This is a genomic window from Methanomassiliicoccales archaeon, assembly GCA_026394395.1.
In the GTDB taxonomy this organism is placed as follows: Archaea; Thermoplasmatota; Thermoplasmata; order Methanomassiliicoccales; family UBA472; genus UBA472.
On sequence record JAPKYK010000006.1, the window covers coordinates 1 to 115,343 of the forward strand.

The 115,343-nt window shown below is 59.0% G+C and carries 107 protein-coding genes, 2 tRNA genes and 2 pseudogenes (1 of these 111 running past the window's edge); 55 read left to right on the forward strand and 56 right to left on the reverse strand.

Features of this window, described 5'->3' with window-relative positions; translation table 11 throughout:
• The 6 genes from NT131_08015 to NT131_08040 all read left to right on the forward strand — a co-directional run.
• On the forward strand, positions 1-910 hold a 910-nt coding region (locus tag NT131_08015), incomplete at its 5' end, for a hypothetical protein (protein MCX6651580.1).
• Positions 910-1,356 (forward strand): hypothetical protein, encoded by a 447-nt coding sequence (locus NT131_08020; protein MCX6651581.1) that lies wholly within the window; start codon positions 910-912, stop codon positions 1,354-1,356. The genes NT131_08015 and NT131_08020, both read left to right, overlap by 1 nt.
• A 23-nt stretch (positions 1,357-1,379) precedes the next feature.
• Positions 1,380-3,053, forward strand: a complete 1,674-nt coding sequence (locus NT131_08025; GenBank protein MCX6651582.1) for a hypothetical protein — start codon at positions 1,380-1,382, stop codon at positions 3,051-3,053.
• On the forward strand, positions 3,050-3,280 hold the full coding sequence (locus tag NT131_08030) for a hypothetical protein (GenBank protein MCX6651583.1): 231 nt from the start codon (positions 3,050-3,052) through the stop codon (positions 3,278-3,280). Before NT131_08025 ends, NT131_08030 begins: the two co-directional genes overlap by 4 nt.
• An 816-nt stretch (positions 3,281-4,096) precedes the next feature.
• A complete protein-coding gene (locus NT131_08035) occupies positions 4,097-5,215 on the forward strand; it encodes a glycosyltransferase (protein MCX6651584.1) in 1,119 nt (372 codons plus the stop codon).
• 155 nt (positions 5,216-5,370) lie between these two features.
• Positions 5,371-6,333: a hypothetical protein gene (locus tag NT131_08040; GenBank protein ID MCX6651585.1), complete on the forward strand. Its 963-nt coding sequence runs from the start codon at positions 5,371-5,373 to the stop codon at positions 6,331-6,333.
• A 700-nt stretch (positions 6,334-7,033) separates the two neighbouring features.
• Here NT131_08040 and NT131_08045 read toward each other — a convergent pair.
• Positions 7,034-7,189, reverse strand: a complete 156-nt coding sequence (locus NT131_08045; protein ID MCX6651586.1) for a hypothetical protein — start codon at positions 7,187-7,189, stop codon at positions 7,034-7,036.
• Between the two features lie 148 nt (positions 7,190-7,337).
• Between NT131_08045 and NT131_08050 the strand changes: the two genes are divergently transcribed.
• From NT131_08050 to NT131_08070, 5 genes and pseudogenes are all read left to right on the forward strand, one after another.
• Positions 7,338-7,775 carry a PaaI family thioesterase gene (locus tag NT131_08050; GenBank protein MCX6651587.1) on the forward strand — a complete coding sequence of 146 codons (438 nt, stop codon included), beginning with the start codon at positions 7,338-7,340 and terminating at the stop codon, positions 7,773-7,775.
• Positions 7,776-7,852: 77 nt separating this feature from the next.
• Positions 7,853-8,329: a hypothetical protein gene (locus NT131_08055; protein ID MCX6651588.1), complete on the forward strand. Its 477-nt coding sequence runs from the start codon at positions 7,853-7,855 to the stop codon at positions 8,327-8,329.
• Positions 8,330-8,450: 121 nt separating this feature from the next.
• Positions 8,451-9,365: a hypothetical protein gene (locus tag NT131_08060; protein ID MCX6651589.1), complete on the forward strand. Its 915-nt coding sequence runs from the start codon at positions 8,451-8,453 to the stop codon at positions 9,363-9,365.
• Positions 9,366-9,478: 113 nt separating this feature from the next.
• Positions 9,479-10,846 (forward strand): annotated as a pseudogene (locus tag NT131_08065) (AMP-binding protein).
• Positions 10,838-11,191, forward strand: a complete 354-nt coding sequence (locus NT131_08070) for a hypothetical protein (protein MCX6651590.1) — start codon at positions 10,838-10,840, stop codon at positions 11,189-11,191. The pseudogene NT131_08065 and the gene NT131_08070 overlap by 9 nt, the downstream one beginning before the upstream one ends.
• 3 nt (positions 11,192-11,194) lie before the next feature.
• Here the strand turns inward: NT131_08070 and NT131_08075 are convergent, their stop codons facing one another.
• Positions 11,195-12,400 carry a glycosyltransferase gene (locus NT131_08075; protein MCX6651591.1) on the reverse strand — a complete coding sequence of 402 codons (1,206 nt, stop codon included), beginning with the start codon at positions 12,398-12,400 and terminating at the stop codon, positions 11,195-11,197.
• Positions 12,401-12,594: 194 nt separating this feature from the next.
• On the opposite strand from NT131_08075, the gene NT131_08080 reads away from it, so the two are divergent.
• Entirely contained in the window at positions 12,595-13,002 is a 408-nt protein-coding gene (locus tag NT131_08080; protein ID MCX6651592.1) for a DUF1284 domain-containing protein, read from the forward strand.
• 43 nt (positions 13,003-13,045) lie between these two features.
• On the opposite strand, the gene NT131_08085 is transcribed toward NT131_08080, so the two are convergent.
• Entirely contained in the window at positions 13,046-13,333 is a 288-nt protein-coding gene (locus NT131_08085; protein MCX6651593.1) for a GYD domain-containing protein, read from the reverse strand.
• 51 nt (positions 13,334-13,384) lie between these two features.
• Positions 13,385-14,644, reverse strand: coding sequence for an MFS transporter (locus NT131_08090; GenBank protein MCX6651594.1), 1,260 nt, complete (start codon positions 14,642-14,644; stop codon positions 13,385-13,387).
• A gap of 134 nt (positions 14,645-14,778) precedes the next feature.
• Here NT131_08090 and NT131_08095 point away from each other — a divergent pair.
• The 3 genes and pseudogenes from NT131_08095 (at position 14,779) to NT131_08105 (ending at position 16,257) form a co-directional block, all read left to right on the forward strand.
• A pseudogene (locus tag NT131_08095) lies at positions 14,779-15,162 on the forward strand (hemerythrin domain-containing protein).
• A gap of 147 nt (positions 15,163-15,309) precedes the next feature.
• Positions 15,310-15,483 (forward strand): rubredoxin, encoded by a 174-nt coding sequence (locus tag NT131_08100; protein MCX6651595.1) that lies wholly within the window; start codon positions 15,310-15,312, stop codon positions 15,481-15,483.
• 39 nt (positions 15,484-15,522) lie between these two features.
• Entirely contained in the window at positions 15,523-16,257 is a 735-nt protein-coding gene (locus tag NT131_08105) for a SagB/ThcOx family dehydrogenase (protein ID MCX6651596.1), read from the forward strand.
• Positions 16,258-16,274: 17 nt separating this feature from the next.
• On the opposite strand, the gene NT131_08110 is transcribed toward NT131_08105, so the two are convergent.
• From NT131_08110 to NT131_08125, 4 genes are all read right to left on the reverse strand, one after another.
• Positions 16,275-17,090: an NAD(P)-binding domain-containing protein gene (locus NT131_08110; GenBank protein MCX6651597.1), complete on the reverse strand. Its 816-nt coding sequence runs from the start codon at positions 17,088-17,090 to the stop codon at positions 16,275-16,277.
• A gap of 54 nt (positions 17,091-17,144) precedes the next feature.
• Positions 17,145-17,693, reverse strand: a complete 549-nt coding sequence (locus NT131_08115; protein ID MCX6651598.1) for a hypothetical protein — start codon at positions 17,691-17,693, stop codon at positions 17,145-17,147.
• Between the two features lie 47 nt (positions 17,694-17,740).
• On the reverse strand, positions 17,741-18,145 hold the full coding sequence (locus tag NT131_08120) for a pyridoxamine 5'-phosphate oxidase family protein (protein ID MCX6651599.1): 405 nt from the start codon (positions 18,143-18,145) through the stop codon (positions 17,741-17,743).
• Positions 18,146-18,342: 197 nt separating this feature from the next.
• A complete protein-coding gene (locus NT131_08125) occupies positions 18,343-18,909 on the reverse strand; it encodes a flavin reductase family protein (GenBank protein MCX6651600.1) in 567 nt (188 codons plus the stop codon).
• Between the two features lie 160 nt (positions 18,910-19,069).
• Here NT131_08125 and NT131_08130 point away from each other — a divergent pair, with 160 nt between their 5' ends.
• Complete coding sequence (locus NT131_08130) at positions 19,070-19,702, forward strand: hypothetical protein (GenBank protein MCX6651601.1); 633 nt, start codon at positions 19,070-19,072, stop codon at positions 19,700-19,702.
• Between the two features lie 46 nt (positions 19,703-19,748).
• Here the strand turns inward: NT131_08130 and aqpZ are convergent, their stop codons facing one another.
• Complete coding sequence (aqpZ, locus tag NT131_08135) at positions 19,749-20,435, reverse strand: aquaporin Z (protein MCX6651602.1); 687 nt, start codon at positions 20,433-20,435, stop codon at positions 19,749-19,751.
• Positions 20,436-20,538: 103 nt separating this feature from the next.
• A complete protein-coding gene (locus tag NT131_08140) occupies positions 20,539-21,372 on the reverse strand; it encodes an endonuclease/exonuclease/phosphatase family protein (protein ID MCX6651603.1) in 834 nt (277 codons plus the stop codon).
• A 324-nt stretch (positions 21,373-21,696) separates the two neighbouring features.
• Here NT131_08140 and NT131_08145 point away from each other — a divergent pair, with 324 nt between their 5' ends.
• A complete protein-coding gene (locus tag NT131_08145; GenBank protein ID MCX6651604.1) occupies positions 21,697-22,473 on the forward strand; it encodes an aldo/keto reductase in 777 nt (258 codons plus the stop codon).
• A 48-nt stretch (positions 22,474-22,521) separates the two neighbouring features.
• On the forward strand, positions 22,522-23,709 hold the full coding sequence (locus NT131_08150; protein ID MCX6651605.1) for an NYN domain-containing protein: 1,188 nt from the start codon (positions 22,522-22,524) through the stop codon (positions 23,707-23,709).
• Positions 23,710-23,716: 7 nt separating this feature from the next.
• Here NT131_08150 and NT131_08155 read toward each other — a convergent pair whose 3' ends face one another.
• Positions 23,717-24,208, reverse strand: coding sequence for a GNAT family N-acetyltransferase (locus NT131_08155; GenBank protein ID MCX6651606.1), 492 nt, complete (start codon positions 24,206-24,208; stop codon positions 23,717-23,719).
• A gap of 97 nt (positions 24,209-24,305) precedes the next feature.
• Between NT131_08155 and NT131_08160 the strand changes: the two genes are divergently transcribed.
• Genes NT131_08160 through hgcB form a run of 3 tightly spaced genes read left to right on the forward strand, consistent with a single transcriptional unit; the run spans position 24,306 to position 25,871 of the window.
• Positions 24,306-24,575: an HgcAB-associated protein gene (locus NT131_08160; GenBank protein MCX6651607.1), complete on the forward strand. Its 270-nt coding sequence runs from the start codon at positions 24,306-24,308 to the stop codon at positions 24,573-24,575.
• Between the two features lie 4 nt (positions 24,576-24,579).
• Complete coding sequence (gene hgcA, locus NT131_08165) at positions 24,580-25,563, forward strand: mercury methylation corrinoid protein HgcA (protein ID MCX6651608.1); 984 nt, start codon at positions 24,580-24,582, stop codon at positions 25,561-25,563.
• Positions 25,563-25,871 carry a mercury methylation ferredoxin HgcB gene (gene hgcB, locus NT131_08170; GenBank protein ID MCX6651609.1) on the forward strand — a complete coding sequence of 103 codons (309 nt, stop codon included), beginning with the start codon at positions 25,563-25,565 and terminating at the stop codon, positions 25,869-25,871. Before hgcA ends, hgcB begins: the two co-directional genes overlap by 1 nt.
• Before the next feature lies 1 nt (position 25,872).
• Here hgcB and NT131_08175 read toward each other — a convergent pair whose 3' ends face one another.
• Together NT131_08175 and NT131_08180 are read right to left on the reverse strand one after the other, a co-directional pair.
• Positions 25,873-27,546 (reverse strand): ATP-binding protein, encoded by a 1,674-nt coding sequence (locus NT131_08175; GenBank protein ID MCX6651610.1) that lies wholly within the window; start codon positions 27,544-27,546, stop codon positions 25,873-25,875.
• Between the two features lie 152 nt (positions 27,547-27,698).
• Entirely contained in the window at positions 27,699-28,964 is a 1,266-nt protein-coding gene (locus NT131_08180) for an MFS transporter (GenBank protein MCX6651611.1), read from the reverse strand.
• A 231-nt stretch (positions 28,965-29,195) separates the two neighbouring features.
• Between NT131_08180 and NT131_08185 the strand changes: the two genes are divergently transcribed.
• From NT131_08185 to NT131_08195, 3 genes are read left to right on the forward strand one after another with little or no spacing between them, the layout of a single operon-like run.
• The gene (locus NT131_08185) at positions 29,196-29,969 is read left to right on the forward strand and encodes an exodeoxyribonuclease III (protein MCX6651612.1); all 774 of its coding nucleotides are present in this window, start codon (positions 29,196-29,198) and stop codon (positions 29,967-29,969) included.
• Between the two features lie 3 nt (positions 29,970-29,972).
• The gene (locus NT131_08190) at positions 29,973-30,416 is read left to right on the forward strand and encodes a GNAT family N-acetyltransferase (protein MCX6651613.1); all 444 of its coding nucleotides are present in this window, start codon (positions 29,973-29,975) and stop codon (positions 30,414-30,416) included.
• A 60-nt stretch (positions 30,417-30,476) separates the two neighbouring features.
• Entirely contained in the window at positions 30,477-30,866 is a 390-nt protein-coding gene (locus tag NT131_08195) for a universal stress protein (GenBank protein ID MCX6651614.1), read from the forward strand.
• Here NT131_08195 and nuoB read toward each other — a convergent pair whose 3' ends face one another.
• Genes nuoB through hyfB form a run of 6 tightly spaced genes read right to left on the reverse strand, consistent with a single transcriptional unit; the run spans position 30,867 to position 38,250 of the window.
• Entirely contained in the window at positions 30,867-31,595 is a 729-nt protein-coding gene (gene nuoB, locus NT131_08200) for an NADH-quinone oxidoreductase subunit NuoB (protein MCX6651615.1), read from the reverse strand.
• Between the two features lie 11 nt (positions 31,596-31,606).
• Positions 31,607-33,175 (reverse strand): NADH-quinone oxidoreductase subunit C, encoded by a 1,569-nt coding sequence (locus tag NT131_08205; GenBank protein ID MCX6651616.1) that lies wholly within the window; start codon positions 33,173-33,175, stop codon positions 31,607-31,609.
• On the reverse strand, positions 33,172-34,635 hold the full coding sequence (locus NT131_08210) for a hydrogenase 4 subunit F (GenBank protein ID MCX6651617.1): 1,464 nt from the start codon (positions 34,633-34,635) through the stop codon (positions 33,172-33,174). Before NT131_08210 ends, NT131_08205 begins: the two co-directional genes overlap by 4 nt.
• Positions 34,632-35,291 (reverse strand): hydrogenase, encoded by a 660-nt coding sequence (locus NT131_08215; protein ID MCX6651618.1) that lies wholly within the window; start codon positions 35,289-35,291, stop codon positions 34,632-34,634. Before NT131_08215 ends, NT131_08210 begins: the two co-directional genes overlap by 4 nt.
• A 9-nt stretch (positions 35,292-35,300) precedes the next feature.
• Entirely contained in the window at positions 35,301-36,227 is a 927-nt protein-coding gene (locus tag NT131_08220) for an NADH-quinone oxidoreductase subunit H (GenBank protein ID MCX6651619.1), read from the reverse strand.
• Between the two features lies 1 nt (position 36,228).
• On the reverse strand, positions 36,229-38,250 hold the full coding sequence (gene hyfB, locus NT131_08225; protein MCX6651620.1) for a hydrogenase 4 subunit B: 2,022 nt from the start codon (positions 38,248-38,250) through the stop codon (positions 36,229-36,231).
• A 286-nt stretch (positions 38,251-38,536) separates the two neighbouring features.
• Here hyfB and NT131_08230 point away from each other — a divergent pair, with 286 nt between their 5' ends.
• The 4 genes from NT131_08230 (at position 38,537) to NT131_08245 (ending at position 44,972) form a co-directional block, all read left to right on the forward strand.
• Positions 38,537-39,061: a ferritin family protein gene (locus NT131_08230; protein ID MCX6651621.1), complete on the forward strand. Its 525-nt coding sequence runs from the start codon at positions 38,537-38,539 to the stop codon at positions 39,059-39,061.
• 193 nt (positions 39,062-39,254) lie between these two features.
• Positions 39,255-40,439 carry a heterodisulfide reductase-related iron-sulfur binding cluster gene (locus tag NT131_08235; GenBank protein ID MCX6651622.1) on the forward strand — a complete coding sequence of 395 codons (1,185 nt, stop codon included), beginning with the start codon at positions 39,255-39,257 and terminating at the stop codon, positions 40,437-40,439.
• 67 nt (positions 40,440-40,506) lie between these two features.
• A complete protein-coding gene (locus NT131_08240) occupies positions 40,507-42,219 on the forward strand; it encodes a chloride channel protein (protein ID MCX6651623.1) in 1,713 nt (570 codons plus the stop codon).
• An 11-nt stretch (positions 42,220-42,230) separates the two neighbouring features.
• Positions 42,231-44,972 (forward strand): DEAD/DEAH box helicase, encoded by a 2,742-nt coding sequence (locus NT131_08245; protein ID MCX6651624.1) that lies wholly within the window; start codon positions 42,231-42,233, stop codon positions 44,970-44,972.
• On the opposite strand, the gene NT131_08250 is transcribed toward NT131_08245, so the two are convergent.
• The 3 genes from NT131_08250 to NT131_08260 are packed head-to-tail and all read right to left on the reverse strand — an operon-like array spanning position 44,942 to position 46,495.
• The gene (locus NT131_08250) at positions 44,942-45,592 is read right to left on the reverse strand and encodes a fumarylacetoacetate hydrolase family protein (GenBank protein MCX6651625.1); all 651 of its coding nucleotides are present in this window, start codon (positions 45,590-45,592) and stop codon (positions 44,942-44,944) included. The genes NT131_08245 and NT131_08250 overlap by 31 nt on opposite strands.
• A gap of 9 nt (positions 45,593-45,601) precedes the next feature.
• Positions 45,602-45,838 (reverse strand): hypothetical protein, encoded by a 237-nt coding sequence (locus NT131_08255; protein MCX6651626.1) that lies wholly within the window; start codon positions 45,836-45,838, stop codon positions 45,602-45,604.
• Positions 45,839-45,871: 33 nt separating this feature from the next.
• Positions 45,872-46,495 (reverse strand): RlmE family RNA methyltransferase, encoded by a 624-nt coding sequence (locus tag NT131_08260; protein ID MCX6651627.1) that lies wholly within the window; start codon positions 46,493-46,495, stop codon positions 45,872-45,874.
• 90 nt (positions 46,496-46,585) lie between these two features.
• Here NT131_08260 and purM point away from each other — a divergent pair, with 90 nt between their 5' ends.
• The gene (gene purM, locus NT131_08265; GenBank protein ID MCX6651628.1) at positions 46,586-47,611 is read left to right on the forward strand and encodes a phosphoribosylformylglycinamidine cyclo-ligase; all 1,026 of its coding nucleotides are present in this window, start codon (positions 46,586-46,588) and stop codon (positions 47,609-47,611) included.
• On the opposite strand, the gene NT131_08270 is transcribed toward purM, so the two are convergent.
• The 3 genes from NT131_08270 to NT131_08280 are packed head-to-tail and all read right to left on the reverse strand — an operon-like array spanning position 47,605 to position 49,465.
• A complete protein-coding gene (locus NT131_08270; protein ID MCX6651629.1) occupies positions 47,605-48,180 on the reverse strand; it encodes a DUF531 family protein in 576 nt (191 codons plus the stop codon). The genes purM and NT131_08270 overlap by 7 nt on opposite strands.
• A gap of 6 nt (positions 48,181-48,186) precedes the next feature.
• Positions 48,187-49,242 (reverse strand): deoxyhypusine synthase family protein, encoded by a 1,056-nt coding sequence (locus NT131_08275; GenBank protein ID MCX6651630.1) that lies wholly within the window; start codon positions 49,240-49,242, stop codon positions 48,187-48,189.
• A gap of 52 nt (positions 49,243-49,294) precedes the next feature.
• Positions 49,295-49,465 carry a hypothetical protein gene (locus NT131_08280; protein ID MCX6651631.1) on the reverse strand — a complete coding sequence of 57 codons (171 nt, stop codon included), beginning with the start codon at positions 49,463-49,465 and terminating at the stop codon, positions 49,295-49,297.
• Between the two features lie 311 nt (positions 49,466-49,776).
• Here NT131_08280 and NT131_08285 point away from each other — a divergent pair, with 311 nt between their 5' ends.
• Complete coding sequence (locus tag NT131_08285) at positions 49,777-51,537, forward strand: hypothetical protein (GenBank protein MCX6651632.1); 1,761 nt, start codon at positions 49,777-49,779, stop codon at positions 51,535-51,537.
• On the opposite strand, the gene NT131_08290 is transcribed toward NT131_08285, so the two are convergent.
• Together NT131_08290 and NT131_08295 are read right to left on the reverse strand one after the other, a co-directional pair.
• Positions 51,538-51,963 carry a hypothetical protein gene (locus NT131_08290; protein MCX6651633.1) on the reverse strand — a complete coding sequence of 142 codons (426 nt, stop codon included), beginning with the start codon at positions 51,961-51,963 and terminating at the stop codon, positions 51,538-51,540.
• A gap of 64 nt (positions 51,964-52,027) precedes the next feature.
• A tRNA-Phe gene (locus tag NT131_08295) sits at positions 52,028-52,134 on the reverse strand.
• A 230-nt stretch (positions 52,135-52,364) separates the two neighbouring features.
• Between NT131_08295 and NT131_08300 the strand changes: the two genes are divergently transcribed.
• Genes NT131_08300 through NT131_08320 form a run of 5 tightly spaced genes read left to right on the forward strand, consistent with a single transcriptional unit; the run spans position 52,365 to position 58,751 of the window.
• Complete coding sequence (locus NT131_08300) at positions 52,365-53,330, forward strand: hypothetical protein (protein ID MCX6651634.1); 966 nt, start codon at positions 52,365-52,367, stop codon at positions 53,328-53,330.
• A gap of 12 nt (positions 53,331-53,342) precedes the next feature.
• Positions 53,343-55,076, forward strand: a complete 1,734-nt coding sequence (locus NT131_08305) for a type II/IV secretion system ATPase subunit (GenBank protein MCX6651635.1) — start codon at positions 53,343-53,345, stop codon at positions 55,074-55,076.
• On the forward strand, positions 55,076-56,119 hold the full coding sequence (locus tag NT131_08310) for a type II secretion system F family protein (GenBank protein ID MCX6651636.1): 1,044 nt from the start codon (positions 55,076-55,078) through the stop codon (positions 56,117-56,119). Before NT131_08305 ends, NT131_08310 begins: the two co-directional genes overlap by 1 nt.
• Before the next feature lie 10 nt (positions 56,120-56,129).
• Positions 56,130-57,029, forward strand: a complete 900-nt coding sequence (locus tag NT131_08315; protein MCX6651637.1) for a type II secretion system F family protein — start codon at positions 56,130-56,132, stop codon at positions 57,027-57,029.
• Positions 57,030-57,041: 12 nt separating this feature from the next.
• Positions 57,042-58,751, forward strand: a complete 1,710-nt coding sequence (locus NT131_08320; protein MCX6651638.1) for a type II/IV secretion system ATPase subunit — start codon at positions 57,042-57,044, stop codon at positions 58,749-58,751.
• 96 nt (positions 58,752-58,847) lie between these two features.
• Here the strand turns inward: NT131_08320 and NT131_08325 are convergent, their stop codons facing one another.
• The 5 genes from NT131_08325 to gyrB all read right to left on the reverse strand — a co-directional run bounded on the left by NT131_08325 (position 58,848) and on the right by gyrB (position 73,075).
• Positions 58,848-64,904 carry a hypothetical protein gene (locus NT131_08325; GenBank protein MCX6651639.1) on the reverse strand — a complete coding sequence of 2,019 codons (6,057 nt, stop codon included), beginning with the start codon at positions 64,902-64,904 and terminating at the stop codon, positions 58,848-58,850.
• A gap of 186 nt (positions 64,905-65,090) precedes the next feature.
• Positions 65,091-66,341 carry a hypothetical protein gene (locus tag NT131_08330; GenBank protein MCX6651640.1) on the reverse strand — a complete coding sequence of 417 codons (1,251 nt, stop codon included), beginning with the start codon at positions 66,339-66,341 and terminating at the stop codon, positions 65,091-65,093.
• Between the two features lie 33 nt (positions 66,342-66,374).
• On the reverse strand, positions 66,375-67,073 hold the full coding sequence (locus tag NT131_08335; protein MCX6651641.1) for a hypothetical protein: 699 nt from the start codon (positions 67,071-67,073) through the stop codon (positions 66,375-66,377).
• A 91-nt stretch (positions 67,074-67,164) separates the two neighbouring features.
• Positions 67,165-71,163 carry a DNA gyrase subunit A gene (gyrA, locus tag NT131_08340; GenBank protein ID MCX6651642.1) on the reverse strand — a complete coding sequence of 1,333 codons (3,999 nt, stop codon included), beginning with the start codon at positions 71,161-71,163 and terminating at the stop codon, positions 67,165-67,167.
• A 10-nt stretch (positions 71,164-71,173) separates the two neighbouring features.
• Positions 71,174-73,075, reverse strand: coding sequence for a DNA topoisomerase (ATP-hydrolyzing) subunit B (gene gyrB / locus NT131_08345; GenBank protein ID MCX6651643.1), 1,902 nt, complete (start codon positions 73,073-73,075; stop codon positions 71,174-71,176).
• A gap of 266 nt (positions 73,076-73,341) precedes the next feature.
• On the opposite strand from gyrB, the gene thiC reads away from it, so the two are divergent.
• Positions 73,342-74,601, forward strand: coding sequence for a phosphomethylpyrimidine synthase ThiC (gene thiC / locus NT131_08350; protein MCX6651644.1), 1,260 nt, complete (start codon positions 73,342-73,344; stop codon positions 74,599-74,601).
• Between the two features lies 1 nt (position 74,602).
• Here the strand turns inward: thiC and NT131_08355 are convergent.
• Positions 74,603-74,699: transfer RNA gene (locus NT131_08355), tRNA-Thr, on the reverse strand.
• A 99-nt stretch (positions 74,700-74,798) separates the two neighbouring features.
• Between NT131_08355 and NT131_08360 the strand changes: the two genes are divergently transcribed.
• Complete coding sequence (locus NT131_08360) at positions 74,799-75,806, forward strand: DUF835 domain-containing protein (protein ID MCX6651645.1); 1,008 nt, start codon at positions 74,799-74,801, stop codon at positions 75,804-75,806.
• Here the strand turns inward: NT131_08360 and NT131_08365 are convergent, their stop codons facing one another.
• Together NT131_08365 and NT131_08370 are read right to left on the reverse strand one after the other, a co-directional pair.
• A complete protein-coding gene (locus NT131_08365) occupies positions 75,807-76,790 on the reverse strand; it encodes a zinc ribbon domain-containing protein (protein ID MCX6651646.1) in 984 nt (327 codons plus the stop codon). It lies immediately after the preceding gene.
• 50 nt (positions 76,791-76,840) lie between these two features.
• A complete protein-coding gene (locus NT131_08370) occupies positions 76,841-77,641 on the reverse strand; it encodes a TIM barrel protein (protein ID MCX6651647.1) in 801 nt (266 codons plus the stop codon).
• Positions 77,642-77,727: 86 nt separating this feature from the next.
• Here NT131_08370 and NT131_08375 point away from each other — a divergent pair, with 86 nt between their 5' ends.
• Genes NT131_08375 through NT131_08385 form a run of 3 tightly spaced genes read left to right on the forward strand, consistent with a single transcriptional unit; the run spans position 77,728 to position 79,752 of the window.
• Positions 77,728-78,210: an adenosine-specific kinase gene (locus NT131_08375; GenBank protein MCX6651648.1), complete on the forward strand. Its 483-nt coding sequence runs from the start codon at positions 77,728-77,730 to the stop codon at positions 78,208-78,210.
• Entirely contained in the window at positions 78,155-78,973 is an 819-nt protein-coding gene (locus NT131_08380) for a class I SAM-dependent methyltransferase (protein ID MCX6651649.1), read from the forward strand. Before NT131_08375 ends, NT131_08380 begins: the two co-directional genes overlap by 56 nt.
• A complete protein-coding gene (locus NT131_08385; GenBank protein ID MCX6651650.1) occupies positions 78,970-79,752 on the forward strand; it encodes a hypothetical protein in 783 nt (260 codons plus the stop codon). The genes NT131_08380 and NT131_08385 overlap by 4 nt, the downstream gene beginning before the upstream one ends.
• 1 nt (position 79,753) lies before the next feature.
• On the opposite strand, the gene NT131_08390 is transcribed toward NT131_08385, so the two are convergent.
• Positions 79,754-80,128, reverse strand: a complete 375-nt coding sequence (locus tag NT131_08390) for a helix-turn-helix domain-containing protein (GenBank protein ID MCX6651651.1) — start codon at positions 80,126-80,128, stop codon at positions 79,754-79,756.
• A gap of 196 nt (positions 80,129-80,324) precedes the next feature.
• Here NT131_08390 and NT131_08395 point away from each other — a divergent pair, with 196 nt between their 5' ends.
• Positions 80,325-81,116, forward strand: coding sequence for a sulfide-dependent adenosine diphosphate thiazole synthase (locus NT131_08395; GenBank protein MCX6651652.1), 792 nt, complete (start codon positions 80,325-80,327; stop codon positions 81,114-81,116).
• 1 nt (position 81,117) lies between these two features.
• Here the strand turns inward: NT131_08395 and NT131_08400 are convergent, their stop codons facing one another.
• Positions 81,118-86,475 (reverse strand): ATP-dependent helicase, encoded by a 5,358-nt coding sequence (locus NT131_08400; protein ID MCX6651653.1) that lies wholly within the window; start codon positions 86,473-86,475, stop codon positions 81,118-81,120.
• 126 nt (positions 86,476-86,601) lie between these two features.
• Between NT131_08400 and NT131_08405 the strand changes: the two genes are divergently transcribed.
• Together NT131_08405 and NT131_08410 are read left to right on the forward strand one after the other, a co-directional pair.
• Positions 86,602-87,426: a hypothetical protein gene (locus NT131_08405; protein MCX6651654.1), complete on the forward strand. Its 825-nt coding sequence runs from the start codon at positions 86,602-86,604 to the stop codon at positions 87,424-87,426.
• 34 nt (positions 87,427-87,460) lie between these two features.
• Positions 87,461-88,477, forward strand: coding sequence for a carboxypeptidase-like regulatory domain-containing protein (locus NT131_08410; protein MCX6651655.1), 1,017 nt, complete (start codon positions 87,461-87,463; stop codon positions 88,475-88,477).
• Here the strand turns inward: NT131_08410 and NT131_08415 are convergent.
• Together NT131_08415 and NT131_08420 are read right to left on the reverse strand one after the other, a co-directional pair.
• On the reverse strand, positions 88,466-89,044 hold the full coding sequence (locus NT131_08415; protein MCX6651656.1) for a FumA C-terminus/TtdB family hydratase beta subunit: 579 nt from the start codon (positions 89,042-89,044) through the stop codon (positions 88,466-88,468). The two genes, NT131_08410 and NT131_08415, sit on opposite strands and share 12 nt — an antisense overlap.
• Positions 89,041-89,910, reverse strand: a complete 870-nt coding sequence (locus tag NT131_08420) for a fumarate hydratase (GenBank protein ID MCX6651657.1) — start codon at positions 89,908-89,910, stop codon at positions 89,041-89,043. Before NT131_08420 ends, NT131_08415 begins: the two co-directional genes overlap by 4 nt.
• A 105-nt stretch (positions 89,911-90,015) precedes the next feature.
• Here NT131_08420 and NT131_08425 point away from each other — a divergent pair, with 105 nt between their 5' ends.
• Both NT131_08425 and NT131_08430 read left to right on the forward strand, forming a co-directional pair.
• On the forward strand, positions 90,016-90,954 hold the full coding sequence (locus tag NT131_08425; GenBank protein MCX6651658.1) for an ABC transporter ATP-binding protein: 939 nt from the start codon (positions 90,016-90,018) through the stop codon (positions 90,952-90,954).
• Between the two features lie 4 nt (positions 90,955-90,958).
• Complete coding sequence (locus NT131_08430; protein ID MCX6651659.1) at positions 90,959-91,810, forward strand: ABC transporter permease; 852 nt, start codon at positions 90,959-90,961, stop codon at positions 91,808-91,810.
• A 41-nt stretch (positions 91,811-91,851) separates the two neighbouring features.
• Here NT131_08430 and NT131_08435 read toward each other — a convergent pair whose 3' ends face one another.
• The 6 genes from NT131_08435 to NT131_08460 all read right to left on the reverse strand — a co-directional run bounded on the left by NT131_08435 (position 91,852) and on the right by NT131_08460 (position 97,730).
• A complete protein-coding gene (locus NT131_08435) occupies positions 91,852-92,898 on the reverse strand; it encodes an NMD3-related protein (GenBank protein ID MCX6651660.1) in 1,047 nt (348 codons plus the stop codon).
• Between the two features lies 1 nt (position 92,899).
• Entirely contained in the window at positions 92,900-93,199 is a 300-nt protein-coding gene (locus tag NT131_08440) for a DUF424 family protein (protein MCX6651661.1), read from the reverse strand.
• A 37-nt stretch (positions 93,200-93,236) separates the two neighbouring features.
• Positions 93,237-96,350, reverse strand: coding sequence for an ATP-binding protein (locus tag NT131_08445; protein MCX6651662.1), 3,114 nt, complete (start codon positions 96,348-96,350; stop codon positions 93,237-93,239).
• 87 nt (positions 96,351-96,437) lie between these two features.
• On the reverse strand, positions 96,438-96,983 hold the full coding sequence (locus tag NT131_08450) for a DUF367 family protein (GenBank protein ID MCX6651663.1): 546 nt from the start codon (positions 96,981-96,983) through the stop codon (positions 96,438-96,440).
• Positions 96,980-97,426: an arsenate reductase ArsC gene (locus NT131_08455; GenBank protein ID MCX6651664.1), complete on the reverse strand. Its 447-nt coding sequence runs from the start codon at positions 97,424-97,426 to the stop codon at positions 96,980-96,982. Before NT131_08455 ends, NT131_08450 begins: the two co-directional genes overlap by 4 nt.
• Positions 97,407-97,730, reverse strand: coding sequence for a hypothetical protein (locus tag NT131_08460; GenBank protein ID MCX6651665.1), 324 nt, complete (start codon positions 97,728-97,730; stop codon positions 97,407-97,409). Before NT131_08460 ends, NT131_08455 begins: the two co-directional genes overlap by 20 nt.
• 294 nt (positions 97,731-98,024) lie before the next feature.
• Here NT131_08460 and NT131_08465 point away from each other — a divergent pair, with 294 nt between their 5' ends.
• A complete protein-coding gene (locus tag NT131_08465; protein MCX6651666.1) occupies positions 98,025-98,456 on the forward strand; it encodes an RDD family protein in 432 nt (143 codons plus the stop codon).
• Positions 98,457-98,477: 21 nt separating this feature from the next.
• Here NT131_08465 and NT131_08470 read toward each other — a convergent pair whose 3' ends face one another.
• From NT131_08470 to NT131_08485, 4 genes are all read right to left on the reverse strand, one after another.
• On the reverse strand, positions 98,478-98,903 hold the full coding sequence (locus NT131_08470) for a type IV pilin N-terminal domain-containing protein (GenBank protein ID MCX6651667.1): 426 nt from the start codon (positions 98,901-98,903) through the stop codon (positions 98,478-98,480).
• A 223-nt stretch (positions 98,904-99,126) separates the two neighbouring features.
• Positions 99,127-99,570, reverse strand: coding sequence for a type IV pilin (locus tag NT131_08475; protein ID MCX6651668.1), 444 nt, complete (start codon positions 99,568-99,570; stop codon positions 99,127-99,129).
• A 176-nt stretch (positions 99,571-99,746) separates the two neighbouring features.
• Positions 99,747-100,316, reverse strand: coding sequence for a hypothetical protein (locus tag NT131_08480; GenBank protein MCX6651669.1), 570 nt, complete (start codon positions 100,314-100,316; stop codon positions 99,747-99,749).
• Position 100,317: 1 nt separating this feature from the next.
• The gene (locus tag NT131_08485; protein MCX6651670.1) at positions 100,318-101,028 is read right to left on the reverse strand and encodes a hypothetical protein; all 711 of its coding nucleotides are present in this window, start codon (positions 101,026-101,028) and stop codon (positions 100,318-100,320) included.
• A 76-nt stretch (positions 101,029-101,104) separates the two neighbouring features.
• On the opposite strand from NT131_08485, the gene NT131_08490 reads away from it, so the two are divergent.
• Positions 101,105-102,403, forward strand: coding sequence for an orotidine 5'-phosphate decarboxylase (locus tag NT131_08490; GenBank protein MCX6651671.1), 1,299 nt, complete (start codon positions 101,105-101,107; stop codon positions 102,401-102,403).
• A 360-nt stretch (positions 102,404-102,763) separates the two neighbouring features.
• Positions 102,764-103,471: a PHP domain-containing protein gene (locus NT131_08495; protein ID MCX6651672.1), complete on the forward strand. Its 708-nt coding sequence runs from the start codon at positions 102,764-102,766 to the stop codon at positions 103,469-103,471.
• Positions 103,472-103,496: 25 nt separating this feature from the next.
• Here NT131_08495 and NT131_08500 read toward each other — a convergent pair whose 3' ends face one another.
• Positions 103,497-104,378: a zinc metalloprotease HtpX gene (locus NT131_08500; GenBank protein ID MCX6651673.1), complete on the reverse strand. Its 882-nt coding sequence runs from the start codon at positions 104,376-104,378 to the stop codon at positions 103,497-103,499.
• 141 nt (positions 104,379-104,519) lie between these two features.
• On the opposite strand from NT131_08500, the gene NT131_08505 reads away from it, so the two are divergent.
• Positions 104,520-105,464: a GDP-mannose 4,6-dehydratase gene (locus NT131_08505; GenBank protein ID MCX6651674.1), complete on the forward strand. Its 945-nt coding sequence runs from the start codon at positions 104,520-104,522 to the stop codon at positions 105,462-105,464.
• Here the strand turns inward: NT131_08505 and NT131_08510 are convergent.
• Positions 105,461-106,057, reverse strand: coding sequence for a winged helix-turn-helix domain-containing protein (locus NT131_08510; protein MCX6651675.1), 597 nt, complete (start codon positions 106,055-106,057; stop codon positions 105,461-105,463). The genes NT131_08505 and NT131_08510 overlap by 4 nt on opposite strands.
• A 107-nt stretch (positions 106,058-106,164) precedes the next feature.
• Here NT131_08510 and priS point away from each other — a divergent pair, with 107 nt between their 5' ends.
• Entirely contained in the window at positions 106,165-107,367 is a 1,203-nt protein-coding gene (priS, locus tag NT131_08515; protein MCX6651676.1) for a DNA primase catalytic subunit PriS, read from the forward strand.
• Positions 107,368-107,417: 50 nt separating this feature from the next.
• Positions 107,418-108,257, forward strand: a complete 840-nt coding sequence (locus tag NT131_08520; GenBank protein ID MCX6651677.1) for a hypothetical protein — start codon at positions 107,418-107,420, stop codon at positions 108,255-108,257.
• On the opposite strand, the gene NT131_08525 is transcribed toward NT131_08520, so the two are convergent.
• Entirely contained in the window at positions 108,248-109,054 is an 807-nt protein-coding gene (locus NT131_08525; protein ID MCX6651678.1) for a radical SAM protein, read from the reverse strand. The genes NT131_08520 and NT131_08525 overlap by 10 nt on opposite strands.
• A 70-nt stretch (positions 109,055-109,124) precedes the next feature.
• On the opposite strand from NT131_08525, the gene rpl18a reads away from it, so the two are divergent.
• Genes rpl18a through ftsY form a run of 3 tightly spaced genes read left to right on the forward strand, consistent with a single transcriptional unit; the run spans position 109,125 to position 110,743 of the window.
• Entirely contained in the window at positions 109,125-109,367 is a 243-nt protein-coding gene (gene rpl18a / locus NT131_08530) for a 50S ribosomal protein L18Ae (protein ID MCX6651679.1), read from the forward strand.
• A complete protein-coding gene (gene pfdA, locus NT131_08535; protein ID MCX6651680.1) occupies positions 109,367-109,798 on the forward strand; it encodes a prefoldin subunit alpha in 432 nt (143 codons plus the stop codon). The genes rpl18a and pfdA overlap by 1 nt, the downstream gene beginning before the upstream one ends.
• A 3-nt stretch (positions 109,799-109,801) precedes the next feature.
• Positions 109,802-110,743 carry a signal recognition particle-docking protein FtsY gene (gene ftsY / locus NT131_08540; protein MCX6651681.1) on the forward strand — a complete coding sequence of 314 codons (942 nt, stop codon included), beginning with the start codon at positions 109,802-109,804 and terminating at the stop codon, positions 110,741-110,743.
• Between the two features lie 8 nt (positions 110,744-110,751).
• Here ftsY and NT131_08545 read toward each other — a convergent pair whose 3' ends face one another.
• The 3 genes from NT131_08545 to NT131_08555 all read right to left on the reverse strand — a co-directional run bounded on the left by NT131_08545 (position 110,752) and on the right by NT131_08555 (position 114,622).
• Positions 110,752-112,002 (reverse strand): M20 family metallo-hydrolase, encoded by a 1,251-nt coding sequence (locus NT131_08545; protein ID MCX6651682.1) that lies wholly within the window; start codon positions 112,000-112,002, stop codon positions 110,752-110,754.
• A 58-nt stretch (positions 112,003-112,060) separates the two neighbouring features.
• The gene (locus tag NT131_08550) at positions 112,061-113,236 is read right to left on the reverse strand and encodes an acetyl-CoA C-acetyltransferase (protein MCX6651683.1); all 1,176 of its coding nucleotides are present in this window, start codon (positions 113,234-113,236) and stop codon (positions 112,061-112,063) included.
• Between the two features lie 93 nt (positions 113,237-113,329).
• Positions 113,330-114,622 (reverse strand): tRNA(Ile)(2)-agmatinylcytidine synthase, encoded by a 1,293-nt coding sequence (locus NT131_08555; GenBank protein ID MCX6651684.1) that lies wholly within the window; start codon positions 114,620-114,622, stop codon positions 113,330-113,332.
• Positions 114,623-114,708: 86 nt separating this feature from the next.
• On the opposite strand from NT131_08555, the gene NT131_08560 reads away from it, so the two are divergent.
• Positions 114,709-115,056 (forward strand): hypothetical protein, encoded by a 348-nt coding sequence (locus tag NT131_08560; protein ID MCX6651685.1) that lies wholly within the window; start codon positions 114,709-114,711, stop codon positions 115,054-115,056.
• Positions 115,057-115,184: 128 nt separating this feature from the next.
• Here NT131_08560 and hflX read toward each other — a convergent pair whose 3' ends face one another.
• Positions 115,185-115,343: the 3' portion of a GTPase HflX gene (hflX, locus tag NT131_08565; GenBank protein MCX6651686.1), read on the reverse strand. It continues 1,116 nt past the right edge of the window; only the last 159 of its 1,275 coding nucleotides appear in the window; the start codon falls outside the window, past its right edge; the stop codon is at positions 115,185-115,187.

Consider the following 115,343-nt stretch of genomic DNA (forward strand, 5'->3'; position numbering starts at 1 on the left):
GGTCTTCAACTTCCTGGTGTGGGTGGCCAGCGGAGGGCTTCTGCTTCTCTTCGTGCACCTGGTGGAGATAGGGCTGGAGGCGATAGGTAACATGCTCGCTGCCGCGGCCGCGGCGGTTCAGGACGCGGTGGATGCGATCGTCGACGCGTTCTGCGCGTTCGTGGACTGGATAAAAAATTTTGCTGCTCAGATATTTGAACAGTTCTTCAATGCGTTCGTAGACCCGATCATTAATCTAATCGATGGATACTGCGGTCAGATCTCAATAGCAGCACAAAATGCCGAGCAGGAGAGGGTGAATACAGGCGAGGTATCATTACGTACTATTGCTGATGTTTCAAACGCAATCCTAGGTGACCTGTTCCAATACCTTTTGGTATTCTCAGCTATAGTTGCTATTGCATTCCTTGCAATCAAAGCAGCTACATTGGGAATGACCGCTCTATTGGGAATCGTGATTTCCATCGCAGCCATGTTCATTATTGAAGCAATGCTCAACGCCGAATTCCTTTCTGGATTCGATATCGGACTAGTGACGGCCAATCTCTATGGATCTTTCACAGCAGCGATTAACAGTGTTTCATGCTCCGTTGATGGTGCAGGGGTTTGGGTGTGCAATTCTGTTGGATTCGCTGCATCATTAAACGGGCTGATCTTTTCCGCCTGTGGTGGCGTGGTAAATTTCGCTTGGGCTTTAGCTGGTTGTGTTCTTGGAATTTGGTCTTGGCTAAAAAAAGACAGGTTCGTGAGCGAGATATGTATTGCAATGGGGGTGTCTTCACTTTTCGATACATACTATTTGCTCAATAATGGTTTATTCCAAGATGGGTTCAAGGAAGTACTTTATCTGTCTGGGGCTTGTGATATGGTAGGTATTTTAACAGGCCTCGCTACATATCAGGTATCATAATGTTAATAAAAAAAGATGCAATAATCAGAATGCCAATAAATCGAAAAGAAGTAATTCTGATAGGCGCAATATTCTGTGTAGGTATTATCGTAAGCTTGTTAATTTATATGGACACATCTGATTTATCTTTATTCTTTCTCGAGGTATTGATAACGGGCATTATTACATTCCTTTTTTTCTTTTCCAGCATACTTAGTAATCCTATATGGATAAAGTTTAATGAAAGTGTTTTTACTCTCGGTTTTATATTCAATATTAAAAAAGAATATCCATATGCATATGTTTATCAAATACGGTTTATAAACAATGGATTTGAGAATGATCAAAAGGTAGGAATAAGGCTTGGAACAAATCAAAAATGGATTAAAATTACAAATTATGCAGCAAGGGAACTATTGGATTTCTACAAACTCAATGTCGGTAGCGATCCCCCAATTATTGGTTAATTTTTGATGATCGGGTGTATATGTTGAACCTCAACGTCAGCTCGGCCAACGGGCGCTTCCAGCAGGGGATGAACACCATCATCCTGCCCCGAGCCATCGCTTTGCAGTGCCAGCTCAACGACACGCTGTACGATCTGGCGTCACTATCGACCAGCGACCCCTTGTACGGGGCATCGTTCTACAGCACCGATCCCGCCAGCACAGTTGCGTCCGGTCACGTCATCGCCGTCATCAGCAAGAACGTGACTGCCGCACAGGCCGAGGCGATATTGACCAAGCTGACGCATAACGCGACGGGAGCACGTATCGGCAACAACGTGACCATCTCGTCCACGTCCCTCTATCTCCTGCACCTGCCGAACGACATATTATTGGCCATCCCCACGTTCGTCATGAACGCCGGCATGGGCCAGGGGCCGGACTATCTGAGCCCCCTGGGAATAATCAGCGACATCGCCGGCATGGCCTTCAACTTCCTGGTGTGGGTGGCCAGCGGAGGGCTTCTGCTTCTCTTCGTGCACCTGGTGGAGATAGGGCTGAAGGCGATAGGTAACATGCTCGCTGCCGCGGCCGCGGCGGTTCAGGACGCGGTGGATGCGATCGTCGACGCGTTCTGCGCGTTCGTGGACTGGGTCATAAGCATGGCCAGGGTTATGTTAGAGCAGTTCTACGACTCGTCCATCGCTCCTATACTGAGCGTCGCGGGGAGCGCATATCTGTCAATCAGTGCGGCAGCGAAAAATGTAGATGAGACAGGGGACGGAGGAAGCAGGTCAGAACTGATCGACGCGCTCTACTGCAACCTGTTCGAATACATGCTCATCCTGGCTCTGGGCATCAACGTCGTGCTCCTGGCGATGAAGGTCATCACCGGCGGGATGTCATTTCTTCTAGGAACGCTGGTGTCTCTGGTGGTCATGGTCCTGATAACGGAGGTCCTGGGCGTCCTTCCCGACGGTGACGACCCCGGCAATCCGAACGATGCCAACGAGGATTCCGTGATATCATGGATAACCAGCTTCTTCGGGAATCAGGGCGGTGCAGACACCATCGCCGGCGTTCTCAACAGCTTCTGGTTCTCGATAGCGATCATCCCGTCCCTATTGGCATGGGACGCGACCGGTTCGATCGTCAGTCTGGCGGTCACCCTCTTCTGCCTGTTGATATCATTCTACTCCCTTGCCAGGGTTGCTCATTGTCAACATCGGGGGGATGGTTTGGTAATGACAGAGTATATGACATTTGAATATCCACAGAGCAAGGGGTATCGTGAGAAATGGAAGATATTGTCATTGTTCATAGCTCTATTTGGAATCCCAGTTGCCCTTGTTTATCAGAGTTTATTCCCTCTCGTAATTTTTTTCGTCATGGCCCTGCTCTCCTATCTTGGCCTGTGGTATGGTCAAGACTACAGCGTACCAAAAAAGGTAGGAATCGGAGATCACGGCGTCGACCTGTTATACGTGAATGGCAGAAAAACAGTCATTCCCTGGGCGCAGCTGAACTCGTACGGTCTCAGCTCAAGTCCGGAAACGACGATCGCACCAGCAATCATCTTCTATTCTGGTAGGAAATTCAATTACGTCAGTTACAGCGCCGCGGTGGAGATAGCCAAACAGTACGAGCTCTTCATGAACAAGCCCCTGCGAGAGGTCTGGTTAGCCAAAGATCTGAAGAATCGGTTCAGGAGTCTATGATTGATTCCTCGTTTCCTGCGTCAGGTCACGTCATCGCGGTCATCTCCAAGAACGTCACCGCTGCACAGGCCGAGGCGATATTGACCAAGCTCACCCACAATGCCACTGGAGCACGCATTGGGAACAACGTGAGCGTATCGTCGGCATCGCTCTACCTGCTGCACCTGCCGAACGACATCCTCTCCGCCATCCCCACGTTCGTCATGAACGCCGGAATGGGCGATTAGGAACTCTTCGAGATCGCTTCTGTAAAAACCATCTCCGTTAATCTTTATATCGTGTTTGTACGCATCAGAACATTAGGCATCAACTTGTCCGTATCATCTTCTGACAGTAATTGCGTAATCGGTCAAATCATCTTAAATAAATGTCATGAATTGGCTTCAGTAAGGAGGATAAATGGCAGTGAAAGGAGGAGCCACCTGAAGCCAATCCGACTAGTTTTGTAACTATCTTCGAGTAGATAACACTTTTTAGAAAAAAGTAACACGCACCTCAGTACCGGACCCGTCTGATGCTGAACAGATGATATTCACATTGTCGACGCATGAAAAAATGAATGAAAAGGGTTTGAACGACTGGCCTGTGCGAACCGCCCGAAAATTGATTTCAATATTTTCTCATCTGGCTCAAGTGACGCGTAGTCCCGACCGGGCCCACATTTTTATCTCGCTTATTTTCTTGAAAAAGGGAGGTTAAGCTTGCCTCCTTAACGACTTATGCGGATTCCGAACCCCTTCCCCGGAGGCCTGCCTTACCGTATGCGCTTTCTTGAGCGTTCGAGGTACTCCTTGTGCTATTGCTTTACGTTGCCTACATTACCTGAGATAAAAAAAAACCCATCCACTGGTCGGTATGATCGCCCGTTTTTTTCCGCGGTTCGTTCGTGCTTCGCTCAATATCATAACGTGTGTATCGTCGACGAGCGCATTCAACCTGCGCCTGCGGCATTTGCTTTACGGCCGACTCAGAATGAAATATCGATAATGACATCACACTAGCTGTCGTTCGGACACTGGGTGGGCATCATTCGAAAGAAAGTCGTGTTCATAATCCCGAACCTTAAGGTCGGAGGCTCGGAGATGAAGGTACTCCAGCTGAGCGAAGGACTTAAGCTCAGGGGGTTCGAGATAAAGATCGTCTGCAGGGGAGAGATGGGTGAAATCGCTGACCGATTGATCGAGAAGGGGTTCGATGTCATATTCAATCCGATGAGACCATACCGGCCCGATCAACTGTTTCGTTTCCTCCTGTTTCTGCGCAGGAACAGTATCCCCATCGTCCACTCGTACAATTACGGAGGTAATTTTTCTGATGCGCTAATGGCAAAGCTGGCGGGCTCCCACTTCATTTCATCTCGGGAGAACATGCGGCATTGGGACCTTCATCAAAGGATGCACTTCGGGGAAAGGATCCGCAATCGCCTGACCGATGACATCATCGCGATATCGATCCCCGTCAGAGACCTGACCGTGTCCAGTGAGGGCGTTCAGATGGACAAAATTACCGTCATTACGAACGGGATCCCACTGGAAGAAGCGAAAGTTGCCCTGATGACTAGCGACCCTGAGAAGGTGAAGATGGAACATGGCATACCGACCGGTGAGACCATATTCGGGACCCTGTCCAACCTCAGAAAGGTGAAGGGGAACGATGTCATCATTAAAGCGTTCGCGATTCTCAGAAAAAGAACGACCGCGAACGTTCATCTGTGCATATTCGGCCATGGTTCGGAAAAAGAATCGCTGGAAGGAATCATCTCGGAGAACGGATTGGCAGATAGCGTCACATTAAAGTTTATCGATATTAATAGATTTGAACTTATAAATATTATCGATGTTTTTATATTGGGTTCGCTGCAGGAAGGTTATAGCCTATCTATTATGGAGGCCATGACCATGGGGAAACCTGTGATCGCCACTAACGTGGGGGGCAACCCGTATCAGATAGAGGACCAGGTGACGGGATTGCTGGTCCCGTCCAATGACCCCGAGGTCATGGCTGATGCGATGATCCATCTCCTGCAGGATGAGGAGACCAGGACCGCGATGGGACGGGAATCCAGACGGAAGGCTTTGCGGGACTTCAGCGCAGGCAGGATGATTGACATGCACGAGAGCATGTACACTAAGATCATCCTGAATCGCGAGACAGGCCGTTGAATAAAGACAAGACCGTCCGCGATGATGGTCTAGGATGTGCAAGAGTTTTCTTGAGGCCACGTTGTTATTTACAGCCTAACGGCAAGACAGGGACCTAATGATTGGATGAAAGACGTGTCGAAGGATTGAAGCCCCGCCCTTCTATTGAGATTCCGATGCGAAAGCTATTGGTGATTACTATCGATACTGAGGTTGATAAATCTCAGGACTGGAAGGTGTCGGCCGAGGGGAGCTTTCGTTCCGTCCTTCAGGGCATACCAGAACTTCTGGAACCCTTATTTCAGAAATATCGGGCCAAGGGAACGTACCTCCTATCCAACGAGGTGATGGAGCAGGATGATTGCGTGCATGTCCTGAAATCGCTGAAGGGCGCGGAATTGGGCACACATTTACATGGAGAGCTGGTCGGACCACAGAGATGGGAGGGGGCGATGTCCGGGCGTAGGTTCGACGATATGCAGCTATCATATGACTATGATCTAGAACGAATGAAGATGACCGTCTTGACAGATATATTCCGAAAGAAGTTTGACCGTGCGCCCGTCAGCTTTCGGGCTGGGCGTTTCGGCGCTGGTCCGAATACCGCCAAGATATTGATCGAGCTTGGGTACAAGGTGGATTCCAGCATCACTCCGGGAATGGACTGGGACCTTCCAGAGGGCCGAGCGAATCACATGACCGCGCCGAATCAGCCCTATTATGTCGATGAAACGAACCTGAGTAAGGAAGGCAACAGCGGGTTGCTAGAAGCACCAGTGACCATAAGGACGAGATGGCTGCGCAGGATGATGCATTTCTCCTCATCCTCGGCGGTCCTACGGAGAATGAACAGGGTAGTGAACGGGGTTATGCCTGCCGTATGGTTCCGACCATCGTATCATAGCGAGAGGCAGATGATCTCTGTCGGGCAGCATGAGATGAAGAAGAGCACGGACAGAGACACGGTCTTGCTGAACATGATGTTTCACAGCATGGAGATTGTCCCTGGAGCCAGTCCATATGCGCGGACGGCGGAGGAAAGCCGCGCGCTGTTCAGCCGGGTCGAAGCCACCCTTTCCTGGGCTCAACAGCAAGGGTTCGAATTCATGACCTTGTCAGAACTGCCCAGTTACTTTTGACGTAGATATCGGGATTTCGCCATTGGCTTGAGCGGAGGGGGCGCAATGTAACGATTCGACCTGAAGGTAGATGGGCTTAGTATTCGCGCGCGACAAGGAGGTGAAAAGCGTAAAGGACCGATTGATAAAACTCAGCAACATTCCGCTGATCACGATAATGATAACCCCGGTGCTGGGAATCACCCTCAGCTTTGAGCTCGTGATAGGGAGCGGATTCATCGGAGTACTTTGGGCAGCTCTCCGATGACAGTTGCGTTTAGGCAACGATTACCAAACCCTTTAGCATTTTTTCCAAGCACCGGATGTATACTTATTGCATCTGATGGGTATATACCTAATGGCGCACAAGGGCTTTCATTTTGAATCATTTCGTCGTTGAACATGATGCTGTGGCGATCCGGCACGAACGTAATATCGCGCACCGCCCAACCGTATGCTTTTCGTTTATTGACTTAAAAAATAGGTGACTGGCCGATCGGAGATGCAAATCCGACCGGACCCATCATTTTATACAATCGATTTTGCGTTTTTTAAAAAGTAATTCTTCTTCAATATCCTTCAAAGAATGTTATATCGAATGATTCTGATCTTATCCCATGCAAAGCCACGATGCAAGTAAGAATAAGGCGAAACAAACCAGCAACATAAAGAAAGTCCTGTCGGCTCATTTCGCTTTCTAATTCATGCTAAGTGACCGGGATCATTTCTTCTTGGGCTTTATCGGTATGACGATGTCCTTGGCGAATGGCATCGGGGTGTTGGCCATGGTCCCTTGGGGGCAGTGCGGTTTTCGGCATCCGACGTGCTTCGCCATGTCTCCCAGAGGACAGAAGGTCCACTTCTCGCAACGGTTCATGTTGGTCCTAAGATAATATGGGCATGGCACCATACAATGGTTTCTGCCCGATGAAGGGACATATGATCCCGATCCGTAGGTCGGACGGCCCGCGTTCACCCTACCGGTTAAATCCCCCTTGTCGCATTTGCCCTCGGTCGTTCTGCACATGGTCGAATGGGAGTCGTTCTTGCCGAAGGAAGTATGCGAGCGCTTACAGCGGATGAGCGACGTGCCTTTCGTTATGGAGCTGGGCATACGGACCAGGTCCATCTCCAAGGACGGGGAGGTGCGATTGACCATGGACGCCAGCGACAAGCTGAATGCCGTCGGCGGAGCGCACGGCGGCGCCATATTCACCCTAGCGGACCAGGCCTTCGCCGTGGCGGGCAACCTGAGCGAGGAACCGCAGGTGGCGCTCTGCGCTAACATCAATTATCTGAGGCCGGGGAAGGGGATGCTGGAAGCGGTGGCCAGGAAGACCTCGGAGACCCGGAGGACGTCCTTGTACGAGGTCCGGGTATACGATGACGGCGAGCTGATCGCGGTCTTCCAGGGCACTGGTTACAAGCTGAACGGGAATGGTAACTCGAATGGCGGAAAATGAGGCCGTGTGTTTTTCACTGCTATCGAGGAATCGACTCTCTTAATACACAATAGCCGTATCTTAACCCGGGACCGTTCATGAAGATCGAGATTTTTCATGCCTCGAAGTACGGCAACGGGGAGAAGGTCGTTGCCTATCTGCAGGGATCGCTGGTCGCCAAAGGCCACCAGGTGAGCTTTTGTCACGTGAGGGAGACCAAACCAAAAGAGCTGCCGGCGGCCGATCTGTATGTCTTCTGCTCTCCCGCCCGCATCGGCAAGCCTATCGGCAAGATGAGGCGCTTCCTGAAGAAGGCGAGGCTACCGGACGGTGCCAAGTACGCCTTGATCGCCACCCTGGGACGGTCTAGGTCGGGCAAGAATGGCAAGATGCCGACGCAAGAGGAGATAGATAGGTATCAGCGCAGCCTTCCGATTATGGACGAATTGCTCCAGGCCAAGGGAGCGGCCAAGGTGGCCGACCTGAAGGTCTACGTGGTCGACCTTAAAGGACCTTTGGAAGAGGACTGGGAGAAGAAGGTGGACGCCTTCGCCGCCCAGATCGCCGGAGCTTAAAAAAATAGGTTAGGAAGGGGTTTAGCGCTCACTTTAAATGGGGCTTCGCATCCTCAATATCGCCCAATAATCATGACAATAATGATTTATCCAGCAATGTGATTCGAACCGGGGGTTGAACATGAGCGGCCCAGGTCCCTACGATCCGAATTTTAATGATCAGAATCAATATAATAATCAATATCAACCGTATCAGTACGGTCAGCCATATCCATATCCCAATCAGCAGAAGAAGAAGGGGAACCCCTGGATGATCGTGGCCTGCGTAGCCATCGTCCTGCTGCTGGTCACCAACGCCTATTGGGTAATAGCATCTAACCCATCGGTGCTGGATGGGACCGAAGACGATAGCGGCGCTGCGTACCTAAAGCTGGTGCGCATGGACAGCACCACCGCCGATTACTATCAGACGTTGAGGGAGGAGGTCGGGCCTCAGAGCGCCTCCTGGAGCTCGAGGGGTTCGGACTGGGATGACGACGTGCAGTTCTGCGCCAACCTGGCCAAGCACGACATCGGCGCGGTGTACTGGGAGACCTACGATGATTATTATTTCGAGGCCAAGGGAACGCACGCCTACGATGATGCGCACAACGAGCTGCTGGAGATACTGGCCCTGGCCGGTGTCAAGTCCACCGACGACGATATCACCCAGATGGTCAAGATACTGGATTTCATCAATTTGAACGTCGATTACGCCTCGGACCTCGAGGACAAGTTCTTCGCTCCGGTGGAGACCCTGGCCTACGGCAGCGGGGACTGCGATGACTACTCGATACTCGCCGCAGCGCTGTTCGAGCTGGTAGGCGTGGACAGCGCGGTGGCCTTCTTCAGCAATAACCTGGACGAGGGGCACGCCATGACCCTGGTGCACCTGGACGACCTCGGCGACTACGGTTATTATTATTACGACGACCTCACCACGATCGGGCTGCAGGCCGGGAACTGGATTATAATCGAGCCGCAGGACCTCATTTCGGCCCAGGACGACCCGCAATGGACCGGGCAATGGGACGTCGAGGTGGCGGCGGAGACCTGAAAAAAGGAGCAGAACGCCATCATCCCAAATTTATTCCGTTCTTTTTTCATTCCTCCATTGTCCTTATAAATAATTTATCGCCATTGAACCAGGCGTTCATTCGGAGACCTTAGATGGAAGAGATCCTGCCCCCCAACGGTTCTGGAAACCTCCGGGATTATCAGCGGGCCTACCGGGAGTTCAACTGGTCCTCGCTGGAATCGGAGTTCGACTGGTCCCGAGGCGGTCCGTACAACGTGGCCGCCGAGGCCGTGGACCGTCATGGGCACGGGGGCAGGGGAGAACAGGTGGCCATACACTCCGTTCTGGCCAGCGGCGAATCCCATTCGCTCTCCTTCGGCGAGCTCTCCCGTAGATCAAGTCAGTTCGCCGACGGGCTGGTGAAACTTGGGGTCAAGCGCGGCGACCGGGTGTTCGTGTACCTGGACCGCAACGTCGAGCTGTTCGTCTCCATCGTTGGAATCACCAAGATGGGCGGGATCGCCGGGCCGCTGCTCTCCGCCCTGGGGCCGGAGGCGGTCAGGGACCGGGTCTCGGACTGCGGTCCTAGCGCCATCGTGACCTCCCCTTACTTTTACCATAGGATCGTCCCGGCCCTGAAGGGCTTTTCTAACGCCCCTAAGTACATAGTCTTAGGTGAGGGAGCCCCGGAAGGGACCGTTCCTTACGAGGAGGTCCTATCCTCCGGCTCCCCTGATTTCCAGGCGGTGAGCATGGCGCCGAACGAACCATACATCGTCCATTACACCTCTGGCTCGACCGGCAAGCCTAAGGGGGTGCTCTTGCCGCACCGGGCCATGATGCAGCAGCTCTCCGGGGCCAAGTACGTCTCCGACCTGCGGGACGGCGACGTGTTCTGGTGCACGGCGGACCCCGGCTAGGTGACCGGCACCTCCATGGGCATATTCGGCCCCTGGTACCTGGGGAACACCATCATCTCCTACGAGGGAAGGTTCGACGCCCGGGCCTGGTACTCCCTCATCGAGCGCTTCAAGGTCAACGTCTGATTCACCGCCCCGACCGCGCTGCGCATGCTGATGAAGGCCGGGGACGAGCTGGTGGCGGAGTTCGACCTCTCCACGCTGCGTCACATGTGCTCCGCCGGTGAGCCGCTGAACCCTCATGTGGTCCGCTGGGGCGCTGAGGTGCTCAAGAGGCACATACACGACAACTGGTGGCAGACGGAGACGGGGGCGCCGTGCATCTCCAACTTCCGCTGCATGGACATTCATCCTGGTTCGATGGGTAAGCCGGTCCCGGGAGTGACCACGGCGGTGGTCGACGAGAACGGGGCGGAACTGCCACCGGGCAGGGAGGGCTCCCTGGCCTTGAGACCGGGATGGCCCTCGATGATGGTGGGAATCTGGAACAACCTCACCAAGTACCGGGAGTACTTCTACGTGCCTGGCTGGTACGTCACCGGCGACCAGGCCTATATGGACCAGGACGGGTACATCTGGTTCCTGGGCCGGGTGGACGACGTCATCAAGACCTCGGGCGAGCGCCTCGGGCCATTCGAGGTCGAATCGGCGCTGATCGAGCATCCGGCGGTGGCCGAGTCCGCGGTGGTTGGAAAGCCGGACGAGCTGCGGGGGGAGATCGTCAAGGCCTTCATCGTGCTGCACCCTGGCCACGAACCGTCGGACCAGCTGCGGCAGGACATCACTAACTTCGTGCGCGTCCGGTTAGCATATTACGCCTACCCTCGGGAGATCGAGTTCGTGCTCTCGTTGCCCAAGACCAGGTCGGGGAAGATCATGCGCCGCGTGCTCAAGGCCAAAGAGGAAGGACACGACCTGGGCGACCTTTCCATGCTGGAAGACTGACCTTCAGGCCAATCGTTCGTTCACGATATGGGCGGCCTTTGTGCAGCCGTCGAACGACATGCGCGGCATCGGCGCGATCCTCCCCATATTCTCGATGATCAAGGTGGCCAGCATCTGCGGGGTCGTTCCCTCGAAGGCGCATTTGATCCCTACACCGTTCCTTTCCAACTTGCCAGAGACATTCACTTCCTGCTCTGAGTGTCCCTTCAGCGGGAAGTACAGGAACGACTTGCGCAACGCGGCCAGCTCCAGGGTGGAGCCTCCGCCGCCCTGCACCACGGCCAGGTCCGCAGCGGCGAAGTGCTCGAAGAGCCTGGGCACGTATCCTTTCACCTCCGCCCCCTCGGGTACCGACCCCAGATCGTCGTTCATCCGCGGCCCTTTTACCACCACCATGCGCAGGTCCGGCGCCTCCGCCCTTATCAACGGATAGGCGTCCAGGCATAGGCGGAGCAGGTCCCGGCCCACCGCGGTGCCTCCGGATGAGCAGATCACCAGCTGCCCGGGACCGTACCCCAGACGCCGGCGGACCTCCAGCTGGTCCGAATATTCCGCGGGATCGAACTGCAACGGATTTCCGGCGAAGATGAAGCGCTTGGGCGCTCCCTTCCGAGCGTTCATCATCCCCCATCCCAGCCTCTCGTCCGGAACGTCCTCCAGGTCGCCCAGGAACACATCCGTCCATCTTTCCTCAGGTCCCTGGCGGAAGGCGCGGTCCCAGCCCTTGTTGACCAGGCGGGCGGTGTGCCGGTCCCTCCACCTCCAGCTGCCCGGGTATACCTTGACATAGTCCCACAGGAAGACTACCGGCGGCCAATCGCGCCCGGCCCCCTGGGCGTGCGCTCCCTCCAGTTCGTACGCCTCGTCGGCTATGACCAGGTCGGGCCGTTCCCTTTTTATGATGGTGTCAAATGTGCTCACGGCCTGGGCGTACCGGTTCTCCTTCCTCACCCGGTACAGTATCTCGGTCATGTTGACCCTCTGGGAGCTGCCGGCCACGGATTCGATGACCGAGGTGCCCACGTCCCGCTCACGGCATTCCGGCAGAAGGGTCATTCCCTCCTCTTCCAGCACCTTAATGGCCGGATCGGCGGCCAGCCATACGATTCTCGTGTCGTTCCGGATGGCCAGCAGCTCGCGGGCTATGCGCACGTCCCTCTGCACATGCCCCAACCCAACAGAGCCGCTGACGAACAAAACCTTCCGCATCCTTTACCTTATCCCCTTCTCTTATCTTTACCATATTCTAACAATGCGTGGCGGTGTGACGCCCTCGGTGTGATAGAGGCCGGTAGTGCTCGCACCTGCCTCTGGTACCGGGCGATGCTCCGATAGGTACATGATAGCCTAATAGCTAGTTATTAACGAAGGCGACATCGTGGGTCTTGGCCCGCAGGGGAGTCATGAGAGAGATACGGCTTCGGCATCACCACCTGCTGTGCACGCAGACATTCAGCGGTAAAGGTTACGACTACCGCTTCGTAGCCAATATGGAAGACGTTGTCTCCGCGCTAAGGTCACCCGAGGACCTTTTGGTCCACATATCCATCGCCGTGGACGATGTCTGCTCCTCCTGCCCCAACGAGGTGAGGGGAATGTGCAAGGACGAGCTTTCGGTCGTGGAGAAGGACCGGGCCGCCGCCATGTTCCTGAGCCTCCCTGAGGTGACCTCACTCCCGGCCGAACCTCTGCTGAGGTCGGTGCGGGAGCGCCTGCTTGGACTTGACGATTTCCAGCTGGTGTGCGGGGAGTGCGAATGGATGAAGCTGTGCAACCGATGGCTGGTGGAGCTCAGGTCAAGAGAACGGTGATGGAAAATGAACGATGCCGGACACCGCCCGGCCTTTGTCGTTTCTACCCTTTTAGCGCCTTGAGGAAGTCGTCAATGGGTATTGCGGCCAGCGTGGTGGTCTCCAGCGTACCCCTGGACCCCAGTTCCACCATGACCTTGGCCACCGTCTCGTTGTCCGGAGCCTCCATTATGTTGAGGAAGTCGTACTTGCCCAGGAGGGCGTACTGCTGAAGCACCTTGGCTCCCATCTTGGTGATCTCTTTGTTCACTTCCTTCAGGCGCGCCGGCTTCTCCTTCAGGACCTTGCGGCCCTCAGTGGTCAGTCTGGACAGAACTATGTATTGCGGCATTTTATCCCCTGATACTTACTTAGGCCTGATGCATGAAATAATTATCGGGGGTCAGATAGCGCTCGCTTCGGTCTCATCGTACACTTTGACACGACGGAAGTTGAAGTAGAACGCCGTCACCGCCAGCATGTAAATTACTGCTGCCAGCACGAAGGGGAGGGCGAAGTAGCCGGCGGCGAGCAGCGCCCCGCCGATCACCGTGGTCACGCTGTTCGGGACTCGCCAGACGATGGAGTTGATGGCGCTGGCCAAGCCGCGGTCGTCCTTGTCCACGATGCCCATGAGATAGGAGTCCATTATCGGTCCGGCCATGTTCATCATGGCCGAGCGGACCAGGTACACCGCCCCAGCCCAGGCCGCCCCGGGCACGAACGGGATGGCTATCATGAAGACGGTGGAGAATCCCTGGGTCATGACGATGGCCTTGACCTGGCCGTGGCGATGGGCCAGCCTGGTGCTGAGGATGGCCGCCATGCCTATGGACAGCGAGGAAAGGGCCAGCAGCGGCCCGGAATAGGAGTCGGGAATGCCGTACTTCAGGTAGAACCAGGTGGGGATGAGAGGTATGATCAGGCCCGCTCCCAGACCGATGAGGGTGTTGTTGATGGAGAAGCGCACCAGGGTCTTCTTGCTCCTCTCCTTGAGGAAGCTGCCCCGGCGCAGGTTGGCTGCCGGGGCGTGATCATGGTGGTTGTGCAGCAGGCGCAGGACGGTTATGGGGGATATGGCCGTCACGAAGCCCAGCACTATGAAGGTCCAGGAGTGCAGCTGGTCCGAGGTCCAGCCGCCCATGTTCATTAGATAGGGGAAGATGAACGGTAATGCCAGTCCGATTCCACCCAATGCCCCGTTCACTATGAACGAGATCGAGAAGGCCATCTCCCGGTTGTCCACAGTGGTCTTGTCGGCGATCATGGCGTTCCATGTGGACAGGATGGCTCCCTCGGCCACTCCGGAAATGATCCCGGCCATCATGTATAGGTTGGGATCGGCGGACAGGGAGCAGATGAACATGGACGCTGGCAACGCGGCCAGGCCGACCAGCAGCAACTTTTTACGCCCAATGCGGTCGGACATCAGCCCGAACGGTATGGCGCTCAGGATCATGGCCAGGCCGGAGATGCCTATGATGAGACCGATCTGCCCCGAGCCGACCCCCTTTTCCGGCAGGTAGGCGGAGATAGCGGTCGTCAGATAACCGTAACCGATGGAGCTGAAGGAGGTGAGCAGTATCAGCCACTTGACCTGCGAAGGAACCTTGAGCCCGGCCGTCTTGCCTTCCTTTTTTGATCCCTCGTTTCCCATGTTCATTCCGTCTTCGTTCGCTTCGTATCTTTTCTACGCTTTAACCGGTCCAAGTATCAGATAGTTGCGGTCAGGATCGCCATTGGCATGCGGGGGCGACAATATATTATTGACCCTTGCTCAATCAAGGACGAAGGACCATGTTGCCCATTGCCCTGTTGATGATAGAGCACCGCACCATAGAGAGGATGACCGCCGCGATGAAGGAGAGGTCGGAGACCAGCCTGGACCCTCTTTTCATCCCGTCCGTGGTGGACTTCATGCGCACCTACGCCGACCGCACCCACCACGGGAAGGAGGAGAACATATTGTTCCGGGCGCTGAAGAGGAAGACGATGAGCGCCGAGCACCGCGGCGCCTTGGAACGGCTGGAGAGGGACCACGCCCAGGCCAGGGAGATGGTCTCCAAGCTGGCCTTGCTGGGGGAGCAGTACGCCCAAGGGCACCCCGGCGCTGCTTACCAGGCCTGCATGCTGATGAGCGACCTGGCGGAGTTCTATCATGATCACATCGAACGGGAGGACCGTGAATTCTTCGTCCCGGTAATGGGTTACTTTTCAACGGAGGAACGGGAGCTCATGTTGGAGGAGTTCAAGGACTTCGACTCCCGCATGATCCACGAGCACTACTCCCAGACCGTGGACCGCCTAGGCGGAGGACGCACGGTGCATATCGCCCAGGAGGAGGGAGATCGGTGGCGCTGCCTGGTGTGCGGCTACATCTACGATCCCAAGGAGGGAGACCCGGAGGCAGGCATCCCCCCAGGTACCTCGTTCCAGGACCTTCCAGAGGATTGGGTGTGCCCGGTGTGCGGCGCGGGAAAGAGCGCCTTCGAGCATCTATAAGGGCAATCCTTATCTCCGTCCGGCCGCCATCAAGCGTACATGATCGAGGAAGGCGTCGGAGAGAAGTTCCAGAGGGAGACCAAGCACCGCCGCGAAAGGCTGATCGGACGGGAGATGGATTGGGACAGAAGGCCGGAAAGGTACAAGACCTACCCCGACCGCCCTCGGATACTGTTACCGTCGCCGCAGCCGACGTCGGTTACCTTGGACCAGGGATTGAGGTCCCGGCACAGCGTCAGGGACTTCTCGGCAGAACCGCTGGCCCTGGAGGAGCTCTCCTACCTCCTCTGGGCCTCCACAGGTATCAATAGACGAGAGAAGGGATACGAGTTCCGGACCGCGCCTTCGGCCGGTGCACTGTACCCCATAGAGACCTATGTGGCCGTGAACAGCGTGCGTGGGGTTCAGCCTGGCATCTATCATTATGCTATCGCGGACCACGCCCTGGAACAGGTGCGGAAGGGCGGGCTGGGCAACGAGGTGGCCCGGGCGGCCTTGGACCAGGGCATGTGCGCCCGAGCGCCAGCGGTGTTCATCTGGACGGCGCTTTTCGAGCGCTGCCGTTGGAAATATGACGAGCGGGCGTATCGCTACGTCTATCTGGACGCCGGGCATGTGGCGCAAAATCTGGCCCTGGCCGCGGTCTCGTTGGAACTGGGCAGCTGCCAGGTCGCCGCCACGTTCGACGACGAGGTCAACGAACTGTTGGGCGTGGACGGAGAGGAGGAGAGCGTGCTGTACCTCAGTGTTGTAGGTCGGCCGAAACGACCATGATCGTGCCTTGGCACCTTTCAATCGTCCAGTCTGTCGGCCAGCCCTTTCTTGACCGACGCGTGCTTGGCTATGGTCTTCGCCATCATGTGGTCGAACACTGCCGGCAGCTCGCTTTCCAGTATCTTGAGCCCCTGCTCGGTGATGCCCCCCTTGGTGGCCACCCTTTCCTTCAGATCAGGAACGCTGATCCCCTTTTCTAAGAGCAGGGCCGTTCCCATCAAGGTCTCCAGGACCATGCCCCAGGCCTCCTGCGCATCTAATGGTCCGTGGCGGACCCCGGCGGCGCAGAACTGTTCCATCATCTCGGCCATGAGCGCCGGTCCGCAGCTGGTCAGTTCGGTCGCCGCATTGAACTGGCCCTCAGATATCAGCTTGACCGCCGAGGCTTTGGCTAGCAGTCCCTCCAAGGTTTTACTGGCTTCGAGCGGGACCGATCTTCCGTGACATAGAAGGGATACGCCGCGGCCGACCTCCATGGTCACCGAGGGGACCAGTTTGCTCACCGCTCCCTGGCACAGCCTTTCCATCTGGTCGACGGTGAGGCCGCCATTGGTCACCACCAGGTGCGCGCGGTGGGAAAGGGGGGCGAGCTCCCGCAATACATTGAGCACCTGGGTGGTGGGCACGCTGACGAAGATGATGTCGGAGCGCGCGGCTATCTCGGCGCTCGATCCCGCCACCTCCGCTCCAGGGAAGCGGTCCCTGAACGCTACTGCCTTGGCCGGAGAGCGATTAAAGAGGACGACCTGATCTGACCTCAGTCCTCTATGGACCAGCAATCCGGCCGCCAGGGCCGCCCCCATGTTGCCCAGACCGATGAACCCGACCTTCATGTGATGACCTGAGTGCCGCAGAGGCGCCCCTCCGATTAAAAGGTAACGCCCTGATCACAGCCCCAGGTCGCTTGCCCTTTGGAGCATGCCTTCCAGGGCTACCTGCAGGAACTCGTCGCGGGGAATGCCCAACTGCTCGCAGAACATGATGCGCTCGCGGTCCACGCCCCTGGCGAAGTCCTTGTTGCTGAACTTCTTGATGATCGAGCTGACCTTCACGTCGGCCAGCTTCTTCGAGGGGACCACCAGGGCGCAGGCGATCACCAGGCCGGAGACGGCGTCCGTCGCCACCAGCGCTCTCTTCAGCTCGTTGTCCACCGGAACGCCGGTTGCTTCGTAATTATGCGCCAGTATGGCCTGCACGATCTCGTCCGGGACCTTGCCGAGCAATATGTCCCGGGCGATGAGGGCGTGGTCCTGCATGCCGTGGCATTCCTCGAAGTCGATGTCGTGCAGTATGCCGGTCAGCTCCCAGGAGCCTTGGTCCCGGCCCAGCCTGGACGCCGTCTGCCTCATGACCGCCCCCACGGCCATCATGTGCTTCAGGTTGCTCTCCTTGGAAACGTGCTCTTTTACCAGTGACAGCGCCTCGGCTCGGTCCATGTCATCATCGCCTCCGGATAACTCCGGAACGGCCGTCCATGCTCAGCTCAGACTATCAGCTTTCCGGCGGACGGGCCCCACATGGCGTCGTAGACCGCCTCGACCTTGATCACCACCGCGGCCTTGGCCGGTAGCTTGGGGTTGACGCTCTGCACCCACTTGCGCATCTCCTCGAAATGCGGCCCGGCCTTGTGCACTTTCGCGGAACCCTTGATCTGGTACGATTTCTTGGTCTCGGTGTCGTAGCACAGCACCGATATGCGCGGGTTCTCCGAAAGATTTGCGGCGGTCTTAAGGAAGAAGTTGTCCACAATGAGCAACGTCTCGTCGTCCAGTATCTTCATGAGACCGATGAAGATCACGTTGGGCGTCCCATCCTTAGTGGCAGTGGCGATAGGGATGGGTTTCTGCTTGGCTAATGCCTCTTTTACCTCTGACGGCATCTTGACCATTTTTATCACCATGATGAGAAAGATTTAGAGGGCTCTTAAAGGTAAGCACCGTTTAATTGTATCTGATGAATCGTATCATTATGATCATTTGAACGATAGCTGTGCCCTGCTGGACCTCGGTAAGACCCTGATCGAGGTAGTTGATTTGGTCCCTACCATACGCATTGGACGGCCCCTTTCCAACCTCTAAGATAAGGTCAACTTGTACGGTAGCCCTTGCCGACCTTGAAGGCCTCGGCCACCGTCCTACCCCGGATGAAATAGGGGCCGCCGGGACTCTGGTACATAATAATCTCCAACTTCTCCGGGTCCGGTCGGCCGTCGCTCAGGCACTCCTCGTCCACGTAGACCTCCTCTACGTCGCCCACCACCATGTCCGTGCCCTCGAACTCCACGATGTCGTCGAGGGTCAGCTCGATGTTGACCCGGCACTCCCTAGCCATGGGGGCGGTGAGCGTCTTGCCGAAGAAGACGTCGAACACCTCGGACTTGTCCACCTTGTACCCGGAGTTTATTCCACAATAATCGGTGGCCACCACGGCGTTGGCCCCGGGCAGATTGATGCTGAAGGTCCCGTTCTCCTTGATGCCGTCCTTGGTCTTGCGGTCCTTCCCCATGACCACGGCCATCTTCAACGGCTCGTCGTCGATCATCGTCGCCCAGGCTACGGTGCAGAAGTTGGGCCTTCCCTTTACTTTAGCGCCCACCAGGACCACCGGCAGTCCCATGGTCGGCATCTTCCGGCCTAAAGGAATCTTGGTCATTTGGATCGCTATGGTCATTGACTTGAGGATTATTTATGCTGCCATGCGCGGCGATTCTTCACTTTGTAATATTCAAAAATGGATGCAAAATGGATAAATACTGCCATGCTATGTCATGGCATAGCACAGTAACGGTGCTTAAGAAAAAGGAGATAATGAGATGACCGAAGCGAACTCTGAAATGCTGTCGTTCGCGGCAGACGCCTTGCACACCAACGCTCTGGCGACGTCGAAGGATGTCGCCTTCAATGAGGTTGGGGCAGGTTATTACGGGCTCCGCCTGGCCATCATGGACGTGGGACGTTCCTGCCTCACCCCCGGCTCCCGGGTGGTCGACCTGCGCTGCGACCTGCCAGTGCTGATGCCGTTGGTCCTAGAGCACGAGGACCTCTGCAAGTTCGTGGTCCTGTCTCCGACCGCAGATGAGAGCTGGAAATGCTTCGACCGGCTGCGGGCTCGGGTCCGCGCCGGGTTCGTGGACGCGACCTGCCTGGACCTGCGGGAGGGTTTCCCGGAGGTCTCCGCCCGCATGATGCTGTCCCTGCAAGCGCTGGGCGAGCTGTCCGAAGGGCGTCGCGCCAAAGTGCTGGAATCGATGCGCCGCCGCTTGGAGAAGGGCGGGGCAGCGATATTCATGGAGAGGGTTGAGGAAGAGGCCGGACCGCAGGTCCGCCGCAAGCGCCCCTCCCTGTCGGCCAAGGATTGGGAGGCGCTTCTGACCTCCGCAGGTTTCAGCTCTATCAACCGGATCTGGTCGGACGGCGAAAGCGTGGCCTGGGTTCTTAGAAAATAAAAAGAAGAGGGGCGGGAAGCCCGCCCCTTATTGATTTTTAAGGGTTTCACTCGGACTTCAGTTCACCGTAGACAACTGCGGCCAGCGCTGCACCGACTATCGGGGCGATGATGAATATCCACAGCTGCCCCAGCGCCCATCCGCCCTGGAATATGGCCGGACCAATGCTCCTGGCCGGGTTCACCGAGGTGTTGTCCACCGGGATGGATACCAGGTGTATCAGGGTCAGCACGATACCGATCGGAAGGCCGGCGAAGCCTGGGGCGGCCTTCTTGTCGGTGGTCAGCAGGACGGTAATCATCAGGAAGAAGGTCATCACGACCTCGAGGAGCATGACCGAGCTGAGCTCATATCCGTTAGGCGAGTGGTCCCCGTACCCGTTGGAACCGAACCCGCTGGCGACGGCGTCGAAGCCAGGCGTGCCGCTGGCGACGAGGAACAGTATGCTGGCGGCGAGTATGGCACCGATGATCTGGGCCACGATGTACAGCAACGCTTCCTTCGTCTTGATCCTCTTCGATATCCACATGCCTATGGTGACTGCCGGGTTTATATGGCAACCGGATATCGGACCAATGGCGTAGGCCATGACCAGCAAGGTGAAGCCGAAAGCAAGCGCCACTCCCAACGCCCCAACGTAGGCGCCGGCCAATACGGCGGTGCCTACACCGCCGAAGACCAGCACGAACGTGCCCATTACTTCTGCGATCAATTTTTTCATTGTGTTAGGCATGAAAATTCCTTGGGGAGGATTTGGTTCGTAATTATAAATTTTTTTAAATTATCGGCCCGTTGTTTATGAAGAAGATGATACCCCCCTCCTTATCGTCTGCGCCTCAGCCCATAGAGCATCCTTCCCTGCCCTTCCATTGCATGGGGGAGCTGCGGGACCCCGACTCGTTCATTCGGTCCAATATGTCCAGGATGAGTATGGAGTGGTCCGATATGCCGTTCTCCCTCTCCCAGTGGGAGTACTTGGCCCATAGGGGATGCCGAATGTGCGGGGAGACGAGCGCATGATCGGTCCTCATCCCCTTGCCAGCCGAGGAGTACCAGGAATACTCCCTGGCCACTTGATGGTATTCCCGCCAGATGTCCCGCCAACCTAGGTCTATCAATGCGGCGAAGTGCTCCTGGCCCAGGAAGCCCGGGCCTTCGGAGTCCTGATCCAGCCCGGTACTGAGGTCCCCGACGATGACCGCCCGTCTCTTCGAGGCCACGGTCTCGCGTGCGTAGTCCAAGAGGGCTGACCAGTGCTCCATCTTGACCTCCAGGTCGGAAGCTCCGGGGATATGGACGACCAGGACCGCAAGGTCCGAACCCTCCGGGACCACCTCCAGCCATCGGTGCCTCTGACTGTGCAAGCGCTTCCCTTCGACGGCCTGCAATGGGAGCTTGGAGGCGACCAATATGCCGTTGGTGCGCGGCGGGGGCTGGGAGTTCAGTATGTAGGGGTAGCCGAGCGCGGCCAACGAAAGGGACACCTCTATAATCTTCTCCGGGCGGAACTCCAGCAGCACCAGCAGATCCGGGTCGTGCCTCCGCACCGCCTCGACTATGCCGGGGAGGCGTTCCTTAACACCCCCGTACTGCAGGTTCCATTCCATGATGCGCATGTTGTTGACATCAACAGCGCTGGCCGTTATTGATGCTTTCTGAGCCGAGATCATGCCTGAGACCTAAGGGACCGATGCCTTCGGCTCATTGGCTAACCTTGAGTGTTATTTTTAAGTTATATTTTAATACTTAGTAATACTATTTCTAAAATTAGTAATACGACCTCGGTCCGTTATATCGACCGACTTCCCTGCATTGTCATTACCTTCTTGATGGTTTGCGGACCGGGGCCGTGGTAACTTTTTTAAGCACTCTGAACAAACATCGATAACGAGTTTTTTCGGATATGATTAATAAGGAAGGCCGGGATAATGTCAACCATGGCTGCAGGCCGTGACGTTTCAAGTTATCTTGTCCGACTTAACAACGGGGTCCAGATGCCAGCCTTGGGTCTGGGCACCTATAAGCTCGTCGGGAAGGAGGCCTATGCTCCGGTGCGCGCTGCCCTGAACTACGGGTATCGGCACATCGACACCGCGTCGTTCTACGAGAACGAGGAGGAGATCGGGCGGGCGGTGCGGGACAGTGGCCTGCTGCGAGAGGAAGTTTTCATAACCAGCAAGGTCTGGAACACCGAGCAGGGCTATGACCAGACCATCGCCGCCTTCGACCGTACACTTGATAGGCTGGGCATGGACCATCTCGACCTCTATCTGGTCCACTGGCCGGTCACCGGGAAGCGTTTGGACACCTACCGGGCGCTAGAGCACCTGTACCGGGAGGGCCGGGTGCGGGCCATCGGGGTTAGCAACTTCAACATCCATCACCTCGAGGAGCTTTATGCCGCCTGCCAGGTCATGCCGGCGGTCAACCAGGTGGAGATGAGCCCTTTCCTATACCAGAAAGAGCTGCTGCAGCATTGTCAGACCCGGGACGTGCTGGTGACCGCCTTCTCCCCCTTAGTCCGGGGGACGGTCTTGAACGACCCCACGTTGCTGGAGATCGGCAAGGCGCATCGGAAGTCCCCGGCCCAGGTCATCCTTCGCTGGTGCCTGCAGCGGGGCATGGCGGTGATCCCCCGGTCCTCGAACGCGGATAGAATACGGGAAAATTCCCAGATCTTCAAGTTCTCTTTGAGCAAGGAGGATATGATCAGGCTGGACTTTCTGCATTCCGGGCTGCGCACCACCACCGACCCGGATACCTTCGAATGAGGAGTGGCGGGAAAGCATTAAGTTATCGCACCGTGGATGGAGTGCCATATGAGCGAGCAGGTGCCCAAGATCGCCATCTACCTGGACTTCGAGAACTTGGCCATATCCGCCAAGGAGGTCTACCCATCAACCCCCAAGCCGTTGAGGATCGACGATATCCTAGATTTCGCCAAAGGATACGGGGACGTGCTGATCAAGAAGGCCTTCGCCGACTGGAACAAACCTCCGTGCAACCAGTACGTGGAGGACCTGCGGCTCAAGGCCTTCGACCTGATATTCCTGCCGCAGACCTCCCTCTCGGGCAAGAACGGGGCGGACCTGCGCATGACCATAGACGCCCTGGAGGACATGAGAGACAAGGACCTGCTTGATGTGTTCTTCCTGGGGACCGGGGACACCGACTTCATCCATCTGATCCGCAAGATCAAGGAGCGGGGGAAGGAGGTAGTGGTGCTAGGCTTCGAGCACTCCGTCGGTCGGACCATACGCTACAACTGCGACCGCTTCGAATCGCTCGAGGACCTGCTGGGAAAGCCTCCCGCGCCCGCGGTGACCGAGAAGAAGGAAGAGGAGGAGCTGGAGGACGATCCACGGGAGCTCTTCATCCGTTACATAAAGAACCGCTCCACCGAGGAGCCGGCCATCCTCTCGCAGATCAAGAACGACCTGATGCGGTTGGACCCCTCCTTCTCGGAAAAGAAGTACGGGTATAAGCACTTCAAGGACTTCCTGGACTCCTTCAAGGGCGACCTGTTCACCAGCATCAAGATGGACGACCAGGCCGGACATCACCTGGTGTTCTTCAAATCATACGCCGAACTGACCTCGGACATCAACGAGGCCCAGGTCCGGGACTTCGTTGAGAAGGATATGCGCTTCATCAAGGACCGGACGCTGCGCAGAGCGCTATTCAAGGAGATCATTGGCCTGTTCCACGCCGACGGTGAAACGACCATAAACCAGATGATAGACGATCTGTGGGCCCTCTTCGACAAGAAGGTCCCCAAGGCCACCCTCAAGCGCTTCCTGCGGACCATGGCCGAGGGCCGCATGTTCAAGTTCGCCAACGTGAAGTACACCGGCAACATCTACACCATGCCGCAGGTGCTGAAGATCGACACCGCGTCTATGGAAAAGCTGGACGACATCTACGTGCAGCGCATCATCGACCTGACCCTGAAGAAGTATTCGGGGGTGCCGCAGGAGACGGTGACCAAGATAATGGGACTGAGCTGACCTCAGCTCATTTCTTTTTAACCATCGACCGCTCTATGTCCTGGCGGTCTATGCGGAAGAAGGTCCAGTCCATCTTTCTGCCACCCTGGGCCTTGTAGAAGTCCATGGCCTTGACGTTCCAGTCCAACGCGCACCACTCCATGCGCCCGCAGCCTTTTTCCAGAGCTTCCTTGAGGCAGAACCTGAACAGCGCCCTGCCGACCCCGGAGCGGCGGTGCCTCTCCTGCACGAATATGTCCTCCAGGAAGAGGGTGGGGGCGGCCAGGAACGTGGAGTAGGTGAAGTAGTAGGTGATGTAGCCCACCGGAACCCCGTCCTGCAGCGCCAGGAAGGAATGGAATAGGGGTGGGGAAGAGGTGACGTGCTGGCGCAGACGCTCTCTGGCCTCGGCCGTGGGCGGGTCCAGCTTCTCGAACTTGGCCAGTTCGACGATGAGCTGGATGAGGGCGTCGGCGTTCTCCGGGGTCACCCGGACCACTTCCACTTTGGGCGCATCCATGACACTGGGGAACGTTGGAGGGACATATCCATTTTACGCGTGGTCCTTTTTCTGATTTTTCAGAATATTCAAATATTATGTAGGTCATCCACGGAGCATGCCCCGAAAGAAGGTCGCCCCGACGGAAGTGTGCTGTCCGCCATCCGATGATGAACGAAGATACGAGGTCGAGGCGGTGGCTAAGGTGGACGAGCGGGGGCAGATGGTCCTGCCCAAGTCCATAAGGGAGAAGGCTGGCATCAAGGCCGGGGACAAGCTCGCTATAGTGACCTTGGTGCGTGACGGCCGGGTGTGCTGCCTGCACCTGTTCAGGGCGGGGGACCTGGTCAAGGGAGTGACGGATGTCCTGGAACCGAGACGGGGGTAGGGATTTGGACGAGACCTACGCTCAGGAGGTCCAGAGGACCGCAGGTGTCCTAGGGCGAAAAGAGAGCGTGGACCATGCCAGGGCCCGACTAGGCTTTGACCGCATGGGACACCGGGTGAGGCCGGGGCTATATGCGATCGGTGCCCCCGACCGCGGCTCGAAGGTCCTCGTCACTGCCAATTACACTCTGAGCTTCGACGCGGTGCGTTCCTCCCTGCACGGCCGGGACGCCTACATCCTGGTCCTCGATACAAAAGGGATCAACGTCTGGTGCGCCGCGGGCAAGGGCACCTTCGGGACCGCGGAGGTCCTGAAGGCCGTGGAGGCCACCAACCTTAAGGACGTGGTCGACCACCGGGCCCTGATACTGCCACAGCTCTCCGCTTCCGGGGTAACGGCCAGGGACGTGAAGGAAGGCTGCGGGTTCAAGGTGGAGTTCGGACCGGTGCGGGCCGAAGATCTGCCATCGTTTTTGGACAGGGGCGTATGCACGGAGGAGATGCGGACCGTGCGGTTCGATCTGAAGGACCGCCTGGTCCTGGCACCGGTGGAGCTCCGCAACTATCGCTGGGGGCTCATGCCCTTGCTACTGGCTGCGATTTTCATCCCGTTCTACGGGTCCCTGGCCATGGTCCTGACCCTGGGCGGGCTGTTCCTCTTCCCGGCGCTCCTGCCCTACCTCCCGGGCAAGGACCTCTCGTTCAGAGGCATGGTGATGGGTGCGCTGTTGGTCACCCCGTTCGCCTTGTATCAGCTTTACTCCGGGATAGGGACGCTGACGCTGATGGCGGTAGCGGCGGAGTATCTTCTCCTAGTTCCATGGTTGGGATACCTGGGCCTGAACTTCACCGGCTCCACCACCTTCGCCTCCCGCACCGGGGTGAAGAGGGAAATATTCACCTACATTCCGGCCATGGTCTTCCTGGCCGTCGTCGGTGGGGTACTGGCGGCCGTCGGAGCCTTGGGCTACTGGGGAGGTTGGTTCTAATGGAGCTGACCATCGGCCTGGAGCAGCGCGCGGCGGTCAAGCCCATAAACACCCTGGTCTTTCATCCAGGCAAATGCGTCAACTGCGGCCTGTGCCTGCAGGTATGTCCGCACCGGGTCTTTGCCCAGGGGGAACGCCGGGTGCGGCTGGCAAGGGCCGAGGACTGCATGGAATGCGGGGCCTGCCAGAGGAATTGTGCCAGCGGCGCCATCTGTGTCGAGAGCGGGGTGGGCTGCGCCGCCGCCATGATCATGGCCGCCTTGAAAGGCAACGACGAGGTGAGCTGCGGCGAGGATTGCTGCCGGTGAACTATGTTCCGGCGGGGGAGGTCCTGATGTACCATCCCGATGGCACCAGGACCACGAAACGGGCGCCCTTCCCCGGCTCGCCCTCCTCGCTGATGCAGGCCCCGGTGGACGACAGTATCTCCTGGACCAGGAATAGGCCGAGCCCGGTGTTCTGGCCGAACCCCTTTACGAAGATCTTTTCCTTGTCCGCCAACGGTACTCCTACCCCATCATCCTCCCAGATGATCAGGAGGCCGACCTCGGTCTCTTCTGTTTTGACAATTATCTTGGTGGCCTTCTTGCCGTGGCGTACGGTGTTGTCGGCCAGGCAATGAACGACGTTGGGGAACATGGGATCGGCCAGTACCTTGATCCCTTGGATGTGGGAATCGTATCCGATGCCCCCGAGGTCCATTTTTGACAGCGTGTCGTCGAAAGTCCCTTGGAGGTCCTGCCAGGCTGGATCAGAGCCAATGGTCTGGTGGTCCTTCGCAAATGTGAGATGACCGTCGACGCTGCGGGCCAGGTCCTTCGTCTTCAATAGAAGCTCTCTCTGCCGGGGATCGAGGTTCGTCCCTTCCATCAGCTCGAGATAACCTCCGATAGCGGTTAGGTCGTTCTTGATATCGTGGCGGATTATCTGGTTCAATGTTCTAAGGCTTCGGTTGGCCCGGTTTATGCTATCCTCCATCTCCTTGCGCTTGCTGATGTCGTGGAAGACCACGACCGCACCTATGGCCTTGCCCTCTCGGACGATGTCGGATGTGGAGACGCTGTAGTGCTGGGGAACGCCGTTGACCTTCAGAGCGATCTCCCATTTATTGGATCCCATAGGAACGCTCAATCCCCGGGCCGCGCTCCTTTCTATCAAAAATTCCCGGTTCTCGTCCACAATCCTCTGCCCGTGCTCGTTGACGAATACCAAGGCCATGTTTGCGTTGAAAACCAGCACCGCGTCCTCCATGCCCTTGATGGCCTCGCGCGCAGTGACGAGCTCGGCGTCCGCTGAACTGAAGCCCCGTTCACCGAAGAATATGGTGATGGCGCTGAGGGTGAGCCCAATGGAAAGGAAGTCCACATAGGCGCTGTTACGGGGAAGGAGCAGGTAGGCCACGATGCTGATGGTCATAATACCCAGGGCCAGCATCAACGACCAAGTGGTCATCCGGCGGTCGAAAGAGGAATCCGGCAGGGTGGCATAGAGCAGCCCCAGGCAGGCGACCGTTATCGAAATGAAGTTTGCCACCCAAAGCAGGAACAACGGTCCGTACTCCGTATCAACGATGGCCACTCCCCCCTGCACCACCAGCACGGCGTTGGTATAGATCAGGCCATGCCAGGGATTGGTCAGGTTCAGTATGACGCAGGACGCTCCCGGAGCGGCGATCAGGGCCAGGTTCCTGGGGGTGACCCACCCGCCGTGCCCGGTGTACTGCATGACGAAAACCAGGATGCAGAGGAGCAGTATGGTCTCGGTCGTGTATTCCACGACGATGAGCATCAGGGAATACTCCAGATCGAATATCAGCCTCTCTCCGGCCAGGATGAGGGAGGTCGCCGAAATGAGGAAGAAGGTCATGAACAGGGAGGTGCGGTAAGATGTGGGCCTTCCCTGATAGACCCGATAGGCCAACCATGCGGCCACTACGCTGCCGACGATGTTGGGAATGACCGTCAGGTAACCTAATTCAGCCATGTGCCTCTCGCTCTGTCGCCCTTTATCTCTTTGATGTTATATCTAAGCATATTCCTGTATTTTACTTAATGAAATCAGGCTTTTCGAATGGATCGTCTGGAAATATCCGTGCTTGGACCTGTTCGAATGGTTGCCTGCCATCATTTAGACGGTCATCGCTGGGCCGGCCCTGACGTCCCCGCGTCCTCCTGGAAGGTAATGGACTCCATGCTCATCACCGAGGGGATGAACATGTAGGCGACCGAGAGCGCGATCATAGGTATCCCCGCCACCAGGTACCATACCTGTACCCCGATGATATCGGACATCGGACCGGCTAGCAACAGACCGATCGGCATCATGGCGGTGACCCCGCTGCTTATGAGGGCGAACACCCGGCCTTGCATGGCGAAGGGCACGGAGGCCTGCATCATGGCCATCAGGGAGCCGTTGAGCATGGAGAGCGCCGCACCGATCAGCAGGCAGCAGGCATAACCTATCAGGATCATGTCCTGAGGGAGCACCCCCATAACGGTCATCGCCAGACTGAGCGTCAGAGTGCTGATCAACGTGGTGTATATCCTCTTCTTGAACCCTCCCCAGATGCCCAGGGCGATGCCCCCGACCAGCATGCCCAGGCCGGCCAGGGCCTCCATGGCCGCGTACTCCGGTGCGCCGCCCCCGAAATGGTCTATCACCAGCAGCGGCAGCAGGGAGAAGGCCGGGCTGAGCAGGAGGTTGGCTATCATGAAGAGGAAGATGACCGAGACCGCGCCTCGCCAGCCCTTGAGAAATGCCAGCCCTTCCTTCATCTCTTTTATCAGCGAGTGCTCCTGTTCCTTGCGCTCTGGGTTGGGCACGGGGATGAACAGCAGTGGAACGATGGCCATGGCCGCCGTGACCAGGTCGACGGAGAGCACGCCCCACATGGGCATCATAGCGATGAGCACCGCACCCGCCGGAGCGGCCACGACGTTAGCCAGACCGTACATGGCCTGGTTGATCCCCCCGATGCGCGATAGGTGCTCCTCCGGCACCATCATGGAGGTGGCCGCTTGCATGGCCGGCCAGTGGAAACCAGAGAAGGTGGCCCGGGCCAGCATGGCCACGAGAACCATCCAGACCTCTACCGCACCGGCGGCGAACGCCAGGATCAACAGGAAGGCGACCGCGGATACCAAAAAGTCGGCGACGATCATGGTGCGCCGGCGGTCCCAGCGGTCCACGTATGCCCCGGCCAAGGGAGCAACGAGGATCTGCGGCAACACCCCCATCAATGTGCCGAGGGCCAGCACCGTCCCCGAACCGGTCTCCACCGTCAGCCACCAGACCAGTGCGAACTGCACCAGACTGCTGCCGACCAGGGAGAAGGCCTGTCCACCCCATATGGTAAAGAACCGCCTCTTCCACGAGCCGTCCGTGACCGCCATTTTCACCATGCCTAGTAAATCGTCGGCCACTGGTCATTAATGAAGTGGACAGTAGTGACCGGGACCGCTCCCCACCGGAGCGATTATTCCTTGGGGACCATATAAGCATTGATGGGGCGGTTACGGCGATTGATAATCGGCATGCCAGCTGCCCGGACCAGGACGCGACACCTTTTTTTGCCGGGGGTGCGAGCTTCCCTTTATTACCGCGGAGAGGCAATTCCCCGCCGAGGTCCAAGAATGCGGCTGATCTGCTGGAACGTCAACGGCATACGGGCGGTCTACAAGAAAGGGCTGGTGGGCACCCTGCTGAAGGATGGCGCGGACATCATATGTCTGCAGGAGACCAAGGCCGAGGTCGGCCAGCTCCCGGAGGACCTGCGGCAGTTGCCAGGTTACCATTCCTATTTCGTTTCTCCGGAGGAGAAGAAGGGGTACAGCGGGGTCTGCATGTACTCCAAGCAGAAACCGTCCAAGGTGGTCCCGGGGCTCGGCCAGTATCGCTTCGATTCTGAAGGGCGGACCATGGTGGCGCATTTCGACGACTTCGTCCTGTTCAACATCTATTTCCCGAACGGCAAGGCCTCACCGGAGAGGCTGCGCTACAAGATGGAGTTCTACGAAGAGTTCCTGGAAGTGGCCAAGCGTACCGTTGAGTCGGGTAGGCACGTGGTGGTCTGCGGGGATGTGAACACCGCCCACCGGGAGATCGACCTGGCCCGACCCAAGGAGAACGAAAGGACGTCGGGCTTCCTGCCCCAAGAGCGCCAGTGGATCGACCGCTTCCTGGACAACGGCTTCGTGGACACCTTCCGATTGTTCGATGCGTCCCCGGAGAGATACACCTGGTGGGACATGAAGACCCGGGCGCGGGAGCGGAACGTGGGGTGGCGTATCGACTACTTCTTCGTGGACCGGGGGTTGCAGGGGCGCTGCCGGAACGCATTCATATTGCCCGAGGTGCAGGGCTCCGACCATTGCCCCATCGGCCTCGAGCTGGATCTGGAGGTGTGAGCGATGCCTGGCGCGAAGTTCGCCTTGCGCCGCATGAGGGCGGACGACTACCCCGAGGTGGCGGAGGTGTGGGAGGAGGCCAGGCTACCATACCAGGCCAACGGACGGGACTCCCGGGAAAGGGTGCTGGAGCAGCTGAGCAAGGAAAGCTCCATATTTCTGGTGGCCGAGGCGGACGGCACGATCATCGGCACCTTGCTCGCCACCCACGACGCCCGGAAAGGATGGCTGAACCGCCTTGCGGTGAGGATCTGCTGGCAGGGCCAGGGCGTGGCCAGCGCTCTGGTGCGCCGGGCGGAGGAGGAACTGCACGTGCGGGGGATCATGGTCTTCTCGGTGCTTATCCACGCAGATAACTCCGCCTCCCGCCGTCTGTTCTCGGAACTTGGTTACAAGGAGCACGACGATGTCGTTTACCTTTCCAAGCGACTTGAGCAGCATGAATGACGTTTTAACAATGGAAAACATTTATCTCAAACAGACCCATTTGCCGCCTCAGGTGATGGGATGAGCATTGTTCTGGCTACAGATGGAAAACCGCATTCGAACAAGGCAGTGTCATACGCCTTAGAATACGCCAAGTTGCGCCATGAGACCCTCTATGTCGTTTATGTCGTAAGCCCCAAGCAGGATGAGGACCGGGAGTCGAACATGAGCTCGGCCAAGAAGCACATAGACAAGATCAAGCTCGAGGGTTCGCAGCAGGGCATCGAGGTCGTGGCCCTTCTGGAATCCGGGACCCCGGGCGAGGCGTGCATATCCATGGCCGAGAGGGTGGGGGCCACTACCATCGTGGTAGGTACCTCCGGCAAGAACGTCCTGGACCGCTTGTTCATCGGTAGCGTGTCGGAGTACATCGTCCGGCACGCTTCCTGCACGGTCATCATCGTCAGGTGATCATAGGCGCCCGAGCGATTCCAGAAGCGCCTGGATGACGCTTTGTGGGTGCGGTGGGCAACCGGGTATGTATATGTCCACCGGCAGCACCTTGTCCACGCCCGTCCCGGACGCGTAGCTGCCACCGAAGGGGCAGCCGGATATGGCGCAGGTGCCCATGGCCGCCACCAATCTCGGTTCTGGGGCGGCGAGATAGGTTTTCATCAGCGCCTCCTCCATGTTCCTGGTGACCGGACCGGTGACCAACAGCATGTCCGCGTGCCTGGGGGAGGCCACTATCTTGACCCCGAACCTTTCCAGGTCGTAGAAGGGGTTCGATAGGGCGTTGACCTCCACCTCGCAACCGTTGCAGGAGCCGGCATCGACCTCCCGGATGGCCAGGGACCTGCCCAGCACCTTCCGTATCCCTTCCTTCAGCTGGAGGCCCTTCCACTCCAGGTCCTTGGCGCCCCTGATTAGCTCGTCCCGTGTCGCCACGGCCTTGCACTTGCCGGCCATGGATATCGCCCCTCGGGGGCAGGCCTCGATGCAATCCCCGCACCATAGGCAGCGTCCCAGGTCCACGGACCATCTCCCAGCGACGGTGATGGCCTCGGTGGGGCAGGAACTGAAGCATTTGCCGCAATCATCGCATAGAGCAAGGTCGGCGCAGGGGTACTCGTTCCCGCTGGCCAGGAGCTCGTCGAGGGGTATGGTCCTTTTCTTGTTGATAGATAAGGTCTTGACCATTTCATCAGCTCCTACAGATCGTTCCCCGCATAGGACAGGTTGAAGCTCTTGTTGATGAGCGGAAAGTCCGGCACGATGTTCCCCAGCACGGCCATTTCTATGCCTGGCCAATTGCAGAACGAGGCGTCCCGCACTTTGTGACGGACGATCTTCCCGCCTCGGAAATGAAGGGCGTGCAGGACCTCCCCGCGGGGAGATTCCACCAACCCGACGAACATCCCGTCCTTGGGAACGATTACCTTTCCAGGGGAGAGGTCGCCGGACATCTTGTCGATCGACTCTATCACCAGGCTGCTGGACTCCTTTATTTCCTCGGCCTTGACGTTCAACCGGGCCAGCACGTCCCCGGTGCTTCTGACCGGCACCCGGAAGTTGAGCCTCCCGTAGGCGGCGTAGGGATGGTCCCGACGGACGTCGACGTCCATGCCGCTGGCCCTGGCCACCGGCCCCACCAACCGTAGGTCCCTGGCCACCTCAGCACTGACTATGCCAGTGGTCTCCGCACGGTCCATGAACGAGGGCGTGTCGATCATCCCTTGCACCAGGGCATCGGTCTCGTTCCCCACGTCCAGCAGGGTGCGCTGCACGTCGTTGATGGCTGCCTCGTTGAACACGTTCCTCATCCCACCAACGGTCACCACGCCCCACAGCAATCGGTGTCCGGTGAGCCTTTGGTTTAACCTCAACATCTCCTCCCTCAATGAATACCCCTGGGCCGCCGGCACCGAGAAAGCGGTGTCTAGGGCCAGACCGGCTATGTCCCCTAGGTGATTGTATATGCGCTCCAGCTCCGCTAATATGCAGCGCCCGAATTCGACCACCTCCGGGACCGCTGTTCCACGTTCCAACGCCTGGCAGTAGGCCAGGGAGTGCGCCACGCCATTGTCCCCGGAGATCCTCTCGACCAGCCTCAAGGCCGCTGACGGCGAGGCGTTCTCCAACCTCTTCTCCACCCCTCGGTGGACGTAGCCCATCCTGACCTCGAGGTTGAGTATCGGTTCCCCGGCTATCGAGAAGCGGAAATGCCCGGGCTCGATGACTCCGGCGTGGACCGGGCCGACCGGCACCTCGAACACCCCGTCCCCCTCGACCACCTTGAACGGATACGGCGATGGGACCCTGGGGACCTTGGTGCGGGCGTCGAAGTCCTTCCGCAGAGGGTAGTTGCCCTCCGGCCAAGAATCGTAGAGGACCAGGGGGCGGGGGTCGGGATGACCTACCGCCCGGAGCCCGAACATGTCCTGGACGTCCCGTTCGTACCAGTTGGCGTAGTATAAGAACGGCGTAAGGGAGGGGAAGGAATCGGTGGCCTTGGTCATCAGGGTCAGGAGCTCGCCCCTCGACCTTAACGAGAGCACGGAATAGAGCGAGAACGATCCCGTGCGCGCCCGGTCATCGACCGCGTGCAATGTCAGCATCGTTCCGCCTTGCTTCCTGCAAACGTCCGCGACCACGTCGGCGAACCTTGGGAGAGGCACCTCATAGGTCAATCCTTCAGGTCCGTCCGAAACGGGGACGATGCCCTCGCCGAACCTCAGACTCAGCTCCGCTTTGAGCTCCTCCAGCGTCTCCTCGGTCATGTTCCGCCTCCGAACAGGTGTACGATGTCGGTGAGCGCGCCGTTCAGCAGCTCCGGTATGTACAGCCCCATGACCAATATGACCGCCACCAGCACGATCATCGGAATGAGGCCGAGCTTGCTCACCTCGCCCTTCTCCATCCCTGCGGGCGGCTCTCCGAACACCATCTTGCTAATGTGCGCCATGAAGGCGGCGAATATCACCACTATCAACGCGATGTAGACCAGTACCGGGACGATGTCTCCCTGGTCGAAGCCCCCGGTCATCACCATGATCTCGCTGGTGAATATGCTGAAGGGAGGAGAACCGGTGATCGCCAGCGCTCCGATCAACAGGAGCACGGCGGTGAACGGCATGATCTTCGATAGCCCTCTGACCTCGTCGATGCTCTTGGTCTTGTACTTCAGCAGGACGTTCCCGGCCCCGAAGAACATCAGGGACTTGGTCATGGCATGGTTGAACATGTGCAGCAGTGCGCCGAATATCCCCCAGAACCCTCCGAAGCCGAAGCCGATGGAGATTATGCCCATGTGCTCTATGCTCGAGTAGGCCAGGAGGCGCTTGTAATCCTTCTGGATGATTATGAAGGCGGCCGCGATGACCAAGGACAGCAGACCGAACAGGAGCAGCAGATTGCTGCTGAACTCCCCCCCGACCGAGGACCGGGTGAGCAGGATGTGGTATCTCAGGACGGCGTACATGGCGCAGTTGAGCAGCACCCCGGAAAGGAGGGCGCTCACCGGGCTTGGCGATTGGGAGTGGGCGTCAGGAAGCCAGGTGTGCATGGGCGCCAGCCCCACCTTCGTACCATAGCCGATGAGGATGAGCACGAACCCGAACTTCAGCAGGGACGGGTCGAGCTGGTCGGCCACGGCCATCAAGGACGTCCAATGCAGGTCGCCGCCCTCCCCTAATACGCTGAGGGAGGAGGCGTAGATGAATATGGTCCCCAGCAGCGCCAGGGCGATGCCTACGGAACAGATTATGAGATACTTCCAGGCGGCCTCCAGGGAGGTGCCCTTGTTGTAGAACCCCACCAGGAAGGCCGACACCAAGGTTGTAGCCTCAACCGCAATCCAGACCAGCCCCAGGTTGTTGGATACGACCACCATCACCATGGTGAAGATGAACATGAAGAGGGAGGTGTAGTAGTAACGCACCATGTTCTGGCTCACGCCCCCTTCCTCGTGCTCGTGGCGTATGTACGGTATGGAGTAGATTATGACCAGGAACCCTATGAAAGAGATTATGAGGAGCATCAGGGCGCTGAGCTGGTCTATGTACCACGCCCCCTCGTCCCATATCCCGTCCTGGAACACGGATATCGATGTGTACAGGCCGGAGACGAGGAGCAGGACCGCTCCGATGACGCTCACCGCCTCGATGAGCCGGATGCGCCGATTTAGCAGGAAGCATATCAGGGCGACGGCCAAGGGGAGGAGCAGGACGGTGGTGATCAATCCTTCAGCCCCCTAAGGTTGGTGGCATCGAGAGAATCGAAGGTACGGTTGATGCGGAAGGCGAACACGACCATGATCACGACGCCGATGAACACATCGAAGAACACCCCGAGCTCGACGATCATGGGCATGCTATAGGTGGTGGCTATGGCTGCCAGGAACACCCCGTTCTCCACCACCAGAAGTCCTATGACCTCACTTATGGCCTTGCGCCTTGACACCATGAAGAACATGCCGATGAGCACCGAGGCGAAGGATATCGCCAGGCAGTTACTGGTTATGGCCGTGTCCAGCTCCATGATGGGTTCCGTGACGTAATACGCTATCAGGGCCAGGGCGGCGCAGATAAGCAAGGAGCCTGGTATCTTTATCAACGGCTCCACCTCGTTCTTTACATGGATCTTCTCTGTGGTGTAATTGATGAACCGGGGGATGATTATGGCCTTGAGCGCTACGCTCAGGACCGCGATTATGTATATGTGCTCCGCCCCCGTCTCGAAGGCCACCACCGCTGCCAGGCCCCCTAGTGCCAGGGACTGTATGGCGAAAAGGCGGGTCAGGGACCGCATGCGAGCGCTCGCCACGAGCATGAAGTCCGTCAACAGTATGATGGCGGCAAGGGCGTCGATGGCGTCTAAACTAAGTGAATCTTGCATGCGTCTCCCTCATAGAATATAGAACGACATCACCGCCAGCAAGGACAGGGTGAAGGATACGGTCAACAGGTTGGGCAGTCGGAACAGGCGCATCTTGGCCATGGACGATTCGATTATCGCGATGGCTAGTGAGAACAGCAATACCTTGACGAATATGACGATCAACCCGACGGCCAGCGCCGCCGCCGTGAGCTCCGTGGCTATGCCCCACGGGAAGAAAATGTTGGCCATGATGGCTATATAGAGGAGGAGCTTGGTCATGCTGGACCATTCCATGAGAGCGAGCTGCTTTCCGGAATTCTCCAGTATCATGGCCTCGTGTATCATGGTAAGCTCGAGGTGGGTGGCCGGGTTGTCCACCGGGACCCGGGCGTTCTCCGCCAGGGTCGAGATGAAGAAGGCGGCGAAGGCCAGGAAGAGGGCCGGGCGCACCAGGTCGAGACCGGTGGTGGCGATGCCCTCGGAGATCTGACCGATGCTCGTCGTACCGGAAATGAGCGCCATAGTGAATATGGAGAGCAGCATCGTCGGTTCGACCAGTGCCGCTATGGTCACCTCCCGGCTGCTCCCCATGCCGCCGAAGGAGGATCCGGCGTCCAGGCCTGATAGGACGAGGAAGAAGCGCATCGTGCCGAAGAGATATACGACGACGATCAGGTCCCCGATGAAATTGGCGGACTTGTAGGTGAAGAACGGCACCATGAGCGCGGCGGTTATGACGGCCGTCATGCAGACGTATGGTGCGGCCATGAACAACCAGGACGTATCCTTGGATACCACCGAACCCTTGCGGAACAGTTTGGCCAGGTCATGATATGGCTGAAGGACCGAAGGTCCTTCCCTTCCCTGGAAGAAGGCCTTGAACTTGCGGATGAGACCGGTCACCAGGGGAGCGGTGGCCAGGATGAGCAGGGTCTGGATGATTTCAATGATCATTTCACCACCTCATGGCGAGCAAAAGCAGGACCAGCATGACGAAGATGTACCCCAGATAGGTCTGGATGCTCCCGGTCTGGATCACACTTATCTTCCGGGCCGCCCATCTCACGAAGGAGACCACCGGACCGTACATGTACTTCTCGAACACTGGCTCCATCGTACTGGAATAGCTCATCTTGGTCTTGATGTAAGGCGAGGGTTGCGCGGTGGCCTTGAACTCCCTCTTCGGCCTGTACACCCAGGAGAACATGCGGTTGATGGGGTTGGAGAACCCCCTTCCGGTGTATTCGGTCCTGAAGGTCAGGGGAGTGCCGCAGTCCCAGGTGTCCGCGCGGACCACCTTTCTATCCCCCCCGTAATATTTCGTCAGGACCAGGACGAGCGGGAAGATCACCGCCAACAGGACGGCGATGTACACGGGGGAGACCTGGGAGAACTCCGTTACGGTCGGCACGATCATGAGCCCACTGGTCAGATGGTCCTTGATCGAGACCCCTATGAGAGGAGAGGTGACGTCGTCCAGGACCGGCAGGATGGCGAACGAGAGTACGCCGACCAGCACGCACAGCGCGGCCAAGATGCCCATTCCCACGAGCATCGTGCGCGGCACCTCCTTGGCCTGCTCTGCCTCCTCGCTTCTGGGCCTGGCTAAGAATGTTATGCCGAAGGCCTTCAGGAACGTCGCCGCGGCGAGGGCCCCGGTGATCGCCAGCGTGCCCAGGCTCACCGGGATGAGTATCTTCACGATCATCTCCGGGAAATTGAAGGACTGCAGCATGGACTGGAAGACGAGCCATTCGCTCACGAACCCGGCCATCGGGGGGATGGCGGCCACGGAGAGCGCGCCGATCAAGAACATCAGGCTGGTGTAGGGCATCCGCTTGGCCAGCCCGCCTAGTTTCTCCATGTTCCTCGTATGCGTCGCATATAGGACGCTGCCCGCCCCCATGAAGAGCAGGGATTTGAAAAGGACGTGGCTCAGCACATGCATCAGGGTGGCTATGAGCGCCAGCGCGGCCAGCTCGGGCAATCCATAGGACTGGAAGAGCATGGCCACCCCCAGGGCCATCATTATTATCCCGATGTTCTCGACCGTGGAGAACGCCAGCATGCGTTTGATGTCGCTCTCGATCAGCGCGTACATGACCCCGAGCAGGGCCGATACGCAGGCGACCGCCAGGACCACAATCCCCCACCAGGCGTCCTGGACGCCCAGGAAGCCGAAGTAGCAGCGTATGAGCATATAGATGGCCGTCTTCACCATCACCCCGGACATCAGGGCGGATATGTTGGAGGGTGCGGCGGGATGGGCCATGGGCAGCCAGATATGGAGCGGGATTATCCCCGCCTTGGTCCCGAAGCCCACCAGCCATAGGAGGAACACCGAGGAGCGCAGGAGGTCGGACATCCCTGATGCGGCCCCTTGGAAGGTATCGAAATCGAAGGACCCGGACTCCGTGTACATCAGGATGAAGCCGATGGTGATCGCCGCCGTCCCGATGTGGGTCATGATGAGGTAGAAGAGACCGGAACCGACGGTCCCCCGTTCCCTGCTCTCGAATATCACAAGGAGGTAGGAGGACAGGGACATGGTCTCCCACATTATCAGGAACAGGATGGCGTTGGAGGACGTGACCACCATTATCATCGAGGCGTAGAAGATGTTGAACAGGAAGCCCATCAGGCCGATGGGGTATTTTCCGAAGTAATGGTCGACATAGCCGAGGGAATAGATGGACACGGCGAAGGTGACCAAGGAGATCATGATGATGAACAGAGCGCTGAGCTGGTCCACGGCGAAGGCAAAGGTACCGAAGGGAGAGGAGAACGGAAGCTCCAGCCGCATAGGACCGTTGAACAGGACGTCCGCTCCGACAAGCATGCCCACGAGGGCGGCCATCGCCGACGCCCCGAAGGCCACCCTGGTGCTGTCCTTGGGCCTGCGGTTCAAGGCTGCGGCCAATAGGGCACCGGAGAATGCCAGTACAAGAAGGATGGGAAAAAAGCTATCACTGATCATAAATGCACCGTTCAATGCTTGAGGTGGGAAACAGCTCCTTTCCCGCCTGACACATGACCATCACCAGGGGCGTACTCACGACCTGCCTACGAAATGCGGCAAATCTGATTCGCCTTTTAAATATTTCTATGCGACACGTATTAAAAAAATTGTCGATGGACAGAACTTCCCCCCTCTCCCCGAAAATGCCTTCCCCATATTATTCTGGATTGGAACAATAATGCGTTCGTTCTGACATGGATAACACTTATAGTCGATGCGATGCCTAAGTCATCCGAGGTCTTGGATGAACGGCAAGGGCATCAGCGGCGATGAAGGTGTACTGTCGATCTTAGCGGCGGCACTGAGCGTCGAGGAGTTCGGCATCGGGTTCTATCACCGCTTCAACGAATGCGTGAGGGATGAGAAGGGCGCCGCGCTGCTGCGCGGGCTGGCCCGGGACGAGGTCCAGCACAAAGAGCATGTCCTACGAGAGATGAGGAGGATCGCTCCCGGGACCGATCCGTCCACCGTCCGCCCGTCCATGTCACTTCTAGGAGTGGCACCTGAGATCGCCTTCCGTTTCCCTCCGGACAGCTGCCTTGCGCTGGAGGACGAGATCGCGGCCATGGAGACCGGTATCAATGTAGAGGTCAACTCGATCGAGATGTACAGGAACGCGGTGGTCATGGTCGAGGACGTGGGGGCCAAGGCGCTGTTGGAAAGGCTGACGCACATAGAGGAAGGCCATCGTGAGCTGCTGGAGAAGAACCTGGACCTGTTGAGGGACGAGGGCGCTTGGTACGGCTATTCCCCGATCTTGGAGGGTTGACGGGCTTTCCGTCGTTCGGATCCGGGGCACCCAATATAAATATATATTAAATAAAATTTTTATTTTCCAATATGTTTGGCCATCACTATTGATGGGCTGAAAAAACTTTAATACCCGTTGGGCATGCATAGAGCACAATCTATATAGGGTTGGCCTAGGTCAATCCTCCTCATCTGGGCTCAGAGGTATCGTCATGGTCAAATTACCGAACATCGATAGGGAGATCAAAGCCTGCCTTCAGTGCGGCTATTGTATTCAAACCTGTGAGACGTGGAGACAGACGCCTTGGGAGTCCGTGACCCCCAGGGGCAAGGTCTTCTACATCTCCCAATTGGGCAAGCGCACCGTCATAGACAAGCTTCTGGGCCGCAAGGTGGAGATCGATGACGAGTTCGTCGAGGCCCTTTTCATGTGTACCACCTGCGCCGCCTGCGCCGAAGTGTGCCACGTGGGCATCGACTTCGCCGAGTTTTGGGAGAAGGTCAGGGAGTGGTGCGTCGAGAGCGGCCACGGCCCCATGCCCGCTCACGTCAAGATCAAGGAGCGCCTGGAAGAGGTCTGCAACCCCTACGGTGAGCCCATGGAGAAGCGCGGCGCCTGGTACCCGGCCGTGCCCAAGGCCGAGAATCCTGACGTGGTGTTCTTCGCCGGCTGCACCGCCTCCTACCGCATGCAGAACCTGGCGAAAGCGAGCGTCATCTTCCTGAACCGCTGCGGCGTCTCCACCAACATCATGGAGGGCGACGAGTGGTGCTGCACCTCCCCGGCCCTCAGGACCGGCCAGACCGGCCTCACCTACCGTTTCGCCGAGCACACCATCACCACCATGGAGCACATGGGGGCACAAGCCATGGTCACCGCCTGCGCCGGGTGCTACAAGACCACCGTGCACGACTACGGCAAGTTCTACTCCCATCCCACCTTCGAGGTGTTCCACTTCGCCCAATACGCTGACAAGCTGATCAAGGAGAAGAAGGTCAAGTTCACCAAGGAGTTCAAGGTCAAGGTCACCTACCACGACCCCTGCCACCTAGGACGCCACGCCAAGGTCTACGACGAGCCGCGCAATGTCATTAAGGCCATACCCGGCGTGGAGTTCGTGGAGATGAAGAACGTCCGCGAGAAGTCCAGGTGCTGCGGCGCCGGCGGTGGGTATAAGAGCCAGTACAACGACATGGCCATCGCCATTGCCATTGAGCGGGTCAAGGAGGCCGTGGACACCGGAGCGGACATCCTGGCCACCACCTGCCCGTTCTGCGTGCTCAACCTGCAGCAGGCGGCCAAGAAGATCGGGGCCAAGATCAAGGTCATGGACGTGTCCGAGATGCTGGCTTTGGCCACCGAGCCCGAAGCCCCAGCCGAACCGGTCAAGCAGTAAACCCCATTTAATAAACCATTTCTCGCAATTATTTTTTAATGATGAGAGCCAATGGTCTCCGTGCTACATGAGCCAGGATACAACGAATCGGAAGCACACCGTCGATTACCTGAGGCGAGGTTATCAGGGCATCGTAACAGAGGACTTCAAGGATTATCTGAGAAAATGGATACCCTTGAGCGTGCTCATCGGACTCGGCGCCGGACTGGGGGCGATGGCGTTCCAATGGATGCTTGTCGGCATCTGGCATATATGCTATGATGTTGAGGACATCCCCTGGTATCTCCGGTTGTTCCTGCCAGCTATCGGCGGACTGCTGGCCGGCCTGATCATATCTCGCCTTTCCCCGGATTCGGCCGGAGGGGGAACTGGCCGGGTCATTGAGGCCATACACCATCGGGGGGGAAGGGTTTCGCCCCGCTCAGGACCGTACAAGATATTGGTCTCCGCGATCACGATCGGCACCGGGGGCAGCGCCGGCACGGAAGGCCCAATCATGCACATCGGAGCCTCCGTCTCCACATTCTTCGGGGACCGCTTGAAGTTGAGGAAGGGAGAAATGCGTACCTTGGCCATAGCCGGGGCGGCTGCCGGCTTGTCAGCAGTGTTTCGGGCGCCCCTGGGCGGAGCCATTTACGCAATGGAGGTGCCGTACAAGAACGATCTGGAGCCGGGGGCCATCATTCCCTCGATGATCGCCAGCGTGGTCTCATATCTGGTCTTCGTCTCCCTGAACGGCTACGAGGCGCTTTTCGAGGTGCCGGCGATGGACCTGAGCTTGGACCCGGTCATCGTCATCGGCATCATCGCTCTGGGAATCATCATAGGCCTGGCTGGACGGCTTTTCATCAGCTCCATGCATCTGATGGAGGAGCTGACCAAGCGCAGCGCCCTTCCCCTATCCGTAAAGATCATGCTGGGCGGGCTACTAGTGGGCTGCGTCGGCGTGTTCATCCCCGAAATACTGGGAACGTCCGAGGACACCATCAGGGCGCTCATCGAGGGGTCCGTTATCTCCATTGGGCTGTTGCTGGCGTTGTTCGCGGCCAAGCTGGTGGCCACCAGCCTGACCATCGGTAGCGGTGGTAGCGGTGGCGTGTTCTTCCCCTCCCTCTTGATGGGAGGGGCCTTAGGAGCCACTTTTGCCCTTGGCTTGGACCTGACGCCGCTCCCTCTTTTCGTCATCGCCGGCATGGGAGCCATGATGGCCGGTGTCTCAAAGACCCCCATTGCCGCATCGGTGATGATGGCCGAGGTCGTCGGTGGCTATACCGTGCTCATCCCGGTGATGGTGGCCTCCGCGCTCTCCTATATGGTGACCGGGAATCAGACCCTGTATCGAAATCAGGTGGCCAGGCGCACGTTCATATATGACCCGGCAACCCTGGACGGCGTACCGGTGGAAAAGGTAATGAGGGGAGACCCTATCACGCTCACCTCGGAAATGAGCGTGGGCGAGGCCATGAGAGGCGCTGTCTCCGAACCGCACTACCTGTATCCGGTCGTCGATTCCGGTGGAGAGGCCATAGGCGTCGTGCTCCGGGAGGTGCTCGAGAAGCAGGACGATTCCTCGTCCCTCATCGGCGATCTCATGACTGCTCATTACGAGAAGGTCAAGGTGGGGACCTCCGCCTACCAGGCTTTCGAGGAGATGAACTCCAAACAGATCGCCAGGATGCTGGTCGTAGGTCATGACAACAATATTCTCCTAGGGACGCTGACGCGCATTGACATCATGGAGTATCTTGAGCACTGTGATGAAGCGCATCACCAATATTGACGGAAGGTAAGATGGTATTCGAACTGCTGGACCCCCGCATCCGCAAGGTGCTGGAGGACAAGGAGATAACCGAGCCGACCGGGGCTCAGAGCGAGGCCATACCTCCGGTGATGGCCGGTGACAACGTGTTGCTGGTCGCCCCGACCGGCATCGGCAAGACCGAGGCGGCAATGCTGCCTCTCCTGCACAAGCTCATCAACACCCCGGGCCAGGGCATCCGGCTTCTCTACATCACCCCTTTGAGGGCCCTCAACCGGGACATGCTCAAGCGCCTGGAGGAGTTCGGTGAGGCCCTAGATCTCAGCGTGGCGGTGCGTCACGGGGATACCTCGCAGAGCGAGCGCCAGCGGCAGTCCAAGTACGCGCCAGATATCTTGATAACCACCCCGGAAACGCTGCAGGTCATGTTCACCGGGAAGAACCTCAGGACCCACCTGGCCAACGTGAAGTACGTCGTGGTCGACGAGATACATGAACTGGCCAACGACGAGCGCGGGGCGCAGCTGGCGGTCGCCCTGGAACGGGTCGTGGAACTGGCTGGGGAGTTCCAGCGCGTCGGTCTTTCGGCCACCGTCGGTTCGTATCAAGAGGTGGCCAACTACCTTGGGGGAAATGGCAGGGCGGTGCGGGTCATCCGGGCCAAGGTGGCTAAGGAAATGGATATCAGGGTGCAGTGTCCGGAGGTCAAGGAGGAGGACAAGGACCTGGCTGGCACACTGCAGAGCGACCCTCAGCTTATCGCCTGCATGCGCCGGGCCAAGGACCTCATCGAGTCGCACCGCTCCACATTGCTCTTCGTGAACACCCGGGACACCGCCGAGGCCATAGCCGCCCGCTTCCATGTGTGGGACGAGGAGTTCAAGGTGGGCGTACACCACGGTTCCCTGAGCAAGGAGACCAGGGTGGAGATGGAGGACGCCTTCAAGAACGAGGCACTGAAGGGGCTGATATGCACTTCCTCATTGGAGCTGGGCATAGACATCGGCTCGTCGGACTTCGCCATCCAGTATAATTCCCCGCGCCAGGTCTCCCGGCTGGTGCAGCGCATGGGCCGGGCCGGGCACCGGATAGGAAGGAAGACGGAGGGGGCCATCGTGGCCTCCAGCCCGGACGAGATCGCCGAGAGCTTGGTGATAACCAGATTGGCGCTGAACGAAGGGTACGAGCCGCTGGTAGTGCGCAAGGACCCCCTGACGGTCCTGGCCAACCAGATCATCGCCATGACCGTCGCCGGTCCGGTGCCGGTGGAGAAGGCCTTCCGCGTGATACGGCGCGCATATCCCTTCCGCGACCTGACCAGGCAGAAGTTCGAGGCGGTGCTCCGGCAGGTGGCGGAGATCGGCCTGATATTCGTGAACGACGACGTCTACAAGCGCTCGGCCAGGGGCCGCAAGTACTTCTATGATAACATCTCCATGATCCCGGACGAGCGCACCTTCAAGATCAGGGACATCGGCACGCGCAAGTTAGTGGGGACGCTAGACGAGAGCTTCGTCATCTCCTTCGCCGAGCCGTACGCTACCTTCATCACGCGCGGCCGTTCATGGCGCATCGTGGAGGTCAAGGACGACGAGCTGCTGGTGGAACAGGTCAAGGAGATCGGCTCCATCCCCTCCTGGGTGGGCGAGGACATTCCCGTGCCGTTCGAGGTGGCCCAGGAAGTGGGGCGCATGCGCGAGAGTTACGATAAGAAGGCGTACCGCGGTGACGCCGCCTCCTACCGGGCCTTGGACGATTACCTGAAGGAGCAGAGGGACGGTTTCCCCATGCCCACCGACCGGCGCATCACCCTGGAGATGGGTAAGCGTATGGCCATACTCAACATGTGCTTCGGCAGCAAGGTCAACGAGACCATCTCCAAGATGCTCTCGGTGCTGCTGACGGCGCGGTTGGGGGAGAGCGTGGCCGTGACCACCGACCCCTACCGGGTCATCATCGACCTGCCCCGGGACATCGGCCCGGACACAGTGGTGGACACTCTGCGCTCCATAAACGCCCCGGCGGTGGAGAGCCTCATCCGCATGGTCATGAAGAACTCCAGCCACATGCGCTGGCGCTTCGTCTTCGTGGCCAAGAAGTTCGGGGCGGTGGAGCGGGACGCCGATTACCACAACATCAGCTTCGCCCGCCTGGTCGAGGCCTATGAAAGCTCCTCATTGATGCAGGAGGCGGTGGACAAGGTGCTGTGGGAGGACTTCGACGTGCCCCAGACCATGGAGGTGATCAAGGCCATCGAGTCCGGGGAGATGGAGATCGCCGTGTGCGGCCTGTCGCCCATAGGCAAGGCCGGGCTCACCCATACCAAAGAGCTCATCACCCCGCAGCGAGCCGACCATTCCATATTGATGGCGCTCAAGAAACGCCTGGAGGACGAGAGCCTGCACATGACCTGTCTGAACTGCGGGGTGCAGTGGAGGCTGAAGGCCAAGGACGCCAAGCGCTTCATCGTCTGCCACCAGTGCGGGGGGCAGATGGTGGCCGCCCTGAACGGCTACAACCGCGACATGGTCAAGCTGGTCAAGAAGAAGGACCTTAAAGAGGACGAGGAGAAGGAACTGCGGCGGTTGTACAAGAACGCCTCCCTGGTGCAGAACAACGGGCGGAGGGCCTTGCTGGCCATGGCCGCCAGGGGCGTCGGAACGGACACCGCCGCCCGCATCCTGGCCAGCTTCGCCCCGGACGAGGACGAGTTCCTGCGGGACATCCTGAACGCCGAAATCAACTACGCCCGTACCAAGCGCTTTTGGGACTGAGCCCTGACTGGGTTTGCCATTGTGCCTACACCGGATATGGTGGCCACGACCTGATCGCCCGGCCGTAACGGACCGACGCCGCTGGGCGTGCCGGTGGCGATGATGTCGCCACGCTCCAAGGTCATGTAGCGGGAGATATAGGAGATCAGCTGCTCGGGCGGGAATATCATCTGGGAGGTGTTCCCCTTCTGCCTCAGCTCATCGTTGACCCTGAGCTCCAGTTCGAGGACGTGCAGGTCGCCGACCTCCCTGAGAGGCACGGGGTCGCTCATGGGGGCGAAGGTATCCATGCCCTTGCTCAGGGCCCAGGGCAGGCCGGCCTTCCTGGCGGTCGACTGTACGTCCCTGGCGGTGACGTCGTTGAACACCGCCACGGACCGGACGTGTTGCAGGGCCCTCTTCGGCGTTATGTCCTTGCCTGGTCGGCCTATGATCAAGGCCAGCTCCACCTCGTGGTGCACCGTGCCTATGCCCGGCGGTATCAATATCGCCTTCCCGTCCTCGATGAGGGACGTGCAAGGCTTCAGGAAGAGCACTGGTTCGGCCGGTTCCTCGGAGCTCATCTCCTTCACGTGGGCTCTATAGTTCTGGCCTACGCAGACGATCTTGCCGCACCTCATCGTCCCAGCTCAGTCGTTTTTTTCGGACACTGTCTCCAGCTTGAACAGGGCGCCGGTGCCCTTCAGGGTGAGGTACACCTTGTCGGCGAGATATATGGCGTCGTCCAGGGTGGCCTTCTTGTCCCACTTGAACAAGCCGTCGTAGTTGCCGGTGGTGGGCTGGAAGCCCATGTTGTTCAGGGCGTTGAATATCTCCGAGGGGCGGCTGCCGTTGGAGTTGAACATGATTGTAATGTAGGTCAACATCGTCTCTTACAAGATTTTAGGCGGATAAAAAGGTTAGCCGCTCTGGCCTTCCTCGGTCTTGCCGAACCCTTTGGCGATGACGTATATCTCCGAGCTGCTAGAGCGGGAAGCCTCCGGGGAATAGCGCTTTACGGTGGCGAAGTGCTTCTTCACCTCGGCCAGGAAATCGTTGCTCAGGTCCCCCTCGAACATCTTCATCAGCAGCCGCCCGCCCGGGGAGAGCGTGCGCATGGCGAAGTCCAGGGCCATCTCACAGAGCTCGATGGAGCGGGCGTGGTCCATGGAATAGCTGCCGGATATGTTGGGGGACATGTCCGACATGACCAGGTCGACCCGGCCGCCGGTCAGCGCCAATAGCTCGTCGCGCACCGCCTGGTTGCGCACGTCGCCCTTTATGGTCTGCACGCCCTCCAGCGGTTCTATCGGCTGCAGGTCCACGCCCACGACCTTACCTTTGGGCCCTACGCGCTCCGCGGTCACTTGCAACCAACCGCCGGGAGCGGCGCCCAGATCGACTACCGTCGATCCCCGTTTGATGATCTTGAAGTGGTCATCTATCTGAATGAGCTTGAAGGAGGCGCGGCTGCGGTAGTCCAGCTGCTTCGCTTTGCGGTAGTAGTAATCACGTCGGCGCTCCTGCAACCAGTTCTTGGACATGACATCGTGCTCAATCCCTTGCAGGATAAAAAACCATTGCCCGACCGATTATATTTTATCGGTAGGGGCATTTCAGCATATGGAGAGATGATGAAGGAGAGCGAGTGGACCTATGCCAAGGCCGGAGTGGACATCGACCGCAAATCACAGGCCATCTCCGCCCTGGTAGGGCACCTGAAGTACCGGCGCCAGGGACCGGTGCGCATGATCGACCTGCCGGGTCAGTTCACTGGCCTGATGGACCTGGGCGACCGCGTTCTGACGCTGGCTACGGACGGCGTGGGCACTAAACTGCTGGTGGCCGAGGCGCTCGACAAGTGGGACACCGTGGGCATCGATTGCATGGCCATGAACGTTAACGACACCATATGCGTGGGCGCCGAGCCCATCGCCTTCGTCGACTACATCGCCTTGGACGTCCCGAACGAGAAGATAACGGACCAGATCGGAATAGGCCTCGACCGGGCCGCGGAGATGGCCGACGTGGACCTGGTGGGCGGGGAGATCGCCGTCCTTCCGGAGATGGTGAAGGGCGTGGACCTGTCCGGGACGGCGTTAGGGATGCTGGACAAGAAGCACATGGTCACTGGCGCGGAGATAAAGGAAGGCGACGCCATAATCGGCCTGCTCTCCTCCGGCGTGCACTCCAACGGCATGACCCTGGCCCGCAAGGTGCTGCAGTCGGCCAAGGTCTCCTACGACGACGAGCTGGAGGAGCTGGACCAGCCTGTGGGGCTGGAGTTGCTCATCCCTACTCACATCTACGTTCGCGATGTGCTCAAGGTGGTGCGGAAGGTCCAGGTCACTGGTATGGTGGACGTCACCGGTGGGGGCCTGAAGAACTTCGTGCGCCTGAAGAAGGGGCTGGAGTACCGGATCACCGATCCCGTCGAGCCGCAGCCGATATTCAAGGCGATACAGCGCATCGGACATGTCACCGACCTTGAGATGTACAAGACCTTCAACATGGGGATGGGGTTCGCCATCATACTTCCGGAAGAGGATGTCGAGGAGACCCTGCTCATATTGGGAAAGAAAGCAAAACGCGTGGGCCAGGTGGTCAAGGGCAACGGTTGCAGCCTGCCCTCGCTCGGCCTGCGCTACGATACCTATTGAAAGCCTTTCGGGACGCTTTGTAAGGAGCGCAACTTGTGCCCCAGCGCCCCAGCCACCGCCCCCAGGGCGGTGCAGGTCTCCAGCGAACGGCCGTCGAAGGTTATGTCCAGGTTATACTTGGCCATCTCGCGCACGTTCTTTGGTACGCCCTTAGGTCCGGCACCGAAAATCAAGCAGATGCCCTGCCCCTGGGCAAGCATCTCGGCCACCTGGTCCAGTTTCAATTTCTTTTTGGGGTCGGGGTCGCAGGTGGTGAGGACCGGGACGCCTAGCTGGGGAGGCACCCCTCGTGCGGTGTAGGGGAAGCTTTGGAAGCGGCCTTTGGCCGCCAGCTCTTTGAGGTAGGAGCCGTCCTCGCCGATGGAGGTGGTGGAGGCCACCCAGTCCGCCAGTTCTGCCGGCAACCTGAGGGCCTCGGGGAAGGGGAAGCCGAACGTGGCCAGGTTAAAATCGTAGGCCAGGGCCAGCGGCCCCGCCCGGGCCAGTATGCGGCGGTGCGCCTCTCGGAACACCTTGGGGTCGTAGGAGTTGTGTATGGCCATGGTGGCCCTTCCCACGTGTTGTTCCATGTTGGCTCAGAGGCCCAAGGGGGCCTTGGTCACCTTGGTCAGCATGTCGTCCTTCCAGGTGTACTTCAACCGCTTGCGGCCCTTCCAGGTCCCGGACTGCAATATGTAACCGACCATGAGCGACAGCCCAATGGAGGCTTCGACGTACGCCACCGCTTTATTGGCGTCGCGGTTGATCTTACCCCAGGATTGGGCCTCCTCGAAGGTGCAGCCGCTCAGTCCGCCCCACTGCGGGGCGTCCTGGGTGATCTGGATGGCGTAATGATGGCCTCCCTTGTTGTAGCCCAGGGTCTCGCAGATGACCTCGGTCTGCTGGATGAAGTTCTTGGGCACCCCGCCGCCAATATAGATGACCGCGGTCTTCTTGGCCTTGATCTTCAACTGAGTGAGCTCCCAGTTGTCGCGTATTGAATCGATGCGCATGAACGGCTCGTTGGCCTTCCTCTTCCTATAGTAGAGACCGGTCAGCCCGATGCCTATGGACGAGTCGTTGAGGGCGGGAACGAAGACCGGCACGCCGTACTTGGCGGCGTTGTACAGAATGGAATCCTCGTCATCGATGTGCTCGCCCAGTATCTGCATGAACTCCCGGCTGCCGTAGCTCCGGGGTTCCAGTCCTTCGGCGATCTTCCCGATGACCGCGTCGGTCTCCCGGAACTTGTCCTCGTCGACCAGGGTGTCGTATATGCGGTCCACGAACACCTCGCGCAGGGCCAGGTCGTCGCAGCGCGGTGAGCATTTATAATGACTGTAGCCCCGGGCCTGGTAGAAGTCCTGGTATGGAATGGCGCCGATGGTCACGATGGCGTCCACGATGCCGAACTTGACCATGTCGGCGATGACCTTCCTGAGCCCGGCGGCCACCAGTGGCCCGGCCAGCCCTAATATGACGGTGGGGCGGGCGGGGTCCTTAAGCGCCTTCTCGTAGGCGATGGCGCAGGTGGCCAGGGCCCGGCTTTGTATAGACGAGTCCTTGTAGGCCTCGACCAGGTCCTTCACGGTCACGATCTTGTCAAAGTCAATCTGCTTGACCTTCTCCGTCAGAACATCCTTCTTCTTCACCAAATCAAACCCCTCGCTACAATTTGAAGCTGTAACTAGAACGGCAAGAGCCTTACATCCGGCTCTTGACCTTCCTGGGCCGACTGCATATGGCGTAATCGTCTCCGTCGAAGAAGACGTCCAGATCGGGATTCTCTGCTTGGATCTCCTCGATCTTCTTCAAGACCTCTCGCAGCGTGAAATCGCTGTTGCGGTCGATCTTGATGTGCACCCTTTTTTCCATATGTAGCCCTCTGGCCGAGCCCAAGCACTTTCTTAGATGTAACGCTGAATATATATCTTTTTGTCACAGAACGATTATCGAAAGACCACTGGCTAGCATAAATGGAAGGGGAGCGATCGGCGCTGTCCGCTACGGACGGGTGGTTTGGGGCGGGGCGAAGGAAATAATTTATTTAAGTAATTTATATATAAAAAGTCGAGCATATATTCTTTTTGTAACAAGGGCGTCAGACCGTAACGGGTCATCCCGGCCGGAGAACGGACGCCCTAAAAATTAAATATTCACCTGGGGAGTTTTCCCCAGTTAAAAGGATGGATGCACTGGTCACCGGGTTGATTAAGGGAATGAACAAGGAGAAGAATCAGATCGGCCCGCAGACGGCGGAAAAGAAAGGGGAGGGGGAGCCGGCAGACCCTGACCATGCCGAGGTGGACCGCTTGAGCAAATGGCTGGACGGCGAGGGCGAGGGATCGGCCTTACTGACCTGGCTGGGCGAGGGCGGGGACATGGTCCCCGAGGATGAGCTGGCCGAGCTGAAAGAACGCGTTGGCCGCTACGAGACCGAACTGGCGGCGATGCACACCATGCTTGCCGAGGATAGCACGTCGGACCCGGAGAAGGGAGCCCTTGAACGCTTGCATGCCATCATCGTCGAGAGGGACCGCTTGATGGAAGAGAAGACCGCCGGCCCGACCGCTGGCGAATGCAACGGTCTGATGGAGAACCAGCAGAACGAGTTGAGGGAACGTTTCCACGCCGAGCTCAAGGAGAAGGACGAGCAGTATCGGCACCAGGAAGCGGATCTCAACAGCCGCAGCGCCAGCCTGGAGAAGGAGCTGGCCAAGATCAAGATCGAGATGAAGCTTAAGGAGGACGAGCTGGCCGTGCTCCGCAGCAGCGGGGGCACCATCAGCTCGGACCTCCTGGGAAAGCTCGAGGTGCTGCAGAGCAAGGAGCGGGAGTTCCTCACTCTCAAGCAGGAGGCCGATGACCTCCGGATCCGCCTCAAGGAGAGGGAGGATGAGATGGACCACATAAGGGAGGCCATCACCTACAAGGAGGACGAGCTAATCCGCCGCGAGGAGGACCTCCTATACCGCGAGAAGATCTACACCGGAGAAAGGAAAAAGCTCGAGGAGATGAGGCAGGAGACCGGAGGGCTGGAAGAGGCCGAGCTGCTGAAGAAGCTCGAGGCCTTGAAGGCCGAGGTCGCCTCTAAAGAGGACGCCCTGCGGTCCAAGGAGCGCTACGTCCTGGCCAAGCAGGAGGAGCTGCGCCTTCGCGAGCAGGGCATGATCGAGGACGAGATTACCTATCGGGAGAAGGAGAGGGCCCTTGAACTCCAAGAACGCAAGGTCAAGTCCGGAAGTCCGCGCCTGGACGACCTGCTGATGGGCGGACTGCCCATTGGTTCGAATATTATGATACACGGACCGCCTTTCGTTGGAAAGGAGGTCTTAGCCAATACCTTCGCCGTGGAGGGCTTGCGCAAGGGCGTGCCCTTGATCATGGTCCTGACCGACAAGACGTCCAAGGACATTCGGGATGAGATGAAGTATATCATCTCCGGGTACGAGGAGTATGAGAAGCTGGGCCTGGTCAAATACGTCGATACCTACAGCCGGGCCATGGGAGACGACGCCAAGGATCCCTATACTACCTACATCGATGAGCCCAACGACCACGAGAAGATGGGCGAGGTCGTGGAGAGCATCGCCAGGGCGTTCAAGGAGAAGCACGAGTACTATCGCGTGGTCTTCCGCACGGTCTCCACCCTCATCGCCTATTCCGACCCCAATTCCGCGTTCCGCTTCCTCAGCCCGCTATGCGGGAGGCGCAAGAAGGACCAGGCCGTGTCCCTCTTCGTGGTGGAGAAGGGGATGCACAGCGAACCGGAGATCCAGATGCTTGGGTCCCTGATGGACGGCATGATCGATTTCAAGGTGGATCAGCTTAAGACATTCTTCGCTATAAAGGGCATAAGCGATGTGCAGTCCCGGGCTTATATCAAGTACACCGCGACCAAGAGCGCCCTGACCATAGGCTCCTTCGCCCTGGACCATATAAGGTGATCAGGCTACTTCCACACCGTTGCTCGGGCGGATCTCGGGCTTCTTCTGCACGTTTATGCGAGGGATAGGCATGGGGGCGGGCAGCTTTATCTCCCTGGCGGTTATGAACGCTGATACCATGCAGTTGCTGACCACGGTGTTGTGCACTGTGTTGGCCTCCTCTACCGGCAGGTTGTTGGTCTTCCTCCATTCTTCAACGATGTTGTTGTCCAGGTCGGTGACCGATATCTGTCCTTCGATCTTGATGTAGCCCAGCCCGGTGTAGTTGGCGGTGAAGCGATACTCTATGTGGGACGTCTCGCCCTCGCCCCGGGATATCTGGGTGATGGCGCTGTTGTTCTCCACCTTGATGTTCGCCATGCGCTCGCCGACCTTGGAGAACCTCTTGGCCTCTATGGCGGTTATCTCGAAGGATTTGACTTGCATTTCAGAACGGAATCGGCTTTTCCCTTATAGAACATTGTCCCTGTTCGGAAGAACGAAAAATGTATGGTGCCGCAGGCCGGGTTCGAACCAGCGACTTCAAGATTTCGATCCCCCGGGCTTTGGGCCGATGGGGACTTCAGTCTTGCACTCTCCCAACTGAGTTACTGCGGCTTAGGCACCCGATAATTGAGGGCGATTATATAATTTGCCTATTGGTCTGAGCCCCTTCACTTCTTGCGGCCTGGTTTCCAACTCTCGATGAAGCCGGGATACCTCGAGGGTTGATTTTTATACGTCGGATTTAGAAAAGGCCAGTCTTGGTTTGTATAATTGTTTTCTTCACGACATATTTATATAGTCCACAAAACGTAAATCATCCAGGTGGTTTTGAGGTAACCAGTATGGTGGAACGTTCGCTCGTCCGTAGACCTTTCAGCTTGTCCAGTCGTTCCAAGTTCCTAAAGAGGGACCGGGAAGGTGTGGCCTCAACCGTAGGTACCATCATGGCCCTGCTGGTATTCCTGACCATCCTGACCATGTTCACCAACACCTACATACCCATCTGGATGAAGGAGAACGAGCGGGCGCACATGGACGAGGTGCTGACCCAGTTCAGCGATATGAAGAGCAAGGTCGACATGCTCATAATCAATGCCCAGGTGACCCAGAAGCCGACCATCGATATGTACCAGCCGATAACCATGGGCTCGGATGCCGTGCCGATCTTCGCCACGGCTACGGTTGGTTATATGTTCCTCAAACCCGCAGGCACCTATGACACTGGTGTCAACGTTTCGTTCAAATACGAATATTTGAACTCGACCAAAACAGTGAACGAGGAGGGCGGCGGAGCCGTGGAGTTCTACGCCCCTAACCGGTATTACGTAGGTCAGTGGTTCAACTACGAGAACGGGGCCTTGATGGTGTTCCAGGAAGAGGGGATGGTCATGAGGGCCACGCCCTCGTTGGTCTTCACCCTCAACGGTGACGGCACGGTGAACATCCAGTTCGACCAAGTGGACATAATAGGGAGCAATGAAACCATATCCGGACAGGGGAGCGCAGGGATCAATATCGACCTGATCTATCACGATTCCCAGACGTATGATGTGTGCACCCCAGCCGGAACGGATAATGGACAGCTGGTGCTGAAGTTCACCACTAGGTATAACACTGTCTGGGAGTCCTATATCAATGAGACGGCCCAAGCGGCCGGGCTGCTGGAAGGTACCAACTACACGCTGTCCTCAACGCCGCAGCTAGGCTATGACGAGTATCGGCCCATCTACGTTCTGACATTGACCATAAATGACGTGAACGAGTTCACGCACAACCGGGCCTATGTGATGATGGAGCTGGAGTATTAACGGGGTGACAAAGTGGAGAACGCGGTAAAAGGTACGAAAAGGAGCAAAACGTTCCACAGCCCTGAGGCGGACGGGGAGGCAGAGGGAAGCAGCACTTCAGAGAAGATGCGCGATTCCTATCTCAAGTTCCTGAGAAAGATGGCCCCGAACCGTGCCAGCAGAGTGATGGTCCCCGTCGATCTCAAGGAGAAGAAGGTTCCCTCTGGTTCGGCCATAACGGTGATACCGGACATCACCGACCCCAGCATCGAGGTGCTGGACACCTATTCGGTGGTCAAGGATTACGCCTTCGTGCGTATCACGTACAACAACACCAACAGCGAGTACCTGTACGAGGTCATCGAGCCTGCCATGACCTCTGAGGAGGATGCGCTCCTCGTTCTCATCAAGGACACCTTGCATCGAACCTTGGGGTACGAGTGGGAGAAGCTGACCCAGCTGGACAAGGAGGAATACCTCCGGGACAGCGTGGATTCCTTCATACGCACCAGGGGCCACAAGGTGGACAAGCTCACCAAGAAGCGCATAGGTTACTACATCATCCGGGATTTCGTCGGGCACGGCGTCATCGACGCCATGATACGTGACGATATGGTCGAGGATATTTCCTGCGACGGTTTCAACGTTCCCCTTTTCATCTTCCACGGAAAATGGGAGAGCATCCGAAGCAACGTCATATTCAACGACGAGGATAGTCTGAACTCCTTCGTCGTCACCCTTGCCCAGAGGAGCGGCAAGCAGATATCAGTCGCCTCGCCGATACTGGACGGGACGACCGCGGAAGGGCATCGTATCCAGGCCACCTATTCACGCGAGGTCACCACCAAGGGTTCGACCTTCACCATCAGGCGCTTCAAGAACAAGCCCTTCACCCCGACCGACATGCTCAGATACAAGACGGTCAGCCCAGAGATGATGGCCTACCTATGGTTGGGCGTGGAGAACGGCGAGTCCATGATTTTGGTAGGAGGGACGGCCAGCGGTAAGACCAGCGCCCTGAACTCATTGGCCATATTCATCCCGCCCGGGGCCAAGATAGTCAGCATCGAGGACACCCGCGAGATCAACCTTCCGCACGAGAACTGGATACCTGGAGCGACCAGGACCGGCGTGGGCGAGAGGGATGCGGATGGTCGGGCGGCCGGCGAGATCGACATGTACGATCTGGTGCGGGCGGCCTTGAGGCAGCGCCCCAACTACATCCTGGTGGGAGAGGTCCGCGGGAAGGAGACGTACATCATGTTCCAGGCCATGGCCACTGGTCACAGCACCTACTCGACCATGCACGCCGACTCGGTGAAGAGCATGGTCAACAGATTGGAGAACCCCCCCATCAACTGCCCGAGGATTCTGCTCACCGCGTTGCGCAACGTGCTCATACAATCCCAGGTGAAGGTCGGGAACGAGTTCGTGAGGCGCATGAAGCAGATCGTGGAGATAGTTGGTTTCGAACCGGAGACCAATGAGCTGATAACCAATACGGTCTACGAATGGGACCCGGCCACGGACCGCTTCATGTTCAAAGGTCATTCCTTCCTTTTCGACAAGATAATGGAGATGCGCTCGTTGACGCACGATGAGATGATGGCCGAGTTCGACCGCCGCGTGGAAGTGGTCACTTACTTGCTGAAGAAGGACCTCAGGAACCACCGGGAGATCTGGAACCTGGTCAATGCCTATTACAAGGACCATGACAAGACCCTTCTGCGCATCCGCAACGACCTGGCCGCCATGGAGGTGAAGTGATGGCCGGAGGGGACAGCGACCTATTCACGCGCATGGACTCTACGGAGAAGTCCTACCTGCGCACCAAGAGCGCGGCGCCCAAGCACGTGGTGGAGGCCGGACCGCGTCTGGTCAAGTTGCCCGAGGGAGTGGTGCCCGATTACGTGAAGCTCACACCATACCAGGAGCTTAGCTGGCGCACCATCGGCAAGACGGTCATCAAGAGGATGCAACCCAACCCCAAGCTGGAGCTTCAGCTGCTACAGGCCCATATGCGCCTGCGGCCGGAGGAGTTCACCGCCTTCGTATGGATGACCACCCTGATCGTGGGCGTCCTGTCGGGCGTACTGGGTGCATTGTTCGGTGGGATACTCATCGCCTTCCTGAACATCGAGACCAGCATGGTCCTGATATCCACCATCATGATTGTGGTCCTGCCCCCCGTGCTGGCATTCGTGGTAATGAGTTCATTACCGTCATCCAAGGCTAAGACCAGGGGGAGGGATATCAACAAGCGGCTGGGGGCGGCCATGAGCTTCATCTCGGCCATGGCCAGCGCCGATGTAAACATCGATATAATATTCAAGGAGCTCGCCCGCCAGCCCATCTACGGGGAGATCAAGAACGAGGCCGAATGGATCACCAGGGACACGGAGCTGCTCGGCAGTGACATACTGACGGCGATAAGCAATGCGGCCCAGTGCACCCCGTCCACTCGTTTCCAGGAGTTCCTACAGGGAGTTGTAACCACCTCCACATCCGGAGGCCAGCTCAAACCATACTTCCTGTCCAAGGCCTCGCAGTTCGAGAGGGAGTACAAACTGGAGATCAAGGGCCAGCTGGAGACGCTCGGGTTGATGGCCGAAACTTTCGTCACCGTGGTGGTGGCCTTCCCCCTATTCCTGATCGTCATCATGGCCATCATGGCCATCGTTCCGGGTGCCGGGGGCAACACTCAGACCACTATATTGCTGCTCTGGCTGGTTGTGGGGCTGATGGTGCCGTTCTCCCAGTTCGGTTTCACGTTCTTTATCTGGAATATGACCAAGGAGTCCACGATGTGAGGTGTCAAAAATGGAAGAGAAACAGTTGTTGGACATCGAGCAATTGACCCTCAAGAAGAAGGACTACAGCAGGATCTTGCTCATAATCGGTACTGTGGTCATGGCCCTATTCGTCGCCATAGGCGCACTGGATGCCATCGGTGGTCTGGAGACCGGACTGGAATGGATCGACTGGCTGGCATTAGGCCTGATGGGCTTCTGTGGACCTTACGGATTCTATTCCACCGCCCAGTTCAAGAGGATCAGGGAGATAGAGTCCAGGCTGCCCGATTTCCTTAGGGACGTCTCCGAGGGCGGGCGCTTCGGCATGACCCTGGCCGAGTCTATTAAGGTCTCTTCCCGTGGCAGGTATGGACGCCTGACTCCTGAGATCCAGAGGATGGCGGCGCAGATCGACTGGGGCGTTCCGGCGACGGACGCCATCAAACTCTTCATCGACCGGGTGGACACCCCGTTGGTGCGGAGGATGACCTCCATCGTCATCAAGGCCAACGATGCCGGCGGCAACGTCGCGGACGTTCTGGACATGGTGGCGCACGACGCCAGGGAGACCATGCTGAACCGCAACGAGCGCAGCATTACCATGTCCACCTACACCGTGGTCATATACGTGGCCTTCGCGGTGTTCCTGGCCACGATATTCATCCTGAACTCCACCTTCCTGCCGCAGATGATAAAGGCCGGGACCCAGATAGATGCAGGAACGACCGGCGTGTCCAATATACCGGTGCAAGTGAAATCGGACGTGATTCCAGAGATCCAGCTCATATTCGTCATCTCCGTGGTCATACACGCCTTCGGGGATGGGATATTGGCCGGGGTGCTACAGGACGGAAGGATAGCGAACGGGCTGCGCCATTCGTTTATAATGCTGTTGATAGGATTGATCGGTACCAGGGTACTGGGGTGATGCAAGATGTCCATGAGCGGAAAGGAACCGATGAAGGATCTGGAGTTGCTGCTTGAGAGCAGCGATACGCAGATCGAAAGGACCCAGAAGCCCACCTTGAAGGACCGCTACATCGGCATGGTCCATCGCATCAGGAAGAAACCGGTCAGGATGAGGGTCCCGACCAAGGACGACGGGAGCGACCGGGCGAAAGGGGGCATCACCGACATACCCAAAATCTCCGACAGCAACGTCGACGAGGTGGAGATCCACTCCATACTGGAACCTTATTCCTACGTGCGCATCAAGTTCGACAACATAAACTCCGAGTACCTTTACGAGGTCATTGAACCGGCGCTCTCCGAGGACGAGAGCATCCTGCTCGAGATGTTGAAGAACAGCGTGGTACTGACCATCAATCAGGCCGAAGGGATAACATCTAGGGAGAAGGAGAGCATCTTGCGCACGGTGACGGATGATCTGCTCAAGGTCATCGGCGTATGTCTGACCCTAGAGTCCCGGGAGCGCATCCATTACTACCTGCGCCGCGACTTCATCGGCTATTCGGTCATCGACGCCATGATGACCGACCCCAACGTCGAGGACTGCTCCTGCGATGGAGTGAGGATCCCGCTCTACATATTCCACCGCAAGTACGGCTCCATCAAGTCGAACGTGAGGTTCGAGACGGACGAGGAGCTGGATTCCTTCGTGGTCTGGCTGGCCCAGAAGTGCGGCAAGCACATTTCCGTGGCCGAGCCGATGCTGGACGCCACCATACCCGACGGCTCCCGTCTGAACGCCACCCTAGGGAAGCACGTGACCAAGCGCGGTTCGTCCTTCACCATTCGGCGTTTCAAGGAGAACCCCTTCACACCAGTGGACCTGTTGCGCTTCAAGACCATGAGCACGGAGATGATGGCCTATCTGTGGATATCCACAGAGTTCGGCAGCTCCATGCTGGTCTGCGGTGGCACGGCCAGCGGCAAGACCACCACTCTCAACGCCGTGCTGCTGTTCATACCCCCTCAGATGAAGATCATCAGCATCGAGGACACCAGGGAGCTCAACCTACCGCACGAGAACTGGATACCTGGGCTTACCCGGGAGTCCTTTGGCGGACGCAAAAGCTTCTCTTCCGGTTCCGTCGACATGTACGATCTGCTCACCGCCGCCCTCAGGCAGCGTCCGCAATATCTGATGGTCGGTGAGGTGCGTGGCAAGGAAGCGTACGTGGTCTTCCAGGCCATGGCTACCGGGACAATCTCATACTCTACCTTCCACGCCGAGGACGTGCAGTCCATGGTCCACAGGATGGAGAACGACCCCATCAACCTGCCCCGGGCCCTGATAACCGCTCTGGACGTGGTCCTGCTCCAGGCCCAGGTGAAGGTCGGGACCAAGATGACCAGGCGCGTGAAGTCCCTGACGGAGATCGTGGGCATGGACCCCGAGACCGGGGAGCTCATAACCAACTCAGTGTTCGTGTGGAACCCGGCCGACGACTCGTTCAACTACAGCGGGCATTCCTACATCTTTGAGAAGGTCAGGACCATCAAGAGCTGGTCCCCCAGGGAGATGGAAAGGGAATGGCGGCGCCGGGTGGAGATCCTGGAGTACATGAAGAAGATGGAGTTCGACAACTATCGTCAGGTGGCCAAGCTCATCTCCACCTACTACAAGAACCCGGACAAGGTCATGAAGGAAGTCCGCGAGGTCATGAATAACGACAAGAAGATCTAAGGTCCCCTTCCCTTTCAATTATTTTTATTTCTCTATCGAACAGCGAAGCTGATCAATAAAATATAAAAAAAGAAAAAGGAAAGTTGGGGAAAGGGTTTACTCGTTCTTGTTTTCGCCCTCGGCCGGCGGTTGCTCGGATGGCTTCTCCTCTTTAGGAGCTTCCTTGCCGTTGGACCTCTTGACCACGCGCCTGAAGGGGCTCTTCTTCTCATCGGGCTTGGCCTCGGCCTCTTCGACGGTCTTCTCGTCGAACACCGTTCCGCAGCGGTGGCACACCTTGGAGTCGCGCGCGTTCAGGGTCCCGCAGGTCGGGCAGGGGAACACTCCAGTCTTCTTGCTCATCTCTTCCTTCCGGAGCCATTCCTCGAACGGCAGGTACTCGGGCTCGGTCTGTAGCCATTCCTGGAACTTCTCCTCGGAGTACTTGCTGCCCAGGGCCGTCTTGGCCTGGTTGCGGAAGCCGTCGATGTACTCGTCGTACTGCTTCCTCATGGCCTCGATGTAACCGGTTACCTGGCCCTGCTCTACTGGTTCGGTCATGAACTTAGCCCCGCATTCGGGGCAGCTCTCCGCCTTTGACGGGATCCAGGCGCCGCACTCGCTGCACTTGGCCGTGTCGGGCTCGAACTCCACACCGCACTTCGGGCAGTGCTTGGAGGCTTCGGGGATGAGGGCGCCGCAGTTGCCGCACTCGACCATCTTTCCCAGCCCCACCCTGTACAGGTAGAGAGAGAAGATGATGATGACCGCGATCACTATGACTATAATCAGCAGGTAGACCCAGAAGGGTATGGACTCGGGCGTGAACGGGGCTACGATGTTGATGTTGGCGTTCTCGGTGAAGTTGCCTTCCGAGGTGACCAGGGTGGCAGTTACGCGTTGGCTTCCTTCCCGTCCGGACGGTGTGGTTATGTAGGCGAAGAAGTTGCCGTCATCGTCCGTGGTCACATTGAACACGGTTGTCAGGGGGAACCCTCCGCTGTCGGTCAGGGTTACCCGGACCAGCAGTCCGGAGAGCGGCGCGCCGTTCGTGCTCTGGGTCACCTGCCCGTTGACGAATATCGCATCGCCTGGGGCAAAGTCGGTCTTTCCTCCGAGGTTGATGTATATGTCGGGATCGAGGACGGCCACGGTGAAGTTGGACTCGAACATGTTGTCCGATGGGTCCGCGTCCTGTCCAGCACCAATGTCAACTATGAGCTGGTAATCGCCGGAGGGTATGTTGACGGTCCAGGACACATTGTAGGAGACGGTGGCGCCCCTACCGATGTTTTTGGTCTCATCAAGCAGGACTATGTCTTCGGTAGCGTTCAGGTAGACGTTCACGTGGACGTTGCTGGCCTCTACTATTCCGAGGTTCCTTACGTTGAACGCTATGTGTATGGTCTCGCCGAGGACCCCGCTGGTCACGTCCTCACCGGTGGACAGTATCCTGGTGCCTATAAGCGCCAGGTTCGGCCGGTTGTCTATTATCTGCAGCACCTGGAACGCGTTGTTGTTGCTGTTGAGCGGGTCGTCGGTCTCCAGGACGTGCGTGTACGTTGCGTTGGTGTCCGGGTTTACCACGGCCAGGATGGTCACATTCTGGTACTGCTCACCCCCAGATAATACGGGGTCCCATAGCAGGGTCACAGTCGTGGAGGTGTCCTTGGCCAGGGTGGCTACGTGGACGCTGCCGATTATGCTCTCGCCGTTCAGCCAGAAGACCACGTTGAACCCGATGGCCGCAGATTCGCCGTTGTTGAACACGGCAGCGACGATGGACACCTCATCGTTGAGGTTGGCCTCGTCCCCTGCAATGCCGTTGATCAGGAAGCTGACGCTCACGCCGACCAGGTCGGGGTAGTCCAGGACGTCGACGGTGATCGTGGCTATGTTATTGGCCTCACTGCCTTCGACGATCACGTTCTCCTCGTCGACATTCACGGTGATGGTCCTTATTCCGGCAACGGTTGGGGTCCAGGATACGCTGGCGACACCTTTCTCACCGGTAGGCACATTGCTGATCTGGGCAGTTCCGATGAAGCCTTCCACGCTGTCATAGAAGCTGACATTGAAGGCGCTGGCGGTGAAATCGCCCAGGTTGGTCACGGCCGCGGTTATGGACGATGTACGGTCCCTGGCGGACTCGGCAGGATCGATGGTTATGTCCTCCACGGTTATGGACATGTCCGGAACGCCCAGCACCGTGACCAGGGAGGAGTTGGCATTGTTGTCCTCGTTCAGCTCCGGTATCTGGTTCAGCGGGTCAACTGTTACGGACAGGTTATGCAGGCCCAGAGGATATGTGGCCGTCCAGGTCACCGTGATGGTGATGTTGGACAAGGGTGCCAGTTCTTCGACTAGGTAATCCTCGATTAATACTGTACCAGTTGTGCTATTGTCCTCGAACCTCACCAATATGTTGAACGCGGTGACCACGCCGATGTTGTTGATGACCGTGGAGAGCGACACGTCGCTTCCCCGCAGGGTCTCATTGGTCGATACGGTGAACGGTGGGTCTATGTCGGGCTTGGCCGACGATATGTCCAACCGAACGTAGGCATCGCTCCTTATCATGATCTTGGTGGGGTAGTACAGGACCTGTGCCGCACCGTCCACATCGGATTCGTATGCCGTTCCATTGTACCAGTAGGTAGCGTTCAGCACATAGTTACCGGATAGTTGCGGACCACTGGTGGTGACGACGGCGCTCAATGCCTGGATGCGCAGGGTGCCGTTCTCGTCGGTTATACCGCTGGTGTATGGTGTGGCTGGGAACGCTTTGACGTCTACGTAGGTTCCGGGGATGGTATGCTCTCCGGTGCCGTCGTACACCTCAGTCACTATCCAGCTGTACAGGTAGATGATCGCGCTGTCCTTGGGGGACACTGGTGCAACGCCACCTATGGTCGACGCCGTTAGCCTGGCCACGGAGGTGCCTCCGAAGTCGGACAGGGCGTAATCGAAGGTGGTGTTGAAGGTCGTCAAGGTCACGCTGGAGGTCTCCGGGGCCCGCATGACGCCCCTGACCCTCGAGTTCTCCATGTATATGATCGAAGAATCTCCCATCATGACGTCGATGTTGGGCATCAAGGTGGATTCGTTGACGAACAGGCGACCGTTGTCGAACAGGTAGACCTTGAAGCGGGAGTCCGAATCCAGGCTAGCCCCGTTCAGGACCAGGGTACCGTTGTCCCTGACCACTATCTGGGTGATGTTGGGGTTGGAGGCCTGCTCCATTAGCACATTGGTCCCCAGGAACGCCAGGTAGCCGTTGCCTTCAATGATTATGTTGTGTTGCCAGGTTAAGCTCGCCAGGGACATCTCGTATTCATCGGTGACAACCCAGTCACCGGTCTGGGCCACAAGTATGACCTCCAGTGAGCTGGAGGCGATGTTGTTGGCGTAAGAATATTCCTTGATAGAGTTCCCTTCATTGACCCAGACGAAGATCGAGTAGGTGCCTATCTGAGTGGGCGTCCATGCGAAGCTGGTAACATTGCTACCACCCGCGGGGGCGTCGATCGAGGCGCTGCCTAGGTATTGCCCTCCGCCCGTGGGGTTGCCGATGAAGAAGCTCACGACCGCCCCTATGGCGGCCTTCTTACCGTCCAAGTTGCTGACGGTCACATTGATGGACATGACCTGGTTGGCGTATCCGGGATTCTGTGAGAATACGATGGACGGTCCGTCCACTGCCAGGTCGGGCAGGAACTCCAGGACCTTGACCGACGGGGACAGGACATTGTTGGTCTCGATAGACTCGAGCACTTGACCGCGCGCGTCCACGGTTATGATTATGGAGTGCGTTCCGGCCGTCGTCAGGCTGCTGCCCCAATCGACCACGATGTTCCTGGACTCGCCCGGCGACAGGTTCGTTACCGTGATGTTGTCCAGGTAGTGGGTCTGGTTGCCTATGGCATCCTTCACGCTGACCACGAACTCGCTCGCGGTTGTCAGTCCATAGTTGATGACCGTGAAGTTTAGCTCGACCGCGTCACCCTGATAGATGGTCGTGGGATCGGTGGCGAAGTTGATAGCTGTCAGATCGGGTAGCCTAAGCACCAGATTATCAATGACGAAGTCGAAGGCCACTGACTGTGTGGTCAGATCTGGGTACGCTTCGAACGATGTGTATTTGGCTGCGGGAGTGTACGCGACCGCGCTCTCGTTCACGTAGGTGACTGCCATCCTGTAGTTCTCTGCCGGATAGGAGTTGGGAGCCCAGTACACATTGATGGTGTCGGTCAGCAGGGGCAGCAATACCATTCCAGAATCGTTGGTGGTCTTGTAATCGGTGCTGTTCCGGCCGAGATAGTCGAGTACGCCCTGGGGCGGCACCTGGCTTACTGAATCGTTGAAGTAATACACAGCTGCCTGATTGGTCAGGGATCCAGTAGCGTTGACAACGGCACCTTTTACCGGCAGGTTGTTGGAGTCGCGAACGCTGACGTCGACCCACCTGTATACGTTGATGGTTGGATCGGTAACCGCCTTTAGATAGATATTATCGAATGCTACCAATAATGTGTCAAGATTGTCGTATACAATACTAATTGATGCCAAATCACTGATGCTGGTTACATTATCTGATTGAATGTTCGCAACCAGTATTTCCTCAGTTTCTGATGTTATCAGGATATTTGCATTTGTTAAGGGTGTGCCGGTAACATTCCATTGAATGTAATCATCATTCGTATAACCGACATCACAAGCATATTCAACTGTCAATGATAAAGAGGATATGGCTCCAGATAAATCAGCCACATTAAACGGTTGAATATGTAATTTTTTACCACCTGTAACATAATATTGGTGGTTATCGCTAGTTAATAAATCAGCTACATTCGTTTCCGTTGTGTTATCATCCGCACCTTGTTCCAGCGGCTTGAACGTCAGGTCCTTCTGGACCGTAACGAACGGTCCGGTCCCGTTGGCGACGAACTCGCCCTCAACGCTCACTCCGTACAGGTTCGCCTGGGCCAGATCGGTCACCACAAGCTTTCTGTATTCCGGCAGGGCGTAGTTCAGGTAATTCACACCGAAGGCGGTGTTCACTGCAGTAAGCTCGCTTGTACCAGCAATGGTCACGTTGTTGTAGGCGTCAATCTCGAGCCCGACCTCGACCCAGATCCTGTCGATGAACACGCTCTGGGCCTTGGTGTTGGTCAGGGTGACGGAGAGCACGGACAGGTCAAGGGACGACAGGGTTATGCTCGTCAGGTCCTGGGTCAATATGACATCGTGGTTGGTTCCAGGGGGGTCGAAGTTCTCATAGCTTTGAACAACGGCCATGCTCGTTGCGTTCGGAGTCGGGTCGAGGTATTCGTAGTAGTAGAACGAATTAGGGCTCCCACCGTCCTTAAAGTCGTCGGCGGTCCGGTATTCGGCCTTTAGGGCCACGCTGATGGCCTGTCCTTTATCGAAGGTCAATCCTCCGATGTCGAATCCGGAAACGGTCAATGACTCAGCGTTCGCCAATTCCACGTAACCGGCGTCGTTCATCGTCAGGTCGGTGGCGACCTGACCAGTGGGCACCGTGATCTTCGTATCGTCAGCGTTGCGCTCAAAGAGGTAGTCCACGGCGACGGTGTGGTTGTAAGAGGTGGCGAACGAGTAGGGGTAGGTCGTATTGACCGTCTCGGGCATTCCGGGTATGTTCGTCATGCTGGAATCGTAGAGCTCTACATCACTGGACATGGCAGTGAACAGGGGTCCGTCGATGAGCGTACCATCGGCCTCGAACGTGGCGTCATCGACCAGGATCTTCCCGTTGAACTGCAGGAATGAGTTTTCAGCCATGAGGGAGCCGCCGTTGCGAACCAACATCCCTAAGGCGTATGAAACGTTGAACAGCTTGTCCTCGGCCGTTATGGCGGAGTTGATGAGGATTATCTGACCGCCGTCTTCGATGATCAGGGTGTGTATCCGGGGAGATATGGATCCGTAATAGGACAGGAAGTTCAGTGTCCCGTTATCGATCGTCACCGTCCCTCCGGCCCTAATGGTCAAGTTGCCGTTGAGGTTGACCGTTCCTTGGATCAACCATGTGGCATTGTCAAAATCCTGTCCGATGAACACGTTCCCGTCAGTATCCACGGAAGGCGATAGCGCCTCCCCGGCCTGGGGAATCGCGAGGATAAGAACTCCTGCGATAGTTGAGAACAGCATACACCAGACTACCAGTAAACTTAGTAGCTTCGAGGCTCCGAGACTCGGTTTCATACTTCCACCTTTATAACGACGGCTGGATAAACGCCAGGTAAAATAGATTGTTCTGATTATAAATAAATATGTTTACCAGAATGCTAATTCCGATAGCAGACTGGCTGAAAGAAAATAATTGATTGCGGCGGCCTACTTCCTTCTGATTATCTTCCTTATCGAGACGACCTTCTTGGTCTCTTCCGCCGCCGGCTCCGGTTCGGGAGATGGCTCTTCCTTTGGTGGCTTCTCCACCTTGACCTTGGTCGCCTCCTCCTCTTCCTGCATGGCCTTCTTCATGGCCTCGCGCTCCTTCTCTTTCCGCCCTTCCTCGGCGCGCCTCTCCTCCTTCTTCTTTATTAAGGCTTCGATGGATGCGGGGTCCAAGGCCTGGCCACAGGCGTAGCACCTGGTGGCCGACCCGTCGTTGATGGTATTACAGTTCGGGCATTTTATGTCCGGCTTGGGCTCTGCCCTGGGCGGTTCAGGCTCGGCAGCTTTATCCTCTTTCTTAGGTTCGGCTTTAGGAGGCTCCACCTCCTTTGCCTTAGGCACATTCTTCGGGAGCTCTTCCGGAGTCTTCTCCTCCACGGCCGGGGCTGACGCTTCCCCTTCGACCGGCTTCGGCTCCACGGCTGGAACTATCGGTTCGCTTACGTCCTCCACCTTGCCTTCCAGGGATTGGGAGACCTTCTCCTCGGCCTCCCCTCCTTTAAAATTCTCGTTCACTGCCGGGACGGGGGTGCCCTCCCGCCTCATCAGCACGGCCTCCCTGATGGTCAGGGCGTCCTCCCTCTCAGTTAGCGAGCGCTCCCAGTCGACCAGACGTTTCTGCTCTTCCATGGTGACGCGCTTGCTGGTGGCCACGGCGTCGGCCTGCTCCTCCATGACCTTGATCTTGGCCAGCATCTCCTCGCGGCGGTCGTTCACCGATTCGAGGGCGGCCTTGACCTGGCCGACCTCCTCGTGCATCTGCTCTTCCATGGTGGAGATCTTCTTGTTGACCTCGCGGAGGTTGGCCTCGTGCTCGCTAGATTGCTGGAAGAGCGATCTGACCTGTTCCTCCTGCTGCAGCACTTCCCGGTCCCGGCGCTCCAGTTCCACCCGGTTGCGGTGCATCTCCTCTTCCCGGGTGCGCAGCTCGCCGTTCAGGGCGGTCAAGTCCTTTTCTAGCTTGGTGGCGGCCTCTTCCCGCGGGACCAGCTTCTCCTCGCGCCCGTTCAGCTCGGCCTCCTTGGCCTCCTGCCCCTGCTGGACCTGGTCCAGCTGGTTCTCCTTGGCGTGAAGTTCCCCCTCCCACTTTTCCAGGTCCTCCTTGCGGCGCTTGATGTCCGTCTCTTGGACCTTTATCTTCTCCTTGAACTCCTCTATGACCTGCCAGATGGGAATTTGCTCGTCGGACATTTCCTTACCTCCTAAGTGAATCCATGAACCTTATCAGGCCAGCGTTGGCCCCAGGACCGTCAGTCCCTTCTCGCCTACCTCCAACGTGTGGCGTTCCATGCTGTGCTCGCAAGCCCGCATCTTCTCCACCCTGACGTAACGGACCAGCTTTCCACGGGTGCGGTCCAGGCCCAGCTCGATTATGCCGTCCACCAGGAAACCCTCGTCGCCCAGCAGCTCGGACGGGGAGTTCGGCCCCCTTTCCATGACTATGAAGCAGGTGAGGTTGCAGTCCCTTAGGGTCTTGAAGAAGTAGAACATCTTCTTCCGGATCCCCTTGACGTCCTCCATGAGGGAGTACAGTGCCCCCAGGGAGTCCAGGGTGAAGACGGTGAACTGATCGCCGTACTTCTTTTTGTGATAGTTGATCATCTGGACTATGAACTCCATGTAGTCCGTAGGGGCGTCCACCTCCACGATCTCGTCCAGTTCGCGGAGGTCGGTGAAGTCTGATATCTCCAGGTTCTCGGTGATGCTGATGTTCAGACTGCGCATGTTGCGCAGGTGGCTCTCCGCCGTCTCTTCCAGGGTGACGTACAATCCGAACTCCCCGGACTTCTCCAGGTAAGACGAGAGCACGGAATAGCAGAAGGAGCTCTTCATCGAGCCCGGCGGGCCCGTGATAAGGATGATCTTGGGGGCCTCGATGTCCGTACGAAACACTTTATCTAGACCGGGTATCGAATCGCGCAACAAACGACTTCACCGCCGTAATTCCGACCGATCAGACAGAATCGTCTGGAGCGTTCGGGTTTCTAAGTGATATTTCGTTGGGAGCATAAAGTTATTCGCCCGCATCGTCCTCCTCCCTGGACGGCTCCTCGGGCTCTTCTCCGGGAGCGCTTAACGAGGAGTCGCCGTGGACCTCGGCCTCCTCCACCGCCTGTTCCTCCTTGCGGCCGGCGAGCCGGGCGACGGCTATTACCTTGTCCCCTTCTCGCAGGTTCATGACCGTGACGCCCTGCGTGGCCCGTCCCATGACCCTGATGTCGGCCACCCGGATGCGTTGCACCATGCCGTTGACCGAGGCTAGTATCAGCTCGTCGTCCTCCTCTACCTCGAGGACGGACACGACGTCGCCGTTGCGCCCCTCGGTGCGGATGGTTATCACGCCTTTGCTGCCGCGGTGGGTCTTGCGGTAGGTATCGCGCTCGTCGTCCGCGTCCTTCTTGCCGACCACGGATATCTTGCCGTAGCCGTTCTCGGTGACGGTGAGCAGCCGGGATTCGGAGGTCACGATGGTCATGCTGACCACCTCGTCGTCCGGCTCCGGTCTTATGCCGATGACCCCGTGCGCCGGTCGCCCCATGGGCCTGACCTGGTCCTGAGCGAAGCGGCAGGCCAGGCCCTTCCTGGTGGCCAGTATGACCTCCTCGTTCTCCTCGACGATCTTCACGTCCACCAGCTGGTCGCCCTCCTCCAGGCCCACGGCTATTAGTCCCCGCGAGCGGACGTTGGCGTACGCTTCGAGAGCGGTCTTCTTGATGATGCCCAGGCGGGTGGCGAACAGGAGGTACTGCTCCCCCCGTAGGCCGGTGACGGTGCGGGTGGCCATGACCTTCTCGCCATCCGCCAGCTTGGGAAGTAGGTTGACTATGGGCTTTCCTTTGGACTGGCGGCTGCCCACGGGCACCTGCCAGGCCTTGAGAGTGTACATCTTCCCCAGGTTGGTGAAGAACAGCACCTGGTCGTGGGTCATGCTGACGAAGAGGTCGGTGACGATGTCCTCCTCCTTGGTCTCCATGCCCATGAGCCCGATGCCCCCGCGGTGCTGCTGCTTGTAGGTGTCCAGCGGCATGCGCTTGATGTAGCCGTCCTGGGTGATCATGAGCACCATCTCCTCGTTGGGTATGAGGTCCTCGATGTCCATGTCCAGGGCATGAGCGACTATTTCCGTGCGCCTTTCGTCGCCGTACTTCTTCTTCATCTCCAGCGTCTCCGCCTTGATGATTCCGAGTATGCGAGGCTCGTTCGCCAGGATGTCCTCCAGGTCGCGTATGAGCTTCTCTATCTCCAGGAACTCGGCCTGTATGGACTCCAGCTCCAGACCGGTCAGCTTCTGCAGCCTCATGTCCAGTATGGCTTTCGCCTGCTCCTCGTCCAGCTCGAACCGGGCTATCAGCCCGGTGCGGGCCTCCTCGGGAGAGTTGGCGGAGCGGATGATGTGCAGCGTTTCGTCCAGGGCGCTGATGGCCTTGACCAGCCCCTGCAGTATGTGGTCGCGCTTCTTCGCTTGCGTCAGGTCGAACTGGGTCCGGCGTACGACGACCTCGTGGCGGTGCTGGATGAAGGTCTGCATCTCCTCCTTCAGGGTGAGCACCCTGGGCTGGTTGTTCACCAGCGCCAGGTTGATGACGCCGAAGGTGATCTCCATCTGCGTGTGGGAGAACAGTTGGTTGAGTATCACCTCTTCCATCACGTCCTTGCGCAGGTCGATGACTATGCGCATCCCATCGCGGTCCGACTCATCCCTGAGGTCGGTTATTCCGTCGATCTTCTTGTCCTTGACCAGCTCGGCGATGTTCTCGATCAGGGTCGCCTTGTTGACCTGGTAGGGTATCTCGTCCACGATGATGCGCTTGCGGTGCTCCAGGTCCTCGAAGTGCGTCTTTGCCCGCACCTTGAGCTTACCTCGTCCCGTCTGGTACGCCTCCAGGATACCGCTGAGACCATAGATGGTGCCGCCCGTCGGGAAGTCCGGGCCCTTGATGAACTGCATGAGGTCCAAGATTTCGGCCTGAGGGTTGTCCACCAGGTAAACGAGCGCGTCCGCGACCTCGGATAGATTGTGCGGGGGCATGTTGGTGGCCATGCCTACTGCTATGCCGGAGGAGCCGTTCACGATCAGGTTGGGCAGCTTGGACGGGAGGACCAGCGGTTCCTTCAGCGAGGCATCGAAGTTGTCACCCCATTCCACCGTCTCCTTGTCCAGGTCGGCCAACATGTCCTCGGCCCTCTCCTCCATGCGGCACTCGGTGTACCTCATGGCCGCGGCCTGGTCGCCGTCCACGGAACCGAAGTTACCTTGGCCGTCGATCAATGTGTATCGTAAAGAGAAGTCCTGTGCCAGGCGCACCATCGAATCGTAGACGGCCGTGTCGCCGTGCGGATGATATTTACCTAGGCAATTGTGCACTATGACCCCGTTCGCCATGAACTCGTGCGCACCGGCGACCTGCAGGTCGTAGGTCTTCTGGGCGGGAGCCTCTGCGACCTTGGTTACTTGGACGAAGTACAGGTGGTCGTCCACCACATCTTCGATGAAGGGGCAGAGCTTGGATTGTATCCTCACAAGCTTTTCCTGGAGCCCCCAGTCCTTCAGCTGCGTGCGGCCGAGGGGGCGTTCCTTCAGGTCGGAGGAGTAACGAATCTTCGTCCCGTTCGGATAGCAGATTCCAGACCTGAACTTCCCACCGTTGATATCTTCATACCAACCTCCACCCAGATGATGGTCGGACAGCTCCTGGAACACTGCTTGCCCCAGGAACGGTATGCGGTCGTTGGGAGCAGCGTCCACGTTCGCGTGCAAGATGCGTTCCAACCTGGACCTCTTGGACTCGCTCCCAAGGTCCAGCATGCCTGCGAGGGCCTTGGCGAAACGCCCCCTCGCCTCTATCGCATAGAACTGATGACGAGAGATGATTATGCTGTCATTGATCGTGCGATACTCATCGCTCACTTTCTGGATATAGCGACTGGATAGGATGCCGAGATGCTGCAGTACCAGCTGCAGGTCGTCGGCCATCTGGGAAGATACGGTCCCGTAATGCACGGAGTTCCGTTCGTTGTGGACGGACCCGTCTCCGTCGACCATGCCGGACATCAACGCTGCGATTACTGATTTGGGGGAGCGGAAGAAGGCTTCGGGGATGCGTTTGGTCGGGGCCTTCCAAGACGGATCAATGCCTAAGGCGGAAGCAAGGTAATTGTTCAGTTCTCGCCTGTTCACACGTACCTGATAGGTTATCTCCACGGTTTGGTTGCCATCCGAGTGGAAGAAGTCCTTACTGTTCATCTCCACGTTGGCTTCGTATCCAAAGGCGCGGCTGAGGCATCTACTTACCTTTTGCATGACCTCTTCGCTAGCCGAGAAGAAGCATATGCGGAAGTTGTCCGCCTCGAACCAACCGTCAGAGAGGAATTGCCCGATGAGATAGGCGATGTCCTCGTCCAAGAACATCTCCTTGCCTTGCCATTCCGGTAGCTTGACCTTGGGAAGCTCGGGATACTCCAAGCGCATCACGAGATGGTCGCCCTCCATCAGGTCCTTGGCCTCCTTCCATTCGTATCGGAGGTCCTGGGTCAGGACCTTGAACGGCTGTGATGGGGTGCAGGTGAACCCCAATCCGTTCTCGATGTTCACGCGAAGCAGCTGCCTTTCAGGCATTTCGTACAGTTCGGTCACGTGCGACATGCCGTTCTGCGTGTAGACCTTCTCTCCGCGCTGCACTTGCTCGATGGGAATGAGCCCTCTTTCCGTTAGCACCCGGGTGCCAGCCACGAAGCATTCACCCACTACCCTGGCGCTCTTCTTGTGCGCCTTGTTGTGGTTGAGCGATAGGTCGTACATGGAGTAAAGGATGCGACGGTGGACAGGCTTTAGCCCATCCCTGGCGTCCGGAAGCGCCCTGGATACAATTACGCTCATGGCGTAGTCGATGTAGGACTTCTTCATCTCCCTCTCGAGGGGCTGGAGCACGATCTTGTTCGTACCGGCGTCTGGGACCTTGACATCCCCCGCGTTCTGTACCGGGGCCTGCTGATTGGTATCTTCGTCGGTCATTATTCTCACCTCAGATGTCCAGGTTCTCCACTTCGTGGGCGTGCGACATGATGAATTCCCGGCGAGGCTCGACCTCGTCGCCCATGAGTATGGTGAACATCTCATCGGCCTTCATGGCGTCCTCGATGGTCACCTTCCTCAGCGTTCTCGTCTCCGGGTCCATGGTGGTTTCCCAGAGCTGCTTGGGGTTCATTTCTCCCAAACCTTTGTATCTCTGCAGGCTGAAGTTCTTGCCCATCTCTTCCGTGGCCTTGGCCAGTGCCTCATCGTCATAGAGGTACACTTCTTTGTTGCCCTTGCTTACCTTGTACAGTGGCGGCTGGGCGATGTAGATGAAACCGGAATCGAGCAGCGGCCGCATGTAGCGATAGAACAATGTCAGAAGTAACGTCCGTATGTGCGCCCCGTCCACATCGGCATCGGTCATCATGATGATCTGGTGATAGCGCGCTTTCGTGGCGTCGCAGTCAGGGCCGACGTTGGCCCCGATGGCGGTGATGAGATTGTGTATCTCCTGGTTCTTGAGGATCTTGTCCATGCGGGCCTTCTCCACGTTGAGGATCTTTCCTCTCAGCGGAAGGATGGCCTGGAACTCGCGGTTGCGGCCCATTTTTGCACTTCCACCGGCGCTGTTTCCCTCCACGATGTAAATCTCAGACTTGGCCGGATCCCTCTCGCTGCAGTCCGCCAGTTTCCCGGGCAGGGCAGCGCTCTCCAATATACCTTTTCGATGGGTGAGGTCCCTGGCCTTCCTGGCCGCCTCGCGCGCCTGGGCCGCCAATATGCACCTGTCGATGCACACCGAGGCCACCTTGGGGTTCTCCAACAGGAATTCCGCCAACTTCTCGAACACCGCGCTGTCTACGATGCCCTTTACCTCGCTGTTGCCCAATTTCGTCTTGGTCTGCCCCTCGAACTGGGGCTCCGGGACCTTGATGCTGAGTATGGCCGTCATCCCTTCCCGCACGTCGTCCCCGCTCAACGACTCCATCCCGCCCTTCAGGAAGTTGTTCTCCTTGGCGTAGTCGTTCATCGCTCTGGTCAAAGCGGAGCGCAGCCCCACCATGTGTGTGCCGCCCTCCACGGTGTTGATGTTGTTAACGAAGGAGTAGATGTTCTCCGCGTACGCGTCCGTATACTGCATAGCCAGTTCGACGATGACGCTGTTCTTCTCTGCCAGTATGTAGATGGGCTTGTCGTGCAGTTTGGTCTTGTTGTGGTTGAGGTCCTCCACGAACTCCACGATACCGCCCTCGTAATGGAAGCGGTCCTGCCGCTCCGCCTTCACGTCCTTGAAGGTGATGAACGCGGTCTTGTTCAGGTATGCCAGGTCCTTGAACTTCTCCGCCAGGATATCGTACTCGAACTGGATGGTCTCGAAGATCTGCGTGTCGGGCATGAAGGTGATGGTGGTGCCGCTGCCTTCCGCCGGACCCAGCTCCTTCAACGGAACGGTGACCACGCCGCGCTCGCATTTCAGGAAGTGCTCTTTGCCGTCGCGGTGGACCCTTACCTCCAGCCATTCGGAGAGGGCGTTCACCACGGACATGCCCACGCCGTGCAGCCCTCCGGACACCTTGTAACTCTTGCGGTCGAACTTGCCTCCGGCGTGCAGCACGGTGAGCACCATCTCCACCGCCGGCCTCTCGTACTTCGGCACCAGCCCGGTGGGGATGCCGCGACCGTCGTCGACCACGGTTACGCTCCCGTCCGCGTTGATGGAGATGTCGATGTGGGTACAGAACCCACCCATGACCTCGTCAATGGCGTTGTCGACGATCTCGTAGACCAGGTGATGCAGGCCTCTCGCATCGGTGCTGCCTATGTACATTCCTGGCCTTTTTCTCACGGCCTGCAGGCCTTCAAGCACCTGAATGCTATCAGCGTTATAGCTCGCGTCCTCCATTTGAATCCCTTCTGAACGATGATGAATGTGATAGTTTCCCAGTGTCGAACCTTTACGGTCGACCGCATCCCATCCGATGTCTACGACATCGGCATCTAAGTATTAATACCCTGGCTTTACTATCTGGCTATATAAGCTCGAAGGCCATTTTTTCGACCAGTTTTTCTACCCCTCGGAAAGGCCTTTCGGACCAGGGAAACCTTCATATCTAACCATCCGCGAGATGTAAAGCAATAAATGGGGAAAAAGGGTTGGTGTCGGGGATGAGTATCGTGTTCCGGGCGAGGGCCGGGCCCTCCGAGGAGATCGAAGCGGCGGCCAGGTCCGAAGGGGCGGACCCTGAATGGATAAGGCGCATGGTGGCCTGCGGCCGGGCGGTCGTTCCCTGCAACCCGGTACATTCGCCTGAGCCCTGCGCCATCGGCGAGGGGCTGACCGTCAAGGTCAACGCTAACGTCGGCACGTCCCGGGACCAGCCGGACATGGAGCAGGAGCTGGAGAAGGCCCGGGTGGCCGTTAAATACGGTGCTGATACGGTCATGGACCTCAGTACCGGTGGGGACATTGACGCGGTCCGTCGGGCCATCCTCAAGGAGATGCGCGTGCCCGTGGGCACCGTTCCGATCTATCAGGAAGGGCTGCGCGCCGCCCGCCGCAGCGCCGTGGTGGACATGAACGAGGACGATATGTTCAACGGTATTGAAAGGCACGCCAAGGACGGCGTGGACTTCATGACCGTGCATTGCGGCATCACCCTGGAGTCGGTGTCCCGCCTACGTGGTTCCGGACGGCTCACGGACGTGGTATCGCGCGGCGGTTCCTTCCTGACCGCTTGGATACTGCACAACGAACAGGAGAACCCGCTCTATGAGAACTTCGATTACCTTCTGGAGATGGCCATGAAATACGAGTTCACCCTCAGCTTGGGCGACGGACTGCGTCCCGGCTGCGTGGCCGACGCCACCGACCGGGCCCAGGTGCAGGAGCTGCTGATATTAGGCGAGCTGGTGCAGCGCTGCCGCGAGGCCAGAGTGCAGTGCATGGTCGAGGGGCCGGGGCATGTGCCGCTCTCGCAGATCGAGGCCAACATAACGATGGAGAAGAGGTTGTGCGACAATGCCCCGTTCTATGTGCTCGGGCCACTGGTCACCGATATCGCTCCCGGATACGATCACATCGTCGGGGCCATCGGTGGTGCGCTCGCTGCCTTCCATGGTGCGGACTTCCTGTGCTATGTGACCCCGGCCGAGCATCTTTCCTTGCCGACCGTCGACGACGTCAAGGAGGGCGTCATCGCCAGCAAGATCGCTGCCCACGCCGCCGACCTGGCCTTGGGGCGGGGAGCGGAGAGGGACGAGCGCATGGCCATGGCGCGCAAGAAACTGGACTGGGAGGGCATGTACCGCGAGGCCATCGATCCTGAGAAGGCTAGGCGCTACCGCAAGCGGGGCGCCACCGCCGAGGACGAGGGCTGTTCCATGTGCGGGGACGTATGCGCGATACGGCTGGTCAAGGAATACCTGGAAAAGTGAGTGGAGCCACTGGAGGGTATTGAACCCCCGGCCTGCGGTTTACGAAACCGCCGCTCTTTAGTGGCCCCGGGAAGGGGCTACCACTGAGCTACAGTGGCCTTGGGCAGCATCAACCGCTACGCCCATTTAAAATTTGCTGCCTTCGCCCATTCAGACAATTATATTATCTGGCATCGCACTCTGTCATTGGGGATCGATTGATATCGGAGATGCGCCTCCCGGCGGCGGAGAAGGAAGAGGAGCGGAAGGGCGGGCAGGCCTCGTTGCGCGATCTGCTGGACACCATCAAGAACGAGGGGTTCACCGGCTACCTGCGCACCACGCTGGCGTTGGAGGGAGATATTTCCAATGGCGTCCTGGCCTTCGACCAGGGCTCGCCCACCATGGCCCTCTACAGCTTCAAGCCCTCCGGGACCAACAGCGTGGAGATGATGTACCGCGGAGAACGGGCGGCCGAGTTCACTTTGGGCGACTCCATTTTCCCTGACACCGCCATCAGCCTGATGAAGGTGGGGGACCGCCAGGCGCTCCAGGCCATGGTCGATGACTATCGTCAGGACCGCTCCCCGAACCTGGCCGACTTCATCATGCACTTCTATCAGGACAATCTGCGAGCGGAGGCCGTCGGGGAAGGGTTGGGCGAGGGCGCCAGCATCCTCGAGCTGAAGCAGGCCATCATGAAATACCACCGCGAGAAGTCCCTGGAGCTCTCGGGGAAGCGTGGCCTGAAGGACGTCGAGCTGGAGCTGGACGAGGGGGAGAGCTTCCTGGTAGAGGAACAGAACCGGGACTTCTCCCACGGCATATTCGTGGCCTACTTGGCCAAAGGGTACACCGGCCTGGCCATATCCAGGACGAACCCGCGCATGCTGCGCCGCTCCTATAACGAGATAGATGCCGAGCTCATCTGGCTGACGGACCACGATTCCGAGGCGGAGAGGACCATCGCCCCGTCGCTGGAGAAGATCGTGGTGGTGCTGGAGGAGTTCATGAGCCGCCAGAAGAAGTGCGTCATATTGATCGACGACCTGCAATACCTCATAAGCAGCAATTCGTTCGAGGGGGCGCTGCGCTTCATCCGGTCGTTGGTGGACCGCATCAGCGAGCGCGAGGCCTTGTTCCTGCTATCGATAGACCCGGCCAGCCTGAACCAGCAGGAACGCTCCATTCTCGAGAGGGAGATGCGCCTGGTGCGCGAGCGCTGATCAGAGGCGCTTTACCTCGTTCTTGAACTCGGACAGCAGGTCCAGAGCCTGGCCGTGCTTCTCCCGGTTCATGGCCACCCCGGCGTCCTTCAGTATCTTGACCAGGGTGCGCACGTCCTTGCCCTCCGCTTTGGCGTCGAGCAGCTGGTTCTTGGCCTTGCGCATCTCCGTCTTGGTGACTTCGGGAAGGGACCTCAGAAGCTGCTCCCGCCCCTTGCGCGCCAATATCCCCATCATGCTCCAGTCGTTGTGCTCGCCGGCGTCGTGCGCCTCCCGGAGCATGCGCTTGGCCTCCCTGACGTCGATGTAGAAACGGTCGCAGACGTCGATGAGATGGGAGAGGGACTCGGTCATCTCCAGTGCTTCCATGTATTTGCCGCTGAGCCTCTCGGCGGCCTTGCGTCCTTTCGCCGCCGCCTGCAGGGCGCCCTCCGTGTCCCCCTGGGCCCGCAGCTTCTTCATGCCCTTCATGGCCTCGTTGATCTCCGAGGGGTCGCTGCCTGATTTCGCCGTCACCTCGGCCAGCCGTTCCAGGCTGCTCAGGTCCCCGTCCATCCTGGCGTCCAGCGCGACCTTAATGGACGTGCGGGCCTCCTTGACCATCTGGACCGCCGTAGCTAGGTCCCTCTGCTTACCGGCGTGCACCGCCTTGTCGATAAGGCGACGGCCTTCCCCTACCTCGACCTCGTAGTCCTTGGACAATATGAGAAGGGGCTTGACCTCGGCCACCAACAGCGGGAACTCCTGACGCAACTGCTCTTCGCCCTCTTCGACCAGCGAGCGGCCGCAGGACGGACAGATGGATGACTCGAGGGGCACGTTCTCGCCGCAGGACGGGCATTCGATCAGGGGTACCTCCTCGATCACGAACTCGGTGCCGCACCCCGGGCACTTGGCCGCCTCACCCACGATGTGCACGCCGCACTCGGGGCAGTCGAACTCGAAATCCTCTTCCTCCTCAGCCTTCTCCCGTTTGCCTGGCATGTGACCTTCCTGGACTGGACGCAGATTGGTTTAAGGTTATTTCAATCTGTTCATATGATCTTTCCGTCCAGGAACCCCTGCATCAGCTGGGCGTCCTCCAGCGGCGCGGTGGACTCACAGATGACCGTGGTCTCCCTTCCGCGCCCTTGCAGGGCTGAAAGAACCATCCGATGGTCCAGGCCCTCCCCCAGCCGCAGATGCTTCCTCTCCCCCGCTTCAGTGTACTCGATCCCGCTGATATGGCAATGGAGCCGTACCACACCGTTCAGGTCGTCAAGGACCCCCTGGAGCTTCTCCGCGTTCAGCCTGTCCGGGCCCCGGGCCTGCAGGTGGGCGAAGTCCAGCACCGGAACGACGCTCTCCACCTCGTCCATGACGGACATTATCTCCGGCACGGTGCCCCAGACGGCCCGCTTTCCCATGGTCTCCAGGCCGATCATCGCGGTCAGTGATTCGTCCTTCGCCCTCTCCCGGACGCGCCGGAGCGAATCGATCACCATGGCCGTGGTCCTTTCCGCCCCCTTGTCCCCGTACGTCGCCGCGTGCACCACCACGACCCAGGCGCCGAAGGCCTCTGCTCCCCTGAGCGCTTTCAGCACCCACTCCTCGCTCTTCTCCCTCGTGAGCTCGGAGGGGGAGCTCAGGTTGACATAATAAGGAGCGTGGGCGCTGAGGGCCACGTCCAGTTCCTGAGCTGCCTTCCTGGCCTCCTCCGCCCGGTCCGGGTTGAACTGCACGTTGCGGACGAACTGCAGCTCCAGGGCCTGGAGGCCGGCCTTCCGGACCAGGCGTACGCCTTCGGCAGGGGTGCGCGAGCCTTCGGGATAGCCGGCCGGACCGGTGCGGATCATGAGCTACCATGGGTCCTTCGGCGTAAACAATTTGCTGCGGCGCACAATGTAAATATCCGCCCGTGGATTGTAAATCCGGGGTAGGAATGAACCAGTACAGCGTGTCAGTAGAGAGGCCGGCGGACTGCAACGTCATCATCGGCCAATCACATTTCATCAAGACCGCCGAGGACCTGTACGAGGCCATGGTCAACTCCGTGCCGCAGGTCAAGTTCGGGGTGGCCTTCTGCGAGGCCTCCGGCGACCGCCTGGTCCGGGTGGAGGGGAACGACGACGAGCTGAAGGAGTGCGCCACGCGGAACGCCCTGAAGGTGGGTGCCGGGCACACCTTCTTCATCGTCATGCGCAACGCCTATCCGGTCAACGTCCTGGGTCGGATCAAGGAGGTCCCAGAGGTCTGCAACATCTTCTGCGCCACGGCCAACGAATTGGAGCTGGTGGTGGCGGAGAGCGCCTCTGGGCGCGGGATAATCGGGGTCATAGACGGGCAGACGCCCGTGGGGGTGGAGAACGATGAGGACGTCCAGAAGAGGAGAGGTTTTCTCCGGAACATCGGATACAAGCTATGAAGAGCCGGACCTGTACGAGGCGCTCGGCAAGTACTATGACATCTGGTACGAGGACCAGACCGATGAAGTGCAGTTCTACCGGCAGCTGGCCGAGAAGACCGGCGGGCCGATATTGGAATGCATGTGCGGGACCGGGCGCTCCCTGATACCTTTGGCCGAGGATGGCTACGAGATCTGGGGCTTCGACCGCAGCCATTCCATGCTGGACCGTCTCACGGCCAAGATGGAGCAGATGGATGAGGAGGTGCAGGAGCGGGTGCAGGTGCACCATGCGGACATGCGCACCTTCCAATGCCCCCGCCGGTACAACCTGATCATCGTGCCCTTCAACTCCTTCCTGCACCTGCTGGAGAGGGAGGGACAGGAGTCGGCCCTGCGGAACGTGGTCGAGCACCTGGAGGAGGGCGGGCGTTTCGTCATGAGCGTGTTCAACCCTCGCCTGGACCGGCCGGAGGAGCTGGTGCGCCACCGCGGGACCAGGACGGCGGTGAACGGCGAGATCATCTCCAAGTTCGAGGCTCAGACGTTCGACCAGCCGCTGCACCGCACCACGGTCCACTATTTCATCGACGTGTCCCGGCAGGACAAGGAGATGAGACGGGTCACCGCGTGCTTCACCATACGTTACATGTCCTACCAGGAGGTCGTGGAGCTTATGGAGGACTGTGGCCTGGAGGTGACGGAGACCTACGGCGATTGGAACTTCGGCCATTTCACCAAGAACAGCGACCTCATGGTCTTCGAGGTCAAGCGGTCCCCATGAGGCCGCCGTTCGACCTGGACCACACCTTGGGGTGCGGGCAGGTGTTCCGCTGGAGGAAGGAGGACCACTTCTGGAAGGGCGTGGTCAACGGGCGGCTGGTCACGCTGAGCCAGGACCGCGACGTTCGCGCGCTGTCCGGCATGGACCGGGGGTCCTTCGAGCGCTATTTTCGTTTCGATGACGACCTGCAGGCGATCTATCGGGAGCTGGACGACGATCCGACGCTGTCGCGCTACCTCCGGGAGTACCGGGGGCTGCGGCTGATACGACAGGACCCCTGGGAGTGCACCGCCTCCTATGTGCTGGCGACCAACGCCAACATACCGCGCATACAGGGAATGATAGAACGGGTCTGCCGGACCTTCGGCACGGAGATGGACGGTAATTTCGCCTTCCCCGAACCGGGCCAGCTGCTGGACCGCTGCGAGCGGAGCGAGGGCTGTGGCCTGGGCTACCGGGCCAAGAGGTTCATCGAGCTGGCGCGACTGGTGTACCGCGGGGAAGTGGACTTCGATGCTTTACGGAACATGGAGTACGAGGATTGTCGTAAGGAACTGGTAAAGCTGCCGGGCATCGGCCCCAAGGTGGCCGACTGCGTCTCCGTCTTCTCCCTGGACCATCTGGAGGCTTTCCCGGTGGACGTGCGCATCAAGAAGGCCGTGGCCGAGCTCTATGGGATCGAGGGCAGCTACAAGCAGGTGAGCCAGCTCTCCAGACGGAAGTTCGGGAGATGGGCGGGCTACGCCCAGGAATACATCTACTACGCCTACGGCCGCTGAATCATTGGCACTGCGGGCACACGCAGGCCGGCGCCTTCAGCCCGGTCTGCGTCTCGTATATCCCGACCAGCATGCCGCTCTTTTTGACCATCTCGCATATGCGGCATGTTTCTATCACGATATCAGAGCCGTTGATGATGCGCATGGCGGAGATCTCCACCTCGCGCTTGAAATCCTCGTACTTCCCGCTGTTTTCCAGTTCCTTGTTGGTGCCTCTCTTGGCCTTCAGGTACTGGGATATGGCGGCGTCGGTGACGCCGAACTTGCGAGCCACTTCCGCCTGGCTCAGGTGATGCTTTTGCACGAGTTCCCTGGCCAGCTCACGGCGAATAGAAGGTAGCACGTACCAGACGATCAGCTCGCATGGGATTTTCATTGCTCCGTTCAATGCCTTAACGATTCTTAAAGATATCGTTCACTGGCCTTCTGGAGGACGGCCGGCACCTTGTTGGCGATGGGCGGTCCGACCCTCGTCTGGCCTTTTACCGTCCTGAAGGACGGTCTCGGGCATGGTATAAATAAAAAATGTTCTTTACCTAAAGCATCCGTTCTGAAACGCCCGAGGAGTTCACATGGAGATCGATGAGGTTCTGGTCACCCGCAAGATAGTGGAGAGGTATACCGAGGAGTTCTTGGAGAACGTGGACGTGGACGTTGCCATCGCTGGCGCCGGCCCGTCCTCCCTGACCGCGGCACGCTATCTGGCCCAGGCCGGACTGCGGGTGGTCATCTTCGAACGTAAGCTCACTCCCGGCGGAGGCATGTGGGGCGGCGGCATGACCTTCCCCATCATCGTGGTGCAGGAAGGTAGCAAGTTCTTGCTGGAAGAGATCGGCGTGCGCCTGCGGGACGCCAAGGATGGTTACTATACGGCCGATTCCGTGGAGGCCTCGGCCAAGCTCATCGCCGCCGCGGTGACGGCCGGGGCTAGGCTCTACAACACCGTGACGGTGGAGGACGTCATGATCCGCCACGACAGCATCTGCGGCGTGGTCATCAACTCCAGTGCGGTGGAGGTGGCTGGTCTGCACGTCGACCCGCTGGCCATTCGCGCCAAGTACGTCATCGACGGCACCGGGCATCCCGCGGAGGTGGCTCATGTGGTGCAGCGCAAGGTCGGCCGGCTGAACACCCCCAGCGGTCAGATCGAGGGGGAGAAGAGCATGTGGGCCGAGAAGGGGGAGCAGATGACGGTGGAGAACACCGCGGAGATCTACAAGAACTTCTACGTCACCGGTATGGCCTGCAACGCGGTCATGGGCTCGCCCAGGATGGGCCCAATCTTCGGCGGGATGCTGCTCTCCGGCAAGAAGGTCGCGGAGATGATCATCGCCCGCGAGAAGAAGGCCAAGAAGAAAAAGTGATTCAGTCCTCTTCTCCCATGACCTTTTCCAGGAACTCCTGGATCTCCCAGTCCGGGATCTCCTTGGTCCTTTTCTCGCGGACCGTCCAGCCCATCTCGGACACGAAGTCCTTCAACACCCTCTTGGCCTCCTTGTCCCCCTGCAGGTCCGTGATGGACAGGTCCTTGCCGCTGTGGCGGGAGCGGAAGCAGCCGATTATCTCGGGGCCGCGCATGATCAGGCTGCCCATGCCCCCGCACTTCTCCCTTATCTCATCGTACAGGTAATGGGCCATGTTGTCGAACTGGTATAGCACCAGCTCGCGGTCGGCCACCTTGCGGTCGATGACGTTGAGGTCGTCCTTCAGTACCCAGTGCACCGCGTCCCCGCCCCTTTCGAGGAAGCCTTTGGCCAGGAAACCCTCCTCTGTGAGCTGGGAGAGCAAGGACCGCAGGTCGCGCATGGGCATCTCGGATCGTATGTAGCGGGTGAGGCCGTCGGCGGTGAACACCCCGAAGTTGCGGAAAAGGAGCCGGAGGACCTCTAGCCTGGCCTCGCGCACTCCCAGTCCGGACGAGGGCACCAGGGTGATGCGGTTGTTCTTCCCGTAGGCGATGACCGTGGAGGAGCTCAGTTCCCGCAAGGCGTCCTGGGTGCGCCCGGGGCCTAGGATGGAACGGTCGAAGAAGACCCGCCGGGGCATCGGCAGATTGGCCTCCATCATCTTCACCAGGGTTAGGGCGTCCTCGCTGAGCGGGCGCCCCTTGGCGTCGCGGTAGAGGGAAGCGAAGCGCATGGTGGTGTACATCATGACCTCGGGGAGCCCATTGACCAGATAGAGGAACCCCTGGTCCACCAGGCGCTTGAGCGGTACTTTGACGCGGCAGCGGGCGTAGGCCGCGGGGTCGCCCCGGAAGCCGCCGCTGCGCTTCACCCCCTCCAAGACGTTGGGATAGGCCTCCTTCGGCAGCAGCCCCTGCTTGCGCATGGAGTACGCCCGCAGTTCCTCGGCGGAGTACTGGCGGTCGATCCCGCCCTTGACCCACATGCCCTGCAGACGGATGTAGCCGGCCTGGACCATGGCCGCGGCGGCCTCCCCCTGCACGTCGTCTGCCGCCGTCCCCAGCACTTCCTTTACCCGGACCATGTCATAGCCTAATTTTGTCTGGAAGTCCAGCAGCGGCTCCGCGGCCTTCAACGCCTGTGGTAAATACCCTTCCTGGTCCAGGTCGATGGCCCGCAGCTCCACGCACCCGCCCATGTTCCATTTCTCAATGCCGCCGACGACCAGCCCCTGCCGCAACACCGGGAACACCCAGGCATCGCCGAAGCGGGCGTTGTTGTCCGCCCAGCGCGGTTGCGCGGAGGGATCGTACAGGCTCACCACCGCCCATTCCTCCGGACCGGGGACGAAGGAACGCAAGGCGGGCAGCTCGTCGGCCATGATGACCATCTCCGCCGCCATCTCCCCCACGGCGATGGTCTCCACCTCCAGGTGCGAAAGGGCTTCCTCCACCTCGTAAGGGGAGAGCCCGGTGTACATCCTCACGACCATGGGCGGCACCGGTCCGTAGACCCGCACGAAGCGGCGCACTATCTCTCCAGCGGGATCGCCGTCGTACTCCGGCGCCTCATACAGCTGGTAGACGTTCTCCCGCGACCAGTCCTCGCCCTCCTCGTAGCGGCGCACGATGTACATGTTGCGGTCCAGGCGGTCCAGCGAATCTTTCACCGTTTCCTTGCCCTCCTCGAACTCCGCCGCCAGCTGGCGCAGGCTTGCCCCGCCTAGCTCTCCGATGCGGCGCAGCACCCGAGAGTCGAACTCGCTGGGGGACAGCCCCCGGTACGCTTTCACGTACATGGGGGCGTCCTCCGCCAGGACGTAACGAACCTTGCCGCGCAGGAAGCGGCCGTTGAGGACCACGTTCTGCTCGCGCAGCTCCTGCCATTCGTCCAGCCGGAAGCCGTCGACCCTCCGGGCGAGGTCATAGAGCAGCCCCATCTCCCCGAAGTGGCACAGGCATTCCCGGGGGTCGGCGAACCGCCTCTCCAGCTTGGACCTCTGGTACCCGTCGATCGTCAGATGGTCGAAGACCTCCGAACCGTGCCTCAGGCGCAGGTGGTCCCGCTTGAGCATGTATTGTTCTTGTTCCCCGACGACGAAACGGCCTTCCTCCAGCAGCCCCTCCTCGGTCATCTGCTTCAGGGCGGTGCGCACCTTCGTCTCCGGCAGGTGCAGGGCGAACGCGGCCTCGTCGGCCGTGGCCGGCGCCCAATACTCCAGATGGCGCAGCAGCGCCTGGTCCACCGCCCTCTGCCTGGGCATGGCCTCGACCGTTCGGGCGCGGTAGGTGAAGCGACCGTTGGCGTACGACGTCCGGCCGACGAGGTTGCGGGACTCCAGCGCGCGCAGCCTCCTTCCGCTCTCCTCGCGGTCCGTTCCGGTCAGCGCTTCCAGTTCCGCCGCCGTGCGGTCCTCCTGCAGGTGCTTCAGGACCGCGGCCTCTTCGTCCGTCACCTCCTTCCCCTCGGTCAGGGAAGCGTAGATAGGCAGGTGCTCCGCCGCTACGAAGTACACGTCGTCCAGGAACACCGAGGCGATGCGCCCTTCCGCCAGTAGCTCCGCGGCCCAGGCGTCGACCTGCTCCCGGTCCGGCCGGCAATAGACGTAGACGCTGCGGCCCTTCTCCTTGAACACGTGCAACGGCCCGACCCGGGAGATCAGCGAAAGCAGTGAGGGCTTGTCCTCGGCGATGCCCCTCTTGGCCCGGTAGTGCGCCGAGACCTTCTCCTCCTCGAATTGGAACTTCTGTTCGTCGCCCAGGACCTTGGAAAGCACCTTGCGATGCAGTTCGCGCAGGAGCGACGAGCGGTCCTCCATCATGACGATGTCCGAAATGCCGGCCAGCACGATGTTGTGCCCGAAGGGCGAGGGGATGGCGCTGTATGGAGCGGTCATGATCATCATGTCCCCGGACTCCATCTGGTGCACCACGGCCTCGGCGTTCTGGATGTCCATGGCGTCCTCCAGCACCTCGCGGTACGTTTCTTCGATCACCGGCACCGATTCCAGCCCGGACAGGTAGTCCAACAGGTACGTTGAGCGCACCTGCTGACGATTTACCGATACCTCCCTCCCTTTGTAGTTCCGCAGGATCATGAAGGCCCTGGCGGCCACGTGCCGGAAGCGCTGCTTGAATATCTCCGAGTCCTTCACGGCCCGGCGCAGGATGCCGCGCATCTCCCCCGCGCGTATCAGCCCGGGGATGAGGTTCATGTCGATGCGGCGCGGCGCCATTATCAGGAAGGCGTCGTCGGATATGGAGACGCTGACGTTGCAGCCCATGCGCTGCGTCAGCAGGAAGGCGTACGTACGCGAAAGGGCGTCGTTCACCCGGCGGCCGAAGGGGAAGTGGAAGATGAGGCCGCTGTTGTTCTGCCGGTCCGTGTAGCCCTCGACCAGCAAGTGACGCTGGTTGGGTATCGAGGCGGCCGCCCTCTGCTCCTTGAAGTAGTGCAGCAGCGACAGGGCCGAGCCGTGGTCGATGGAGAAGTTGTCCATCAGCCACTGGACGACCTCGTTCTCGTCCTCGTCCAGCTTCCCTTCCATTTCCCCGCGGAAGCGGGCGATCTCCATGGACAGGTCGAACGAACGGGGGAGCATTTCCCCGGTCCAGGACGGCACCGTGGGCTTGCGTCCCGGGGCCGAGCGGACGTACACCCGCATACCCTTGGCCCGCACGAACTCGTACGGCCGCCCGCCGAGTATGAACACGTCCCGAACACTCAGGCGCTCCACGAACTTCTCGGAGAGGTCCCCGACCAGGCCTCCGCGCTCGTTGAAGACCTTGTAAGACGCTTCCTCAGGGATGGTGCCCTGATTGAGGAAATAGATCATGCGCGCGCCCTTCTTCTTACCGAAAACCCCCTCGTCCGGGTCGTACCAGATCTTGGAGTACACCCCTTCGAAGGCGTCCTTGCTGCCGAGGTACCTCAGCGTCTGCCGGAAATCCTCCTCGCCCAGGTTCCGGTAGCAGTAGGAGCGGCGGACCATGCGTAGCGCCTCATCCACCGGCCAGCGCTTCTCCAGGGACATGCCGACCAGGGTCTGCGCCAGCACGTCCAGGGCGTTCTCCGGGATGCTCACGCGATCGATGTTGCGCCGGTGCGCCGCCCGGCACAGCACGGCGCACTCCACCAGGTCGTCCAGGTCCATGACCATCATCCGCCCCTTGGGCGTCTTGCCCACGGAGTGCCCGGAGCGCCCGATGCGCTGCAGCCCCTTGGCCACGCTCTTCGGTGAGCCTATCTGGCATACGAGATCGACGGAGCCTATGTCGATGCCCAGCTCCAGGGAGGTCGAGGAAACGACGCAGCGCAGCTCCCCGCGCTTCAGGCGGTCCTCCACGTCCAGGCGCGTCTCTTTGGACAGGGAGCCGTGGTGGGCCTCGATGCTCTCCACCCCCCGTTCGCGCAGTTTGTAGACCACCTGCTCCGTACCGGAGCGGGTGTTGGTGAAGATGAGCGTGGTCTGGTGCGCCTCCACCATCTCCTTGAGCACGTCGTACATGCGGGCGTTGACGATCTCGTAGGGCAGCGTGGTCATGTCCTCGGTGGGGCAGATCACCTCCAGGTCCAGGTCCCTCTTGGTCTGCACCTCGATGATCCCCACCGGACGGACGGAACCGTTCTCGCACCCTACCAGATACGAGGCGATGTCCTCTATCGGCGCCAGCGTGGCCGACAGCCCTATGCGGGTGATGGGCCTCTGGCACAGCTCCTGCAACCTTTCCAGCGTTATCGACAGGTGCACGCCGCGCTTGGAGTCACATATCTCATGGATCTCGTCCACGATGACGTACTCCACCTGGGAGAACTTCTCCCGGAACTTCGGCGCTGCCAGCACCAGCGCCAGCGATTCCGGGGTGGTGATGAATATGTGCGGCGGCTTGCGCAGCTGCTTCTGCCGCTCCGCCTGGGAGGTATCCCCGGAACGGACGCCCACCCGCACCTTGGGATATTCGTACCCCTTGTCCTGGGCCAGCTGGTTCATCTGGGCCAGTGGCTCCTCCAGGTTCTTGTGGATGTCGTTGGCCAAGGCCTTCAACGGAGAGATATAGACCACGTAGATGCGGTCCTCCAGCTTCCCTTCCTTGGCGTACTTGAAGAGCTCGTTGATGATGGAGGTGAAGGCGGTGAGCGTTTTCCCTGAACCGGTGGGAGAGGAGACCAGCACGCTCTTTCGCTGATGGATAAGGGGGATGGCATAGGATTGCGGCTCGGTGAGGCTGGCGAACCTGGAGCTGAACCACTCCGCGATCAGCGGGTCCAACAGCGACAGGACCTCCTCCTTGCTCGCCCTTCGCTTCACCCTCTCCATGCTTTAGCTCCTCTGGAACCCAAATTAATCGCGCGCATCGCTTTTATATCTTCCTTAGGGCCGGCCGAATATGCGGCCTCGATAGGTTTATGGACGCCGAAATGGAAATGGGGGCGGGGTACGGAAATGAGGTGGTTCAGGTTCGGGGCGGAAGGCGCGGCGCTTTCCTGGAAGGAGTGGGACAAGCTAGTGGCAGACCCGGAGGACATGATGGCCAGCATCGCCCTGGGACGGAAAGCCTACGGGGATTGCCTGAGGCTCGCTGGGATCTCCCCGGACCAGGGAGCGGTGGGCACCATCACCGCCTTCGCCCACATCCTCCATCACACCTTGGACGAGATGAGCGAGGAGCGCTGGCAGTTGCTGCGCTGGGACCTGCAGGAGGTCTGGAAACAGGAGGAGCTGGGGCTGTGGGACCCGCCGGAGACCGTCATGCGGAACACCGGCGACGGGATGCTTCTGGACCTGCTGACCGTCCGCAACTGCCTGGACCGGGTGGCACGGCCGGAGATCTACCGACTGGCCTGGTGCTGTTTCATCTCCTCCGGCAGGGACACTCACCTCCGGCCGGTGGACTCCCGGATGAGCAAGAACGGCCTGTCCGGCCCTCTAATGTTGCTGGAACGCCTGCGCCGGGACGGCCTCCCGCCGTTCCTGGACGAGGAAGAGAAGGAGGGCATGGCCTTCCTCCTGTCGTCGCTGCGGCTGAGCGATTGGGCTCCCTCGGACGAGATTCTGGACGTTCTGGCTGGGCATAGATATGCCTTGCACGCCAACAAGGTCTACCTGGACTACTATGTGAGCGGGGGACGCTGGGAGGACCGGGCGGAGGTGGCTCGCTGGAAGGAACGATGCCTGAAGGCCTGCGCGATGCTCATGGCCTTCCGGGTCATGTTCCTGGCCTCGGTGACCGGGGAGAGCGGCCCATTGCGGGTGAGCTTGCCCGATTAAGGTTAAATCCATGCTTCGACAATGCTCATTGCAGATGCGCAAGTTGTCCGTAATGTTACTGGCCGCGGCTCTGCTCCTGTGCGCCGTGCCCCTGTGCTCCGATCAGGCCGAGGGAGCCCCCTCGGACACGTCCATAGTAGGCCAGGTCATCGATGTTGAAGCTAGCGGATTTCCGGGAGTGGTCATCAAAGCGGTCAATGCCACCACCTTCTACGAGTATTCCACGGTCAGCGCGGCGGACGGCAATTACTCCCTCATGCTCAACCCCGGACTTTACACCGTCTCGGCCAACTTCATCAACTACACGGCCAACGTGACCTATCATAACGTCCAGGTGGGCGTGGGGCAGGTGGTCCGGCTCAACTTCACCATGTCCGAGCTGCTGGGCACCCTGACGGGTTACGTCAGCAATGGGACCGTCCCGATCTATGGCGCCAAGGTCACCCTGTTGAACGACCAGTACAATTACTCCGGCGTCTCGGTCAATCCCCTCGGGCAGTATACCATCAGCAATGTCCGGCCAGGGACGTACACCGTGATCACCAGCAAGGTCGGCTATTACGACTCCGCCCCCCAGGCGCCGGTGACCATGGAGCGCAATGTCACCAAGTTCCTGGACTTCGTGCTGGACGAGCAGCCGGCGGAGCTGAACGGCCGAGTGGTGTATCAGGGCGACGGGCTGGCCGGAGTTAAGGTCGTCATCGTCAGCAACCAGTTCACCACCACCGCCTACACCGATGGGAACGGCAACTACTCCTTCCAGCTGATCCCGGCCGGGACCTACGACGTAACGTTCAGCAAGGACACCTACCTGGACCATACGCAGAACGTCGGTCTGTCCCCATTCGAGGTCGAGACCCTGAACGTGGAGATGGAGTTCGACAGCGCGAACAACACCCATACCTACCTTCTGGACTTCGATCTAGCCCACTCCCTCATGATAGTCGGACTGACCATAACCCTGACATTGCTGCTGGTGGCCCTCTTCATCAACCACAAGGCCAAGCGCAAGCCCGAGACGGTGGAGAAGGAAGAGGAATCAGAGAAGTGAGGCTTTCTTCCTGACGGCGCCCTCGATCTCTTCGAACAGGCTTCGGCCGTGCGAGTCCATGGCCACTACCATCGGCCCCAGGCCCTCCGCCCGCAGGCGCCAGACCGCCTCGGCCATCCCCAGGTCCTCCCATTGTACGTCCAGCACTTCCGGAAGGTGCTCCGCGGCCAGCACCGCGGCGCCGCCGGTGAAGCTCAGGTAGGCGCAGCCGACCTCGCCCATGGTCTGGAGCACCTCGGGGGACATGCCGCCTTTGCCTATTATCAATCGTGGGCGGAACGCTTTCAAAAATTCAGGCTCGAGGGAGTTCATCCGGGCGCTGGTGGTCGGCCCCGCGGCCAGCACTTGCCATCCGTCCGCGTTCCTCACTATCGGACCGCAATGGTACAACGCTTTGTCCTTAAGATCGAAAGGCATCTTCTTCCCCTTCCGGTGCATCTCCAAGGCTCGCAGATGGGCCTCGTCCCGGAGCGTCAATACCTCCCCGCTGAGGCCAACCAGTTCCCCGGCCTTCAGGGACCTGACCTCCTTTTCGCTGATGGGAGAAACGATGTTCTTGACCTTCACCAGGACCCCTCCTCGGAGAAGTTCACTCGTCCGTCCCGGTGTATGCGGGCGAAGGCCTTGCGGGCGGCCCAGCAGTTGAGGCTGACCGCCACCGGCAGGCTGGCGGTGTGGCATTCGGCCTTCTCCATGAGCACCCCCAGGACGGTCGTTTTTCCGCCCAGGCCCATCGGCCCCAGCCCCAGGGAGTTGAGCTTTTGGTGAAGGTCCTCCTCCATCGAGGCCAGGGTGGCGTCGCGGTTCCGCGACCCCAAGGACCGCAGCAGGGCCTTCTTGGCCAGGAGGCAGGCGGTGTCCGCCGTTCCGCCTATCCCCACGCCCACCACGGTGGGGGGGCAGGGGCGGGAGCCGGCCTTCACCACGCAATCGATGACGAAGCGTTCGATCCCCTCGGTACCCTCGGCGGGGTTCAGCATGCGCAGGGCGCTCCAGTTCTCCGAACCGGCCCCTTTGGGCAGTACTGCGATATCCAAAACGTCGGTCTCCGCTGGTTCGAAGTGCACCGGCGGTATCCCCGCTCCGAGGTTGTCCCCGCTGTTGTGCCTGGAGAGGGGGTCCACGGCGTTCGGTCTCAACGGTATCTCCACGGTGGCCCGAGCCACCCCGCGGCGGATGGCCTCCTCCACGCGGCGGTCGCACCGTCCGCGCACGAAGAACACCGGCACCCCGGTGTCCTGGCATATCGGCACGCCCTTCTCCGCGGCCATCCTCACGTTGGTCAGTATGGTCTGCAGTTGCGAGAGGGCGATCTGCCGATCTTCGTTAGCTAACGCTCCTTCCAGCGCCCTGATCACGTCGGGTGGCAGCTGGCACTCGGCCTGGCGCAGCAACCTGACCACCGTCTCCTCGATGACCGCCGATGAAAGCATCTGTCATCTGGATGAGCAAACGGGGAGTTAATCCTTGGCCTGCTTTCGAACAGATTAGCGGGGTCGGCATTATATAGCGATGTGCGAATCACACGCGGGATCATCATGGACGGACCTATAGAGATCAAAGGTTTGACCAAAGTCTACGCTGGTGGGTTCAAGGCGGTGGACAATCTGGACCTGACCGTCCCCAAGCGAGCCTTCATGGGCTTCCTGGGGCCTAACGGCGCCGGCAAGACCACCACCATCAAGATCCTCACCAACATGCTCAGCGTGACCTCCGGCGAGGCCTACATCAACGGGATCAACGTGCTGCAGGACCCCAAGACCGCCCTGGCCGACGTGGGGGCGGTGGTGGAGACCCCTGAGTTCTATCCTTATCTTACGCCGATGGAGACGCTGCAGTACCTAGGCTCGCTGCGGGGCATGACCGCCACCGAGATAACCAACCGCGGGCGCGACCTGCTGGACCTGGTGAAGCTGACCGAGTGGAAGGACCAACGCGTGGGCAAGTTCTCCAAGGGCATGAAGCAGCGCCTGGCCATCGCCCAGGCCTTGCTGCCCGAGCCGTCGGTCGTCATCCTGGACGAGCCGACCTCCGGTCTGGACCCCCGCGGCATGGTGGAGGTCCGGGACATCCTCAAGCAATTGCACAAGATGGAAGTCACCGTGCTGATGTCGTCGCACCTGCTGAACGAGGTGCAGGAGGTGTGCACCGACGTCACCCTGATCAACCGGGGCAAGATGCTGCGCTCCGGGAGCGTGGCCTCGCTGATAAACGAGGTAAAGACTCGCAAGATCGAGGTGCGGACCCTGCAGCCTCTCGGCCAGGAGATGTTCGAGAAGCTCAGGTCCATCCCCGGGGTGAACAATTTCAACATCACCGGGGACCTCTCCTTCGTCATCGACTTCGAGGGGCAGGAGGACGCGCAGGCGGTGCTGCTCGTGGAGCTGCAGAACCTGGGGCTGATGGTCGCCTCCTTCAAGGAGTCCGGCCTGGCCTTGGAATCGTTGTACATGTCACTTATCATGGATTCGAGGTGAGAAGATGGAAAGCGCTAACGTTACCAACAACCGCCAGAGGCTGCCTTCCGACCTGATGCAGATGTTCACCGTCGCTCGATACGACATACTGAAGCATCTGCGCTCCAAGCGCCTGTTGGGCCTGCTCATACTAGAGGCCGTCCTCATAGGCCTTATGTTCGGCCTGCCTATCGCGCTGGGCGAGGACACCTCGGACGACCCTGCCACTTATATTTCTAGCTACATCATGTGGGTAGAGACCCTGGTGGTCATCGGGGCCACCATGTTCGCCGGGGACGCCATCGTCTCCGAGTTCCAGACCCGCACTGGATACCTGCTGTTCCCCAACCCGGTGAAGCGTTCCACCATATTCGTTGGCAAGTACATCTCCACGCTGGGGATCATCTTCCTGATGCTGGTGGTCTACTACGGCATATCCGCTGTGCTGACGTTCGCCATGACCGGCGGCAGCACGGTCCTGTGGATCTATTCCATGCTGTTCGCCTTCGCCTACGGCGCGGCCGCGGCGGCCCTGGGCTTCCTGATCTCCACGGTGTTCAAGGGGGCGACCGGTTCGCTGGTCCTGACCTTCTTCACCTTGCTGATGATCATGCCTATGATCGCCGGCATCCTGCCACTGGGCGAAATTAAGCCGTGGTTCTTGGTGACCTTCTGCGGAGGCGTGGTAACCGCCATAATGAGCCACGATTACCCCGTGGACAAGCTGAACCACATACCCTTGGGAGGGGGGCAGGAGATGACCTACTGGTCCTATTATCCTGACATAGGGCTATCCCTGGTGGTCATCGCCGTCTACATGGTGGCGTGCCTTGCGCTGGGGCTATGGCTGTTCAAGAGAAGGGAAATGGTCTCGTAAAAAAGGACAACGGGGGCTCGCCCCCATATCAATTTTTTATTTCAACCCTGCAGCGGCAGAAGATAGTATTCTTCCTCGTACTGGAAGACCTTGACCGTGTCCCCTTTTCGCTCGAACTTCGGCGGCTTCTTCAGGTCGAAGGTCTTGAAATTGGTGGGATGCATGACCTGCACCTCGCGGTCCGTCTCGTTGACTATGACCGCCTCCAGCAGGTCCTCCTTCCGGCCGACCACTTTGGCCGAGATCATGTCGCTGTTGCTGACCGTCACCGATTGCGCGGTCTTCAGGTTGGTGAGCTTGGTGGAGCTGGACCTCAGAGCACCGACCAGGAACATCTTGTTCTCGTACTGCACGATGTCCCCGAAGCGGTACGCCGGCAGGCGAACCAGGAAGGTCACCCGGTACATGTCCTTGCCCTGCTTCTGGGTGACCAGCTTGGCCGTCTCCTTGACCTCGGCCGCGTACTGGTCGGCGAGCTCGCGGGCTATGTGGCGGCCGACCACGGATGAGGATAGGATGACGTCTATCCCGCCCTCCTTGGTGGTGAGCCTGTTCACCTTAGAGATGAAGAGCTCGCGGTTGTCCTTGGTGTGCTCCTCCATCATCTTGTATATGCGCTCCAGTATCTCCTCGCGGAGGTCCTCGGGCATCTTGCGGTCGCGGGTGCGCACCTGTAGCGTCCCCTCGTAGTAATTGCCCATCATCTTGTTGCATCTTGGGCAGGAGGTGTTCTTGAAGCGGACGATGGTGCTGCGAGCCTCGTTGACCTCCAGTCCTTCCACGGTCAGCCCGAAGGTCATCCCCACGTCGTAGTTGGCCTCGTCGATCTTCTCGGCGTGCACGCTGACGTTCTGCACCTTCGTTTCCTTGTTCACCTGGGCGGCGACCTCGGTTGCTTTTTCGGCAGCCTCCTCCCGCCTCTCGATGTCGAGCCATTTGCCGTTGATTAGGTAGTCGTCGCAGTGGCCGCACTGGAAAAGATCCACGTGGTCCGGCAGGGCGGTGTAGACCTTGCCCTCCAAGAAGCATTTCTCGCACAGAGATTTGTAGGTCGGGCCATCGGCCCCGCATTTGACGCAGAAGGACATGTCAGTACCTTACCATCTGGGCGTGGGGCACGCCCTCAATCGATATTACGCAATCCATATCAATAAACCCATGCTCGGCGGCGATGCGGCAGACCTCCTGGCCCACCAAGTTGGCCATGGTGGCGGCCGAGAGCCGGTTCAGGAGCATAGCCTCGTCGCCCCCGTCCCCGCCGTAGAACTCCTCGCTGACCTCCAGGCGCAGCTGGCCTTCCTTGAGCTTCTTGCCTAGGAGGACCTCGTCGCAGGCGGCGATGAGTATGTCGCTGCCGCGCCTGTGCACCTTCACCCGGATCTTGGTCATCGCAGGGGAGTCATGGGCCGGCATGATAAACCTTTGCTCAGTCGCTGGTGATGAGCTTGTAGTGTCCGGCCTGCACCTCAAAGATGTCCCCGGCCTGCTTCAGCTTCCGCAGCACTTCCTTGAGCTCCACCTCGGACAGGTTGCGCTCGCTCGCCTTCTGTATCAGGGTCAGCTCGGATATGCCGGAGCGGGGGTCGGAGTTGTCGTGTATGAGCTGCCGCACCAGGGCGATGCGGTTCCTCTCGTTGCGCGTGGTCCCGGTCATCAGCTTGTCCACATCGATGGTGCCCTCGTCCGAGGCCATCTTCTTCAGGTAGTGCTCCACGATCTTTATGGCGCGGTCCGCGTCCTCTTTGGCGACGATCTGAGAGAGGCGTATGCGCGCGGACGCCTCGGACAAACGGATGAAGGCCTCCAGTTGCCTGGCGGTGATGGGGACCGACGACCCCTGCTTCTCCCCCAGCTTGCGTATGGAGAGGTATTTGTCGATTATCAGCTGCCTGGCTTCGTCGCTCAGCACCGGGGTGTACCGTTTGGCGTGCGCCACGTACTTGCGCATGAACTCCCGGTCGAAAATGGGCTTGAGGACGTCGGTCTCCTCCATGATGCGATTGTAATCGATGCCTTTGATCGTTTCCGGGTTCGGTACGTTGCGCAGCTCGCCGCGCACGTGCCCTTTCAGGATATGCTCGGCGATCTTCTGGTCCCGGGCGGCGTTGGGCTTGTCCGTCAGAGCGAATATCAGGTCGAAACGGGAGAGCAGCGCGGGGGGCATGTTGATCTGCGACGCTAACGGCTCCGTGTCGTCGAAGCGCCCGAACTTGGGGTTGGCCGCGCCCAGCATGGAACAGCGGCACTGTAGGGAGGCGGTGATGCCGGCCTTGGCCACGCTGACCCGCTGGGACTCCATGGCCTCGTGCATGGAGGAGCGGTCCTGCTCGGTCATCTTATCTAGCTCGTCGATGGCCGCTAGCCCTTTGTCGGCAAGCACCAGCGCCCCGGCCTCGAGGGTCCAGCGCCCGTCGCCGAACTCGTCCTTCACCGCGGCGGCGGTGTTGTGCACCAGAAATCCGTTGCCGATGAAGCTGTGAGCCCCTTCGACCGTAAGATCGTACACGTGCGGCGGCAGGTCCTCGTGCAGTTCCTTGACCCCTTTCACCTTGCTCGCGCGAACGTCCCCGGAACCAGAGCCAGATGGGGCCATGAGCAGCTTGTCGTCCGCTCTAATGTCGGACGCCCGCACCCACTTCGATTCCGCCTCGGACATGCCTCTTAGCATGGTCTCAGGGGTGACGACGATGCGCTCACCAGACGCCACTTCGAGTTCCACAAGAAATGAAGGGGTTCGCAATCGGAACAGCGCCGAGACCGGTCGGACGTCTGTATGACGGTCGTCCTTGACCGACAGCGCTCCGTTGATCCTCGCCTCCTGCCTCCATACCCCGGGCTCGATCTCCCGGGGCGCCTTCATGCGGGACTCCACGAACTCGCCTATAGGCTGCTTCTTCCCGTTCACCTCGATGAGGGTGTCCGGGGCGACGCACAGACCGGCCGCGGAGGAGCTCTTGCCGGAGGCGTAGATGCCGCGGGGAGCCATCTCCGACATGTAGCGCAGGATCTGGCTGTTGTGGGAGATGATCCCGTTGGCCACGAAGATGTGGGTCGTATCGACCTCGATGTCGTAGACGAAGCGCTCCTCGGCCTTGACCTCCTCCTTCTTGACCACCTGGTCCCAGCCGATGCCCCGGTTGTAGCCGCAATGGTTGCCTTCCGGCACCTCATCGATGGCCACGGCAATGCAGTTGCCCTCGATTATCTTGCTGGCCGCGCGCTGCGCCAGGAAATAGGCGTTCTGCACGAACAGCGGGTGCGTCGACGTCATCGTCAGCGTGCGCCCGGACTCGGTGGTGAACTTGAGAAGACGGCGCGGCGAGTCGCGCCTCCAGACGCGCATCGCCCTTCCTTTTTCCAGGTAGCCCCGGTGGGTGAAGGTCATGACCTCGAAGTCGGCGTCGGCGTACTCGCCGTCGTCCACCTCCTTGACCTCGCCCTTGGACATCCAGCCGTCCACCAGCTCTTTTATGTTGGCCTCGGAGCTGTCGCCCATGAGCACCCGGGCATCGCCGGTCACGCACTTGGCCACCCCGGGATCGCCGACCAGCAGGATGTGTATGTCCCCCCTGATCTTGGTGCCGTCCTCCAGGTGCTTGGCCGTGCCGCCGAACAGCTGCAGGGCGATGGCCTCCTTGACCTCGTCGTAACCATGGATGGCTGGGGCGATGGAGCCGACGATCTTGCGGAAGACCTCCGGGTCGCTGGCCTCCTTCTTTATCCGCTCCTCGTCCTCCTCGGAGATCTGCACCTCCTCGTACTCGTGCTGCTCGAACTCCATGGAGAGCACGTCCAGGTCGATGTCGAAGAGCGTGGACTTGATCTGCTTGTCCTTTTGACGGCTGCGCAGGACGCCGTTGAGCACCACCCGGTCGCCCGGCGCGATTATCCCTGCCAGGTCGTCCTCGAGGTAGGCCGTCAGCCGTTCAGGCTGGGCCCCGCCGCGCAGCCCTTCCGGGGACTCCTGCATCTCCACCTTCTGCGTGTCGACGTAGATGGATTCCTCGGCCTGCAGCACGAACTTGGTGCTTCCGGCGGTCCGCCCGCAGCCCTCCTGTTCCTTGTAGCATTCCATGGGCTCACGGAAGAACAGGCCGTCCTGCGGTTCCACGATCCGGGCGGGGCAGCGCATGCACTTGAAGACGCCCAATATCAGGCGCGGTCGCACCTCCGTGGCCTTGCGCACCAGTCCCTCCACGGACAGTAATTTGCCGAGATGCTCGCTGCGCAGATGGCGGATCTCGATGCGGCTGTCGCGCGGCAGGTCCTTGATGCGCAGGTGGATGTCTATACTGGCCTTGCTGGGGCTCATCAGGCGCTTGACCACCCCCTCCCCTTTCTCGAGGGAGCGGTCTGGGTGGAGCAGGATGAAGGAGGCGAAGTCCGGGTCGAAGCGGTCGATGTCCGAATAAGTGACGGTCAAGCTCCTCAGCCCAGGATACCTGTCGGTGAGCTCGAGCAGCTTGAGGCGGTTCTCCTCTGCCTCTAGGAACTCTTCCCAACGCGCGACCAGGTCCTCATCAGTGTAGTCGATAGGCAAAACCATCACTCCGTGGTTCGAAGGCGTTTCGTTCGTTAGCGTAACGCTAGGGAACTAAGGGTATCCCGTACAGGGAGATTTATCTTTTTACCCTTTGGGGCCTTCCTCGACGTCCTCCGGCTCCGGCCTTTCGCAATAGTCCCATTGGATGTCCACGACCTCCTGGCTGGTCTCGACCGACGAGTAGCGCTCCAACGGCTCGTGGTTCAGCACGAAGAACTGCTCCCCCCAGTTGAACTTGGACATGACGGAACGGGCCTGCTCCTTCTCCCCCAGGATGTAGAGGGTGGCGGCCACGGCCTCGGCGCTGGTGAGGCGCATGGGCTTCCCCCAGTTGACCGGATTCGCCGCTAACAGGTACGGCAGCGCCCGGTGCGCGGCGTCCTTTCGTACCTTCGGGAAGCCGTCGATGTTCTCCCAGGAGAGGTCCATGACCAGGATGCCGTGCGCCTTGGCGCTTTCCAGGTCCTCGCGGGAGACCGCCTTGGGGGCGAAGGGGTCCAGGACGATCACGCCGTACGGTACCGAACGGAGATTGGGGAGATCTTCCACCAAATGGAACTTGACCATCTTCCGCGAGGTGCACTTTTTGGGGTCGCAGTCCCGCTCGTCGTAGACGTAGAGATTGATCATGCCCCGGGTCCGAAATTGTTGTCGATCCACTTGAACAGGTCGTCCCTGGTCTGCCGGTAGACGGCCATCAGCTCTTCATCAGTACCCTTAGCTTTGCATGGGTCCTTGAAGCCCTTGTGGATGTAGTCCTTTCCCTTCAGGAAGTGCGGGCACTCGTCCTCGGCCTCGTCGCACAGGGTGACGATGCAATCGAACTCCTTGCCGTAGAACTCCTCCACGCTCTTGGAGCGGTGCTCGGAGATGTCGATGCCCACATCCTTCATGACCGCGATGGCCTTGCGGCTGACCCGTTCCGGATACAGACCGGCGCTGCTGGCCTGGTACATGTCGCCCATGCGCGCGTTGACGTACCCCTCGGCCATCTGCGAGCGCGAGGCGTTCCCGATGCAGATGAACAATATGGTGCGCTTGACCGCCGCGTCCCTAAACCTTCTCCTGCCCATGTGATCGTGACTCCTTGGCCTTGGTAATGGCCCCGCAGTGGGGGCAGCGGGAGATGGCCCAGCTCCCGGTGTGGTCCCACCCGTGCTTGGACGCCAGGACGCCGGCTACGCCCATCTTGTAAACGCCGTGGCATTTCTGGCACTGATATTCGTATCCGCTCATCATCGACGATGTCAGCAATATCATGCCCACGGCCAACAGCAGCAGCCAGAGCGGCCACAGGTCGTTGACGAAGAGACCGATTATCGCTACCACTGCCAACAGCCCTCCGGCAATCGCACGGGGATCGACCTTCTTCAGCATGAGGTGACACCTGGTATCGGTGTCGGTGATGGCCCGTTTCCGGGCTTTGACGGGACACCTGTTAACTCTCTCTGCCCCGGATATCTCCTTCCGTAATATAAGACAGGGCGCAAGTTCTTTGCACCGTTGATAACGGCATAGTTTTATGTCCGGGAGGCGTGATGCGTTCTCGCCACGATGATGATAAACCCAGCTCTGACCAGTGATGAGAGACGGGCGAGCTGAGTGGCTAAATTATATTTTTCGGCGCAAGAATAAAATATCCAGTTCCGAATGTTGATTACGGGATGGGAGATGCCGACCGGATACGACCTGATAGAGCACAATCATGATTTCCGGATACACCTGCTGAAGAGGCTGGCCGCTGCGCTCATCGATGCGGCGGTGGTGTTCCTTCCGGTCACCTTGATCATATATGTGGCCGGGCTGGAACCGAAGGAGCTTTTGGCCGGGGTGTTCTCGGGGTTCGGCTGGTTCATCTACGCGGCGATATCGGAGTCCCTGACCGGGACCTCCCTGGGGAAGAAGGTGCTTGGTTTCGTCGTGGTCTCCAAGGACGGGCCGATGACCTTCTCCAAGGGGATAGTCCGGAGCGTCCCGAAGATGTTCTGGTTCATCTTTCTGCCCGTGGACGTCCTGGTCGGCCTGAGTCGGGATGACGACCCTAGGCAGAGATGGGTGGACGGCGTTTCCGCCACGGCCGTGATAAAAATAGAAGGGAAGTAAGTTTCAGAGGACGCGAATTGTTCAGATCTCACCCTCGGCTATAACCTGGCTGGTGTCGCCGGAGGTCCATATTATCTTGATTGTCGAGGTGGTTAAGGCGCTGTTCTCGAAGTAGTCCCCAGGCCCGATCTTGCCGTCTCCACCGTTATCGACAAATGTGATCGTGCCTGCGATGGTGCCGTTAACGAGATCCATCTTAGTGCCATCGTCAATCGTGACCTGCAGGATGCCGTCATCAATGTCATAAGATTTACTTATGCTAAGAATCAGTCTGTTTTCGTCGGCATTAAGACTAGCCTGAGGCGGATTTTGGTCTTGGTCCGGTCCTATTATTCCCATGACCAATACGTACAACACAGCGGCCAGGACCACGGTGATAGCGACCATCAGGATGGTGGCGATGACCGGGGAAACTGCGTTGTTGTTCTTTCTCCAAACTGCTTTCATGGTTAAGTCACCTAGTAGGTTGCCCCACCAGACTATAATTATGCTCTATAAAATAAATATTTACGCTTTCAATAATCAAGAAAACACTGTTAAGATTTATTGATTAATAGCCAATCATTCGCCATTACAAACTGAGTACAATGTGGTGTAATCATGAAATGCAGGACGATGCTATCGTAATATTAAATAAAAAAAATGGAAAGAGGTTTGCTGGAATAATTGTTTAGATTGATCCAGTGGCAATTACCTGGCTAGTGTCACCGGAGGTCCAGACCAGCTGTATTTGCATGGCTGTCGAGGCGGTGTTTGTGAAATAATCACCGGTGTCAATCTTTTCGTCAAGGCCTGCATCAACTAAAGATACCAAACTACCTGCTGGGGTGAAGCTTCCGGACGCGAGAGAGCCTATTGTAACTTTAGTCGTGTTGGTGCCCAATATTACGGCCAATACACCCTCAGACGGAGCATAAGCCTTGCTTAAGCTAATCACCAGTTTGTCTCCGCTGACGGTTAGGCTAGCAGAGGGAGCGCTAGAAGATCCACTGCCTCCAAAGCCCATGACCATTACATATAGCACAGCAGCCAGAACCACGGTAATAGCGACCATCAGGATGGTGGCGATGACCGGGGAAACGGCCTTGTTGTTCTTTTTCCACATTTTCTTCATTTGTTCTGTCTCCTGGTAGGTCGCCCTACCAGAACTATATCTGTATTAATGAAAATAAATAACTATCTATTCGAAATCAGAAAAAAACTGAAAATAACCGCCTTTTTTCATAATATATCCTATAATAAAGACGATGCTTCGTTTTCTTGAACTGTACCTTGCTTTTTAGCTTCGGCTCACTTCAAGGTCACGATCTGATCGCACACTAACTGCAGCATCTCGAGCACCTCCGGCTTCATCTGCTCCTCCATGCTGAGCAGCACCGGATACGCTCCCCGCGACTTGATGCTGGCCGTCAGCACTTGCATGAACTCATAGAGCATGCGCACGTCGTTGTGCGCCGCCAACGAGCTGATGGAGTCTAGTATCACCACGAACTCCTTTCCCTTCCCCTTGCGGAACAGGTACTCCATCTTGAGCACGATGTATTCCAGCATGGTCGGGCTCTCCACGAAGACGGTGTTGGCAGACTCTCCGCTGCCGCATTCCATGGTGGCAAAGGAGATGCAGTCCACGAACCGCAGCTTGGAGGTGTCTATCTCCAACGATTCGAGCGCGGAACGTATCGTTGACGAGGGGACGGTCACGGAGATGAAGATCACCGACAGTCCTTTCTTATTACTGAAGCGGTCGATCAGGGCGGTCAGCGCGTCGAAGTACGCCTCCACGCTGATGTTGAAGTCGATGGACAAGGCCGGGCCGAGCTCCTCCAACCGGCTCAATATCTGCGGCGAGACCTCCTCCATCTCAAACCCCCCTGAGCATGGGCGTGACGAACAAGCCCTCGGACGTCATATCCATTACGTACTTGGCCCGAGAGTGCGCCACCCCGGCCATCTTGACCACTTCGATAATTCGGTAGTTGTCGCCGCGGCGCACCGCGGTGCCCAGTTTGATGATCCCGTCGCACATCATCTGCTCCGCGCGGTTGGTCTCATCACCCTCCGTGACCAGCAGGGCGGTGCACTTGGCCTCGAAGAGCGCTTTGGAAAGGGACAGCAGGAAGGCGCGCCCCACCCACTCCTCCATCTCCATCATCAGCGGGTTCGTGGCGTCCAGCACCAGTCGGGTGGCGCCCACGCTCTTGATGGCGTTGACTATGTCGGCGACGATGGCTCCAGCCTCCGTCTTGGTGATCCGTCCGTCGTCCCTCTCCCCGGAGCCCATCTCGTTGATGTGCTTCAGGACCACCTGCCCCTTGTCGAATATCTTGGGATCGGCGTAGTCCAGGTCGGGAACGTAGGTCAGTAGCTTGCTGGGGGCGTGGACCGTAGAAACGTAAAGGCCTTTCTGACCGGCCATGGCTCCCCGGATAAGGAACTCAATGGCGAAGAGCGTCTTGCCGGCCCCGCAGGGACCGGACACCGATACCATCCCCCCGGTGGGGAAGCCTCCGCCGACGATGCGGTCGATGCATTCCATTCCGGTGTTGCACTTCGGTCCAGGGGAGACGGCCATGCCTTGATGATGATTATCTGGGGATATATTATTTTTTGAACGAAAAGATTAGTATCCTGGGGGAGATAGCAGGGGCATGCAGCCGGTTTTACAGGTCGCTCTGGACCTCATGCACCTTAAGCGCGCCTTGGAGATCGCCCACGAGGCGGTGGACGGCGGGGCGGACTGGATAGAGGCGGGGACGCCGCTCATCAAGAGCGAGGGGGCGGAGTGCCTGCGTGCGCTGAAGAGAGAGTTCCCGGACCGGATTCTGGTGGCCGACATGAAGACCATGGACGTCGGCGCTTTTGAAGTGGAAATAGCGGTCAAGGCCGGGGCCAATGTGGTGACCGTGCTGGGCCTTTCGGACGATGGCACCATCTCCGAGTCGGTGCTCGCGGCGCGCAAGTACGGCGCCGCCATCATGCTGGACCTCATCAACGTGCCGGACAAGGTCTCCCGGGCGAAGAAGGCCGAGGAGCTGGGCGTTTCCTACGTCTGCCTGCACGTGGGCATAGACGAGCAGATGAAGGGCGAGGGCTCGCCTCTGGACATCGTGTCCCAGGTGTCCTCGGCCGTCAGCATCCCGGTGGCCGTGGCCGGAGGAATCACCTCTGAGACCGCGCCGAAGATGATCGAGCACGGCGCGTCCATAATCATCGTCGGCGGCGGTATAATCAAGACCGGGAACGTAGGCAGCGCGGCCAAGGCCGTCAAGTATTCCATGAACAACGGCAAGGGATTGCCTGGCGCCCTGGTGCGCAAGTACGGCCAGGACGAGCTGTTCCAGGCCTTCGGCCGGGTCTCGACGTGCAACATCGCCGACGCGGCGCACAAGCGCGGGGTGATGGACAATGGCATCGTGCTGCGCAACGGGCATGGCGTGAAGGTCGTCGGCCGTGCGCTGACTGTACAGACGGCCAAGGGCGACTGGGCCAAGCCGGTGGAGGCCATCGACCGGGCCAAGAAGGGCGACGTCATCGTGATAGACGCCGGAGGCAGCGAGATCGCCGTGTGGGGCGAGCTGGCCGCCAACAGCGCCTTGATCAAGGGCGTGGCCGGCGTTATCATTGACGGGGCTGCGCGCGACATCGACGGGATATTAGATCTCAAATTCCCGTGCTTTAGCCGGCACGTATCGCCTCACGCCGGGGAGCCGAAAGGCTTCGGCGGTATCGGGCTGGAGATCGTGTGCGGCGGGCAGATGGTGCGCACCGGCGACTGGATCGTGGGGGACGAGAGCGGCGTTGTCGTCATCTCGCAGGAGCATGCCGTGGAGCTGGCCAACCGTTCCGTGGACGTTTTTGAGAGGGAGGAGCGCGTCAGGGAAGAGATCAAGCGCGGAGGCACCCTGTCCAGCGTCCAGGAGCTGGAGAAGTGGGAACAGGTCAAGTGACCTTTTCTTTATTCTTAATTTCGTGACCGCTCGATCGTCAAATGGCCATGCTTTAGCTTGTTCCATTCAGTTGTAATTCTACTTTTTTATTAATTATATCAATTGTATTGTTGTTTTTGTTTGCTTCATAAACTATTTATTATACAATTATCTATACGAATACAATTATGCTCGATATACATCTAATAAAATACTCATTAAGTATCAAAATTTAAAGCTAAATCCGTAGCGGCAACGAACCGAGAAGATACCGATGAATGGTGATCTCACATCCGGAGGGAGGGGAGTGCCCTTCCTCCCAAACCCCTTCGGCCTTTCGCGCAAGCGTTTATATCTTAGTGGATAGGAATAGGACGACCGATGCCCATCCCTCGCATCAACCTGCACACCCACACCCTCTATTCGGACGGCGACTTCACCGTGGAAGAGGTCGTGCGATCCGCGGTCCAGCAGGGCCTTACGCACGTGGCCATCACCGATCATTTCGAGACCTGCAAGGTCATCAACCCGCTGCGGCGCATGGATTTCGAGAAGTACCTACGCAACATCGAGCAGGTCAGGGAGGCGTTCAAAGGTCGGATCGAGGTCCTGATCGGAGTGGAGATAGATACCAACCCCGAACGTTGCCATCTTTACGAGCTGCCGTTCGACATGCTGAACCGTCTGGACCTGGTGCTTTTCGAGTTCGTCGAGGACCCCGCCCAGGGCGGCATCCCCCTCACCGAGCTGCGCTCGCTGGTGCGTGAGCTGCGCATCCCCTTCGGCTTCTGCCATTGGGACATGGACCGCATATATCCGAAGAGGGAGCCGGAGTGGCTCGCTGGCAAGCTCCAGGAGATGGACGCCTTCGTGGAGGTGCCCACGTCCCATCACTACGTCCGCGACGGCCGCTTCCTGTACGAGCACGGCGAACGGTTCTACCGGGCGTTCGACGGCAAGGTCAATGTCTCCATCGGCACCGACATGCACCACTCGCTCAGCGAGGTCGGCAACATCGGGCGGGGCATGAGCTTCCTGAAGAGCATCGGCCTATGCCGCCAGCTGCTTTTCAACGGAAGCGAGGGATAAAAAATTGGGATGGGTTAAGGGGTTTTCAGTACTGGCCCATCTTGTTGGCCATCTGGCGCAGCCGCTTTATCCTCTCGGCCATGGGCGGGTGGGTCTGAAATATGGTCACCAGACTGCCTCCGCTGAAGGGGTTGACGATAAACATGTTGGAGGAGGCGGGGCTGCCGAAGCGGATAGGGTCGCGCTTGTTGGCCGATTCCAGCTTTTCCAGCGCCCGGGCCAGGTACAAAGGACGACCGATGAGCTTCGCCCCCTCGTAATCGGCCTTGTACTCGCGGTTGCGGGATATGGCCAGCTGGACGATCATGGCGGCGATGGGGGCGGTGATCGCTACCACAATGGCGATTATCATGCCCCCCTCGTTGCGACGGTTGTTGAACAGCGCCCCGTAGAAGGCGAAGCGCGCGGCGAAAGATATGGCTCCAGCGATGGTGCTGGCCACGCTCATGATCAGGATGTCCCTGTTCCGTACGTGGGCCATCTCGTGGGCCATGACGCCGGACAGCTCTTCGTCGTCCAGCATGCGCATCAGGCCCTCGGTGGCGCACACCACGGCGTTCTTGGGGTTGCGTCCGGTGGCAAAGGCGTTGGGCGTGTTGGTGGGTATGATCCCCACTTTGGGCATGGGCAGACCGTTCATGGCCGAAATGTTGCGGACCACCCGGAACAGCCTGGGCGCTTCCGCTTCGCTGACGATCTTCACCCGGTAGGACCACAGCACGATCTTGCTGGAGAAGAAGTACGAGACCAGGTTGATCAGCCCGGCGAGCACCAGGAACATCATGGCGCCTAGCACCCAGTTGCCGAGGAAAAAGGAACCGACTAACCAGCCGATGGCCACGAACAGGCCGAACATGAAGACGAAGAGCCCCAACGTTCTGATGGTAGCGCCCATGTCACTTTTCACCTGGCAACGTTGATGATGGCCGCCGTATTTAAGATTTGTTAAAGCTTCTATAAAAACGTATCTTAATTAAACTGACGCCAGCGTTGTTTCACCGCCCTCGCAACCCTTATTATCGCACAGGCTTTCGGAGGACCGATAGCAATGAGAGCTGTTGTAACAGGTGCGGCGGGGTTCATCGGCAGCACCCTCACCGACCGCCTGCTGGCGGAAGGGCATGAGGTAGTGGCGGTCGACAATTTTGACGATTATTATTCGGGCAAGATGCGCTTCCTGAGCAAGCATCTGGAGGACCCCAAGTTCCGCCTAGAGGAGATCGACATCCTGGACCTGGGCGCCCTGCGCCAGAGCTTCGAGGACGCCGACGTAGTGTTCCATCTGGCGGCCCAGGCCGGGGTACGCATTTCCGTGAAAGACCCCATGAAATCGCACCATGCCAACACCACCGGCACGCTGAACGTGCTACTGGCCGCCCGCGACGAGGGTGTTAAGCGCGTCGTCAGCTCATCGTCCTCTTCGGTCTACGGCAACGCCGTGCGCCTCCCGGCCCGGGAGGAGGATCCCACCGTGCCCATATCCCCCTACGCGGCCAGCAAGCTCGCCGCGGAATATTACTGCTCGCTGTTCTACAAGCTGTACGGGCTAGAGAGCATCTCCCTGCGCTACTTCACCGTATACGGACCAAGGCAGCGTCCGGACATGGCCATACGCATCTTCACCGACAGGGCGTTGGACGGCAAGCGCCCCAAGATCTTCGGCGACGGGGAACAGACCCGAGACTTCACTTTCGTAACCGACGTGGTCGATGCCATCCGCCGCTGCGCCGACTGCCCTGACCCCAAGGGCGAGCCGCTCAACGTCTGCAGCGGCTCCACCGTCACCGTCAATCATGTGGTGAAATTCATTCTGAAGGCTACAGGGCGCGAGGACCTGAAGCCGGAGTATCTGTCCCCGCAGCCGGGGGACGTGGACGCTACTTGGGGCGACAACACCAAGGCAAGAAATCTACTGAGCTGGGAACCGCAGGTGAAGATAGACGAAGGGTTGCGCCTCTTCGTCGACTGGTATAAAAAGGAAGGAAGGGTTTAGAGCGCGACGTACACCACGTTGCGGCCCTTCTGTACGGCGCGGATGACGCCCTTCTCCACTAGTTCCAACAACCTCTGGGAGAGCTCTTCCTCCTCCATGGGCACGGCCTTGGAGAGCTCGTGGAAGGTGCGCCCTTCCCTTAGCTGGTCCATCAGCTGCTGGCGGGCGCGCTCGGCCATGATCTTGGCCTCGGCCACGGCGATCTCTTCCTTCCGTTCGGCTATGATGGAATCGGCGTAGGCGCCGACCTTCTCCTGGACCGCGGCCTTGAACTTGGCGGGGTCCTCGTCCAGCAGGCCCTTCATCTCCATGGGCTCCAGGTCGAACTCGCGCAGGCGGAGCAGGTGCTCCCGGTAACCGACGTTGGGCTGCCCATCCATCGCGCCCAAGGTGGGTATGTACCGCACCTCTTGCCCTTTGAGGGCGGAGTGCAGCTCTTCCACCAGGGCGTCCAATTCGCCCTCGTTCAGCACGTCGATCTCGTAACCGGGGGTGCCGGGGACCTTCTTGAAGCCCTTGTTGACGAAGACCTTGTCCACCAGACCGGGGGAGCTGCCGTCGCTGGAGTAGATGACCCTGATGTACGCCTTCATTCGAATCGGGGCAAAATATCCGCGGCCTGTAATATAGTTTGGTATGCTAGATCCGTCGTATCACACCATTACAACCTTTTTATTCGGCCTAGGTCATGGGGAAGGTCGTGAACAGGGAGGTCGAGTTCGCCATGAACCTCTTCCGGGAATACTACCAGAGGTCCCCGCCGCCTGCACCGGCGGACCTGCGGGACCGGGAGTTCGGCTTCATGTTCTTCGACCGGGACTTCGTCCGCAGGCACATGGGCTTTCTGGAGGAGAACGATTTCCGACGCTTCCTGCTCAACCAGGTGCCATCGCATGTCTACTACTCTTCAGCTCTTTACGAACGGCCGTCGGCGCCGACCATGGACCTCAAAGGGTGGAAAGGGGCGGACCTAATATTCGACCTGGACGCCGACCATATAAGGGGGGCGGAGGGGCTTTCCTATGAGGATATGCTCAAGCTGGTCAAGAAGGAGGCGGCGGCGCTGCTGGACCGCTACATCTTTGGCGAGCTTGGTTTCGAGGAGCGCTACGTGCGCATCGCCTTCTCCGGTGGACGTGGTTACCACGTGCACGTGCACCATCCCAAGCTGCTCCGCCTGGGCTCGCACGAGCGCGGGGAGATCATCGACTTCGTCACCGGCACCGACCTGGACCTGGACACGGTGTTCCCCTCGGCCGCCAGCATGAAGAAGGACTTCAAGGACAAGGTGAAGGTGGAGCGGGCCTTCCGCGTCCCGGGGAAGGACGAGGGGGGCTGGAAGCGTTTGGGCCGCCTGTCCCTGGAGAAGGTGGCCGGGGACGTCAAGGTCATGAGCAACCAGGGGCTGCGGGAGAGGTACCCCGTTCTGCTCAAGGCCAAGGAAGCCACCCTGGACGAGATGAGGCGGTCGCTGCACGAGCGCCGGGGGGACTCCACCGGGCTGGAGCTTATCCTGCGCGACGACAGCTTGGAATACCTACCCTCCGACCGGGCCAAGGAGCTGTTCATGCAGATGGTGCTCGGTTCGCTCAAGGAGCGGATGGCCGGGCAGATAGACGAACCGGTCACGCGGGACGTGAAGCGCCTCATCCGGCTTCCGGGGTCGCTGCACGGCAAGACCGGGCTCCGGGTGGTCACGCTGACCAGGGACCAATTGGACGGCTTCGACCCACTGCGGGACGCGGTGCCGGAGGCCTTCCCGGAAACGCCGGTGAAGGTGCGGCTCAAAGAGAAGCTGGACATACACGTGAAGGACTTCCAGGTGCAGGGGGCGGATGATATGGACGTGCCGACCTATGCCGCCCTGTTCCTCGTCCTGCGCCGATGGGCTATCCTTGCGTGACTCGAGTGGGAACCTTTATTAAGTGTCCAGGGAATTATTCGCGCGACCCCATGAAATATGACAGCGGGAAGTTCGAAGGAGGATATCGCCTCGAGCACATCCATAAGACGAAGAGATTGCTGTTCCTGGCTCAGGCGGCCATAACCATCGTGTTCGCCATCTACCTCCTGCTGGTCGCGAGCGGCTTCACCATACTGCCCTTCTTCCTCAGCATCAACGCCTTCCTTTACTTCGTGCTCATCATGCTGCTGCTGATCAACATCGAAGGCTTCTTCTTCATCATCCTAGAGATGCGCTTCGTCAAGAGCATCAGCACCAAGTTCATCATAACCCAGAGGGGCTTCCGCTCCTCGGTGGTGTGGGCCATCGTGGCCCTCTTGGTCGTTCTGGTCTTCTGGACCTCCGCCGTCCCGGCGATGGCCGCGGACGCCATGCAGGAGTCAGGGACCGTGGTGGCCGGGGAAGGCGTACCGGCCATCCTGACCACCGCCAACTCCGACATATTTGGAGTGATGGAACTGAATACGCTGGATTTCGTGGCCCACGGCGAGGCCCAGGTCTTCATCCTGTCGGAGCATAATTACGATATGTTCAAGAACAGCGGGGAGGACGTCCTGGGCAGCTACCGCATCAACACGGACAACTATTACGCCGACCCGGAACTGACCGTCGACTTCCCCGATTACGCCCACGGTGAGTTCTACATCCTGATATACAGCGAGAGCGGCCACCAGATCGATGTGGACTATACCTACACCAAGAACGTGTCCGAGAGCATGATGACCTATCTGCCGCTAATGTCCATGCTGTTCCTGATAGCGCACTCGGCCTGGGCCATATACATGCTGGCCATCAACAAGCGCTACGTCACCGGCGGCATCTACCGGTGAAGGGCGCAGCAGCTCCGGTGCCAGGCGCCCCCGTTCTTGAGCGCCCATTCCGCCGTTGCTTTGGCCGGGCAGGCGAGGCCTGCGGCGCCGGCCCTGAGCGCTTCGATCTCCACGTCCGGGCGTCCGCGGGGCCGCAGGCAGCCGAGCAGGACCGGCCTTCCGGTCCCGACGCCCGCCGCCACCGCTCGCAGCAACCGCCCCTCCCAATCGTCGACCTTCTGGCCCAGCAACGACAGCAGGATGATGCACGGCACTTCCTCTTTTCCGGCCAGCCGCACGGCCTCCAGCTCCCTCTCTTCCTTTCCCGCCCCCAGCAGCACGTGCGGCGCCACCCGGCCGGGGGCGGCGCGGCAGAGGTTCTTGAACGAATCGATGATGTCCTGCGGGGAGCGGTCCAGATGCATACGATGATTTAATGTGTCCGGGTCCAGGGTCAGGTCGAAGGAGAGGCGGTCGGCACCCGACGAGGCCAGCTCCTCCGCTTCCGTCCCGGACACCAGGCCGGGGTGCAGGTTGACCTGCAGGGACGTGCTACGTTTGATCTCCCGCACCGTCGGAACGAAGGGCGCCAACGGTACCTTTCCCCGGCGGTCGCAGCCCCCGCTGAGCAGGAACCCTGGCGCCCCCTTCGCCTCCAGTTCTTTGGCGAAGGCCATCAGCTCTTCCGGCGTAGCTACCGGTTCCATGCCTTCCAAGTAACGCCCCCGGCAGTGCTGGCACATCAGCTCGCAGCGGGTGCCAGTTACGGACACGGAGGGGAAATCGCTGCCGGGTCGGTAGAGATCGATGCTCCGCATGTATGGGGGAACGTAGAACCACCAAAAGCTTTATTGCATAAATCCCGTTCCTCGCCCCGAAGGAATTCCTATGAAGGCTTTTCAGGCAACCGGTTCCTACAACGCGTGCAGAGGAAGCTACCGCAAGATCACCCAGACCTTTAGTGTTGAAGTGGCCGCGGCCGACGAGAAGGAGGCCATAGAGAAGGTTCTGTCCGACCTGGGCAGCAAGCACCGCGTGAAGCGGACCAACATTACGTTCACTGGGATAAAACCGATGGCCGCCGCCGACGTCACTAACCCGGTGGTAAAGTACCAGATCGGTGAGAAGTGATGAACGAGCAGGAGATGAGCCAGGCCATGGCCACCATGGACACCTACAAGGCCCAGATGGAGGCCATGAACGAGCAGGGTCAGCTGTTGCAGATGTCTTTGGAGGACGCTTCCCGGGCCCATGACACCCTGGAGGCGTTGGCCAAGGGCAAGCCCGGCGACGAGCTGCTCATGCCCGTTGGCGGCAGCTCCTACGTCTACGCTATCATCGCCCGCAGCGACCGCGTGCTGGTCGGGGTGGGCACCGGGGTGACGGTGGAAAAGCCGGTCGAGGAGGCCGTGACCATCATCAAAGCCCGCATCGATGAGATCATGGACGCCATGAAGAAGGTGAGCGAGAGCCGCACGATCATAGACTCCAAGATGCAGCAGCTCACCCAGATCCTGCAGCAGGAATACGCCAAGATGCAGCAGAAGGGCCTGAAAGGGTAAGGTATGTTCGATTCCCTCAAGAAGATCCTGGGCCTGAAGAAGAAGGACATCGAGGACACCGCCAAGGTGGAGGACGTCGTCGGTGACTCCGGCAAGAAGATCTCGGAGAAGGATCTGGATGACCTTCTGTGGGAATTGGAACTGGTTCTATTGGAAGCGGACGTCGCCCTTCCTATTGTTGAGGAGATAAAGACGTCCGTACGCGCGGACCTTTTGGGGAAGCGGGTGGACCGCTCCTACCGGGTGGAGGACGCCATCGAGATGGCCCTCAAGAACGCCGTCCTCAACGTCCTGAAGGGCAGCGAGTTCGACTTTGATTCGTTCGTCGCCGCGCACGAGAAACCGGTCATCATCATGTTCCTGGGCATAAACGGCACCGGGAAGACCACGGCCATCGCCAAGATAGCCAACCGCCTGCAGAAGCAGGGGCTGACCGTGGTCCTCTCGGCCTCGGATACCTTCCGCGCCGGGGCCATCGAGCAGATAACCATACACGGCGACAACCTGGGCAGCAAGGTCATAAAGCACCAGGCCGGGGGCGACCCGGCCGCCGTAGCCTACGACGCCCTGGAGCATGCCAAGGCCCGCAAGCGCGACGTGGTGCTGGTCGATACCGCGGGACGAATGCAGACCAACGCCAACCTCATGGACGAGATGAAGAAGATCAAGCGCGTGGTGAAGCCTCATCTCACCGTCTTCGTCGGCGATTCGCTCGCTGGTAACGACGCCATCGAGCAGGCCCGCACGTTCGAGAAGGAGATCGGCATCGATGTGGTCATCCTCACCAAGATAGACGCGGACGCCAAGGGCGGAGCGGCCCTGTCCATCGCCCACTCCATAAAGAAGCCCATCGCCTTTCTGTCCAATGGCCAGGGCTACGAGGACCTTATAAAGTTCGACAGCCAGTGGATGGTTGACCGGCTGTTCAACGAGAAGAAGGATTGAAAGGGTTTTTAGGCCTGGAACTGGTTGCCGCAGCACAGCGCCGCCAGCACCGTGGCGAACACTTTGGCGTCGCTCACCATGTTGTCGATGACGCAGTACTCGTTGGGCTGGTGCGCCAATTCCTCAATGGTCTGCCAGACGTAGGCGTCCATGCCGGCCAGGCGGAAGAAGTTGGCGCAGGTGCCGCCGCCGATGCCCACCGGCTTCGGTTCCACGCCCCTGACCTTCTGCACCGCCCACTTCAGGGCCTTCATGCCCTCGCCCTCTATGTCGGAGGGAGGCCCGCTGCGGGTCAGCTGAACTGGTTCGACCTTGATCTGGGTGCCGGTCTTCTGCTCGAATATGCCTATCACCGCGGTGATGTCGCTGATCACGGTGTCCACGTCGTAGCGGGGCAGTATGCGGCAATCGAAGTAGAACACGTCCTCCCCGGGAATGGTGTTCACGTTGCCCACGGTCTGCAACCGCTTCGTAGGCTCGAAGGTGCAGCGGTCCGGGGTGAACAGCGCGTCCCGCTCGCTGTACTTCCTCTGCAGGAAGTCCTGCAGGAACACGATGAGCTCGGAGCCCATGCGCATGGCGTTGATGCCCAGGTCGGGCCGTGAGGCGTGCACCTGCTTGCCGGTCACGGTGAACTTCAGCCAGAGTATGTGCTTCTCGGCGATCTCGACCTCGTCCCCTCTGGGGGTCCCGTGGTCCGGGACGAACATGATGTCGCCCTTCTTGAAGACACCTTCCTGGAGCAGGAACTTTATGCCCTTCTCGTTCCCCGCCTCCTCGTCGGCCACCAGCACCATGCCGATGCCTCTCTCCAGCTCTACGTCCATGTTCATGAGGGCCTCGGCGGCGAACAGCCCGGCGATGAGCGCCTGGCCGTTGTCCTCGGTCCCCAGCCCGTAGAGCTTGCCGTCCACCAGGCGCGGGGAGAACGGGGGGGTGTTCCAGACGTTGAGGTCCCCCGGCGGCACGGTGTCCATGTGCGCCACGATCCAGATGGTCTGGTCCGTCTTTCCGCGGCGGCGGGCCACGATGTTCGGTCTGAGCCTGAGCCGGACCCTCTCGTCCAGGGCGTCGTACATCTCCACGTCGTCGAACTTGGAGTGCTCCAGGATGTCGCGCAGGAAGCGGGCCCTTTCCAGTTCCCCGCTGCCTCCGTTCTCCGGCCCTATGGCCGGTATCCTGATCATATCGCTGAGTGCGCCCACCATCTCCTCGCGGTGGGACCCCACGTTAGACAAGAGCTGTTCCAGACTAGGCATTGGAATCGGCATTAATTGAGATTGCCCGTATAAAACCATATGGGGATTAATCGTTCTTTTAGACGCGCACCACCATGGACACGGCGTTCCCTCCCCCCAGGCACAGCGTGGCCAGCCCGGTCCGCTTGCCCTGGTCCTTGAGGGCGTAGATCAACGACGTCAGCACGCGGGCCCCGGAGCAGCCGATGGGGTGCCCTAGGGCGATGGCCCCGCCGTGCACGTTGAAGCGGTCCTCTGGCACTTTCAGTTCGGCGCGCACCGCCACCGAGGCGGTGGCGAAGGCCTCGTTGTGCTCGAACAGGTCGACGTCCTGGATGTCCATGCTCAGCTTGCCCAGCAGCTTGCGGGTGGCGGGGATGGGCGCCTCCATTATCCATTCCGGTTTCGTGCCCCCGGTGGCATAGCCCACGACCTCGGCCAGGGGCCTGATGCCCTTTTCCTCCGCGTATCGTCTGGAGCAGACGACCAACGCCGCCGCCCCGTCGCTCAGCTGCGAGGAGTTGCCGGCGGTGACCATCCCGTCCTTGCGGAAGGCCGGCTGGAGCTTGGACAGAGCCTCGACGGTCGTATCGGGTCGTATCCCCTCGTCCTTGTCGAACACGGTGTCGCCCTTCTTGCCCGTCAGGACCACGGGCACGATCTCCTTCTGGAACTTGCCTTCCGTCTGGGCCTTCAGGGCCTTGACGTGGCTCTGGTAGGACAGCAGGTCGGCCTGCTCCCGGGTGACGTGGAACCGCTCGGCCACGATCTCAGCGGTGTGGCCCATGTGCATGTCGTTGAATATGTCCCACAGCCCGTCGTGCACCATGTGGTCCACGATCTTGTTGTCGTTGAGCCGGTAACCGAAACGGGCCTGTTTCAGCAGGTAGGGGGCGGCGTTCATGTTCTCCATGCCCCCGGCCACAATGACCTCGTACTCCTCGGCCTTGATGGCGTTGGCGGCGAACATCACTGATTTCATTCCAGAGCCGCAGACCTTGTTTATGGTGGTCGAGCCGATCTCCACCGGCAGCCCGGCGCTAACCGCCGCCTGCCGGGCGGGGTTCTGGCCTAGCGATGCGGAGAGCACGTTGCCCATGATACATTCCTGGATATCGGAGCCTTGCAGGCCGGAGCGGCGCACCGCCTCCGCGATGGCCACGGAGCCGAGCTGCGTGGCCGGGACGTCCTTCAGCGATCCACCGAACTTGCCTATGGCGGTCCTTGCCGCACCGATTATGACCACGTCTTGCATATGGAATACCTCGCCAGCTATCTGGTAGGGTTTTCGTTCTCATAGACCGAAGGCCTATAAATGCGTGTCGATGGAGAGTAACGACTAGTGTCGTTATAGTCCCATTCTTTTCAGCGGTTTGCCCAGGTGGCGCCGGGCGCAGACCGGAGGTTCGTACCAGCCCGGTGAGATGCTCCTGGGCACCTCGGCCGTCGCCGGCGGAAGGTCGTTCTTGGCCCCGCACTTCTTGCAGCGGTAACCTCCGGAGGAACCTATGGACTTGGTGGGGCCGCCGCAGGCGGGGCACCGGGGGTTGGAGACCTTGCGCAGCTCCGGCGCCGTGGATACCACCTGCAATTTCTCAATGTTGAGGGTGCGGGGCTCGGCGCGCAGCTCCCCGAACAGCCGCAGGCGGTCGCCTAGCCGCAGAGCCCGGACGACGTCTCGGAACTCCTTGGTCGGCTCGTAGGCCGCGCACTCCAGTTGCCCTTTCTTCGTGCTTACGGGGACGATGACGTGCCCGCCTTGGACGGTCGTCGGCGTGCCGGCGACGGTGGCGAAGAAGTCGTAGGAGCGATCGGGGAGCTCTGGCTCGGCGCGGATGAGATGGTCGTCGGTCCCCTGGTTGGTCAGGAACATCATCCAGCGGGAGGGCGGCTCCGAGCGCAGGCTGAACACCGCGGACATTAGCTCCTGGGGGTCGTCCCCGCGCACGCCGAAGAGCACCGGGCAGGGGGTGTGCGGGGATATGGCCCGGCGGCCGGTCCGGTGATCGAAGTTGTTGAAGGTGCTGGGGAACCGCAGGTCCATGTCCCGGACCGACCCGTCGTCCAGATAGCGGGGCGTCCCCCACCTCTCTGGTTGGCGGTAAGTGATGATCTCGTAAGTGCTGTCGTGAGGGCGCCAGGCCATGGCCGCCGAGGCCCCGATTATTCCGCGTCCTCCCTCCCAGCCGACCAGGTCTGCACCGATCCTCTGCAGCTCGCGCAGAGTGCCCTCCTTCTCCACTATTCCGCGCACCGCTTCCCAATACAGGCGCTGGGCCGGTTTCTGCAGGGAGACCACCAGTCCGGGGCTGGCCCCTTCCCTGGTCCGGGACCACTTGCCCACGATGGCCTGGGCGGTGCGCAGCACCATTTGACGGTCCGCTTCCTCATACATGCGGTTGTAGCTGTATATGGGGGCGCCGTCGATCTCGCCGACCATGTTGCATTTCCCCCTGCCCACGCCGAAGCGGACGCACAGCGCCCCGTTGCCCCTTGTCTTCCAGGGCACGGCCGGGTTCAGTCGAACTAACCGGGGCAGGCCGATGAGGTCGTATCCTCTCAGGGCCTTGATGACCTCGGTGGCGAGGAAGGTGGTGCACATCGATTCGAGGGAGTCGGTATCGTCGAAGGCGACGAACATGATAGTTCCGCGAGAGGAGAGGGGCTAAAAGTATTTTTCATAGATAGGTGAAATCTTGAATACTCCTTCTTTCAATTCCCCACCCTATGTCCAAGCCGATTACTGTGGAGTGGGGGCTGGAGATATCGATCATACTGACGGCCTTTGGGGCGGTGCTCTTGCTGGGGGGGCTGTCCGATGCGCTCGACTGGTGGCTGGACCTGGGTGGCTGGGGCTTTTGGGTCGGCGGTACTGGGATAGTTCTTCTGTTGGTCGGACTGATATGGTTGATCGGCCTTATTCTGCGCAGACAGCAGTTCAACGAGTTGATCGTCGAGAGCAGTAGGGCTGCTTTCGTGAAGAGCCTTGATGAGCTGGAGTACACCGCTTGGCGTCTTCCTTCGAAATATGATGTGAAGGTTATAGAGAAGAAGAAGGATATGGGTGTTAAGTGAGGGGGACCCCATCATTTCCATTGGAAGCTTTTTTAGTGACCGTTAATCTGGACAGGTTCGTTTTTAAGTGGTGTTAAAAGTTTTATAGTAATTCTTATAATATAATTAATTCAATAAAAATCGATTATCTATCTATCATACTTATTATCACTTTCACTTATAACATTAGAAATTCCTGGAAGGTCGTAGATAACGTCCATGATCGAATCCACATCATCGACCGTACACCGGAACACCACCTTGACCACATCCGAATATTCTATAGATTCAACATAATAATCCTCATA

Excerpts from the sequence above, each read along its gene's own strand:
- NT131_08020 (MCX6651581.1), top strand. The coding sequence starts at position 910 with ATGTTAATAAAAAAAGATGCAATAATCAGAATGCCAATAAATCGAAAA.
- NT131_08030 (MCX6651583.1), top strand. The coding sequence starts at position 3,050 with ATGATTGATTCCTCGTTTCCTGCGTCAGGTCACGTCATCGCGGTCATC.
- NT131_08040 (MCX6651585.1), top strand. The coding sequence starts at position 5,371 with ATGCGAAAGCTATTGGTGATTACTATCGATACTGAGGTTGATAAATCT.
- NT131_08045 (MCX6651586.1), bottom strand. The coding sequence starts at position 7,189 with ATGAACCGTTGCGAGAAGTGGACCTTCTGTCCTCTGGGAGACATGGCG.
- NT131_08050 (MCX6651587.1), top strand. The coding sequence starts at position 7,338 with ATGGTCGAATGGGAGTCGTTCTTGCCGAAGGAAGTATGCGAGCGCTTA.
- NT131_08055 (MCX6651588.1), top strand. The coding sequence starts at position 7,853 with ATGAAGATCGAGATTTTTCATGCCTCGAAGTACGGCAACGGGGAGAAG.
- NT131_08060 (MCX6651589.1), top strand. The coding sequence starts at position 8,451 with ATGAGCGGCCCAGGTCCCTACGATCCGAATTTTAATGATCAGAATCAA.
- NT131_08075 (MCX6651591.1), bottom strand. The coding sequence starts at position 12,400 with ATGCGGAAGGTTTTGTTCGTCAGCGGCTCTGTTGGGTTGGGGCATGTG.
- NT131_08080 (MCX6651592.1), top strand. The coding sequence starts at position 12,595 with ATGAGAGAGATACGGCTTCGGCATCACCACCTGCTGTGCACGCAGACA.
- NT131_08085 (MCX6651593.1), bottom strand. The coding sequence starts at position 13,333 with ATGCCGCAATACATAGTTCTGTCCAGACTGACCACTGAGGGCCGCAAG.
- NT131_08090 (MCX6651594.1), bottom strand. The coding sequence starts at position 14,644 with ATGAACATGGGAAACGAGGGATCAAAAAAGGAAGGCAAGACGGCCGGG.
- NT131_08105 (MCX6651596.1), top strand. The coding sequence starts at position 15,523 with ATGATCGAGGAAGGCGTCGGAGAGAAGTTCCAGAGGGAGACCAAGCAC.
- NT131_08110 (MCX6651597.1), bottom strand. The coding sequence starts at position 17,090 with ATGAAGGTCGGGTTCATCGGTCTGGGCAACATGGGGGCGGCCCTGGCG.
- NT131_08115 (MCX6651598.1), bottom strand. The coding sequence starts at position 17,693 with ATGGACCGAGCCGAGGCGCTGTCACTGGTAAAAGAGCACGTTTCCAAG.
- NT131_08120 (MCX6651599.1), bottom strand. The coding sequence starts at position 18,145 with ATGGTCAAGATGCCGTCAGAGGTAAAAGAGGCATTAGCCAAGCAGAAA.
- NT131_08125 (MCX6651600.1), bottom strand. The coding sequence starts at position 18,909 with ATGACCAAGATTCCTTTAGGCCGGAAGATGCCGACCATGGGACTGCCG.
- NT131_08130 (MCX6651601.1), top strand. The coding sequence starts at position 19,070 with ATGACCGAAGCGAACTCTGAAATGCTGTCGTTCGCGGCAGACGCCTTG.
- aqpZ (MCX6651602.1), bottom strand. The coding sequence starts at position 20,435 with ATGCCTAACACAATGAAAAAATTGATCGCAGAAGTAATGGGCACGTTC.
- NT131_08140 (MCX6651603.1), bottom strand. The coding sequence starts at position 21,372 with ATGATCTCGGCTCAGAAAGCATCAATAACGGCCAGCGCTGTTGATGTC.
- NT131_08145 (MCX6651604.1), top strand. The coding sequence starts at position 21,697 with ATGCCAGCCTTGGGTCTGGGCACCTATAAGCTCGTCGGGAAGGAGGCC.
- NT131_08150 (MCX6651605.1), top strand. The coding sequence starts at position 22,522 with ATGAGCGAGCAGGTGCCCAAGATCGCCATCTACCTGGACTTCGAGAAC.
- NT131_08155 (MCX6651606.1), bottom strand. The coding sequence starts at position 24,208 with ATGGATGCGCCCAAAGTGGAAGTGGTCCGGGTGACCCCGGAGAACGCC.
- NT131_08160 (MCX6651607.1), top strand. The coding sequence starts at position 24,306 with ATGCCCCGAAAGAAGGTCGCCCCGACGGAAGTGTGCTGTCCGCCATCC.
- hgcB (MCX6651609.1), top strand. The coding sequence starts at position 25,563 with ATGGAGCTGACCATCGGCCTGGAGCAGCGCGCGGCGGTCAAGCCCATA.
- NT131_08175 (MCX6651610.1), bottom strand. The coding sequence starts at position 27,546 with ATGGCTGAATTAGGTTACCTGACGGTCATTCCCAACATCGTCGGCAGC.
- NT131_08180 (MCX6651611.1), bottom strand. The coding sequence starts at position 28,964 with ATGGTGAAAATGGCGGTCACGGACGGCTCGTGGAAGAGGCGGTTCTTT.
- NT131_08185 (MCX6651612.1), top strand. The coding sequence starts at position 29,196 with ATGCGGCTGATCTGCTGGAACGTCAACGGCATACGGGCGGTCTACAAG.
- NT131_08190 (MCX6651613.1), top strand. The coding sequence starts at position 29,973 with ATGCCTGGCGCGAAGTTCGCCTTGCGCCGCATGAGGGCGGACGACTAC.
- NT131_08195 (MCX6651614.1), top strand. The coding sequence starts at position 30,477 with ATGAGCATTGTTCTGGCTACAGATGGAAAACCGCATTCGAACAAGGCA.
- nuoB (MCX6651615.1), bottom strand. The coding sequence starts at position 31,595 with ATGGTCAAGACCTTATCTATCAACAAGAAAAGGACCATACCCCTCGAC.
- NT131_08205 (MCX6651616.1), bottom strand. The coding sequence starts at position 33,175 with ATGACCGAGGAGACGCTGGAGGAGCTCAAAGCGGAGCTGAGTCTGAGG.
- NT131_08215 (MCX6651618.1), bottom strand. The coding sequence starts at position 35,291 with ATGCAAGATTCACTTAGTTTAGACGCCATCGACGCCCTTGCCGCCATC.
- NT131_08220 (MCX6651619.1), bottom strand. The coding sequence starts at position 36,227 with ATGATCATTGAAATCATCCAGACCCTGCTCATCCTGGCCACCGCTCCC.
- hyfB (MCX6651620.1), bottom strand. The coding sequence starts at position 38,250 with ATGATCAGTGATAGCTTTTTTCCCATCCTTCTTGTACTGGCATTCTCC.
- NT131_08230 (MCX6651621.1), top strand. The coding sequence starts at position 38,537 with ATGAACGGCAAGGGCATCAGCGGCGATGAAGGTGTACTGTCGATCTTA.
- NT131_08235 (MCX6651622.1), top strand. The coding sequence starts at position 39,255 with ATGGTCAAATTACCGAACATCGATAGGGAGATCAAAGCCTGCCTTCAG.
- NT131_08240 (MCX6651623.1), top strand. The coding sequence starts at position 40,507 with ATGAGCCAGGATACAACGAATCGGAAGCACACCGTCGATTACCTGAGG.
- NT131_08245 (MCX6651624.1), top strand. The coding sequence starts at position 42,231 with ATGGTATTCGAACTGCTGGACCCCCGCATCCGCAAGGTGCTGGAGGAC.
- NT131_08250 (MCX6651625.1), bottom strand. The coding sequence starts at position 45,592 with ATGAGGTGCGGCAAGATCGTCTGCGTAGGCCAGAACTATAGAGCCCAC.
- NT131_08255 (MCX6651626.1), bottom strand. The coding sequence starts at position 45,838 with ATGTTGACCTACATTACAATCATGTTCAACTCCAACGGCAGCCGCCCC.
- NT131_08260 (MCX6651627.1), bottom strand. The coding sequence starts at position 46,495 with ATGTCCAAGAACTGGTTGCAGGAGCGCCGACGTGATTACTACTACCGC.
- purM (MCX6651628.1), top strand. The coding sequence starts at position 46,586 with ATGAAGGAGAGCGAGTGGACCTATGCCAAGGCCGGAGTGGACATCGAC.
- NT131_08270 (MCX6651629.1), bottom strand. The coding sequence starts at position 48,180 with ATGGAACAACACGTGGGAAGGGCCACCATGGCCATACACAACTCCTAC.
- NT131_08280 (MCX6651631.1), bottom strand. The coding sequence starts at position 49,465 with ATGGAAAAAAGGGTGCACATCAAGATCGACCGCAACAGCGATTTCACG.
- NT131_08285 (MCX6651632.1), top strand. The coding sequence starts at position 49,777 with ATGGATGCACTGGTCACCGGGTTGATTAAGGGAATGAACAAGGAGAAG.
- NT131_08290 (MCX6651633.1), bottom strand. The coding sequence starts at position 51,963 with ATGCAAGTCAAATCCTTCGAGATAACCGCCATAGAGGCCAAGAGGTTC.
- NT131_08300 (MCX6651634.1), top strand. The coding sequence starts at position 52,365 with ATGGTGGAACGTTCGCTCGTCCGTAGACCTTTCAGCTTGTCCAGTCGT.
- NT131_08310 (MCX6651636.1), top strand. The coding sequence starts at position 55,076 with ATGGCCGGAGGGGACAGCGACCTATTCACGCGCATGGACTCTACGGAG.
- NT131_08315 (MCX6651637.1), top strand. The coding sequence starts at position 56,130 with ATGGAAGAGAAACAGTTGTTGGACATCGAGCAATTGACCCTCAAGAAG.
- NT131_08320 (MCX6651638.1), top strand. The coding sequence starts at position 57,042 with ATGAGCGGAAAGGAACCGATGAAGGATCTGGAGTTGCTGCTTGAGAGC.
- NT131_08325 (MCX6651639.1), bottom strand. The coding sequence starts at position 64,904 with ATGCTGTTCTCAACTATCGCAGGAGTTCTTATCCTCGCGATTCCCCAG.
- NT131_08330 (MCX6651640.1), bottom strand. The coding sequence starts at position 66,341 with ATGTCCGACGAGCAAATTCCCATCTGGCAGGTCATAGAGGAGTTCAAG.
- gyrA (MCX6651642.1), bottom strand. The coding sequence starts at position 71,163 with ATGACCGACGAAGATACCAATCAGCAGGCCCCGGTACAGAACGCGGGG.
- NT131_08365 (MCX6651646.1), bottom strand. The coding sequence starts at position 76,790 with ATGCCAGGCAAACGGGAGAAGGCTGAGGAGGAAGAGGATTTCGAGTTC.
- NT131_08370 (MCX6651647.1), bottom strand. The coding sequence starts at position 77,641 with ATGATCCGCACCGGTCCGGCCGGCTATCCCGAAGGCTCGCGCACCCCT.
- NT131_08375 (MCX6651648.1), top strand. The coding sequence starts at position 77,728 with ATGAACCAGTACAGCGTGTCAGTAGAGAGGCCGGCGGACTGCAACGTC.
- NT131_08380 (MCX6651649.1), top strand. The coding sequence starts at position 78,155 with ATGAGGACGTCCAGAAGAGGAGAGGTTTTCTCCGGAACATCGGATACA.
- NT131_08385 (MCX6651650.1), top strand. The coding sequence starts at position 78,970 with ATGAGGCCGCCGTTCGACCTGGACCACACCTTGGGGTGCGGGCAGGTG.
- NT131_08390 (MCX6651651.1), bottom strand. The coding sequence starts at position 80,128 with ATGAAAATCCCATGCGAGCTGATCGTCTGGTACGTGCTACCTTCTATT.
- NT131_08395 (MCX6651652.1), top strand. The coding sequence starts at position 80,325 with ATGGAGATCGATGAGGTTCTGGTCACCCGCAAGATAGTGGAGAGGTAT.
- NT131_08400 (MCX6651653.1), bottom strand. The coding sequence starts at position 86,475 with ATGGAGAGGGTGAAGCGAAGGGCGAGCAAGGAGGAGGTCCTGTCGCTG.
- NT131_08405 (MCX6651654.1), top strand. The coding sequence starts at position 86,602 with ATGAGGTGGTTCAGGTTCGGGGCGGAAGGCGCGGCGCTTTCCTGGAAG.
- NT131_08410 (MCX6651655.1), top strand. The coding sequence starts at position 87,461 with ATGCGCAAGTTGTCCGTAATGTTACTGGCCGCGGCTCTGCTCCTGTGC.
- NT131_08420 (MCX6651657.1), bottom strand. The coding sequence starts at position 89,910 with ATGCTTTCATCGGCGGTCATCGAGGAGACGGTGGTCAGGTTGCTGCGC.
- NT131_08425 (MCX6651658.1), top strand. The coding sequence starts at position 90,016 with ATGGACGGACCTATAGAGATCAAAGGTTTGACCAAAGTCTACGCTGGT.
- NT131_08430 (MCX6651659.1), top strand. The coding sequence starts at position 90,959 with ATGGAAAGCGCTAACGTTACCAACAACCGCCAGAGGCTGCCTTCCGAC.
- NT131_08435 (MCX6651660.1), bottom strand. The coding sequence starts at position 92,898 with ATGTCCTTCTGCGTCAAATGCGGGGCCGATGGCCCGACCTACAAATCT.
- NT131_08440 (MCX6651661.1), bottom strand. The coding sequence starts at position 93,199 with ATGACCAAGATCCGGGTGAAGGTGCACAGGCGCGGCAGCGACATACTC.
- NT131_08450 (MCX6651663.1), bottom strand. The coding sequence starts at position 96,983 with ATGATCAATCTCTACGTCTACGACGAGCGGGACTGCGACCCCAAAAAG.
- NT131_08455 (MCX6651664.1), bottom strand. The coding sequence starts at position 97,426 with ATGGGCAGGAGAAGGTTTAGGGACGCGGCGGTCAAGCGCACCATATTG.
- NT131_08460 (MCX6651665.1), bottom strand. The coding sequence starts at position 97,730 with ATGCTGAAGAAGGTCGATCCCCGTGCGATTGCCGGAGGGCTGTTGGCA.
- NT131_08465 (MCX6651666.1), top strand. The coding sequence starts at position 98,025 with ATGCCGACCGGATACGACCTGATAGAGCACAATCATGATTTCCGGATA.
- NT131_08470 (MCX6651667.1), bottom strand. The coding sequence starts at position 98,903 with ATGAAAGCAGTTTGGAGAAAGAACAACAACGCAGTTTCCCCGGTCATC.
- NT131_08475 (MCX6651668.1), bottom strand. The coding sequence starts at position 99,570 with ATGAAGAAAATGTGGAAAAAGAACAACAAGGCCGTTTCCCCGGTCATC.
- NT131_08480 (MCX6651669.1), bottom strand. The coding sequence starts at position 100,316 with ATGGAGGAGGTCTCGCCGCAGATATTGAGCCGGTTGGAGGAGCTCGGC.
- NT131_08485 (MCX6651670.1), bottom strand. The coding sequence starts at position 101,028 with ATGGCCGTCTCCCCTGGACCGAAGTGCAACACCGGAATGGAATGCATC.
- NT131_08490 (MCX6651671.1), top strand. The coding sequence starts at position 101,105 with ATGCAGCCGGTTTTACAGGTCGCTCTGGACCTCATGCACCTTAAGCGC.
- NT131_08495 (MCX6651672.1), top strand. The coding sequence starts at position 102,764 with ATGCCCATCCCTCGCATCAACCTGCACACCCACACCCTCTATTCGGAC.
- NT131_08505 (MCX6651674.1), top strand. The coding sequence starts at position 104,520 with ATGAGAGCTGTTGTAACAGGTGCGGCGGGGTTCATCGGCAGCACCCTC.
- NT131_08510 (MCX6651675.1), bottom strand. The coding sequence starts at position 106,057 with ATGAAGGCGTACATCAGGGTCATCTACTCCAGCGACGGCAGCTCCCCC.
- NT131_08520 (MCX6651677.1), top strand. The coding sequence starts at position 107,418 with ATGAAATATGACAGCGGGAAGTTCGAAGGAGGATATCGCCTCGAGCAC.
- NT131_08525 (MCX6651678.1), bottom strand. The coding sequence starts at position 109,054 with ATGCGGAGCATCGATCTCTACCGACCCGGCAGCGATTTCCCCTCCGTG.
- rpl18a (MCX6651679.1), top strand. The coding sequence starts at position 109,125 with ATGAAGGCTTTTCAGGCAACCGGTTCCTACAACGCGTGCAGAGGAAGC.
- pfdA (MCX6651680.1), top strand. The coding sequence starts at position 109,367 with ATGAACGAGCAGGAGATGAGCCAGGCCATGGCCACCATGGACACCTAC.
- ftsY (MCX6651681.1), top strand. The coding sequence starts at position 109,802 with ATGTTCGATTCCCTCAAGAAGATCCTGGGCCTGAAGAAGAAGGACATC.
- NT131_08545 (MCX6651682.1), bottom strand. The coding sequence starts at position 112,002 with ATGCCTAGTCTGGAACAGCTCTTGTCTAACGTGGGGTCCCACCGCGAG.
- NT131_08550 (MCX6651683.1), bottom strand. The coding sequence starts at position 113,236 with ATGCAAGACGTGGTCATAATCGGTGCGGCAAGGACCGCCATAGGCAAG.
- NT131_08555 (MCX6651684.1), bottom strand. The coding sequence starts at position 114,622 with ATGTTCGTCGCCTTCGACGATACCGACTCCCTCGAATCGATGTGCACC.
- NT131_08560 (MCX6651685.1), top strand. The coding sequence starts at position 114,709 with ATGTCCAAGCCGATTACTGTGGAGTGGGGGCTGGAGATATCGATCATA.